Source organism: Streptomyces sp. NBC_01296 (assembly GCF_035984415.1).
Taxonomy (GTDB): domain Bacteria; phylum Actinomycetota; class Actinomycetes; order Streptomycetales; family Streptomycetaceae; genus Streptomyces.
This window is the reverse complement of record NZ_CP130720.1, coordinates 283,899-396,731: the sequence shown is the minus strand read 5'-3', so window position 1 is coordinate 396,731 and position 112,833 is coordinate 283,899. Positions and strand designations below refer to the sequence as shown.

Annotated in this window: 97 protein-coding genes and 17 pseudogenes (2 of these 114 running past the window's edge); 52 read left to right on the top strand and 62 right to left on the bottom strand. The window is 69.7% G+C overall.

Going from position 1 to position 112,833, the window contains the following annotated elements:
• Together OG299_RS01940 and OG299_RS01935 are read right to left on the bottom strand one after the other, a co-directional pair.
• On the bottom strand, positions 1 to 2 hold a 2-nt sliver of the coding sequence (locus OG299_RS01940; RefSeq protein ID WP_327360182.1) for a hypothetical protein. It extends 316 nt beyond the left edge of the window; a 2-nt sliver of its 318-nt coding sequence is all that appears in the window; only part of the start codon is in view: it crosses the left edge, with 2 bases visible at positions 1 to 2; the stop codon falls past the left edge of the window.
• Between the two features lie 1,021 nt (positions 3 to 1,023).
• The gene (locus OG299_RS01935; RefSeq protein WP_327360181.1) at positions 1,024 to 2,715 is read right to left on the bottom strand and encodes a carboxylesterase/lipase family protein; all 1,692 of its coding nucleotides are present in this window, start codon (positions 2,713 to 2,715) and stop codon (positions 1,024 to 1,026) included.
• 98 nt (positions 2,716 to 2,813) lie between these two features.
• Between OG299_RS01935 and OG299_RS01930 the strand changes: the two genes are divergently transcribed.
• Positions 2,814 to 3,752: a MerR family transcriptional regulator gene (locus OG299_RS01930; protein ID WP_327360180.1), complete on the top strand. Its 939-nt coding sequence runs from the start codon at positions 2,814 to 2,816 to the stop codon at positions 3,750 to 3,752.
• 59 nt (positions 3,753 to 3,811) lie between these two features.
• Here the strand turns inward: OG299_RS01930 and OG299_RS01925 are convergent, their stop codons facing one another.
• Complete coding sequence (locus tag OG299_RS01925; RefSeq protein WP_327360179.1) at positions 3,812 to 3,937, bottom strand: hypothetical protein; 126 nt, start codon at positions 3,935 to 3,937, stop codon at positions 3,812 to 3,814.
• Between OG299_RS01925 and OG299_RS01920 the strand changes: the two genes are divergently transcribed.
• Entirely contained in the window at positions 3,927 to 4,316 is a 390-nt protein-coding gene (locus OG299_RS01920) for a hypothetical protein (RefSeq protein WP_327360178.1), read from the top strand. The two genes, OG299_RS01925 and OG299_RS01920, sit on opposite strands and share 11 nt — an antisense overlap.
• On the opposite strand, the pseudogene OG299_RS42615 reads toward OG299_RS01920, so the two are convergent.
• Positions 4,282 to 4,452, bottom strand: a pseudogene (locus tag OG299_RS42615) (NADPH-dependent oxidoreductase); the annotation flags it as partial. The gene OG299_RS01920 and the pseudogene OG299_RS42615 overlap by 35 nt on opposite strands.
• Before the next feature lie 69 nt (positions 4,453 to 4,521).
• Between OG299_RS42615 and OG299_RS42610 the strand changes: the two are divergent.
• Positions 4,522 to 4,836, top strand: a pseudogene (locus tag OG299_RS42610) (GNAT family N-acetyltransferase); the annotation flags it as partial.
• 251 nt (positions 4,837 to 5,087) lie between these two features.
• Here the strand turns inward: OG299_RS42610 and OG299_RS01910 are convergent.
• From OG299_RS01910 to OG299_RS01890, 5 genes are all read right to left on the bottom strand, one after another.
• The gene (locus OG299_RS01910; RefSeq protein WP_327360177.1) at positions 5,088 to 7,223 is read right to left on the bottom strand and encodes a xanthine dehydrogenase family protein molybdopterin-binding subunit; all 2,136 of its coding nucleotides are present in this window, start codon (positions 7,221 to 7,223) and stop codon (positions 5,088 to 5,090) included.
• A 31-nt stretch (positions 7,224 to 7,254) separates the two neighbouring features.
• The gene (locus tag OG299_RS01905; protein WP_327360176.1) at positions 7,255 to 8,271 is read right to left on the bottom strand and encodes an FAD binding domain-containing protein; all 1,017 of its coding nucleotides are present in this window, start codon (positions 8,269 to 8,271) and stop codon (positions 7,255 to 7,257) included.
• Entirely contained in the window at positions 8,268 to 8,912 is a 645-nt protein-coding gene (locus tag OG299_RS01900; protein ID WP_442817473.1) for a 2Fe-2S iron-sulfur cluster-binding protein, read from the bottom strand. The genes OG299_RS01905 and OG299_RS01900 overlap by 4 nt, the downstream gene beginning before the upstream one ends.
• A 418-nt stretch (positions 8,913 to 9,330) precedes the next feature.
• Positions 9,331 to 9,867, bottom strand: a complete 537-nt coding sequence (locus OG299_RS01895; RefSeq protein ID WP_327360175.1) for an STAS domain-containing protein — start codon at positions 9,865 to 9,867, stop codon at positions 9,331 to 9,333.
• 54 nt (positions 9,868 to 9,921) lie between these two features.
• On the bottom strand, positions 9,922 to 10,608 hold the full coding sequence (locus OG299_RS01890) for an HSP18 transcriptional regulator (protein WP_327360174.1): 687 nt from the start codon (positions 10,606 to 10,608) through the stop codon (positions 9,922 to 9,924).
• A gap of 135 nt (positions 10,609 to 10,743) precedes the next feature.
• On the opposite strand from OG299_RS01890, the gene OG299_RS01885 reads away from it, so the two are divergent.
• Both OG299_RS01885 and OG299_RS01875 read left to right on the top strand, forming a co-directional pair.
• Complete coding sequence (locus tag OG299_RS01885; protein ID WP_327360173.1) at positions 10,744 to 11,178, top strand: Hsp20/alpha crystallin family protein; 435 nt, start codon at positions 10,744 to 10,746, stop codon at positions 11,176 to 11,178.
• Positions 11,179 to 11,724: 546 nt separating this feature from the next.
• Positions 11,725 to 12,168: a DUF2267 domain-containing protein gene (locus OG299_RS01875; protein ID WP_327360172.1), complete on the top strand. Its 444-nt coding sequence runs from the start codon at positions 11,725 to 11,727 to the stop codon at positions 12,166 to 12,168.
• 553 nt (positions 12,169 to 12,721) lie between these two features.
• On the opposite strand, the gene OG299_RS01870 is transcribed toward OG299_RS01875, so the two are convergent.
• On the bottom strand, positions 12,722 to 13,057 hold the full coding sequence (locus OG299_RS01870) for a MerR family transcriptional regulator (protein WP_327360171.1): 336 nt from the start codon (positions 13,055 to 13,057) through the stop codon (positions 12,722 to 12,724).
• Positions 13,058 to 14,062: 1,005 nt separating this feature from the next.
• Here OG299_RS01870 and OG299_RS01865 point away from each other — a divergent pair.
• Complete coding sequence (locus OG299_RS01865) at positions 14,063 to 14,422, top strand: hypothetical protein (RefSeq protein ID WP_327360170.1); 360 nt, start codon at positions 14,063 to 14,065, stop codon at positions 14,420 to 14,422.
• A 115-nt stretch (positions 14,423 to 14,537) separates the two neighbouring features.
• Here OG299_RS01865 and OG299_RS01860 read toward each other — a convergent pair whose 3' ends face one another.
• The 6 genes and pseudogenes from OG299_RS01860 to OG299_RS01835 all read right to left on the bottom strand — a co-directional run bounded on the left by OG299_RS01860 (position 14,538) and on the right by OG299_RS01835 (position 18,890).
• Positions 14,538 to 14,849, bottom strand: coding sequence for an SCO5918 family protein (locus tag OG299_RS01860; protein WP_327360169.1), 312 nt, complete (start codon positions 14,847 to 14,849; stop codon positions 14,538 to 14,540).
• A 56-nt stretch (positions 14,850 to 14,905) separates the two neighbouring features.
• Positions 14,906 to 15,322 (bottom strand): CBS domain-containing protein, encoded by a 417-nt coding sequence (locus tag OG299_RS01855; protein ID WP_327360168.1) that lies wholly within the window; start codon positions 15,320 to 15,322, stop codon positions 14,906 to 14,908.
• 46 nt (positions 15,323 to 15,368) lie between these two features.
• Positions 15,369 to 16,847: a DEAD/DEAH box helicase gene (locus tag OG299_RS01850; protein WP_327360167.1), complete on the bottom strand. Its 1,479-nt coding sequence runs from the start codon at positions 16,845 to 16,847 to the stop codon at positions 15,369 to 15,371.
• A gap of 324 nt (positions 16,848 to 17,171) precedes the next feature.
• Positions 17,172 to 17,375: a cold-shock protein gene (locus OG299_RS01845; RefSeq protein ID WP_327360166.1), complete on the bottom strand. Its 204-nt coding sequence runs from the start codon at positions 17,373 to 17,375 to the stop codon at positions 17,172 to 17,174.
• 1,106 nt (positions 17,376 to 18,481) lie between these two features.
• A pseudogene (locus OG299_RS01840) lies at positions 18,482 to 18,595 on the bottom strand (transposase); the annotation flags it as partial.
• 64 nt (positions 18,596 to 18,659) lie between these two features.
• Positions 18,660 to 18,890, bottom strand: a complete 231-nt coding sequence (locus OG299_RS01835; RefSeq protein ID WP_327360165.1) for a response regulator transcription factor — start codon at positions 18,888 to 18,890, stop codon at positions 18,660 to 18,662.
• Between the two features lie 866 nt (positions 18,891 to 19,756).
• Between OG299_RS01835 and OG299_RS01830 the strand changes: the two genes are divergently transcribed.
• Entirely contained in the window at positions 19,757 to 20,059 is a 303-nt protein-coding gene (locus OG299_RS01830; RefSeq protein WP_327360164.1) for a hypothetical protein, read from the top strand.
• 33 nt (positions 20,060 to 20,092) lie between these two features.
• A pseudogene (locus OG299_RS01825) lies at positions 20,093 to 20,251 on the top strand (SAM-dependent methyltransferase); the annotation flags it as partial.
• Positions 20,252 to 20,289: 38 nt separating this feature from the next.
• Here the strand turns inward: OG299_RS01825 and OG299_RS01820 are convergent.
• Complete coding sequence (locus tag OG299_RS01820) at positions 20,290 to 21,687, bottom strand: MFS transporter (RefSeq protein WP_327360163.1); 1,398 nt, start codon at positions 21,685 to 21,687, stop codon at positions 20,290 to 20,292.
• An 86-nt stretch (positions 21,688 to 21,773) separates the two neighbouring features.
• Here OG299_RS01820 and OG299_RS01815 point away from each other — a divergent pair, with 86 nt between their 5' ends.
• On the top strand, positions 21,774 to 22,325 hold the full coding sequence (locus tag OG299_RS01815) for a winged helix-turn-helix transcriptional regulator (protein ID WP_327360162.1): 552 nt from the start codon (positions 21,774 to 21,776) through the stop codon (positions 22,323 to 22,325).
• Between the two features lie 184 nt (positions 22,326 to 22,509).
• On the opposite strand, the gene OG299_RS01810 is transcribed toward OG299_RS01815, so the two are convergent.
• Together OG299_RS01810 and OG299_RS01805 are read right to left on the bottom strand one after the other, a co-directional pair.
• Positions 22,510 to 22,740: a hypothetical protein gene (locus OG299_RS01810; RefSeq protein ID WP_327360161.1), complete on the bottom strand. Its 231-nt coding sequence runs from the start codon at positions 22,738 to 22,740 to the stop codon at positions 22,510 to 22,512.
• Between the two features lie 723 nt (positions 22,741 to 23,463).
• Positions 23,464 to 23,946, bottom strand: a complete 483-nt coding sequence (locus tag OG299_RS01805; RefSeq protein ID WP_327360160.1) for a hypothetical protein — start codon at positions 23,944 to 23,946, stop codon at positions 23,464 to 23,466.
• A 159-nt stretch (positions 23,947 to 24,105) separates the two neighbouring features.
• On the opposite strand from OG299_RS01805, the gene OG299_RS01800 reads away from it, so the two are divergent.
• From OG299_RS01800 to OG299_RS01785, 3 genes and pseudogenes are all read left to right on the top strand, one after another.
• Positions 24,106 to 24,261 carry a hypothetical protein gene (locus tag OG299_RS01800; RefSeq protein ID WP_327360159.1) on the top strand — a complete coding sequence of 52 codons (156 nt, stop codon included), beginning with the start codon at positions 24,106 to 24,108 and terminating at the stop codon, positions 24,259 to 24,261.
• Between the two features lie 222 nt (positions 24,262 to 24,483).
• The gene (locus tag OG299_RS01795; RefSeq protein ID WP_327360158.1) at positions 24,484 to 25,980 is read left to right on the top strand and encodes a UDP-N-acetylmuramoyl-L-alanyl-D-glutamate--2,6-diaminopimelate ligase; all 1,497 of its coding nucleotides are present in this window, start codon (positions 24,484 to 24,486) and stop codon (positions 25,978 to 25,980) included.
• A gap of 398 nt (positions 25,981 to 26,378) precedes the next feature.
• Positions 26,379 to 27,086: pseudogene (locus OG299_RS01785) on the top strand (helix-turn-helix domain-containing protein); the annotation flags it as partial.
• Between the two features lie 65 nt (positions 27,087 to 27,151).
• Here OG299_RS01785 and OG299_RS01780 read toward each other — a convergent pair.
• On the bottom strand, positions 27,152 to 29,239 hold the full coding sequence (locus OG299_RS01780) for an ATP-binding protein (protein ID WP_327360155.1): 2,088 nt from the start codon (positions 29,237 to 29,239) through the stop codon (positions 27,152 to 27,154).
• Between the two features lie 243 nt (positions 29,240 to 29,482).
• On the opposite strand from OG299_RS01780, the gene OG299_RS01775 reads away from it, so the two are divergent.
• Complete coding sequence (locus OG299_RS01775; RefSeq protein ID WP_327360154.1) at positions 29,483 to 29,956, top strand: hypothetical protein; 474 nt, start codon at positions 29,483 to 29,485, stop codon at positions 29,954 to 29,956.
• A 150-nt stretch (positions 29,957 to 30,106) separates the two neighbouring features.
• On the opposite strand, the gene OG299_RS01770 is transcribed toward OG299_RS01775, so the two are convergent.
• Positions 30,107 to 30,772 carry a lysophospholipid acyltransferase family protein gene (locus OG299_RS01770; protein WP_327360153.1) on the bottom strand — a complete coding sequence of 222 codons (666 nt, stop codon included), beginning with the start codon at positions 30,770 to 30,772 and terminating at the stop codon, positions 30,107 to 30,109.
• Between the two features lie 151 nt (positions 30,773 to 30,923).
• Complete coding sequence (locus tag OG299_RS01765) at positions 30,924 to 31,958, bottom strand: sulfotransferase family protein (RefSeq protein ID WP_327360152.1); 1,035 nt, start codon at positions 31,956 to 31,958, stop codon at positions 30,924 to 30,926.
• A gap of 961 nt (positions 31,959 to 32,919) precedes the next feature.
• Here OG299_RS01765 and OG299_RS01760 point away from each other — a divergent pair.
• Positions 32,920 to 33,114, top strand: coding sequence for a hypothetical protein (locus tag OG299_RS01760; RefSeq protein ID WP_327360151.1), 195 nt, complete (start codon positions 32,920 to 32,922; stop codon positions 33,112 to 33,114).
• A 251-nt stretch (positions 33,115 to 33,365) separates the two neighbouring features.
• On the opposite strand, the gene OG299_RS01755 is transcribed toward OG299_RS01760, so the two are convergent.
• Positions 33,366 to 34,127 carry an ISAs1 family transposase gene (locus OG299_RS01755; protein WP_327360150.1) on the bottom strand — a complete coding sequence of 254 codons (762 nt, stop codon included), beginning with the start codon at positions 34,125 to 34,127 and terminating at the stop codon, positions 33,366 to 33,368.
• Between the two features lie 110 nt (positions 34,128 to 34,237).
• A pseudogene (locus OG299_RS01750) lies at positions 34,238 to 34,417 on the bottom strand (transposase family protein); the annotation flags it as partial.
• Between OG299_RS01750 and OG299_RS01745 the strand changes: the two are divergent.
• Complete coding sequence (locus OG299_RS01745; protein ID WP_327360149.1) at positions 34,409 to 34,537, top strand: hypothetical protein; 129 nt, start codon at positions 34,409 to 34,411, stop codon at positions 34,535 to 34,537. The pseudogene OG299_RS01750 and the gene OG299_RS01745 overlap by 9 nt on opposite strands.
• 93 nt (positions 34,538 to 34,630) lie before the next feature.
• Here OG299_RS01745 and OG299_RS01740 read toward each other — a convergent pair whose 3' ends face one another.
• Positions 34,631 to 35,218 (bottom strand): histidine phosphatase family protein, encoded by a 588-nt coding sequence (locus tag OG299_RS01740; RefSeq protein ID WP_327360148.1) that lies wholly within the window; start codon positions 35,216 to 35,218, stop codon positions 34,631 to 34,633.
• A gap of 375 nt (positions 35,219 to 35,593) precedes the next feature.
• Positions 35,594 to 36,529, bottom strand: a complete 936-nt coding sequence (locus OG299_RS01735; protein WP_442817472.1) for a PP2C family protein-serine/threonine phosphatase — start codon at positions 36,527 to 36,529, stop codon at positions 35,594 to 35,596.
• 1,380 nt (positions 36,530 to 37,909) lie between these two features.
• On the opposite strand from OG299_RS01735, the gene OG299_RS01730 reads away from it, so the two are divergent.
• The 8 genes from OG299_RS01730 (at position 37,910) to OG299_RS01695 (ending at position 48,875) form a co-directional block, all read left to right on the top strand.
• The gene (locus OG299_RS01730) at positions 37,910 to 39,697 is read left to right on the top strand and encodes an N-acetylglutaminylglutamine amidotransferase (protein WP_327360147.1); all 1,788 of its coding nucleotides are present in this window, start codon (positions 37,910 to 37,912) and stop codon (positions 39,695 to 39,697) included.
• 62 nt (positions 39,698 to 39,759) lie between these two features.
• Positions 39,760 to 41,943, top strand: coding sequence for a S9 family peptidase (locus OG299_RS01725; protein WP_327360146.1), 2,184 nt, complete (start codon positions 39,760 to 39,762; stop codon positions 41,941 to 41,943).
• A gap of 306 nt (positions 41,944 to 42,249) precedes the next feature.
• Complete coding sequence (locus OG299_RS01720; protein ID WP_327360145.1) at positions 42,250 to 42,480, top strand: hypothetical protein; 231 nt, start codon at positions 42,250 to 42,252, stop codon at positions 42,478 to 42,480.
• Between the two features lie 1,320 nt (positions 42,481 to 43,800).
• Positions 43,801 to 44,115: an ATP-dependent DNA ligase gene (locus tag OG299_RS01715; protein WP_327364433.1), complete on the top strand. Its 315-nt coding sequence runs from the start codon at positions 43,801 to 43,803 to the stop codon at positions 44,113 to 44,115.
• Positions 44,116 to 45,139: 1,024 nt separating this feature from the next.
• Positions 45,140 to 45,679 carry a papain-like cysteine protease family protein gene (locus tag OG299_RS01710; RefSeq protein WP_327360144.1) on the top strand — a complete coding sequence of 180 codons (540 nt, stop codon included), beginning with the start codon at positions 45,140 to 45,142 and terminating at the stop codon, positions 45,677 to 45,679.
• Positions 45,680 to 45,689: 10 nt separating this feature from the next.
• Positions 45,690 to 46,562 (top strand): hypothetical protein, encoded by an 873-nt coding sequence (locus tag OG299_RS01705; protein ID WP_327360143.1) that lies wholly within the window; start codon positions 45,690 to 45,692, stop codon positions 46,560 to 46,562.
• 695 nt (positions 46,563 to 47,257) lie between these two features.
• Positions 47,258 to 47,710, top strand: a complete 453-nt coding sequence (locus tag OG299_RS01700; protein WP_327360142.1) for a hypothetical protein — start codon at positions 47,258 to 47,260, stop codon at positions 47,708 to 47,710.
• A 745-nt stretch (positions 47,711 to 48,455) separates the two neighbouring features.
• Positions 48,456 to 48,875: a hypothetical protein gene (locus OG299_RS01695; RefSeq protein WP_327360141.1), complete on the top strand. Its 420-nt coding sequence runs from the start codon at positions 48,456 to 48,458 to the stop codon at positions 48,873 to 48,875.
• A gap of 107 nt (positions 48,876 to 48,982) precedes the next feature.
• Here the strand turns inward: OG299_RS01695 and OG299_RS01690 are convergent, their stop codons facing one another.
• Complete coding sequence (locus OG299_RS01690; RefSeq protein WP_327360140.1) at positions 48,983 to 49,189, bottom strand: hypothetical protein; 207 nt, start codon at positions 49,187 to 49,189, stop codon at positions 48,983 to 48,985.
• Between the two features lie 1,123 nt (positions 49,190 to 50,312).
• Here OG299_RS01690 and OG299_RS01685 point away from each other — a divergent pair.
• From OG299_RS01685 to OG299_RS01670, 4 genes are all read left to right on the top strand, one after another.
• Positions 50,313 to 50,975: a ribosome-inactivating family protein gene (locus OG299_RS01685; protein ID WP_266637649.1), complete on the top strand. Its 663-nt coding sequence runs from the start codon at positions 50,313 to 50,315 to the stop codon at positions 50,973 to 50,975.
• Between the two features lie 811 nt (positions 50,976 to 51,786).
• Positions 51,787 to 54,117 (top strand): Orn/Lys/Arg family decarboxylase, encoded by a 2,331-nt coding sequence (locus OG299_RS01680; protein WP_327360139.1) that lies wholly within the window; start codon positions 51,787 to 51,789, stop codon positions 54,115 to 54,117.
• A gap of 248 nt (positions 54,118 to 54,365) precedes the next feature.
• The gene (locus tag OG299_RS01675; RefSeq protein ID WP_327360012.1) at positions 54,366 to 55,712 is read left to right on the top strand and encodes an IS630 family transposase; all 1,347 of its coding nucleotides are present in this window, start codon (positions 54,366 to 54,368) and stop codon (positions 55,710 to 55,712) included.
• A gap of 107 nt (positions 55,713 to 55,819) precedes the next feature.
• Complete coding sequence (locus OG299_RS01670; protein ID WP_327360138.1) at positions 55,820 to 56,932, top strand: IS630 family transposase; 1,113 nt, start codon at positions 55,820 to 55,822, stop codon at positions 56,930 to 56,932.
• Between the two features lie 27 nt (positions 56,933 to 56,959).
• On the opposite strand, the gene OG299_RS01665 is transcribed toward OG299_RS01670, so the two are convergent.
• The 4 genes and pseudogenes from OG299_RS01665 to OG299_RS01650 all read right to left on the bottom strand — a co-directional run bounded on the left by OG299_RS01665 (position 56,960) and on the right by OG299_RS01650 (position 60,719).
• Positions 56,960 to 57,622: a M15 family metallopeptidase gene (locus tag OG299_RS01665; protein WP_008735774.1), complete on the bottom strand. Its 663-nt coding sequence runs from the start codon at positions 57,620 to 57,622 to the stop codon at positions 56,960 to 56,962.
• 79 nt (positions 57,623 to 57,701) lie between these two features.
• A complete protein-coding gene (locus OG299_RS01660) occupies positions 57,702 to 59,048 on the bottom strand; it encodes an IS630 family transposase (RefSeq protein ID WP_327360012.1) in 1,347 nt (448 codons plus the stop codon).
• Positions 59,049 to 59,093: 45 nt separating this feature from the next.
• A complete protein-coding gene (locus tag OG299_RS01655) occupies positions 59,094 to 60,215 on the bottom strand; it encodes an IS630 family transposase (protein WP_327280728.1) in 1,122 nt (373 codons plus the stop codon).
• Positions 60,216 to 60,327: 112 nt separating this feature from the next.
• Positions 60,328 to 60,719: pseudogene (locus tag OG299_RS01650) on the bottom strand (hypothetical protein).
• On the opposite strand from OG299_RS01650, the pseudogene OG299_RS01645 reads away from it, so the two are divergent.
• A pseudogene (locus OG299_RS01645) lies at positions 60,655 to 61,159 on the top strand (alpha/beta fold hydrolase); the annotation flags it as partial. The pseudogenes OG299_RS01650 and OG299_RS01645 overlap by 65 nt on opposite strands.
• A gap of 261 nt (positions 61,160 to 61,420) precedes the next feature.
• Here OG299_RS01645 and OG299_RS01640 read toward each other — a convergent pair.
• Complete coding sequence (locus tag OG299_RS01640) at positions 61,421 to 61,846, bottom strand: hypothetical protein (protein WP_327360137.1); 426 nt, start codon at positions 61,844 to 61,846, stop codon at positions 61,421 to 61,423.
• Positions 61,847 to 62,241: 395 nt separating this feature from the next.
• Between OG299_RS01640 and OG299_RS01635 the strand changes: the two genes are divergently transcribed.
• Positions 62,242 to 62,451, top strand: a complete 210-nt coding sequence (locus tag OG299_RS01635) for a hypothetical protein (RefSeq protein WP_266637645.1) — start codon at positions 62,242 to 62,244, stop codon at positions 62,449 to 62,451.
• 79 nt (positions 62,452 to 62,530) lie between these two features.
• Here the strand turns inward: OG299_RS01635 and OG299_RS01630 are convergent, their stop codons facing one another.
• The 4 genes and pseudogenes from OG299_RS01630 to OG299_RS42600 all read right to left on the bottom strand — a co-directional run bounded on the left by OG299_RS01630 (position 62,531) and on the right by OG299_RS42600 (position 64,063).
• A complete protein-coding gene (locus tag OG299_RS01630) occupies positions 62,531 to 62,758 on the bottom strand; it encodes a hypothetical protein (RefSeq protein WP_266637643.1) in 228 nt (75 codons plus the stop codon).
• A gap of 23 nt (positions 62,759 to 62,781) precedes the next feature.
• Entirely contained in the window at positions 62,782 to 62,889 is a 108-nt protein-coding gene (locus OG299_RS01625; protein ID WP_327360136.1) for a DUF6233 domain-containing protein, read from the bottom strand.
• A gap of 219 nt (positions 62,890 to 63,108) precedes the next feature.
• Positions 63,109 to 63,213 (bottom strand): annotated as a pseudogene (locus tag OG299_RS42605) (glutaredoxin domain-containing protein); the annotation flags it as partial.
• Between the two features lie 358 nt (positions 63,214 to 63,571).
• Complete coding sequence (locus tag OG299_RS42600) at positions 63,572 to 64,063, bottom strand: IS3 family transposase (RefSeq protein WP_442817471.1); 492 nt, start codon at positions 64,061 to 64,063, stop codon at positions 63,572 to 63,574.
• Positions 64,064 to 64,179: 116 nt separating this feature from the next.
• Here OG299_RS42600 and OG299_RS01615 point away from each other — a divergent pair, with 116 nt between their 5' ends.
• Complete coding sequence (locus tag OG299_RS01615) at positions 64,180 to 64,668, top strand: carboxymuconolactone decarboxylase family protein (RefSeq protein ID WP_266637635.1); 489 nt, start codon at positions 64,180 to 64,182, stop codon at positions 64,666 to 64,668.
• 23 nt (positions 64,669 to 64,691) lie between these two features.
• Here OG299_RS01615 and OG299_RS01610 read toward each other — a convergent pair whose 3' ends face one another.
• Entirely contained in the window at positions 64,692 to 65,387 is a 696-nt protein-coding gene (locus OG299_RS01610; protein ID WP_266637633.1) for a pyridoxamine 5'-phosphate oxidase family protein, read from the bottom strand.
• 35 nt (positions 65,388 to 65,422) lie between these two features.
• Positions 65,423 to 66,664 (bottom strand): globin domain-containing protein, encoded by a 1,242-nt coding sequence (locus tag OG299_RS01605; RefSeq protein WP_327360135.1) that lies wholly within the window; start codon positions 66,662 to 66,664, stop codon positions 65,423 to 65,425.
• A gap of 256 nt (positions 66,665 to 66,920) precedes the next feature.
• Here OG299_RS01605 and OG299_RS42595 point away from each other — a divergent pair.
• A pseudogene (locus tag OG299_RS42595) lies at positions 66,921 to 67,583 on the top strand (hypothetical protein); the annotation flags it as partial.
• Positions 67,584 to 67,634: 51 nt separating this feature from the next.
• On the opposite strand, the pseudogene OG299_RS01600 reads toward OG299_RS42595, so the two are convergent.
• Positions 67,635 to 68,258, bottom strand: a pseudogene (locus tag OG299_RS01600) (IS110 family transposase); the annotation flags it as partial.
• Between the two features lie 228 nt (positions 68,259 to 68,486).
• On the opposite strand from OG299_RS01600, the pseudogene OG299_RS01595 reads away from it, so the two are divergent.
• Positions 68,487 to 68,867 (top strand): annotated as a pseudogene (locus OG299_RS01595) (transposase); the annotation flags it as partial.
• A 316-nt stretch (positions 68,868 to 69,183) separates the two neighbouring features.
• Here OG299_RS01595 and OG299_RS01590 read toward each other — a convergent pair.
• Positions 69,184 to 69,912: a VOC family protein gene (locus OG299_RS01590; RefSeq protein WP_327364432.1), complete on the bottom strand. Its 729-nt coding sequence runs from the start codon at positions 69,910 to 69,912 to the stop codon at positions 69,184 to 69,186.
• A gap of 227 nt (positions 69,913 to 70,139) precedes the next feature.
• Between OG299_RS01590 and OG299_RS01585 the strand changes: the two genes are divergently transcribed.
• The 4 genes from OG299_RS01585 (at position 70,140) to OG299_RS01570 (ending at position 72,529) form a co-directional block, all read left to right on the top strand.
• Entirely contained in the window at positions 70,140 to 70,370 is a 231-nt protein-coding gene (locus tag OG299_RS01585; RefSeq protein ID WP_266637628.1) for a DUF6479 family protein, read from the top strand.
• Between the two features lie 233 nt (positions 70,371 to 70,603).
• On the top strand, positions 70,604 to 71,260 hold the full coding sequence (locus OG299_RS01580) for a HemK2/MTQ2 family protein methyltransferase (RefSeq protein ID WP_266637663.1): 657 nt from the start codon (positions 70,604 to 70,606) through the stop codon (positions 71,258 to 71,260).
• On the top strand, positions 71,244 to 71,501 hold the full coding sequence (locus OG299_RS01575) for a CDGSH iron-sulfur domain-containing protein (RefSeq protein ID WP_327360134.1): 258 nt from the start codon (positions 71,244 to 71,246) through the stop codon (positions 71,499 to 71,501). The genes OG299_RS01580 and OG299_RS01575 overlap by 17 nt, the downstream gene beginning before the upstream one ends.
• Positions 71,501 to 72,529, top strand: a complete 1,029-nt coding sequence (locus tag OG299_RS01570; protein WP_266637626.1) for an iron-containing redox enzyme family protein — start codon at positions 71,501 to 71,503, stop codon at positions 72,527 to 72,529. The genes OG299_RS01575 and OG299_RS01570 overlap by 1 nt, the downstream gene beginning before the upstream one ends.
• Positions 72,530 to 72,582: 53 nt before the next feature.
• Here OG299_RS01570 and OG299_RS01565 read toward each other — a convergent pair whose 3' ends face one another.
• Positions 72,583 to 73,164 (bottom strand): DUF2231 domain-containing protein, encoded by a 582-nt coding sequence (locus OG299_RS01565; RefSeq protein ID WP_266637624.1) that lies wholly within the window; start codon positions 73,162 to 73,164, stop codon positions 72,583 to 72,585.
• 326 nt (positions 73,165 to 73,490) lie between these two features.
• On the bottom strand, positions 73,491 to 73,703 hold the full coding sequence (locus tag OG299_RS01560; RefSeq protein WP_327360133.1) for a hypothetical protein: 213 nt from the start codon (positions 73,701 to 73,703) through the stop codon (positions 73,491 to 73,493).
• A 309-nt stretch (positions 73,704 to 74,012) separates the two neighbouring features.
• On the opposite strand from OG299_RS01560, the pseudogene OG299_RS01555 reads away from it, so the two are divergent.
• Positions 74,013 to 74,135: pseudogene (locus OG299_RS01555) on the top strand (IS5-like element ISNeu3 family transposase); the annotation flags it as partial.
• A 172-nt stretch (positions 74,136 to 74,307) separates the two neighbouring features.
• Here the strand turns inward: OG299_RS01555 and OG299_RS01550 are convergent.
• The 4 genes from OG299_RS01550 to OG299_RS01535 form a co-directional block, all read right to left on the bottom strand.
• Positions 74,308 to 75,996 carry an SWIM zinc finger family protein gene (locus OG299_RS01550; RefSeq protein WP_327360132.1) on the bottom strand — a complete coding sequence of 563 codons (1,689 nt, stop codon included), beginning with the start codon at positions 75,994 to 75,996 and terminating at the stop codon, positions 74,308 to 74,310.
• Between the two features lie 94 nt (positions 75,997 to 76,090).
• Complete coding sequence (locus OG299_RS01545; RefSeq protein ID WP_327360131.1) at positions 76,091 to 77,296, bottom strand: cytochrome P450; 1,206 nt, start codon at positions 77,294 to 77,296, stop codon at positions 76,091 to 76,093.
• Positions 77,296 to 77,859 carry a cupin domain-containing protein gene (locus OG299_RS01540; RefSeq protein WP_266637616.1) on the bottom strand — a complete coding sequence of 188 codons (564 nt, stop codon included), beginning with the start codon at positions 77,857 to 77,859 and terminating at the stop codon, positions 77,296 to 77,298. The genes OG299_RS01545 and OG299_RS01540 overlap by 1 nt, the downstream gene beginning before the upstream one ends.
• Before the next feature lie 20 nt (positions 77,860 to 77,879).
• A complete protein-coding gene (locus OG299_RS01535; RefSeq protein ID WP_327360130.1) occupies positions 77,880 to 78,932 on the bottom strand; it encodes a type III polyketide synthase in 1,053 nt (350 codons plus the stop codon).
• A gap of 561 nt (positions 78,933 to 79,493) precedes the next feature.
• Between OG299_RS01535 and OG299_RS01530 the strand changes: the two genes are divergently transcribed.
• Both OG299_RS01530 and OG299_RS01525 read left to right on the top strand, forming a co-directional pair.
• On the top strand, positions 79,494 to 79,682 hold the full coding sequence (locus tag OG299_RS01530) for a transposase (RefSeq protein ID WP_327360129.1): 189 nt from the start codon (positions 79,494 to 79,496) through the stop codon (positions 79,680 to 79,682).
• Positions 79,683 to 79,993: 311 nt separating this feature from the next.
• Entirely contained in the window at positions 79,994 to 80,230 is a 237-nt protein-coding gene (locus OG299_RS01525; RefSeq protein WP_327360128.1) for an integrase core domain-containing protein, read from the top strand.
• A 107-nt stretch (positions 80,231 to 80,337) separates the two neighbouring features.
• Here OG299_RS01525 and tnpA read toward each other — a convergent pair whose 3' ends face one another.
• Complete coding sequence (gene tnpA, locus OG299_RS01520) at positions 80,338 to 80,766, bottom strand: IS200/IS605 family transposase (protein WP_327360127.1); 429 nt, start codon at positions 80,764 to 80,766, stop codon at positions 80,338 to 80,340.
• Positions 80,767 to 80,800: 34 nt separating this feature from the next.
• Here tnpA and OG299_RS01515 point away from each other — a divergent pair, with 34 nt between their 5' ends.
• Positions 80,801 to 81,961 (top strand): RNA-guided endonuclease InsQ/TnpB family protein, encoded by a 1,161-nt coding sequence (locus OG299_RS01515; protein ID WP_327360126.1) that lies wholly within the window; start codon positions 80,801 to 80,803, stop codon positions 81,959 to 81,961.
• Between the two features lie 578 nt (positions 81,962 to 82,539).
• Here the strand turns inward: OG299_RS01515 and OG299_RS01510 are convergent.
• A complete protein-coding gene (locus OG299_RS01510) occupies positions 82,540 to 83,439 on the bottom strand; it encodes a phenylalanine 4-monooxygenase (RefSeq protein ID WP_327360125.1) in 900 nt (299 codons plus the stop codon).
• A 909-nt stretch (positions 83,440 to 84,348) separates the two neighbouring features.
• Between OG299_RS01510 and OG299_RS01505 the strand changes: the two genes are divergently transcribed.
• Positions 84,349 to 84,867, top strand: a complete 519-nt coding sequence (locus OG299_RS01505; RefSeq protein ID WP_327360124.1) for a DUF2625 family protein — start codon at positions 84,349 to 84,351, stop codon at positions 84,865 to 84,867.
• Positions 84,868 to 85,037: 170 nt separating this feature from the next.
• Here OG299_RS01505 and OG299_RS01500 read toward each other — a convergent pair whose 3' ends face one another.
• Positions 85,038 to 86,291, bottom strand: a complete 1,254-nt coding sequence (locus tag OG299_RS01500) for a protein-glutamine gamma-glutamyltransferase (RefSeq protein ID WP_327364431.1) — start codon at positions 86,289 to 86,291, stop codon at positions 85,038 to 85,040.
• A gap of 1,339 nt (positions 86,292 to 87,630) precedes the next feature.
• Here OG299_RS01500 and OG299_RS01495 point away from each other — a divergent pair.
• The 3 genes and pseudogenes from OG299_RS01495 to OG299_RS01485 form a co-directional block, all read left to right on the top strand.
• Positions 87,631 to 87,987 (top strand): annotated as a pseudogene (locus tag OG299_RS01495) (hypothetical protein); the annotation flags it as partial.
• Positions 87,988 to 88,318: 331 nt separating this feature from the next.
• Positions 88,319 to 88,676: pseudogene (locus OG299_RS01490) on the top strand (BlaI/MecI/CopY family transcriptional regulator).
• 49 nt (positions 88,677 to 88,725) lie between these two features.
• Positions 88,726 to 89,607 carry a M56 family metallopeptidase gene (locus OG299_RS01485; RefSeq protein ID WP_327360123.1) on the top strand — a complete coding sequence of 294 codons (882 nt, stop codon included), beginning with the start codon at positions 88,726 to 88,728 and terminating at the stop codon, positions 89,605 to 89,607.
• 195 nt (positions 89,608 to 89,802) lie between these two features.
• Here the strand turns inward: OG299_RS01485 and OG299_RS01480 are convergent, their stop codons facing one another.
• Entirely contained in the window at positions 89,803 to 90,315 is a 513-nt protein-coding gene (locus tag OG299_RS01480; protein WP_327360122.1) for an SRPBCC family protein, read from the bottom strand.
• A gap of 64 nt (positions 90,316 to 90,379) precedes the next feature.
• Between OG299_RS01480 and OG299_RS01475 the strand changes: the two genes are divergently transcribed.
• On the top strand, positions 90,380 to 90,970 hold the full coding sequence (locus tag OG299_RS01475) for a TetR/AcrR family transcriptional regulator (protein ID WP_327360121.1): 591 nt from the start codon (positions 90,380 to 90,382) through the stop codon (positions 90,968 to 90,970).
• Between the two features lie 31 nt (positions 90,971 to 91,001).
• Here OG299_RS01475 and OG299_RS01470 read toward each other — a convergent pair whose 3' ends face one another.
• The 3 genes from OG299_RS01470 to OG299_RS01460 all read right to left on the bottom strand — a co-directional run bounded on the left by OG299_RS01470 (position 91,002) and on the right by OG299_RS01460 (position 93,117).
• On the bottom strand, positions 91,002 to 91,868 hold the full coding sequence (locus tag OG299_RS01470; RefSeq protein ID WP_442817470.1) for an SDR family oxidoreductase: 867 nt from the start codon (positions 91,866 to 91,868) through the stop codon (positions 91,002 to 91,004).
• Between the two features lie 106 nt (positions 91,869 to 91,974).
• Positions 91,975 to 92,448, bottom strand: coding sequence for a hypothetical protein (locus OG299_RS01465; protein ID WP_327360119.1), 474 nt, complete (start codon positions 92,446 to 92,448; stop codon positions 91,975 to 91,977).
• A gap of 150 nt (positions 92,449 to 92,598) precedes the next feature.
• Positions 92,599 to 93,117 (bottom strand): MarR family winged helix-turn-helix transcriptional regulator, encoded by a 519-nt coding sequence (locus tag OG299_RS01460; RefSeq protein WP_327360118.1) that lies wholly within the window; start codon positions 93,115 to 93,117, stop codon positions 92,599 to 92,601.
• A gap of 394 nt (positions 93,118 to 93,511) precedes the next feature.
• Between OG299_RS01460 and OG299_RS01455 the strand changes: the two genes are divergently transcribed.
• Complete coding sequence (locus OG299_RS01455) at positions 93,512 to 94,279, top strand: transposase domain-containing protein (protein WP_327360117.1); 768 nt, start codon at positions 93,512 to 93,514, stop codon at positions 94,277 to 94,279.
• On the opposite strand, the gene OG299_RS01450 is transcribed toward OG299_RS01455, so the two are convergent.
• Positions 94,257 to 94,883, bottom strand: a complete 627-nt coding sequence (locus OG299_RS01450; protein WP_327360116.1) for a hypothetical protein — start codon at positions 94,881 to 94,883, stop codon at positions 94,257 to 94,259. The two genes, OG299_RS01455 and OG299_RS01450, sit on opposite strands and share 23 nt — an antisense overlap.
• Before the next feature lie 69 nt (positions 94,884 to 94,952).
• On the opposite strand from OG299_RS01450, the gene OG299_RS01445 reads away from it, so the two are divergent.
• The 5 genes and pseudogenes from OG299_RS01445 to OG299_RS01425 form a co-directional block, all read left to right on the top strand.
• On the top strand, positions 94,953 to 95,525 hold the full coding sequence (locus OG299_RS01445) for a lamin tail domain-containing protein (protein WP_327360115.1): 573 nt from the start codon (positions 94,953 to 94,955) through the stop codon (positions 95,523 to 95,525).
• 515 nt (positions 95,526 to 96,040) lie between these two features.
• Positions 96,041 to 96,262, top strand: coding sequence for a hypothetical protein (locus tag OG299_RS01440; protein WP_327360114.1), 222 nt, complete (start codon positions 96,041 to 96,043; stop codon positions 96,260 to 96,262).
• A 361-nt stretch (positions 96,263 to 96,623) separates the two neighbouring features.
• Positions 96,624 to 97,187: an EF-hand domain-containing protein gene (locus OG299_RS01435; protein ID WP_266637708.1), complete on the top strand. Its 564-nt coding sequence runs from the start codon at positions 96,624 to 96,626 to the stop codon at positions 97,185 to 97,187.
• 477 nt (positions 97,188 to 97,664) lie between these two features.
• On the top strand, positions 97,665 to 98,258 hold the full coding sequence (locus tag OG299_RS01430) for an isochorismatase family protein (protein ID WP_327360113.1): 594 nt from the start codon (positions 97,665 to 97,667) through the stop codon (positions 98,256 to 98,258).
• A gap of 215 nt (positions 98,259 to 98,473) precedes the next feature.
• Positions 98,474 to 98,797 (top strand): annotated as a pseudogene (locus tag OG299_RS01425) (transposase); the annotation flags it as partial.
• A gap of 8 nt (positions 98,798 to 98,805) precedes the next feature.
• On the opposite strand, the gene OG299_RS01420 reads toward OG299_RS01425, so the two are convergent.
• Positions 98,806 to 99,036 (bottom strand): SUKH-3 domain-containing protein, encoded by a 231-nt coding sequence (locus OG299_RS01420; protein WP_327360112.1) that lies wholly within the window; start codon positions 99,034 to 99,036, stop codon positions 98,806 to 98,808.
• A gap of 345 nt (positions 99,037 to 99,381) precedes the next feature.
• Complete coding sequence (locus tag OG299_RS01415; RefSeq protein ID WP_327360111.1) at positions 99,382 to 99,675, bottom strand: hypothetical protein; 294 nt, start codon at positions 99,673 to 99,675, stop codon at positions 99,382 to 99,384.
• On the opposite strand from OG299_RS01415, the pseudogene OG299_RS01410 reads away from it, so the two are divergent.
• Positions 99,608 to 99,928, top strand: a pseudogene (locus tag OG299_RS01410) (transposase); the annotation flags it as partial. The gene OG299_RS01415 and the pseudogene OG299_RS01410 sit on opposite strands and share 68 nt — an antisense overlap.
• Before the next feature lie 81 nt (positions 99,929 to 100,009).
• Here the strand turns inward: OG299_RS01410 and OG299_RS01405 are convergent.
• The 6 genes from OG299_RS01405 to OG299_RS01380 all read right to left on the bottom strand — a co-directional run.
• Positions 100,010 to 102,391, bottom strand: coding sequence for an alpha/beta hydrolase fold domain-containing protein (locus OG299_RS01405; protein ID WP_327360110.1), 2,382 nt, complete (start codon positions 102,389 to 102,391; stop codon positions 100,010 to 100,012).
• Positions 102,392 to 102,586: 195 nt separating this feature from the next.
• Positions 102,587 to 103,666, bottom strand: a complete 1,080-nt coding sequence (locus tag OG299_RS01400; RefSeq protein ID WP_327360109.1) for an SDR family oxidoreductase — start codon at positions 103,664 to 103,666, stop codon at positions 102,587 to 102,589.
• Positions 103,663 to 103,926 (bottom strand): phosphopantetheine-binding protein, encoded by a 264-nt coding sequence (locus tag OG299_RS01395; RefSeq protein ID WP_327360108.1) that lies wholly within the window; start codon positions 103,924 to 103,926, stop codon positions 103,663 to 103,665. Before OG299_RS01395 ends, OG299_RS01400 begins: the two co-directional genes overlap by 4 nt.
• Entirely contained in the window at positions 103,923 to 104,951 is a 1,029-nt protein-coding gene (locus OG299_RS01390; RefSeq protein WP_327360107.1) for a 3-oxoacyl-[acyl-carrier-protein] synthase III C-terminal domain-containing protein, read from the bottom strand. The genes OG299_RS01395 and OG299_RS01390 overlap by 4 nt, the downstream gene beginning before the upstream one ends.
• A complete protein-coding gene (locus tag OG299_RS01385; RefSeq protein WP_327364430.1) occupies positions 104,948 to 112,744 on the bottom strand; it encodes an SDR family NAD(P)-dependent oxidoreductase in 7,797 nt (2,598 codons plus the stop codon). Before OG299_RS01385 ends, OG299_RS01390 begins: the two co-directional genes overlap by 4 nt.
• Before the next feature lie 50 nt (positions 112,745 to 112,794).
• Positions 112,795 to 112,833, bottom strand: the final stretch of a protein-coding gene (locus tag OG299_RS01380; RefSeq protein ID WP_327360106.1) for a 3-methyl-L-tyrosine peroxygenase-related protein. It continues 711 nt past the right edge of the window; the window shows 39 of its 750 coding nt (coding positions 712-750); its start codon lies beyond the right edge, outside the window — the gene reads right to left on this strand; it ends in the stop codon at positions 112,795 to 112,797.

Below are 112,833 nucleotides of genomic sequence, written 5' to 3'. Positions count from 1 at the left end.
ACGCTGCTGCCCCGGTGACGCTCCGCAACCGCTCCCCAAGATCTGTGCCAGAACCCAGCACCCGTCGAGAACGGCAGCCCTTCGCGCGTGCTCCGGCCCGCTACGCCGTCAGCCCGCACAACGTCCGACGGTCGTGGGCGCTCTTGCATCGGCCGACTGCGGATTGTGACATGTCTGTTGTCCGAAGCGGCTCGAGGACGAACATGCCCGCAGCGGGACGGGCACGGGGTCGCCGGCCTTGCTGGTGGCCCCGGCTCGCCGCCGGGGCCACGTGGGCGGGGTGCGGTTCGGGGCCGCAACCCGACGGGCCGAGTATGGCCGACTGATGCGAACCCTGCCCGGGCCTCACGCCTGCTGCGCCTGCTGCCGCTTTGCCGCCGAACCCTCTTCCGAGTGAAGTACTCTCAGCCAATACTTGGGGCCAGGGGTGCTCGGGCATGCGAGTGCTGATCCCGCAGGTCGCGCACCTACTCCACGTACGCGGCGACCAGCATGAGGTGGGCAGCGAACCCTTCGCTGGGCGCTTCGCCTCCAGTCACTGGGGCCGCGCGCCCTCGTTCGACAAGGGCTGCGTGCGCGTCTGCTGGCGTTCGCGGCCCAGCTCGCCGAAATATCGACGGGCCTGACCCTATGGCGAACGTGGACAGGCCGGCGCTGGATGACGAGCTGGGAAGGCCGCAAGCGCTACGGCGCTGGTCGGGTGACGCCCTTAGGTGATTGCCGGGCTGAAGTTACTCGCCGGATGCCGTCGTCCGGGCCATGAATGCTTCCGCCGGCCCGGGAACCGGCAGCACCTCGCCTTCGGGTACGGACCCGACGGCTGCCCCGGCTCCCGGCTGGTACGCGAACAACTGCGCCTGACACCGGACATGCTCCTGCGCCGGATGCCGGAGCTGCGACTGGACGAGCGCCGTCCGGAGCCACGGATGCAGCCCGCCCAGATCCACCGCTCACCGCAGGCCCTGTGCGCCGCCTGGTGACCTGCCCGCCGGGGCCGCGTGCCCCTGCTGGCCGCCCTGAGGCTCACTGAGGCAGGCCTGCCCAGAACGAGCAGTGGTGTGCGGAATCCGCATCGACGGGACGGACTCCACCGGGTCCGGGAGTCAGCGACTGCACCGACCGTGCGTGGGGAGACGAAGGGCGCAGGACGGGCCAGCGGGGGGCGCCGGGGCTGTTCGGGTCTCCGGTGCGCGCGAAGTTCGTCCAGTATCCGACCATCCGGTCGGACAGGCCGCGTTGGGCGTCGCTCAGCGTTCCCTCGGTGGGGAAGGAGGCGAACAGGAACGGCATCTCGAAGCCGTGTGCCGACCCGTAGGGGAAGCCCGGGTTCGCCGGCAGGCCGGCGAGGACAGGAGCGTTCGGGTCGTTGAACTCGTAGCCGTAGAGGGGGAGTCCGGGGGCATGAGCGGTCATGGCCCGGCTTGCCGCCAGTGTGGTGCAGGTGAGGGATCGATCGGTCAGCACAGCGGCCCAGGCCAGTGCGGGCGTGGGGTGGTGTGCCGCCGGATACTGCGCCTCGACGGCCGGAGCCGAGGGCCCGAAGGCGTCCTTCAGGCGGGCGCGGTAGTCCTCCTCGGTGCGGATCGGGAACGCGGCGAGCGTCAGGCCGACGAACATCCGCATCTCGTCGTGGTTGGTGCCCTGCATGACCGGCACGCGGTGGAAGCGTCCCGCGGCCAGCGCCAGGTCCGGCGCCTCGGGCAGCAGCGCATTGCCGAAGGCGGGCCGGTTGAAGGACTGCATCAGCGGCGCGGTGGCCAGGCGGTCCGTGCTCTGCCCGCGCAGGCACGCCAGTACTTCGTCTCCGCCCCCTGTGGTGCAGCCCAGCTGCCGGGCGGCGTCCGTTCCGGCCGCCTGCACATCGCCCTGGGAGGCGAACGGCTCGTACGCCGGGGTTCCGGGTGCGAGAGCGCCGCGCGGGAAGGACATGAAGCAGGAACCACTCTGGAGGACGGCCCGGCGGAAGAGGCCTGCGGCCGTCGGCGAGGTGAGGTGTGCACAGATGCTGAGGGCGCCCGCGGATTCGCCGAACAGCGTGACATTGGCCGGATCTCCGCCGAAGCGCTCGGCGTTGGCGCGAACCCAGCGCAGGGCGGCCTGCTGGTCCGCCAGGCCGAACGGTGGGGCGGAGCCCAAATCGGGGTGGCCGAAGTAACCGAAGATCCCCAAGCGGTAGTTGACCGTGACGACGACCGTGTCGCCCCGGACCACCAGTTGTTCGGCGTCGTAGTCGCTGCCGGAACCGCCCAGGAACGCACCGCCGTGCATCCACACCATCACGGGCCGCTTCTGCCGGGTCGGCTTCGCGGTCGGCATGGTGACGTTGAGGTAGAGGCAGTCCTCCGACCCGAGGACCGCGCCTGCTCCTGGTGCCGGCATCTGCACACAGCGCTGAGCCGCCGTCGTCGCGTCCCGGACGCCCTGCCATGCGGCAGGGGGCACCGGGGCCTGCCAGCGCAGCGGTCCGGTCGGCGGTGCCGCGTAGGGAATGCCGAGGAAGGTGGCGTACGAGCCGTGTGACACGCCGCGTACCGCGCCGTGGTCGGTCCGTACGACCGTACCGGTCCGCCCCGCGGAGGGGGGAGAACCTGGTGGGGCGGCGGTCGCCGGTACGGCGGTGCCCGTGAGCAGGGCCAGCGCGCACAGCAAGGGGAAGAGCACCGCGCGGAGCCGGTGACGTCGGCGCGGGCTGGGTGCTGTCGTGTTCGGGGACATGCGTATCCACCGTTCCTGGTCGGAGGCGGCCGACTCGATGCGGTCGGTTCGGTGATCAGTACGCTAGGACCTCCCCCGCGCAGGAGATTCAAGGGACTATGACGCACGACACATGGAGCATCGGTGAACTCGCCGCCGGAACGGGCGTCCCGGTGAAGACCCTCCGCTACTACTCCGACAGCGGTCTCCTGCCGGTTGCAAGCCGTAGCACCGGCGGCCATCGGCGCTACGGCCCCGATGCGTGGGAGCGCATCCGCCTCATCAGACGCCTGCGGGCGCTGGACACTCCGATCGCGACCATCACGCAGGTGGTCACCGGGGAGTGCTCCCTCGGCGAACTGGTTTCGAGCGAGCTCGAATCGGTCCAGGAGCGGCTGACCGAACTGCGGTGGCGCCAGGCCACACTCATGTCCCTCGACGACTGCACGAGTGAGGAACGGCTCCGGCGCCTGGAGATCCTTTCTCGCGTGCAGCGGCTCCCTGAGGCGCATCGCAGCCTCACCGACCACTGGTATCGCGAACTGTCCGCGGCCATGCCCAAGCGCCGGCTCGACATCATGATCGCCATGTTGTCCCCAAGTCCCCCACAGGACCCCGATCCTGCTTCGGCCCTGGCCTATGCCGAGCTTCATCTGCTCGTCGCCACACCCAGCTTCACCCGCTGGACCCAGGACCATGACGAAGAGATGAGGGATGGTCCGGCCTTCTACGGGGAAATCGAGGATGCGGCCGCCCTGACGGCCGCCGCGTTGGCCCGGGGTCTGCCGCCCGGCCCGGGGGACACGGTGAACGCCTTCGTATCCGCCCACGCTCGAGCTCGGCGGGAGTCGGACACCCCCGCCTTCCGTGCGTATCTGCACGCGTTGGTGTCGAGGTCGTCCGGCTTCGACCCCCGCCTGGAACGCTATTGGGCCCTGGTCGGCACCGCCACCGGCGGACGCGTGCTGAACATGACGGCGGCGCACAAATGGCTGACCGAGGGGCTGTCGATCTCGATTGCAGCGACCGGGGCCGCATCGATCAGCTCGAACCGGTAGTCGCGCCACCAGCGCCATCGTCCCGAGCAACCCCTTTCCGGGCGGGGCCGCGCCCGCCATCAGGCCGCCAGCGGCCCTTGCGCGAGGATCCGGGCCGCAGCGAACTCCTCGCGGTTGGTCACGTCGTAGACCGGGAACCGGAGCTTCGCCTCCGTTCCGGAGGTGCCGTAGCGCATGGCGAACATTGCCGGTTCCACACGGTCGTACGAGCAGGCGGAGCGCACCCTCCGGCACTTGTCGCTTTGGCGCGGCCGCGCCCCGGAGGATCTCCCGGGCCGTGTCTTCGACCGGGGGGTGCGTGAGAGCGTGGCCACCACCGGCCGGGAACTCGGGCGCACAGGGGATCTCGTACCGGAGCTGCGGGCCGTGCAGGCGTCGGCGCCGCTGCGCAAGAGCGCCCGGACCCGCCTGATGCTCGCGCCGCGAGCCCTCGCGCTCGTGGTCGAAGCGGTGCACCCACTGGCCCCGATGCCGGACGAGGAAGCAGTGGAGCTCTTCCGGGCCTGCGCGGCTGGGGGAGACCCCTCGCGCCCTCACCCATGTCGACCTCGACGCCCGGTTTGACGTCGTGGTCGGCGATCCGGATCACCTTTCCGGTCATCGTGCTCGGACAGGGCCGCCGTCGTCTGCTCCGCCAGAATTGGGAGCTGGAGCGCTTCGGCGACGGCGAAAGCGTGCAGACCAGCGCGACAGCGCGCAGTGGCGTGGTGTCGGTCGTTGTGTCCGTAAGGTCCGGCTACCCCGCTGGTCATGCCGTATCCCGCCTTTCGTGCTGATACCTGCCGATCGAGGGTTCGGTCTGCACCGGGGGAGGGGGCTCCTGGCCAGTGGATCCGGCCCCGCCATTCGCCGGTGTCCTTCCGACCTGTGGCTGCCGGGCAGACCTTGTGGGCCATGCCGCTACGGGGTCGGGCCCGGGCACGGAGTGGCCGTGTTCCACCTGCGTCCCGAGCCGGAGGGCCCGCGGGACGTAGCCGAGCTCGGCTACCGGCTACGGCAGACGGCGTGGGGCAAGGGTTATGCCACCGGGGGCTCGCGCGCCTTGCTGGCCAAGGCGTTCACGGAGCTCGGTGCGCGCATGGTCTGGGCTGCGACGATGTCCGTGAACCACGGTTCGCGCAACATCATGGAGAAGCTCGCCATGACGCTCGCGGACACCCTCCCCACTCCCTCTGACATGGAGAAGGCCGAGGGCTCCGAGTACGGGGCGTGCGGTACGAGATCACCAAGGAGCAGTGGGAGCAGCGATGACCACGGTGTGATCGACCGTTCTGCATCCAGGTCACCGGAACCGGTAGGCACGGCGGGAGGCGGGCCAGGGCACCGATGGAAATGTCATGCGGGCTCGCCCTCGATGGCGGCCAGGACCCGGTCCGGGGTCAGGGGCAGCTCCCGAAGTCGCCTGCCGGTGGCGTGGCTCACCGCGTTGCCGATCGCCGCAGCGGCCCCGACGATGCCGATCTCACCGATGCCCTTGCTGCCCATCGGGTTGAGGTGCTTGTCGTGCTCGTCGATCCAGTGTGCCTCTACGGCGGGAACGTCGGCGTTCGCCGGTACGTGGTAGGTGGCCAGGTCGCGCTCCGCGAAGTCGCCGAACGCGGGGTCGAGGTCGCTGTGTTCGGTCAGCGCCATGCCCAGCCCCATCACCATGCCCCCGATGAGCTGGGAGCGCGCGGTACGCGGGTTGAGGATGTGGCCGGCGGCGAAGACGCCGAGGAGTCGGCGGACACGTACCTCGCCCGTGACGGTGTCCGCCTGGACCTCGGCGAAGTGTGCCCCGAACGCGTGGCGCGCGTACGGGGACTTCTGCTTCGCCGACTGGGTGGTGTCGGCGGACGCGGAGAGGCCCGTGGCGGGCAGCGGTCCCTCGTGCCGGGCCAGCCGGTCGGTCAGGGCGGTGCACGCGTCGTGCACCGCCCAGCCCCAGGACGCCGTGCCCGTGGAACCGCCGGCGACGGGGCCGGCGGGCAGCGCGCTGTTGGCGATGGCCAGTGAGACCGAGTCGATCGGTACGTGCAGGGCGTCGGCGGCGATCTGGGAGAGGACGGTACGGGCGCCGGTGCCGATGTCGGTGGCGTTGACCTCGATGAGGTAGCTCCCGTCGGGGCGGGCGTGGGCGCGGGCCCCCGAAGGGGCGATGTACACGGGGTAGGTGGCGGCCGCCACACCGGTCCCGATGAGGAACGCCCCTTCGCGGCGGGGCGGGCGGCGGCCGGGCCAGCCGAACCGGCGGGCGCCGTCGCGCAGGCATTCCACGAGGTGGCGGCTGCTGAAGGGGCGGCCGCTGTCGGGCTCGGTGGCCGGGTCGTTGCGCACGCGCAGCTCGACCGGGTCCATGCCGAGGGCGTCTGCCAGTTCGTCCATGGCCGACTCCAGGGCGTACATGCCGGGGGTCTCGCCCGGAGCCCTCATCCAGGAGGGCGTGGGCACGTCGAGCGCGGTGACGCGGTGGGTGGTGCGGCTGTTCTGCGCGGCGTACATGACACGGGCGGGTACGGCGGCCTGCTCGACGAACTCGCGTACCTGCGAGGTGTAGGTGGTGACCTCGTGGATGAGGGAGGTGAGGGTGCCGTCGGACCGGGCGCCCAGGCGGACGTGGTGCAGGGTGGGCGCGCGGTGGCCGACGGTGGCGGCCAGGTGCTGGCGGGGCAGCGCCAGCGTGACGGGCCGTCCGCAGTGCCGGGTGGCCATGACGGCGAGGACGACGTGGGGGCGCGGCGTGCCCTTGGAGCCGAACCCGCCGCCCACGTGCTCCGACAGGACCGTGATCCGGTCCTGCGGCAGGTCGAACAGCCCCGCCAGTACGGCCTGGACCACCGTGGTGCCCTGGCAGGAGTCGTAGACGGTGAGGTGGCCGCGCCCGGCGTCCCAGTCGGCGGTGGCGGCGTGCGGCTCCATGGGGTGGTTGTGCAGTGGCGGCACCGAGTAGACGGCATCGACGTGTACGGGCGAGGTGGCGAACGCCGCCTCGGGGTCGCCCTGTTCGCGGTGTGCCGGATAGCCGCCGTTGACCTTTTCGGGTGTGTACAGGCCGGGGTGCCCTTCGTGAAGGGTGACGTCGTGCGGCTCTGCTTCGTAGCTCACGTGCACGGCGTCGGCGGCGGCCCGGGCCTGCTCCAGGGTGTCGGCGATGGCCAGGGCCACATACCAGCCGCGGTGCGGCACCCGCAGGTCCTGGAGCAATTGGAGGGTGGGGTCGTCGGAGGGGCCCAGGCGGGGGGCGTCGTAGGGGGTGAGGACGCCCAGTACGCCGGACAGGGCCAGGGCGGCGGCGGTGTCGACGGCGGTGACCCGGCCGCGGGCGACGGTCGCGGGCACCGGCCAGGCGTAGGCCCGCCGGGGGAGGTGGTGCTCGGCGGCATAGCGGGCGGCGCCGGTCACCTTCTCCCGGCCTTCGAGCCGCGGGGTGGCGGCGCCGAGCACGGAGTCCGCGGGTGCGGTGGTGTCGAGGACGGCGGAGGTCGGGCTCATCGTGGTCCTGTTCCTGGTCGGTGGTGCCGGGCTACTGCGTGGCGGGAGCGCCGGGATGCTGGCCGACCAGCGCGGCAATGGCGTCGCAGGTGAGGTTGCGGGCGAGCGGGATCTTGTACGCGTTGTCGCGGAGGGGCAGGGCCCGGGCGAGTTCCGCGTCGACGGCCGCGCGGACGGCCCCGGCGTCCGGGGTGGCGCCGGTCAGCCGGGCCTCGGCCGTGGTCGCCCGCCAGGGCCGGTGGGCGAGGCCGCCGAAGGCGAGGGCGATCCGGCGCACGCGGCCGTCGTCGGGGTCGAGGTCGAGGACGACGGCGACCGAAGCGAGGGCGAAGGCGTACGAGGCCCGTTCGCGGGCCTTGCGGTAGAGCGAGACGGCGCCCGGCGCCGGGGCGGGCAGGAGTACCGCCGTGATGATCTCCCCAGGACGGATGAGGGTGTCCTGCTCGGGGTGGTCCTCGGGCAGCCGGTGGAACTCGGTGGCCGCGACGGTTCGAGTGCCGCCCGTCCCCCCGTACAGCTCGACTTCGGCGTCCAGTGCCGCGAGGGCGACGGCCATGTCGGAGGGGTGGGTGGCGATGCAGTGCTCGGAATGGCCGAGTACCGCGTGGTCGCGGTGGATCCCCGCACGGGCCCCGCAGCCGCTGCCGGGTTCGCGTTTGTTGCAGGGCTTGGAGGGGTCCTGGAAGTAGGTGCAGCGAGTGCGCTGGAGCAGGTTGCCGCCGGTCGTGGCGACGTTGCGGAGCTGACCGGATGCGCCGGCCAGCAGCGCCTGGCTGAGGAGCGGATAGCGGGTGCGCACCCGCGGGTCGGCGGCCAGGTCGCTGTTGCGGACCATCGCGCCGACGCGAAGTCCTCCGCCGGGGAGTTCGCCGATCTCCTCCAGGGGCAGCCGGGAGATGTCGACGAGGGTGCCGGGGGTCTCGACGCCCAGTTTCATGAGGTCCACGAGGTTGGTGCCACCGCCGAGGTAGCGGGCGCCGGGGTGGGCGGCGTAGGCCTCCGCCGCCTCGCGGAGGCTGGTGGCGCGTACGTAAGCGAAGGGCTTCATGCGATCACGTCCGCACCGGTCCTGGTGGCGGCGGCATCCGCGCTCGCGTCGGCGACGGCCCCGACGATCGCGGGGTAGGCGCCGCAGCGGCACAGGTTTCCGCTGAGCCGTTCCCTGATCTCCTCGGCGCTCAGCACGGCGGGTCCGGAGCCGGCCGGGGGAGTGTCGGCGGTGGCGTGCGAGGGGTGGCCGGCGGCGGCTTCGCGGAGCGCGCCGACGGCGGAGCAGAGCTGGCCGGGGGTGCAGTAGCCGCACTGGAAGGCGTCATGGTCGATGAAGGCGCGCTGGAGCGGGTGCAGGGCGCCTCCCGGGTCGGCGAGGCCTTCCACCGTGGTGATCTCGCAGCCGTCGACGGCGACGGCGAGGAGCAGGCAGCCGTTGGCACGTCGGCCGTCCACCAGGACGGTGCAGGCGCCGCACTGTCCGTGGTCGCAGCCCTTCTTGGCGCCCGTCAGGTCCAGGTGCTCGCGCAGGGCGTCGAGGAGAGTGACGCGGTGGTCGAGGTCGAGGTCGTGATGAACACCGTTGACGCACAAGGTCACGTGCGAGCGGACCGCCGCGTCGTCGGGCGTGCGCGGCGCCGGTCCCGGCTCACCGCCGTGCGCCGGCTCCGGGGCGGGCGGGTCGGTTGCATGGGCCACGACCAACTCCCTTTTCATCGGATTGGGAATGGAATATCCCCTCGACGGTCCAGACTGGCCCCTCTCACGGCGGAGCACGCCCCACGCCCCCGCCGAACTCCCCCATACGGTCGACAGTCAGATGTTGCTCCGGCGTAGATCTGTAGGACGCGGCCCATGGTGTCCATCGGACCCACGATGGTGACCGAGCGGGGCGCCTGGTTCCCTGACCGACTCCTCACCCATGGTCCGCAACGCTTCCGTACGCGTGCGGAGGGCAGGGGTCCCGGACTCGGCCTCACCATCGCCGTCGGCCAGGTCGGACTTCTCGACGTCCGAATTGCGTTCGAGAATCACCTCGACAGCGGCGCGCAGGCAACCTTTCATGTGGACGCCGAACCCCCACGCGACGGCGGGGAGACTCGGCGGAAACGGCTGCTCATCCGCGACGCGTTCGAGGGTGCCCTGGTCTGCGGGCCGGTGCTGGAGTGAGGTGAGGACGCCCCGGACCGCTCGCGCCGGTGAGGCGGTCGAGCGTACCCCCGCCCAGCGCGTCGGAGGCGCCGGAACTCGGGGTGGGGGTCGCGCTGTGGCGCAGAGTTGGAGCGGCGGGAGGGGAGATCATCTCGGTCGTCCCGGTCATCTCGAACAGTTTGCGGACCTGCGGCGAGGTCACTTCGGTGACGTGGAGGGAATGGCCTCGGGCGCGGGCTGCCCGTCGGGCGCGGAGCAAGGCGTTGAGACCGGAGACGTCGCAGAAGGTCACGCCGCGGAAGTCCGCCTCGACGCGGGACACGCCGTCGGCGAGAGCAGCGTGCAGGGCTTGGGAGAGCAGCGGCGCCGTGGCGATGTCGATCTCACCGAGGACGGCGACGGTGAGGCGGTCATCAGCCCGAGTGGTGATAAGCGTGACGTCGTCCGCGCGGAACACCACCGTCCCTGGGCTTGCGCGGCGCTCGCCTGGTGTCACGCGCATCGTCGGTTTCCTTCCCGGTTCGAGATCGTGAATCTGAGAGCTCGGCGAGCCCTCTCAAGGCTGGTTGCGCTGTTGGTTGCTGTCCTCGCGGAGCTGGTCGGCATGGCGGGTCATCTCTTCGATGCGGTCGGCGAGGTCGGGGTGCTCCGGTTGCAGGTGCCGGCGGGTGTCGGTGAGGGGGCGGACGAGGTGGGCGGCGTCGTGGTGGGCGGCGTCGTGGTGGGCCAGGGCCTCGTTCAGTTCGCCGAGCTGCCGGTCGGCGATGGCGGGGAGGTCGGTGAGTGCGGTGATCTGTCCGGCGAGGCTGCGCAGGGCGGCGTTGTTGCGGGCCCAGGCGGTGACGGTGCGGTCGGCGGCGCGTCGGTCTCGGACGGCTTGGACGCGCTGTTCCCCGGTGGCGCCCGCGGCTCCGGGGCGCAGGCGCAGGTAGTGGCGTTCGGCGGCCTGTCGGCTGGCGACGCCGAGGGGTTCGGCGAGGTCGGCCCAGCTGGCGCCGGCCTCCCGGGCGGTTTCGATCAGTCCGGACTCCCAGTCCGCGAGCTGTTCGCGCACCTGGCGCCGCAGGAGCAGTGTGGCGAGCGCCGGGTGGGGTCCGTCGTGCGGCGGGGGAGTCGGGTCTGCGGGCCGGTCGCGCTGTGCGTCGCGCAGCGCTTGGTCGATGGTGCGCAGGGCGGCTGAGGCGGCGACGAACGATGCCGCTCCGGGCTGCGGGGCCGGATCGGACGGCCGGGCTGGGGTCATGGCAGGTTCCTCATTGTCAGCTGTGTCATCGCATCGCTGACGTGTTGGTTGTCATCCATTGGATGACATGTTACAACGGAGGCACGTTGAAGCGCATTGGCAGTTCCTGCCGCAACCAACTGGAGGTGTTTCGCGATGTTGATGCGCACTGACCCGTTCCGCGAGCTCGACCGGATCACCCAGCAGCTGACGGGTACGAACGGGACCTGGTCTAAGCCGTCCGTCATGCCGATGGATGCCTACCGGGACGGCGACACGTATGTGATCGCCTTCGATGTGCCCGGGGTGAGCGCGGACGCGATCGACATCGACGTCGAGCGCAACCAGCTGACCGTCAAGGCGGAGCGACGCCCCACGACCAACAGCGAGAACGTGCAGATGGAGCTTTCCGAGCGGCCCTTGGGGGTCTTCTCGCGCCAGATCATGCTGGCCGACACCCTCGACTCCGAGAACATCACTGCCGACTACGACGCGGGTGTGCTGACCCTGCGCATCCCGATCGCGGAACGGGCGAAGCGACGCAAGGTCGCCGTCGGCACCGCGGGCGACCGGAAGCAGATCTCCGGCTGATCTGGGCATCGGCCGGCCCGAGCGCGGAGGACGGAAGCGCCCTTCCCCCCCCCGGTAGCCCGTCCTCCGCCCTGCCCGTCACCGCAGGAGCGGGTCATGACCTTGCGCCATGAAGCATTCCGCGACCATGCTCCGAGCGGGGCGCATACAACACCCCGGCGGAGGCCAACGGCGTGGCCCGCGTCGTGCTGGCCCCCCTTGCCGCCCACCTCGTCGGTACGGGCCGGGCCCCACGCGCGGCCCGTCTTCCCGAGGCCCACGCCCTCACTTCCTCAACTCCTTCCAGGCCGCCGAGTCCCTCTCCGCAGACCGGTTCGTGCGAGCCACCGAGGCCTGGATCGGGGAGCCTCGCAGCCCACGGCGGCCTGGGACGTCAGCGCCGTCCTCGGCATCGTCGCCGACGCGGCCGACGAAAGCCTCCCCACCGCCTCCTGAGCCAGCTCCCACCCGGCTGCGCCCTGCTGTTCGGCCGCGCCCACCCCGCCTGACGATGCCATCCCCTCACGCCCGACGCTCCGCCCCACCGACGAGAAAGGTGCCCGAGCCATGCTCCACCAGCCCGAAACCCTTCACCCGGCCCCGGGCATGACCTACGACCAGGTGCTGGAGACTGTCCGCTACGAAGGCGCCTACCCCACCCGCGAGCGCGCCGAGGAGGCCGTGCACAACGTCCTGGGAGCCTTTGGCCGTCATGTCACCGGCAACGAGCGCGTCGAGCTGGCCGCCCGCCTTCCGCTGGAGGCCGCCCGTCACCTGGTCTCGCAGGTCCCGGCCGCCGAGCCCCTCACCGGGTGGGCCTTCGTCAAGGACCTCGCCTCACGGCGCGGAGCCACCCCGGCGACGACCCGCTGGGAAACGGGTGCCGTGCTCGCTGTCGTTGCCCGACTCGCCGGCCCCTCCCTGCTCGCCCGAATCCTCGACCAGTTCCCCGAGGGCTGGGCCCTCCTGTTCGGCCAGGCGCAACTCCTCACCCGGTCCACGGCCGCCTGAACACGGGCCCCTTGCACTACGGGGACGGTCCCTCGTAGGAGCGGCCGTCCCTGGCGGCTTCGCCGCCCGCGACGCCGAGCAGCCATGGCCGAGGCAGGAAAGGCGCGACGGCACGACCCGTGGACTCCGCCGTGCCGCGGGAACACTCACCCCGAGCGCCCTCTACGAACGGGAACGCGCCTTCGGGCACCGGGCTGCACCGGGCGAGGAGGACCACGCTACGGGGAAGGGGCACAGTGCCGGTGTGACGGTAGGTCCTGAGTGCGCTCAACGATCACGGCCTCGTCATCGACGCCGGCCAGGCCCGAGCCGGGCTTCGAGGCGCGGTCTCCGTATCGGCATGGACAACACGGCCGTGAACCCGTGCGACTCGACAGGCTCACGTTCCTCGACGGCGTCAGGTGTTCCAGCAGGGCCGGCGCCCAGCACTTGCCTGCCCTGCGCGGCGCCGACACGGGCACGGTATCTCCGACCGATATCCAGGCATCCTGGCATCCGGGCATGAGGGCCTTCGTAAGGACTGCGGGTCGTGTCCGACGATGGGCGAGTTCGCTCAGTTCGAGGTCGGCGGGGACGACTCGGCGGCGCGGCGGTATTCGGCGTTGATGCGCTGGGCTTCTTCGAGCTGGTCCTCGAGGATGATGATGCGGCAGGCGGCATCGATGGGGGTGCCCTGGTCGACGAGTTCCCGGGCGCGTGCCGCGATGCGCAGTTGGTAGCGGGAGTAGCGGCGGTGTCCGCCCTCGGATCGCAGCGGGGTGATCAGGCGGGCTTCGCCGATGGCGCGTAGGAAGCCCTGGGTGGTGCCGAGCATGGCGGCGGCCCGGCCCATGGTGTAGGCGGGGTAGTCGTCGTCGTCAAGACGGCCGAACGAGTCGTCTGCGGTCATTGCACCTCTCTCATGGAACGCATGGAGGGGCCCTGGTGCCGTACGGCACCAGGGCCCCGAAGGAACTACTACACCATCTGTCGGCCCTGATACTGCGCCGACCTCCTGTTTCCGCCGCCCCGGCCGACTTGCTGCCGTGAGTGCGGGGATCGCGGTTGCTTGACCGGAGACCACCTCACTATCGATGTCCTGCGGTACCCGGGCTCAGCCTTCGGCCCGGGCGATCCTGATGGCGCCTGGCTCCTCCGTTCTTCCTCATTGATCAACTGCTGGTGAAGCGGGGCACTGCGTACTGCTGTTACTGCTCTACCGCGCACTGCTGGTGGCCTGTCACAGCGCCACTCTTCGGCAGCCAGCCCCGTTGCCATCCTGCATCTGCTCTGGCTTGGAACCCCACTGCCGAACTTCCCGGTACGGGCGCCCGCAGCCGACGCCTTCACCGAGGTACCGCTCACTTCACTGCACTTCACTGCTGGGTACTGCCACTGCGTCAACTGCTGTCGGCGGCCCCTGATGACTGCGGGCCACCCGGTCCGGCCGTCAGTCCCGTCGCCGTCCTGCAACCGCTCTGGCTTCGAAACTCCACCACCGCACCGCACTGCAAACTGCAACTACTGGTCCTGCTGCCCGGCAGTTCGTCTCTGCCAGGCCCTTCGGTCTCTTGGCTACGAGAGAAACCATACCCACGCCACCGCCCAATGTCTACTCCGGCCAGAATAGATTTTCGTGTACCTCGGGCTGAGCTAGCTGCCCGTGGTGGTCCCAGGTATGCAGGGCGGCCATCGCTGCTGGTCAGGCCCATGGGCGTGGCGGCAGCCGAACGAGGGGGTTCGGTGTGGCGCCGATGCACAGTGCTTCGACTACCACTTCCGGCTCGGTCCATCGCCTCGCCCGAGCGACTGCGGTCACCCGGCGCGCCTCTCGCGGCGAGGCGTGGAGTGCCCTAACTCGCCAGGGCGCGACCGCTGGCGGGGGTGGGACGGCCGGTGAATAGAATCGGCTCTCATGTCGAAGCCTGACGAGCTGCTCGCTGACGTCGCCGCCCTGGTGGAGTCCGGGCAGAGCAATCAGATGTCCCTGACCGTGGTCACCGGCGGTGCTGTCATCACCGGCCGGCTGGCTCCCGAAGCCGTGTGGAGGCAGCGGGTGTCAGAGGTCCTGACGGACTCCGCCCGCCTGGGAGAGTTCGCCGCCATCTTCACCACCACAACGCGCCGGGAGGGTCCGCCCACACATCTGCACTTTCACATGGCCCGCATCCTTCAGGGACCGGTGGGGATCCCGGAGACGGGCGGGATGTATCGCGTCTCGATCGCCGATGTAAGCGCCTGGACGATGGGCGACTTCAGCTACTCCGACCACTGATCCAGCGACGTGTAGAAGGATCCATCGGGACGCAGGAGGGCCCGACCGGTACGTGCCGGTCGGGCCCTCCTCGCTGCTCGGGTGGCAGCCAGTGCCGCGCCCATCGCTCAGGCGGTCAGACGGCCACCGGTACGCCGAGCATCGCGGACACCTGCTGGAGCGGGGTGAGGGGGCGCGTCGGCGCAGTGGCCCTGGGCCGGACGCGGCAGGTGAAGCCGAGCTGCGTCATGGCCCGGAGAACTTCGCCGACGCTGAAGTCGCGTCGGTCCTGGCGGGTGACGATCTGGCCGACCTGCTTGGCGGGGTAGATGCGGCGGCCGATGGTCACGGACTCGCCGGTGACCTGCTCGGGCTTGACGCCCTTCATCGATTCCAGGACACCGCTCTTGGTCAGGTCGAACGGGAAACGGGCGATGACACAGCGCATGATGCCTCACAGGAGGAATGGGGACGGTCACGTCGGAACTGCGGTCGTGAGGCGATTCAGAGCGCGAGGGCGAGGGGGCGGCCTCGTTCGTCGACAATGGGCAGGGCCGCCTCCGGCCGGCGATGGCGCATCACGTGCTCGGCCTCGGCCGTCGTGGCCAGGGGTGAGGTGAACGGCTCGCGTTCGCCGAGGACATCGCGCAGCCGGAGCCGGAGCCGGAGCCGGAGCCGGTCCGTGTACGTGTCGCCCTCCTGGACGGCGGCGAGCCGGTCCCGGGTGACCAGCCCGGTGCGCAGGTCGTCCTCGTCGCAGACGAGCAGATGACCCGTGCGGGCGCCGGCCATGACCGACAAGGTCACTTCGACGGTCATGTCGTCACGGACTTGCGGAACGTCCGACTCCATGGCGTCGACCACCATCCGGTGCACGGGGTTGCCATGTGCCGAGCGGTCCTGCATCTGGATCAACGGCACAACGTGCCTCCTGCAGAGGTGGGTCAGTTTCCTGATCAAGTGGTTCTCAGGCCGCCGCGTCGAAGGAGGACTGCCGCCCGTTCATGCGCCGGGCAGCCGGGAGGGGCTTTCGTCGGCCGCGGGAGGCGCTGCTGCGCCGGGGCCGCTCGGTCACCGGTGCGGTGATGGTGACCGGAATCCCGGAAGGGTCCTGGGCGCCGGTGATGCGGTGTAGTGCCGCTTCGCCCGGGCGGACCTGGGTGGTCTGCGGGGTGATCCCGGCGGTGGCCATCAGACGGGTCATGTCGCGGCGCTGGTTCGCGGTGACCAGGGTGACGACGCTGCCGGACTCGCCGGCGCGGGCGGTACGGCCGCCGCGGTGGAGGTAGTCCTTGTGGTCGGTCGGCGGGTCGATGTTCACGACGAGGTCGAGGTTGTCGACGTGGATGCCGCGCGCCGCCACGTTGGTCGCGACCAGCACGGTGACGTGGCCTGTCTTGAACTGGGCGAGGGTCCGGGTGCGCTGGGGCTGGGACTTCCCGCCGTGCAGCGCGGCGGCTCGTACTCCGCTGCTGAGCAGGTGTTCGGTCAGGCGGTCGACGGCGTGCTTGGTGTCCAGGAACATGATGACCCGGCCTTCGCGCGCCGCGATCTGCGTCGTCATCCGCTGCTTGTCGGCGCCGTGGACGTGCAGCACGTGGTGCTCCATCGTCGTCACCGCGCCGGCGGACGGGTCGACGGAGTGCACGACCGGGTCGGTCAGGTAGCGGCGCACCAGCAGGTCCACGTTGCGGTCCAAGGTCGCGGAGAACAGCATCCGCTGGCCCTCGGGCCGTACTTGGTCCAGGAGGGCTGTGACCTGCGGCATGAAGCCCATGTCGGCCATCTGGTCGGCCTCGTCCAGGACGGTGATCGCGACCTGGTTCAGCCGGCAGTCACCGCGGTCGATGAGGTCTTTCAACCGGCCCGGCGTGGCCACGACGACCTCCGCGCCTCCGCGCAGCGCGCCGGCCTGGCGCCCGATGGGCATCCCGCCGACGACCGTGGCCAGTCGCAGCTTGACCGAGCGGGCGTACGGGGTGAGGGCGTCGGTGACCTGCTGGGCCAGCTCGCGGGTCGGTACGAGGACCAGTGCGAGCGGCTGGTGAGGTTCGGCGCGCTGCCCGGCGGTGCGTGCCAGCAGGGCGAGGCCGAAGGCGAGGGTCTTGCCGGAGCCGGTACGGCCGCGGCCGAGGACGTCACGGCCGGCCAGGGTGTTGGGCAGGGTGGCGCCCTGGATCGGGAAGGGCACGGTCACGCCCTCCGCGCCGAGGGCGGCCAGCAGCTCCCCGGGCATGTCCAGGTCGGCGAAGGCGTCGACCGCGGGCAGTGCGGGGGTGATCGTCTCGGGCGGGGCGAACTCGCCCTGGACCGCGGCGGGCCGGCGGCCGCGGCCGCCCGGACGGCTCGGAGTTCCGGAACGCCTCGGGGCGGCCGAACCGAAAGCGGGTCCGGCGGTGCGGGTGCGGGTTCGGGAGGAGCGTTCGTTCCTGCGTGCGGGGTTCATTCAGAACCTCACCTTCCTTGACGCGGCACGCATCAAGGAACTCCCGCAGCACAAGAGGGGCGCAGAGAATTACGAGAACGGGCCGAATGGAATACGAAAGCGCGGCCGGCCCGCGGGAAATCCGTACGGGTGCCGGTGCTGAAGGGGCGGCGTCGGGTGGATGGGAAATCCGGGGAGCCGGTCGAAGAGGGCGGCCTCGTGGAGACCAGGAGGCCGCAACCGTGAAGCATGCGTCCGCAGGCGGGAACCACTGCGGGGAAATACGTGCAGCTGGGGCCCGCACCCCGAGGGATGCGGGCCCCAGCTGCGAAGTACGCGTCAGCGTCAGACGGGAACGATGTTCTCGGCCGTCGGGCCCTTCTGGCCCTGCGCGACGTCGAAAGTCACCTTTTGGCCTTCGAGCAGCTCACGGAAGCCTGCGGCCGAGATGTTCGAGAAGTGGGCGAACACGTCGTCGCCGCCACCGTCCTGCTCGATGAAGCCGAATCCCTTTGCCGCGTTGAACCACTTCACGGTGCCAGTAGCCATGTCATATCTCCTCGAGACAGTACACCGGAATCCACGCCATGCAGACACCGTGTCGCCGCGATGATGCCCCGCCCGGAAAATGACCGGGAAATATAAAGTCATTCTCGGCGGTGTGGAGACCGGCTGGAGATGCTCGAAGATTTTGGGTATCAAAACTGCAACCGAGATCGACAGTAGCACGCTGCGGCGGCTTGTTTGCGCTAAATACTTCCGCCCCACAGCCGGTTGCAAAAAGTCTCCTCGCGGGGTCTGTTAAATTCTCAGACCGCGGGTACAGATATTCCCCCCGCCCGTCGCCGGTGGGCAAGACAATGGCCCCGGGTTGACGCCCGGGGCCTCGCCATCGACCCGGGTCTGGGATCGGTCTAGCTGTCACATCCGGCCTGCAGTGCGTCATCCAGGCACAGCGGCTCCACGGCGAACCCGACCCACTCCTACGGGTCGCCATCACGGAACTGACGCGGTCCAGCTCATCCGCGACCACTACCCGACGCCGAGTTCCAGGACCGGCCGCTGCCCGAGGGCGATCCGATCGGCGGCACGGCCGACATGCAGTGGACGAGTCCGGCGACCGGCCTGCCACAGCCGGATCCGGTTGTGCTGTCACGGTTTTCCGCATCGTTCGACAGACGAGAGGCCATCCTCGAACCTCGGGACCTCCGCCGTTGGCATCGCCGCCCTGGCCGCCTTCCTCGGATCGCTCGCCCCGACCGTTTCCGGTGGCCGCCCCGACGGTGCGAAGCTGATCGACACCGTCGGCACGGTCACTTTCGGTGCCCTTGCGGTGGCAGGGTTCACCGGGGGTCATGACGTACAGCAGCTGCTCGTCACGGGAATATTCGTCGCCAGCCGACTGCGATCGCAGGACCCGTTGGTGAAGCTGGAGTTGCTGCGGCACACGCTGGTACGACCCACCGGGCCACGGCCCCTGCTGCTGACCGCATGGCCATCGCCGCCCTCGGCACCCTCATATGGGCGCTGACACTGCCGCGCATCGGCTACGGGGCCGACGTCCCCGGCATGGCTACGGGCGGCCTCGGCCTGGGCCTGGTCTTCTCGCCGGGGAACACCGACGTACTGAGCCGCGTCCCGGCCGCCGAACCGCGAATCCCGTCGATCACCTGCCGGTGGTCCCGCCACCTGGCACAGCGCCTGTTGCTGACCGGCAGGAACGGCCGTAGCCGTTCCCACTCGGCATTGCTTAGATCACCCCGCCCCATGTCCACATCAACGACCCGGGTGTGGAGTAGTCACATGATCGACCGGACAAGTCCTAGCCGGCGGTCACAGGCCGAGGGCGATGGCCAGGCGGGTCAGTTCCGCGGTGGTGTTGATGCCCAGCTTGGCGCGGATGCGGCGGAGGTAGGCGTCGACGGTGTGCTTCGAGAGTCCCATGTGGCGGGCGGTCTGCAGGTACGTACGTCCTGCGGCGATGTGTTCCAGGGCCTCCTGCTCGCGCGGGGCCAGGGTCAGTGCGGGGGTCTCGACGATCGGGGTGGTGAGGGTGAGGCTCATGAGATTTCCTCCGACGGATCGGAACGGTCATCACTGCTCACGGCCTCGGAAGCAGGTGGGACATCTGGCGAAATGTTCCGTTTGTCTTGTTTAAAATCCTGCGCTTCTGACGTCATGACGGTGTCCGTCGACTGTCACGGGCGTGTGACAGGGTCCGTGTGCAACACGTGTTCGATTCTCGGCCCGTGGCCGGCCTGTCAAGTGACGAGATCTGGGGACGTGACGTGCCGCGGCTGCGGCGGGCCTACTGGAATCACCCCCTCCGCCGCCCTCTCGCTCCAGGAGAATCCTCCTGACCCGCACGTTCCGGAAGCAGTGTTGTGCGTGTTCGCGGTCTCTGCCGCCTTCATCGGAGCAGTGGCGCTGCTGCCCACCAGTGCATTCGCGGCACCCGCGACGCACACCGTTGGTGTGACCGCCGTCGCGTCCGGTCGCACCGGCCATGCCACGAGTGGTCATGCGGGCCAGACCGAGCACCACGACAAGAAGGGCAAGGGTAAGAAGGGCAGGCACGACAGGTCCGGGACGTGGAGAACATGCCGGGCTGCAAGTTCATCCAGGGCAAGGTGTATTGCGAGCACAAGCCGGGCCCGGCGCCCGCGCCCGACCCGGCTCTCACCCACATCATCGGCTAGACCGGGGTTCGACTGCGCCGCCGGCCGGGGTTCCCGTCAGGGGCCCGGCCGGCGGCGCAGCCGCGTTCCGTGTCCGTCCGAGTACGGCGCGTCGCCGCTCGGCAGTGCTCACGCGACCGTGAAGTCCGCGACCACCCAGGTGGCGATCTCCCGCCACAGCTCGACGCCGCGCACGTGGTCGGGGTGGTCCAGGTCCTCGCCCTGCGCATCCACGACGGCGCGTTCTCCGCGATGGACCTCACCGCGCGCCACCCGCGCACCGGAGAGCTGCTCTCCATTGTGAAGTTCACGGTGCAGACCCTCGTCGCCGCCGGCGAACTCCAGCGCGACCTCCAGCGCGAGCTGACCTACGACGGACTGCGGGCCGCCGAGGCCAAAGGCAGCAAAGGCGGGCGCCGACCCGCGATCTCTGCCGCGAAGACCGATACCGTCCGCACCACGTACCTCGAAGGCCGGTCCATCGCGGCCCTCGCCCGCGACCACGACGTCAGCCGCGGTGCCATCCGTACCGCCGTCGCCGACCTCCTGCCCTAACTGGTGCTGCGCCGCAAAGGTTCGTGGAGGGGCTGGGCGGAGGCGGTCCGGCTGGTCTCGCCGGGCCGCGCCCGGCGGCTCTACATGGGCGCCTCGGCGCTGGCCCTCGAGTAGAACGAGATCGGCGTGAACCAGGTGCTGGCGGTGTGCACCCGCGCCCACGGGGCCTCCGGGATCCCCGATGGCGCGCGGCGACTGGGGCACACCGGGCCCGGGGGAGTGGGGGAGTGCTACCTTGCCGCCGCCCTGCGCTGGGCGGCGGCAAGTACCAGGGCGGCCGCGCCGGCCAGCAGCACCGCCACGATCACCGCCGTCCAGCCGCGCCGGAAGCCCTCCAGTGCGGCCTGGGGCCCGTGCGGGGTGCCGATCAGACTGACCATCAGGGCGACGCCCACCACGGCTCCGATCTGCCGCGCCATCGTGGTGACCGCGGATCCGGTGGCGAAGCGCGCGGGCGGCAGCGCCGCCGACGCGGCCCCGATCAGCGTGGGCAGCACCAGCCCCACGCCCAGGCCGGTGAGCAGCATCCCGGGGAGCAGTTCGGTGGCGTAGCCGGGGCGGACCTCGATGGCGGCGGCCCACCAGCCGACGCCGCCGGCGAACAGCAGGGTGCCGAGGGCGGCAAGCCGTCCGGGTCCCAGCCTGCGCACCAGCGCGGCGCTGCCCAATGCGACCGGCGGCACCAGCAGCGGCCCCGGGGCGATGGCGAGTCCGGTGCGCAGCGCCGAGTAGCCCCAGATCTGCTGGCACCACAGGGCCGAGGTCAGCAGCATCCCGGCGAAGGCGACGGTGAACAGCAGTGCGGCGGTGTTGGCCGCGGCGAAGCTGGGCACGCGCAGCAGCGGCAGTTCGATGATCGGGGCCGGGTGGCGCGCGGAGCGGCGCAGGAATCCGCCGGCGAGCAGGAGGGCGGCGAGCAGGCCGCCGAGCACCCTGGCCGAGCCCCAGCCCCAGTCGTCGCCCTTGACCAGGGCAACGGCGAGGGCGGCGATGGCGAGGGTGAGCAGTCCCGCCCCGAACAGGTCGGGCAGCGGCCCGTTCTCCCGGCCGCGCAGCCTGGGAAGTACGCGTGCGCCCACGGCGAGGGCGGCGATGCCGACCGGGACGTTGGCGATGAACACCCAGCGCCAGTCGGCCTCGACCAGCAGTCCGCCGAGGACCGGTCCCAGCCCGGCGGCGATCCCGCCGATGGAGGCCCAGGCCCGGATGGCGCCAGGGCGCTCGGCCGGGGGAGTGGCGTCCAGCAGCAGCGCCAGCGAGGTCGGCATCAGCGCGGCCGCGCCCGCCGCCTGGACCACCCGGGCGGCGTCGAGCCAGCCGACGGTGGGGGCGAGCGCGCAGAGCGCGGACGCGGCGGTGAAGACGGCCAGCCCGGCGAGGAACACCGTGCGGTGGCCGACCCGGTCCGCCAGCCGCCCGGCGGCGACCAGCAGCGAGGCGAAGACGATGGCGTAGCCGTTCAGTACCCAGGAGAGGGTGGCCAGGCTGCTGCCGTGGAAGTGCTGCTGCATCGCCGGGAGGGCGACGTTGACGATGAACAGGTCGAGGTTCGCGACGAAGACCGCGGCGGCGACCACCAGGAACGCGGCGCGGCGGTGAGGCCGGTCCCGGTAGCCGGGCTCGGCCACTGGGTTTGATATTCCAACTATCTCCATGGCCGGGAAAGCTAGCGAAGTGAGTTTGAATACGCAACCCTCTGTGGCAGGCTGGTGGAGTGACCCAGCCCATCGCCGACAGCTCCGCCGGCCACACCACCCACCGTCACGCCGCCGCCCCGCTGCCGGGCCGCCCCTGCTCCATCGCCGCCGCGCTGCAGGTCCTCGGCGAGAAGTGGGCGCTGCTCGCCGTGCGTGAGCTCTTCTACGGCAACCACCGCTTCGACCGGATCGCCAGCAACACCGGCGCGCCGCGGGACCGCCTCACCGCCCGGTTGCGTGCGCTGGAGGCGGCGGGAGTGGTCGAGCGCCGCCCCTACAGCGAGCGCCCGCCGCGCTACGAGTACCACCTCACCGACGCCGGACGGGACCTCGCCCCGCTGACCCAGGCACTGCTCGCCTGGGGCGACCGCTGGCTGTCCCCGGACCCGGAGCCCCCGGTGGTACTGCGGCACCACCCGGCGGACCGGCCGGACCACCCCGACCATCCGCTGGACGCGGCCTGGACCTGCCGCACCTGCGGGGCGGAGGTGCACAATCCGGACATCGGTCTGGAAATCCGCTCTCCCGGTTGGGAACGCCAGGGCCCGAAGCCGCCGCCAGGGCGGTAAACGGCAGGTGAACCCGTGCTGCGCCCCAAAGGTTCGTGGAGGGGCGTTGGTCAGGTCGTCTCCTTGAGCGGGGTGCCCTTGCAGGGTCCAGCGGAAGGGTTCCGCGGTCTCGTTGCGGTTGTCGTAGACGACGTTGGTGGTGGGGCAGTCCTCCGCCAGCCCCAGCAGGGCTTGGCGCTCGGTCTCATCCACGGACAGGCCCCAGCGCAGCTTCGTCCCCACCCAGGGCCGCGTAGGTGCAGTGGTACGAGCCGTCCGACAGCAGCCACTCCGCCGAGTCCTTGTCCGCCTTGGACCGGTTCGAGGCGGCGGAGAACGCGATCAGGGTGTCCGCAGACGCCGGGTCGTTCGCGTACGCCTGACGCCGGGCTGCATCCCACCCGTAGCCATCCGAGTCCACCTCTGCCAACGGCACGAAAATGATCCACGTCGAGGCGGGCCGCGTCCGTGACGACCACGTCGTCGTACGCGCTGCGCCGGAAGCCGCCGGTGAGCTTGCAGCCCGTCTCCACCAGCGGAGCCACGACCGCCTCCGCCAGGATCACCTCCTTGCAGATGTCACAGCCGTCGCCCGAGTTCAGGCCCTTGGCCCAATGCTTGTGCAGATCCCGTTTGCACCCGGCCCGCTGCTCCTCAACGACCGGAAGCTGATCAATCGCTTCGAGCAACGACAGCGGAGCACGGACACCCGGCACACCCGGAGCAGGGAAGGCGGAGGCCGAGACCGGCGTCGGAGTCAGGGCAGGGCCGACGCCAACGGCGCCAGGCAGATGAAACTCCGCCGAACAGCGGCAGGACAGTCAGAGCGGGCGCGGACAGACCACGCACCAGTTTCTTGATCACGCCCTGCCTTGCAGTCGCCCCTCCCGCCGCACGAAAGGGCCCTGACCTCGAACTCACCCGGCCGGGCGGGCAAGTTCACCAGGGAAACAGCACGGCACGGTTCGTCTCGTAGCAGGCGGGTGAACATCCTGCTCGCCGTGGTGTGCCGGCCGATGCGCGCCCTCCATATTGGAGTCCGGCCAAGAGCTGCTCGGCGGGGCGATTTCGCCGTCGGCCCGTTTTGGGGTTGGTGAAGGCGTACACGAAGGCGAGGTGGGCCTGGGCTTTCGCAGCCTCGGAAGCCACCCGGCGCAGTTCACTCCGGGTCGGGTTCAAGGCTGTAGGGCTTGGCAGGCTCGGGCGGCAGCTGGTGTCGGGTCTCGCAGTGGATGTCACTGACGCGGACCCGGTAGGGCCTCCACGCCGCCACGATGTCCAGCGTGTCGGGCGGCGACGGCAGCTCCCGCATCTGCACCGGCGACATCTCTCCGTCCACTCTCCCGCCCCTCAGCTCCAGGACGGTCTCATGCCACCACGACACCCATCCGTAGAGCGCGGACGCGTACAGCTCGACTGGGCCGACGGACTCGTCGCAGGTGACGGTCATCGTGTACCCGGTGTCCGGGGCACGGGTGCTGCCACTGATACGGACCCAGACGACCGCCGACCGCGGCCCGCTCACGACGGCGATCACTCGGGCTTCTCTGCGCCGGCGGCACAGGCGGTCCAGCATGAGCAGCGGCGGCAGGTCACCGGGAGCACTCAGGAGCACCTCGGCGCCGCCCCCGCTCTGCTTCATCCGCCTCGGGCCGGATCCCGGCCGCCAGCGCCGCCTGCCTCAATACGGCCCCCGTCCGCAGGCGCTCGTGGATGCCGGACGCCGCGCGCAGCGGTGGACCTTCGCGGCCGACGAGCCGATGCGGCGTACGGGTCACGCGAGCGCACGTACACTCGGCCTATGAACCGCACACGACGCGTCACGGGAGAGTGCCTGCCGCAGGCCGCCCCTGCCGCGCGTGCGGCCTCCGCGGTCCGGACGGGCGTCAGCCCCCGGACCGCCGCTGACGGCCAGGCCCCCACGGTCGGCCGCGGCGTCCTGCACGGTCACGGCTAGCGCTTCCGCAGCGCGCCCGGGCCTCTCTCCCACCGCACCACCTTTCGCGACGGGGCCCCGCCCCGGCAGCCCGGGCTGATCACCGCGCCCCGTTCGGCCCCCGGCGCCTCGAGGGGGACGCATCGCCCTTCCCACCCCACCACCGCAGTCCCGACGCTCCGTCGGCGCTGCCGCCAGGCGAGGGCCGCACGCCAGGCCGTAGCCATCTCCGAAGGGACCACCGTGAAGTTGAGCGGGTTGTTGACCGGCCATGAGCACTACGTCATCCAGGGCGACACCGAATCGACGGGGATCACCGCAGGCACCACCTTCGACGTCGACCGGGTGGTGCCGGGCTCGCTCTTCATCGCCGTACCCGGCCACCGCGGCGGCGGCCCCGCCTCCATCAGTGCGGCGCTCGCGCGCGGGGCGGTGGCGGTGCTCGTCGACGCGGCGGGAGCCGCCGCCGCGTCCCCCGGACGGGAGCTGCTGCCCGCAGTGTGCGTCGTACGGGTGCCCGACACCCGCAAGGCGGCCGCGGTCGTCTCCTCCCGCTACTTCGGCGAGCCGGGCCGGCACATGGACCTGGTGGCCGTCACCGGGACCAACGGGAAGACCTCCATCTCCTACATGTTCGAGTCGCTGCTGAGGATCTCCGAGGGCGCCTCGGTGGGCGTGATCGGTACGGCGGGCAGCCGGATCGGCGACGAGGTGATCCCGATGCCGCCCTCGGTGCTGACCACACCGGAATCGCCCGACCTGCAGTACCTCCTGGGCCGCATGCGGGACCAGGGCACCGGCAGTGTGGTGCTGGAGGCCACCTCGATGGCCCTTCAGACGTACCGGATGGACAGGACTTTCGTCGACGTAGGCGTCTTCACCAACCTGACGCAGGACCACCTGGACGACCACGGCACGATGACCCACTACACGGACGCCAAACTGCGGCTGTTCCAGGGGCTGTGCCGGCACGCGGTGGTCAACGTGGACGACGCCGTGGGAGCCGGCATCCGCGCGATGATGCCGGACGCGGTGACGACCTACGGCCTCGACGAGGAGGCGGACTTCCGGGCCACGGACCTGATCGCGGACGCCTCCGGCACCCGGTTCACGCTGCACCACGCCGGCCGGGCGTACCCGGCGGCGATCCCGGTCCCTGGCCGCTTCTCCGTTTCCAACGCACTGGCGGCCGTCGCGGCCTGCCGCGTACTGGGGCACGACCTGGACGGACTGGTCGCCGCGCTCGCCCAGATGCCGCCCGTACCGGGCCGGTTCGAGCGCTTCGTGACCCCCGCCGGCACCTCGGTGATCGTGGACTACGCGCACTCGCCCGACTCCCTCGACAAGGTCCTCACCGCCATCCGCGGCTTCGCCCGGGGCCGGGTCATCACCGTCTTCGGCTGCGGCGGGGACCGCGACACCACCAAACGAGCCGACATGGGCCGCATCGCCGGCACCCACTCCGACCTGTGCGTCCTGACCTCGGACAACCCCCGCACCGAAAACCCCGAGGCGATCCTGGACCAGATCGCCCCCGGCATCGAGGCCACCGGCACACCCTACGAACGCTCCCCCGACCGCCGCCGGGCCATCGCCCTCGCACTGTCCGCGGCTCAGCCCGAAGACATCGTCCTGATCGCCGGAAAGGGCAGCGAACCGCACCAGATCGTCGGCGAGGACCTGCTCCCCTTCAGCGACATGGCAACCGTCCGCGACCTGGCCTCCCACCTGCTCCCCTGAACCCGGAACCCCAACCCGCGCTACACAACCGCGGCTTCGCCCCACAAGTGCGTCTGCATCACCCTCCCCAACGAAACCACCACCGCCACGGGCTGCTGAACCCACCAGCTCCCTGCGCCTGCCGGCGCGCCGCCCCTACGGCACGGCGACTTCGCCGGCCGCGACGACCTCATCGACAAGATGGACCGCTACATCATCGCCCGCAACGAGACCGCCAAGCCTTTCCGCTGGACATACGACGGCACCCCGCTCAAGGAGACAGTCTGATCAACACCCGTCCACGAACTTCCGCGGAGCAGCACTACTGAACTTGATTGGGTGATGTCGGAGCCGTTCGCCTGACGGTGGCCGGTCCGCTTCGGTAGCCGTGGACCGTCAGATACGCATAGGGCGGCGGGTTGACCGACGCCGGGAGAGCCGCGCGGGAGCGCGTCCGGCTTCAGGCCGTGGAACGCTTCGAAGACAGGCAGAAGAACAGGGAGATTGCTGCCGCGCTGCGGGTCAGCGAGCAGTCCGTGGAGCGGTGGCGCCGCCAGTGGCGCGAGCGCGGCGAAGCGGGGGTCCTGTCGAAGGGATCGCCTGGGCGACCGAGGCTCAACGAGAAACAGATCGCCAGGCTGGAACGGAGTTGGGACGCGGGCCGCTGGTCCACGGCTGGGCCGACCAGCGGTGGACACTGGCGCGGATCAAGACGCTGATCGGCCGGCTGTTCCACGTGAGGTTCACGGTGGGGGGCACCTGGCTGCTGCTGAAGCGGCACCGCGGCGGCGTGCAACGGCTGGATCGTCTTCGAGGACGAAGCCGGGCAGTCGATGACGCCGCCGCGCGGGAGGAGCTGGGGACGCAAGGCCTCTACGCCGGTGGTCCGGGTCCGTGGCCGGGGTTCGGGACGGGTGTCCATGGCCGGGCTGACCTGCTACAAGCCGGGGAAGCGGTCCCGGATGTTCTACTCGGTCCGGGAGTACCGGGGGCGCAAGGGCGAGCCGAAGGGCATCGGCTGGCGCGACGTGCGCGACCTGCTGGTCAGGGCCCACATTCAGCTCGGCGGCTCGATCGTGCTCGTGTGGGACAACTTGCGTATGCACCTGGTTGAACCGATGCGCGACGTGCGCAGCGCGCGCCCGCGCTGCGCTCCGCGGTCCGTTGCCCGGGCAGGTACGACATCCGCCGGTCAGCTGTCGAGTTCACGCCGCCACAGTTCCTCCGTAAGCCGGTCCACCCCCGCCGCAAGGTGGCGGCGGTACGTGGACATCGGCAGGCCGAGCAGGTCCGCCGCACGCTGCTGGGTGCCCGCCGGCTGGAGATAGGTGTGGTGGAGCGCCCGGTGGGAACGCCGGTCGTGTGGGGCCGTCTGGAGCTCGGCGGCCGTCTCCCTTAGCAGGGCGGACAAGGCGCTGGCCAGCTCGTCCGGCTCCGCGCCCTGCCCCGCCCTGGACGCGACCGCGCGTGAGCGCAGCAAGACCGAGCCGCGCAGTCCGCCGACCCGCCCCATCCCGCGCAGGGCCTCGCGAACTCCGGCGGCGAAGGTCTCGGCGTCGAGTACACGCAGCGTCCCGCCGGGTTCGTCGGGCGCCGCCACCGCCAGCGGGTCGGCCGCCGACTCCCGTTCGCAGAGCAGGCTCAGCCAGGCCAGAGGGGGTGTACGGCGCCAGTCGTGGACGTACGTTCCGTACGAGCGGCCGCCGACGGTGAAGTCGGATTGCGGCAGACGGTCGAAGTCCGTGTAGGCGCAGCCGTCGGCCCAGAACTCCGGGTCGGCGAAGGGGAGGAGGGTGAGCGCGGGCGGCTGCTCCGCGGTGAGGTAGTGGTGGGTCAGCCGCAGGGTGATGAGGGTCTGGACGGCGGAGACGTCCTGGTACGTGTCCCGGGCCAGCCAGGCGCGTACCAGCAGGGCATGCTCGCCCGCGCGCAATCCGCCGTGGCCGGCGAGCCAGCCGACGGCGGCCGCGGCGGCCGGGTCCGCGGTGACGGCCGGGTCGTCAAGGTCCTCGGCGCCGAGGGCGAGCAGGATGTAGAAGCCCGCGGGGGAGGGCGGCGGGCCCTCTGCTTGTACGGTGGCCCAAGTGGCGGCCGGATGGGCCCACCAGCCACGCAGCAGCCGGGCGGACTCCGGCCCCTCGTGGCGTCCGGCCATGGCGAGGAGCGCCGGGAGTTCATTCTTCTCGGTCGCCGTGATCGACAGGGCGTCGAGGTGTGTGGAACCGGCACCCGCGGCAGCGGTGACCGGCGCCAAGAGGGGCCCGACCAGCGGGCTGTCGCGGTGCAGATAGGCGAAATCGGCCAGGACGGCGCGCTGGCGCGCCCGGTCGCCGTCGGCGAAGAGCTGCTGGTAGTACGTACTCGCGCGGCGGCGCAGCTCGGCCCTGCGGGCCGGATGGCGCCAGCCGAGTTCGGTGTCGAGAACGGATCGGGCGAGGTCGTGGGGGTGGATCCCGCGGCTGCCGTACTCGGTGATCGACAGTGTGCACAGCCACTCGAACAGGTCACTCGCGTCGGGCACGCCCACGAGCGCTGCGAGCAGTGGCTCAGTGGTGACAAGGGCTTGGGCGTAGGCCTCCAGGGCCGCACGGTGCCGCGGCGTGGGCACCACGTCGAGCAGCGCTGCGAGCAGCGTGTTCACCACGCGGGGTGGTGAGGCCGGGCTGGTGTTCCCGCGGGAGCCGTGGACCCGCACGTCGGCCATGAGGGCGAGCGCCAGCGGATGGCCGTGGGTGAACGCCAGGACGCTCGGATGCTCTGCCTCCGGTACGCCGCGCCGGGTCAGGAGTTCTGCGGCGTCCACGGGATCCAGAGGGGCGAGCGGCATGGAATGGAGGAGGCCGAGCCAGGCGGGGTCGGTCCGCCAGGCGAGCGGCGGCGGCTCGCGGTCGGCGAGGGCCAGCACGCTGTCGTCGGGCAGGTGGGCGAGAAGCCCTTCGGCGGCCGGCACTGCGCCGGGAACATCGACCACGACGAGGCTGCCGGGGGCCACGTGCGCAGGCGCCGACACGTCACCGGTTGCCTTGCCGTAGGCCGATTCGGCCGGTTCGTGTGCGATGACGGTCACCGGCCGGCCTACGCGAGTGGCCAGCCACGCGAAGTGGTGCAGCAGCGTGGACTTCCCGATCCCGGCCGAGCCGTGCACGTGGACCACCGCGCCGTGCCCGTCCGCCAGGATACGACGGAAGGCCTCGACCTCTGCCTGACGTCCTACGAAGCCCTTGGCCCGGGCCGCGGCAAAGCGGTCGGCCATCCTCAGCGGTGCCTGCTGTCCCCCCACGGGAACGGTGATACCACCGGCCGGACCGACAGCGGGCGCAACGAGCGGAATTCGAGCGGAAGTCGGTCATCTTCCGGCGTGTCGGACGGACAGCGGTCGCTCCTACCGTGGGCAGTGCCGGGGAGGCCGAGGAGCCACGGGCCGGCACCGGCCGCGCCCACCGCCCCCGACCGGCCGTACGGCACCGCATTTCCGGCCGCTCAGCACGTACGTGCAGCCGAACAGTCACCCAGAGGAGATTCCATGTCCAGCAACATGCCCGCAGCAGCAACATCCGCGACGTCCGCCGCTTCCGCCTCGACGGCTCCGGCCCGTACCGTCCGGCGCCGTACCAGCCTGCGGCTCACTGCTGCCGCATCGGTCGCTGCGGTCTGCGCCGCGGCGCTCCTCGCGAGCGCCGGCCCGGCCTCGGCCAGTCAGTTCTTCGGCGGCACGCTGCACCCGGGCGAGCAGCGCTGCATCCAGCAGTACGCCTCCTACCAGGTCCGTGCCGATGGCAAGGCATCGGGCCAGGGCGCGAAGTTCAAGCTCCAGTACAACGGCGTGACGGTCCCCGGCACCGGCTCGCCGGGCCTGGTGACCAACTGGGCCGCCGACCTGCGCACGGTATGGGGCACCTTTCCCGGCGCTGGCTACTACACCGCCTGTGCGACCAACAATGGCACCGCGGACACCAACGTCCGGCTGGAACTGAAGACCGACGGCGAGGTCTTCTGACCGGGCTCCGTCCCGCACCCGCCGGTCCCCGCGCCACCTCGGCGCGGGGACCTCCGCACACCGTCCGCCGCCGGTGTCACGGCACCCTGAACTGCAAGCGCGTTCGGGCCCTGGAACCGTTCCGGCCGGTCTCGCAGTGCGTCTGACGGCCTATGGGTGACCCGCCTGCCGTCGTCCGCTCTGGGTGAGGACGGCGGTCTCCCAGGCGGCGGCGACGGCGGCCCGGATACGGAGCGTCGCTTCCGGAACCGGGCCGGAAAGGTGCACCGGTGCGCCGATGTGCACGTGCAGGCCCGGCCGCCTCAGTGGCGCGGTCACGGCGCCGGCGAGCTGCTTGACCGGCCCGCCGGAGCACAGTCTGCGCGCGCCCGCCTGGCCCACCGGCACGAGAGGCGCCCCGGTCGCGGCAGCGAGTCGGGCCGGTCCGCTGCGGAAGGGCCCGGGCGCGGCTTCGCCCGAGTCGGCGTGTCCCGGCAGTCGACCCTCGCCGTAGAGCAGGACGCAGTGCCCGGCCGCGAGTACAGCGGCGGCGGCGTCCAGGCATTCGCCGGCGCGGGCACTGCCACGATGGACGGCGATGTGCCCCTCGCGGCGCAGCGCCGCGCCCAGCAGCGGTATCCGCCACAGGCCTGCGGCGGCCATCACGACAGGCTCGACCCCGTACCGCCGCAGCGCCGCGATCACGACGGCCGGATCGGCGAGCGAAGAGTGGTTGGCCACCAGGATGCTGCCGGCGCCGGGACCGGTCTCGCCCTCGGAGGTGACGGTCAGTTTTCCGAACGCGGGTACGGTGGCGGCGGCGATTCGGCTGAGCATGGGCGGCCTCGTTCGGATGGCGCTGAGCTGACACCGCTCATCCTCGGCCACTGCCGAGCGTCCGTCATGAGTAGCTGTACTCACTCCTCTTGGAGCAACGCCGGTTGCCTCCGGCGCATGCCGGCCGTCGCGTGGCGGCTGTTTGGCGGCACTACCACCCCTGTGCGCAGGTCAGGGCCCGTTCCCCGAGGGCGCATCCCTCCCGTAGCGCCTCGAGTTCGGCCGCGGGCAGCCGCCGGGAGGCGCCCCGCCGGCTGCCGTCCAGGCGCGCGGTCCCCGTGTCGAGCCATCGCGGGAGCGGCTCGACGCCGATGAAGCCTGCCAGACGCGTCAGTTCCCGGCGGGGATCATCGAGGAGGTCCTCGTAGGAGAGCGTGGTCCGCATCGGTGCGGGCACGTCCTCGAGACGGGCCACCCCCCGTACGACGAGCTCCGACCACAGCGCCGCGAAGCCCGCCGCCGGCAGATCGCGGTCCAGTACCAGTGCGGCGTTGAACCGCTCGGTCAGCAGCGGCGACAGCTCGGGCGGCAGAGAGCGGACTTGCTCCTCGGTCAGGTCCTCGACGCGCTCGGCGCCGGTCCGGGCGAGGATCTCCCGCAGCAGGAAGATGAGCCGGTATCCCGTGTGCCGGCTCATGGACAGGGCGCAGTCGGGCCCGTCCCTGAACAGGTGGACGAAGCGTGCTTGCGGGAAGCTCCTCCGCAGCAGCGGCACCCGCTCCAGTGAGAATCCCGACCGCTCGACCACGGCCGTACGCCCGAACTTCTCGCACAACAGGTCGAACAGAGCCTCGTAATGTCCGGCGGCGGTCCGCTCGGGCCAGGCGCGCACCTGCTTCTCCAGTTCGTCGAACAGGCCGTCCGGATCTTCGGTCAGGTGCGGGAGGACCATCAGGGACAGGGCGGGAATACCGGTGGTCTCGGTCGCGAAGCGCCCGGGACGGCGCGTGTAGACGAATTCCGGCATGGGCACCCCGTTGAGGATCATCCGCTCGAACAGGGGATTGGGATCGGCCAGGAGCCGCCAGAACTCTGCGCCGCCGAGGAGGCCTTCGGGGAAGCCCCGGCTCTGCACCGACGACAGCAGCTCGTTCAGGCTGAGCACGTCCGGATGCGCGTTGAGGATGCCCGACAGCGCGGTTGACCCACTGCGCCCCGTACCGACAATGAAGGTCAGAGCACGCATCTCGTCAGTCCCTTCGACGACCGTTCCGATCCGAGGACACTTCCCCCGATGAGGCGCGGTATCCACGATGCGGAGCCCGGCCGGCGCCAGGTGACCGGCCGGAGCCGTAGGTGAATTGGTGACCAGGCGGCGGACTCCGAGCTGCACGCGCACCACGACCGGAGTCTGCTCCGCTTCGACGGACACCAACGGTATGTCGGTCAGACTGCGAGGGCGTGGAGGAGCTGCACGACGCGCTGCCGCCTCAGCAGCCCTGGATGACTGTCGTGTCCGAACCGCGCGCCACTGTTTCAAGCCCCGTACCCGCCGGCTTCGGAATCTAAAATTCCGGGGACGGTGTCCCAGTATCTCCGTGACTGTCCTCGCGTCATGACGGCGCCTGACACGACAGCCGAGGGAGACCATGGGTTCGAAGGCACACGCTGGACGGTCGCGTCGGCTGCTCTCGCCGGAGTGGCCGCCCTCGTCCGGGCGGCTCCGCCCCCGGCCGCCGCCGTGCCCGGGACGGGATCGCGCCGTCGTTCGGGACCGTGGCCGTGCGGCAGGAAGCCTCCACGAAGCCGCTGCCGCCCCGCCTGCCCCGCGACTTCCGCGGCAGGGCAAGTGGATCGTACGTGACCTGGATATCACGGTGCCGTTCACCTGGGAGGGGAGGGGAGGGGAGGGGAGGGGAGGGGAGGGACCGCGACAGCCAGATGACCGCGGGGGGCCGGCAGTACCCGATCTGATTCACGAACCTGATCTACCGCGACACGCTCTACACGCTGACATACAAGTGGCCCGGCCTGAACGAGCATCCCTGCTCGCGCCCCGGGCTTCAACCCGGAGGCGTTGATCCAGGAGCTCGAGAACGCCCGTTTCGTTGGGCGGGAGACGCTACGGCGCACCCCGCAGAGGCACGTGAACCACTGGAGGGCGGGCGTGGTCTTCCCGCAACTGCCCCCCCGGAAACCACCCCCGTGTGCCGCTCGCGCTGGGCGACATCTACGTCGACGAGAACGACCGCGGCACCTTCTGGCAGGTGCTGCAGTTCGGCGTCCAGAACGTCTACGACCCCGAGCTGGACGAGTGGCTGGTCATGGACCTTCGAGCACCGACCCGGGACCGTGACCCTTCCCCTGCTCCACGTCGAGAATCCCTCAACGGGCTTGCGTGACCTGCGAAAACGCTAACTACCCGGCCTTGGGTCAAGGCCCCAGGGCTGACGGCGCGTCTGCGCGTCCACGGGGCCGACCTCGACCCAAACGCTGGCCCCAACACAGGCCACCATCGTGAACCACACCCTTACGCGTCTTCTCGAAATCGTTCCGGCACGGACCACCGTCATGGTGAAGCGCCACCGCTACACCCGCTCCAAGACCTTCCCGCACAGGGCCTCGGCGAAGTCGCGTGATGTCCGGTTCGGGATCAGGTGAGTCCGAGGAGGGCGAGTGGTCGCTGCGGGTCGCGGGCGTTGCGTCGCAGGGCGGCGGCGATGCCGTGGACGCCTGCGAGGCGGAGGGCGCCGATGGTGAGGTTGCGCCAGGTGGCCATCGCCCGGGGTGCGTTGCCGGTGCGGAGTTGTGGGGCGTCCTCGGTGAAGGTCACGTCACGGATGTGGTGCAGCGCCTCGATGGACCAGTGGCCGCGGATCAGGGCGGCGAGCCGTGCGGGTGAGGCCTGGCTGGCGGGCAGGCTGGTGACCGCGTAGATCGTCTTGATGGTGATCTTGCCGCTCTTGCGGTTCACTCGGCGGCGTTTGAGCTGGATGGCTTGGCGGGCGTGGGGGAACAGTAGGTTGTTCACGGTGGCCGCCTTGATGCGGCGGATCTCGCCCCGCCCGTGCCCGGCCTCGCGGGTGCGACCCTGCAGGGGGATCGCCTTCCGGGGAAGGGACTTGAGCTGCTTGCGGATCTTCTGGTTGCCCTTGACGATCACGATGTAGTGGGCGCCGCGTCCCAGGAGGCAGTCGGCGTGCTCGCGCTGGGTGTGCATCGCGTCGCTGGTGACGACCATGCCGGTGAGGCCGGCGAATGTGTCCAGCAGCGGCTGGAAGCAGGTGATCTCGCTGGTCTTCTCCTGCACGTCCAGTTGGGCCAGGACCAGGCCGGTGGTGTGGTCCAGGGCGGCGAGCAGGTGGATCTTGCGGCCGCCTGCCTTGGCCGCGCCGCGCAGGCTCTTGCCGTCCACGGCCAGAGCGCGCGCTTCGGCGGAACCGGTCCGCTCGGGCGGCGATCGGCGAGCCAGCGGCCCACCGACCGATCCAGAGCGTCGCCGTCGATCCGGGTCAGCAGGCGCCGAGCGGTCGTCTCCGCCGGCAGGCACCGACGCGGGGTCAGCGGGTCGACGCGCACGCCGACTTGTTCCAGCACGTGCGCCGGGGCGTCGGCGATCCACTCGCCGACCGCCAGCAGCGACGTCGCGCCGGCCAGCACCGCGCAAGCGGTCAGCGCCAGGATCGCGACGAGGGCATGGCGCACTCCGCGTGGGTCACGGGGGTCGGGTATCTCGGCCAGACGCTCCAGCAGCCCGGGTACCTCATCGGGAGCGAGCTGCGGATGCTCGCGGAACTGGTCAAGGGCACGCGGGATCGGCGATGATGCGTCGGCAGGCACGATCTTCCAAGCAGGTCACGGGGCGTCGAGAACTCCATGATCTTGGAAGACCGTGTCTGCCTGCCAAGTCAGCCGCCGCTACGGCACGTTCCAGGCGGAGATGACGGGCTGCCCGTCCTCGGTGGCCAGGAAGCTGAGGGTGCCGGGGTGCGGGTGGCCGAGCAGTCGGCCGGCGGAGGCGTCGAGGCCGAGCCAGCGCACGGTGAGCAGGCGCGCCAGATGGCCGTGGGCGACGACGGCGACATCGCCCTCGTCGAGCAGCGGCCGGACCCGGCCCAGCACCGCGTCCGTGCGCGCGGCTACCTGCTGGAGTTCCTCGCCGGGATGGGCCACGTCGCCGGGAACGACGCCGTCCCGCCACAGGTCCCAGCCCGGCCTCGTCTCCTGGATCTGCGCCGCGGTCAGGCCCTCGTAGCCGCCGTAGTCCCATTCCAACAGGTCTGGATCGGGCCTGGCGCCGGTCAGGCCCGCCAGTTCGGCGGTCCGCATGGCTCGGCTCAGCGGACTGCTGAACACGGCGACCAGTTCGCGCCGGGCCAGCCTGGGGGCGAGCGCCTTGGCGGCGGCCTCACCCGCGTCGGTCAGCGGAACGTCGGTCCGTCCCGCGTGCTGGCCTGAAAGGCTCCACTCGGTCTGGCCATGCCTGATCACTATGAGTTCACCCATGACCGCGGACGATATCCGATCACGCCGGCAGCCAGACCGAACGACATCGCAGCCGGCCTCCGCCGCAACGCCCGCGACGTCCGTCGCCCCCTCGGCCTCCGGTGATCACAAACCGGGCATCATGCGACTGCGCCGAAGCCCTGCCTTCCCGCAGCTGCACGTCGTCCTGGCGGGCAGGCGGAGCACCTGCTCGACAACCGCCGCCAGGCGCTCACTGCCGCCGTGCACGGCATCACCATCGCGGTCTGGGTGAACACCCTGCCCCGGCTCCAGCGCGGCGAGCCCTGGTGCGAGATCGGCGTCGACGACCCGGACCGGCGCCGCGAGGAGGGCCCGGCGGCCGGCCTGCGGGTCCCCACCACAGCTTCCCGGCGCCTACACGGGCTGCCCTTGGACCTGGTTGCTCGTGCACTGCACGGCAAGGACCGCGATGTCGTCGTCCATCCTTCCGTCGCTGTAGTGGAACAGGGCCCGATGGAGCCGGTCGAGCAGTTCGCGGGGCGGCGCCGGGCCTTGCCGACGCATCCACTCCGGCAGCGGGAAGAACTCACCGGCGCGATCCCTGGTCTCCGTGACACCGTCTGTGTAAAGCAGCAGCTGGTCGCCCGGAGCGAAGGCGAGGGTGTCGACGCAGTAGTGGTCTCCGATGAGCGATGCGAGGTTGAGAGGTGGAGAGGGCGTGGTGGGGTCCAGGACGCGGATCTCGCCGCGGCGCACGAGCAGGGGCGGGGGGTGCCCGCAGTTGAGGAGGCTGATGCGGCCTCCGCCGTGCGGGATCTCAGCGATCAGGGCGGTCGCAAAGCGCTCCGGCAGGTCCAGAGCGGGGAACGCGGCGCTGTGGCGGGAGATGCTGGCCTCCAGGCGATGGACGACGCCCCTCAGGTCGGGCTCGTCGTACGCGGCCTCCCTGAAGCTGCTGATCACCGCTGAGGCCGCCCCTACCGCCGCCATTCCCTTGCCGCGTACGTCGCCGATGAGCAGACGGACCCCGAACGGCGTGTCGACCGCCTCGTAGAAGTCGCCGCCGATCCGGGCCTGCTCTTGGGCCGCCAGGTACAGCGACTCGATCTCGACATTCGCGATGCGGCGCGGCAGTGGGCGCAGCAGTACTTTCTGGGCTGTGTCGGCGACGAGCCGGACGTGGAGGAGCGTCTCCTCCCTTTGGAGTCGGACATGGCTTGCGTATGCGGCCGCCAGGGTGACCGCGATGATCGCAGCCGCCGTGTAGGCAGTCCCCAGGTCGGTGTAGGCGAAGCTCAGGCCGATCATGACCAGCAGGCAGAACGCCCCCAGCAAGATCGTGGGGAGCACGGGCCACATTGCTGCCGCGAGGGCAGGCGCGGCAGGCAGAAGACGGCTGAAGGCAAACTCCCTCGGCGTGGAGAACGCCAGAGCAGTGATGAGCACGGTAACGAAGACCGGTGACAGCAGGGCAGCGTCCCACCGGTCGCCATAGAGAGGGCGGCGGCGCCCCGACCGCCTTGCTCTGATCACGAATGCATAATATCCGGGCAAAGTGGGCGTCGGGCTGCGACGGGACGCGCCGCTCATGCTCCGTGATCAGCCGCTGGCGCCGCAGATACGCCGGTCTGCTCGATCGAGGCCGCGATCCCGCCTGTCTCTGACGGAAGCCGGACCTCACGACTTGCGGCACTGGACCGAATGGGTGACGGGCCGGGCTCCAGGCATGCACGTCGGCGATCCGCTCGGGCCGCGGCCGCAAGCGGCTGGAGATGCCCGGTGACACCGCCGGGCTCGGTGACACCTCGGGCGGTCAGCCGGTTCCGCGCCCGGACAAGCTGCGGCACCCGGCGTAGAGGCGTTGACGACGCGGACCGGCCGGGAACAGGAGCGTGCCGTGGTCGTGGGCGATCTCGCCTGCCCGGGACGGTGCAGCCCACCCGGCAAGGGGCCGTCGGCGCACGGCTTCGAAGACGAACGCTGGACCCTGGTCCGGGTCCGGACGGTGATCCGCCGCCGTCTGCGGGTGAGCCTGTCGGCGCCGGGCAGTACGCGGAAGCGCTCGAAGCCAGAGCCACCGGCTCAGTCATTACAGACAAGGGTTCGAGGTCGACCCTCGCCAGGCCGCCCACCACGAGCAGTCCAGCAGTCACGACCACGGCCGTGCCTCTGGTTCCCCGCTTCATTGCGGCTCCGTGCGAAGGCCGGAATCTCTCTTCCAACGTGCGCCACGACGCCCTGCCCCGCATCTGGGTGTCTCTGGATGCACATGCGGGGCCGGGCGGCTGGGGCAGGTGTAGTGGGTGGTATGACGAAGGCTGCCTCGAAATCGATCGGATTGCGATGTCCGAGGCTGGAGTGGCGGCGTCATCGTGCTTCATGACCACAGGACATCTTGAGCGCCGGCTCGGTGCGCCGGTCGGGTGGTCCATCGGAGGCCGTGTGGATCCGTGCGCAGGCGGGGCATAAGTGGGGGTGTCGTCGCGGACAGGGCCGTGGGCGTGTCGGCCGCCGGGTGCGGGGCCTCCACGGCCCGCGTGCACCGGTCCCCGCCATCGGGACGCAGACCCTCGGCTTGGGGATCGGACGGTCGGGCAGACGCCATGAGCCCGCACGGTGCGGGCTGAACGGCACAGGAGCGAAGGAACATATGGCGGACGTGGCCGAGCCCTCGGGAACGAGAGCAGTACGGGGAACGCTTCTGCGTGGCGACGGATCGGCAGGTGCCCCATGTGCGGCTTGAGTGGGGAGGTGCGCTTCGACGGCGGCCGTCCCGACCTCGCCGCGGTCGAACGCATGGCCGATGCTCTGGAATCACGCGGGCCCGACGGCCGAGGCGCCTGGTCGCAGGGGGCGGTCGCCCTGGGGCACCGGCGGTTGAAGATCATCGACCTCTCGGAGCGGGGTGCCCAGCCCATGACCGACGCCCGGCTGGGTCTGACGGTGGTCTTCAACGGCTGCATCTACAACCACCGCGAGGTGCGCGGCCGGCTCGAAGACATCGGACACCGGTTCTTCTCCGACTCCGACACCGAGGTGCTCGTCAAGGCGTACGCACAGTGGGGCCTGGAATGTGTGGACCTCCTCGTCGGCATGTTCGCCTTCGCCGTGGTGGAGCACCACACGGGCTGCGTCGTGCTCGGCCGTGACCGCCTGGGCATCAAGCCCCTGTACGTCACCCAGGACGCCCACCGGCTCCGCTTCGCCTCCACGCTGCCGGCTCTGCTGGCGGGCGGGGGCGTCGACACCTCCCTCGACCCGGTGGCGCTCCACCAGTACCTGAGCTGGCACGGCACGGTACCGGCGCCCAGGACCGTACTGGCCGGAGTGCGCAAGATTCCGCCGGCCACCGTCCGCGTCGTCGAGCGGGACGGCACCCACCACGACCACTGCTACTGGCAGCCCTCCTACACCCGGCACTCCGCATTCGGCACGGACCCGGCGCTGTGGCGCGAGGCGGTGTACGACGCGCTGCGCACGGCGGTGCGGCGGCGCATGGTCGCCGACGTCCCCGTCGGCGTGCTGCTCTCGGGAGGCCTGGACTCCAGCCTGATCGTGGCCCTGCTGGCGGAGGAGGGGCTGGGGGGTTTCGACCTCCCCACGTTCGCGATGGGATTCGAAGCGGAGAACGGGGAGGACGGCGACGAATTCCGGTTCTCCGACCTCATCGCCCGCACGTTCTCGACCGACCACCACAAGTTCATGATCCCCACCGGCCGGCTCCCCGCCGCACTGGAAGGCGCGATCGGAGCCATGAGCGAGCCGATGGTCAGCCATGACGCCGTGGCGTTCCATCTGCTGTCCGAGCAGGTCGCCAAGGACGTCAAGGTGGTGCTCTGCGGCCAGGGAGCGGACGAGGTGTTCGCCGGCTACCACTGGTACCCGCCGATCGCCTCGGCCGGCCGGGAGGGCGCGCCCGACGCGTACGCCGACGCGTACTTCGACAGGACGCACGACGAGGTCACCGCCATGCTGCACCCGGACGTGGCCGCGGCCCACGACGCCTCCATGGAGTTCGTCCGTGCCCACATGGCCGCCCCCGGCGCCGAAACCTCCCTCGACGCGGCCCTGCGGATGGACGTCCACGCGCTCATGCCCGACGACCCGGTCAAACGGGTCGACAACATGACGATGGCCTGGGGCCTGGAGGCACGCGTGCCGTTCCTGGACCACGAGCTCGTCGAACTCGCCGCCGCCTGCCCCCCCGAGCTCAAACTGGACCAGGGCGGCAAGGCCGTGCTCAAGGACATCGGCCGCAAGGTCCTGCCCCCGGAGATCGTGGACCGCCCCAAGGGCTACTTCCCCGTGCCGGGGGTCCGGCAGATGGCCGGGCCGGTGCTGGCCCGCGTACGGGACGCCCTGACCGCACCGGAGGCGCGCCGGCGCGGGATCTTCGACCAGCGGCACGTGGCCGCACTGCTGGCGGAACCCGACCGCCACCGTGCCAAGCGGGGAGCCGGCACGCTGTGGCAGGTGGCTTCGCTGGAGATCTGGTTGCAGGTGCACGGCATTCACTGATCCGCGACGGCCCGCCGGAGGCGCAGCCCCGGCGAAGCGGAGAGAGGCGGAGAGAGGCGGCCATGCCCCCGGATCGTACGAAGCCGACGGCCCCGTCTTCCGGCGCGCCGGAAGTCCCCGTACCGGCACCCGCGCCCGTACACGTGCCGGACGACCACCACGGCGATCCGCCGGCCCTCCTCACCGCCCACGGATGCTGGTATCCCGCGGCCGACCCCACCGGCGAGAACGTCGCGTTCATCTGCGACCGGGCAGGGGTCCCGCAACTGTGGAGCGGACCGGCCCGGAGCGCAGAGGCCCACGTACTCGACGCCGACCCCGACCCCGTGACCGAGGTGTCGTGGTCCCCCGACGGGCACTGGATCGCGTACACCTCGGCCCCGGGCGGCGGCGAGCACACCCGGGTCCTGGTGGTGCGCCCCGATGGCACCGGCCGCCGCGTGCTCGCCGGCGCCGAGGCGGGCGGCACCGCGCACCTCGGATCCTGGACCCGCGACGGTTCCGCCCTCGCCGTCACGATCGCCTGGTCGTCGGAGGCGGCCGCCGAGCACAGCGGGCCCGGGCACCTGTCGCAGGACGCATCCGCACCGCTCGCGACGTCCGAGGCCACGGCCCCGGTGGGAGGCCCCGGGGCGGCCTGGACCGAACGCGGCGGATCAGCGACCCTCCTCGGCGGCGGCGCCGCACCCCGGGCCGGCCGACCGGCATCCGCCCCCCATACGGGGTCCCTGGCCACGGGCGCGGGCAGCCGAGCGGATGCCGGGCCGGCGCCGGGCGGCGGGCTGGCCGCCTACCTCATCGACCCGGACGGCACGAACGCCCCGGTCCTGCTGTTCAGCGAACCGGGGGCCGCCTCCCTGCGCGTCTGCGACATGAGCGCGGACGGCCGGTTCGCGCTGCTGCGCCGAGGCCCACGCGGCCACCGCGAGGGCCTCGTACTGGACACCGCGTCGGGCCGCACCACCTGCGCCCTGCGGGTCGCCGACGGGGACCCGTGGATCGGCCGGTTCTCTCCCGATGCGCGCACCCTGTGGCTGCGCAGCGACTGGGAACGGGAGTACGCGGCCCTCCTGCGGGTCCGGCTGGACGAGGACGGCGCCTCCGAAGGCACCTTCGTCGCGGCCGAGCGCGAAGGGTCCGCCCTCGACCTGCTGACCGTCCCCGACCACGGGCGGTGGGGCCTGATCGCGTGGAACGTCCACGGCGCCAGCGAACTGCAGAGCATCGCCCTGCCCGCCGCGGACGCGGACGGCGAGGGCGACTCCGGGCCGCACCACCGCCCGGACCTGCCCCACGAGGTCGTGACGCGCATGGCCGTGGGCCGCGGCGCGGTGTTCGCGGCCCTGTCGGGCTCGCTCCGGAGGCCCGGCATCTGGGAACTCGACGGTGGCGGCACCCCCCTACGCGCCCCTTGGGCGGCGCGCGACGAGGAGGCGGCCCCGCCCGGCCGGCCCCCCGTACGCCCGGTGCCGCTGCGCTGCCGGGCCCGGGACGGGCTGATGCTGGGCGGCTGGTACTACCGGACGCCGGACCGGGATTCGGGCCGTCCGGCCCCGTGCGTGATCCACCTCCACGGCGGTCCGGAGGAACAGGAGCGGCCGGTGTTCAACCCGCTCTACCACGAACTCCTCAGCCGTGGTCTGGACGTCTTCGCCCCCGACGTCCGAGGCTCGTCCGGCTGGGGACGGTCCTTCGTCGACGCCGACCTCGGCGCCGGCCGGTTCGCGGCGATCGACGACGTCGCCGACTGCGCTGCCCACGTGGTGTCGCTCGGGTACGCCGACCCCCTGCGGCTCGGGGTCATGGGGCGCTCGTACGGCGGCTACCTGACGATGGCCTCGCTGGTCTGGCATCCGGAGCTGTTCCGCACCGGTGTGGCCGTTTGCGGGATGTCGGACTTCGCCACCTTCTTCGCCGGCACGGAACCGTGGATCGCACAGTCCGCGGCCGCCAAGTACGGGCACCCCGAACGCGACCGGGAGCTGCTGCGCGCCCTGTCCCCGATGAGCCGCGTCCACGAGTTGCGCGTTCCCGTACTGGCGGTCCACGGCGAGCACGACACCAACGTCCCGCCGACCGAGTCGGAGCAGTTCGTCGGCGCCGCCCGCGACCGCGGGCTGCCCGCGGAACTGCTGGTACTCCGCAACGAAGGCCACGAATTCCTCCGGGCGGACAACCGCCGCATCTACCGGCGCGCCGCCGCCCGCTGGCTGGAGCGCCATCTCGGGGCGAGCCCGACGTCGTGAGGTCCGGGGGAGCGCCGGCCGGCCCGCTACCGGTCGGCCGGTGGCGTGCGCAGGCGTGCGCAGGCGTGCGCAGAGCCGAGCGGCCCGGCTCCACTCCGCAGGGATGTGCTGGAGCGGCGGCTGGTGTCGCACCGGGGGTACGTCCGGCTGCGGCAGCAGGTGCACACGGCGACCACGAATCGGTCCTACGAAGCGGCCGTTGCCCGACGGGGTGGGAGAGCGGCTCGGCTCGGCAGTGTTCGGCAAGCAGATCAGTGCGGTACTGGCTCGCAAACGCCCCGTCACGGTCGAGGTGCGCCACTGGAGTTGCCGCACATCGGCGGCCGGCCGCTGGTCCGCTGCGGTGTCAGCCTGGTCCACGTGCTCGAGGGGGTTCAGGATGCGCAGGACGCAGAGGGCCCGGAGCACAAGACGCCGGTGGGTGACCAGTTGCGCATCCTCGCGACGTTCTCGATGCCGTCGTCGACCACGGTACTGTCGCTGCGTCGAGAGCGGTACGAACCGGTCAGGATGGTGCGGCAGATCAGCAGTCGGTAGCGGCAGTCGTTCGAACTGAGGGAACTCCAGTACGGCGTGACGAGAGATCGTCTGGCCGAGGCCTTCGGTAGCCATCCATGCTGGGACGTGCTGCATGTCAGCGGGCATGGGCTGCGGGGCGGCGTGCTGTTCGAGAAGCCGGACGGTACGCCCGACTGGGTGTCGACCGGTGAGCTCGTGGAGCTGCTGCGCCCGGCACGGCACCGCCTCAAGCTGGCAGTCCTGGGCCTGCCAGTCCGGTGCTGCCACGGCCGCGGAGACCCTCCGATGGCTGGGGCTCGATGTTCAGGCCGAGATGCTCGAGCAGCAGGCCGAGATCCGTGGTTCCGGTGCGCCCGGCGCGGCGGCGACGGGTCTGGCCCGGGGACCGGTCGGCGAACTGGACACCGCCGTGCTGGCGCTGCGCTATCCGGTGGCGGACGACTTCGCGGTCGCCCTCACACGTGAGCCGTACCCGAGGTACTGCACCGGGGCCAGCCCGTGGATGTCGCCGTCCGGGACGCGGTTCCCCGCCCGGCCGGGGACCGGCCCGCTCCGGGGCGGCCCGCGCTGTCTGCAGCGACCCCGGCCCTCTTCGGCGGTGGCGCTGTCGGGCTCACCGTCGCTCCGCCGCACGGGGAGCCGGTCCTCGACCCGTATGCGCAGTCCTCGACGTGGTGCAGGGGCATCCGAAACTGCTCGAACTCGCCGAGCAGCCACGGCCAACACCGTTCAGCTTCGCGCCAGGCTGGCGGCCGTGGTCTTGGCGGCGGCGGGGCGTGCCGGGGTGGCCGTGTGTGGCTGGGCGTGCCGGCTCTCCTTGAACTCTCGACTGGGGGCCGCGGGACGGGCAGGTGCGGGAGCGTGGCCGACTTCCGGTACAGCACGGGTTGGCACCGCGTGCGCTGCCTCGGGCAGGAGGGGGAGGGGCAGTGCCGGCCCAGTGTCCAGCCGCAGGGGGCGCGGGGCGGCGGGTTGCTTGGGATCTTCCTGTACTGCGGCGGGCGGGGTAGGGGAGGGGTGGAAGGTGACCCATCCGGAGGCCGCGAGGAGCGCGGCGAGGAGCGGGGCAGGGACCAGCGGCGCATACCGCCATCCGTCCCGCAGCCAGGCCCCGGGCCGGCTTTGACGGGCCCGCTGCGCCCCTCGGATGGATGATGCGGCGGCCGTCCTGCGGGGCTGCTTCCGGCTGGTCTGGCCGACCCTGGGAGAGGGGCTGGCAACCGGTGAGGGAGGCTCTGTGACGCTGCGACCGCCGGTGGAGCCGATGCTGGCGCAGGCCGCCGAGACGATCCCGGCCCCGCCTCGAACCGGCCCGGCCCGGCCCGGGCCTGGCCGGGCCTGGCGTACGAGCAGAAGTACGACGGATTCCGGCTGCTCGTCTTCACCCCCTCCGAGCCGGGTGGCCAGGTGCTGTTCCAGAACCGCCGCGGCGCCCTGATCCAGGACGCGTTCCCCGACCTGGTGGCCGCCGCCGGGCAGCTGACCGACGGCCTGGTTCTCGATGGCGAGGTGGTCGCGTGGGATGTGGAGGCCGGTGCCCTGTCCTGCAACGCCGGGCCGCCGACCGCGCCCGCAACGCCGGAGCCCTGGCCGCCCGCCTGCCCGCCCTCTACCTCACCTTCGACGTCCTCCAGGCCGACGGCGCCGAGCTGACCGCACTCCCATACGGAGAGGAGACGGTGCCTCGAGGTGCCGTTCGCCGCCCGCGCGCTGACCTCCCCGTGGACGCTGTGTCCGATGACCACGGACGTGGCGACGGCGGCGGACTGGCTCGAGTCCTGGACCGACGTCGCCGACCTTGAAGGGGTGTGGTGGACGGGGTTCGCGGCTGACCGCTTGACCGGGTTCAGTCGATTGCAGCGGGGCCGGGCGGCGGCCGGGCCCTGTCGTCAGCGGGCTGCGGCACCCTGCGCGCTCTGACCGACTGCGAACGGATACTGGGCCCGGGTCACCCCTCGACCGCGGTGGTGCGGGCGAACCTGGCACGGGCGCGGTCCTCGTAGTGGTCCGGCGGCGACCATGGGGCCGGCCCCGAGTGCGGGGCGTTGGACGCCTGGCCGACGCCACCGACGAACGCTGGCGGTGGGTCCGGCCGACCGTGTGGCCCAACGAGCGGGACGGTCTGTGCAGGCCGTGCGCGGCGGAGGGTCGCGCCGGCGCTGAAGGAGAACAGGCAGCGCCGCGTCCGGCGGCTGCGGCCGCCGAGCGAGAGGCGGCTGAGCGAAGCCGGCAAGCGGAACGGGTCCGGCATCGGGCGTCGTGACAAGCCGGCTTCACGCTCACCCCCAGCCGCCGCGCGACTTCCGACGGGTTGATCCTCTACTCGAACAGTTCAGCCGCCTGCATCCGTACCGTCTCGCGCCGCTGACGTCCCGTCGGAGTCAACCCGCCCCCATCCGCACATTTCTCACATACCGCGGGTACGGTCACCCACCCACACCCATCAGGAACATCGCAACGATTCATCCCGACGAGCAGAAGGCAGTAACGCCCGCCCCAAACGAAACAGCCGTTATTCGCATGATTTCATGACAAGTAATCAGTAGGGGTTGAATGGATGGAAACACCCTATGTCTTCGGAATGCTGCGCTGTCATATTCGCATCAGATCGCCCCGCTCATCTCGTTGCACCCATCAGGGGGAAGGCAGGAACATGGGCAAATTCAGGTATGGAACCATGGCGTCGGCCATCGTGCTGGCCGCCTTGGGATCGCTCGCGACCGTGGGCGGCACGGCTCACGCGGAAGCGGGTCAGGACACCATCAGCATGCTGAAGCAGGAGAAGACCCAGTGGTGCTGGGTCGCATCCGGGCTGACCATCGCCAAGTTCCAGGGCTTAGGCTCCACACAGACGGACTTCTGCAACCGGGCACAGCCCTACTACGGCTGCAACAACCAGCCCGCCACGCTCGACGACATGGCCAGGGGCTGGAGCAGCCTCGGCATGGCCCACACCGGCTCGGGCCTGAACAGCGCGGCCACGTTCAACCAGGTGTACACCGACGTCAAGGCGGCCCGGCCGATCGGTGCCCGCATCGGGTGGACGTCGGGTGGCGGGCACATGAACGTGGTCTACGGCTTCGACACGTCGAACAACACGATCGCCGTGGCCGACCCGTGGCCGGACACCACCACGTATACGTGGTGGAACTACAACGACTATGTGAGTAACAGTTCATCGAAGTGGACCCATTCCCGCATCGGTATCTCCCGCTAAGGCAGGCGACATGCGCGACACCGAAATGTTCGGCAAGCGGGCGGGCTCTCGCTTCTCCCGCCTGTCCATCGTCATCGCATTGAGTGCATCCGCGCTGCTGTCCGTCGTCGGTCCGGCCCATGCGGTCCCGGCCAAGGACCCTCTCCCGGCCGACATCCCCGACTATCAGGCTGCCCTCGACGCGGTGAAGTCCACCGATGTGCGCAACGCGGTCTGCCGCTTCCTGCGCACTCCGGTGCCCACCGGCGGTGCCGGCGGGCCAGTGCAGACGATCCCCGAAGCGGCGGAGCCGTGCCAGGACCTCCCGGTCTTCACGATCAAGGACCCGGTGGCACGGAACGAGATCACCCCTGGGTTCGTAGCGGGCACCGCCAAGCCGCTGCCCACCGAGGCGATCGAGCTGACGCAGCTGGTCTCCTCGCTCAGCACCACCGTCAACGGCCGCACCGCAACCGTCATGCTCGCCCCCACCCAGGGCGGCGGCTGGCACCTGGCGGCTATCCGCGACGGCGACAGCGACGCCACCTACGCCGGCAAGGCCACCCTGGGCACGCTGGTCTTCACCGAGCCACAGATCCGCGGCTGGTACCAGCTCAAGCTCACCACCGTCGAGCCACTCAACGACGAGGCCCGGCAAGGCCTTGGCGGCCAGACGTCGGTGTCGCTCAGCGACTACCAGAAACTGGTCAAGGCCCGCTACGCCGACAAGTTGCCCGGCTCGGAGTACGACACCAACGGCTACTCCAGCGGCTACAGCCCCCAGCGCAAGGCGGACGACGCCTCGTCCTCCACCCTGCTCCTTGCCAGCGGTTCCAGCGCGGCACTCGCCCTCGTGGGAGCGGCCGCTGCGCTCCGTCGGCGCCGGCGCGCAGGCACCCGCTGAGCCCGACCCGTAAGCGCTCTCGCTCCGTCCCGGCAATCAGCCGGGACGGTTCGGGGGGATTGGCGGGTGGGTTTCACAGCCCATTGGATTCGGGAACTTCGCAAGGATCTTTACTGGTTCGGTCGGTGCATTTGGCATGGCTGCAGTGTTGGCCGCCATCCGGATTTTTCGGAGCAGAGGGCGCACCGACAGCGCCGACCCGAGCCCGAAGTCGAAAGACCCCGCCTCAGACCGGTGGTTCCGCCGCAAGGAGCCGCGCCCAACTCCGGAGTGTTACGGCTAGCCCGACAGAGCGGCGCAGGGGCCGGGGCGGGCGAGGGATCGCCACCCGCTACGACAGGTCACCCGAGAGCTACCCCGCGGGCCGCCATCTCCGCGCCGCAATGGTTCGGATCGACGATCTCATGAAGGTCGCCGACTGATCACAACACCACGCAGGCCCTGGCTGCGCCGCCGGCGCTTGGCCCAGCAAGCCACCAGCGCCGCCACCCCCGTGCCCTACTCCACGAGGGCATCACCGGCGCTGACAGCGAACGACCCCAGCGCCTGCAGAACCTGCGGCGGGTCGGCGGCGTAGCCCCCGGTGAGGGTAGCCGCGCCGAGAGCGCCGATCCCTTCGCGGGGCTGACCGTCCGGGCGGCTCGCCGATATCCTGGGACCGAGATCGGGGGCTTCCCCATCCAGAAGGCAGCACAATGCGGCGTCGATACCTCACACTCCTCACGGCCCCGCTCCTCGCCTCCTCGGTGGCCCTCGCCCCCGCCCACGTGGCGCAGGCTGGAACCGCTGGGACGAGCGGGGTCAAGCAGGCGGTGAAGGTCACCAAAGTCGAAGTAGTAACCCTGCTGAAGCCGGGGGAGACCGTCGAGTGCAACGGCACTCCCGTGGCCATGGCCTTCGACGGAAAGATCACGGCGACCGGGCCGGGCACGGTCCGCTACCACTGGACCGTGAATGCCGGCCGCGCCCGGGTCTCCCCGGGATCCCTCGCCTTCGGTGCGGGCACCTCCACCAAGGTCGTCCTTCAGGTCGTGGACATGGCGGCGCCCAGGAACGCCAAGACGGTGACCGGGTACGTCACGCTCCACCTGCCGGACCAAAAGAAGAGCGTCCGCAGCGAGCAGGTGACGTTCCCCTGCAAGAAGTGAGCCCTACTTCTTCCTGCGCTTCAGCAACAGCTTCGACAGGCCCGCCGGAACAAGACGGCAGGTGATGTCTGGGTACGGCAGCGGCGCGACCGCCAGCGAGTCCATTGGCAGGTCCGTCCGGGCCGACTGCGGTTTTGGACGATCCCAGCCGGGGTGCCACTCCGCCACCGGCTCGCCGGCGCGGGCACGATGCCCGTCGCGCCCCGGCCCTCGTTGGGCGGCACGTGACCCCGAACCCCATCCCGCTCGGCCACACCGCCTTCCTCCACGCCCGATGCGGCCTTCTGCCTGGCTTCCGGCTCCTCTGCCGCCTTGGACAGCCCCCTGGAGCCGCTGTACGGACCGGGCCGCCCGGTGGCCGGCCAGACTGCCGGCCCGCCGTCGCGCCACGCGATCAGCAGCGCATCGTCCAGGCGGACGTTGTCCGGGTCCAGGCCGGCCTGGCGCGCGAGCTCCGGAAGGTCGCCGGGCCCAGGATCGCCGAACAGGTGTCGGCCCCAGCGGTGGTGCGGTCCGCGGGGCGGGTCGCGGGTCGGGAACCGTTCCGCCGGATCCTGCGTGAGCTCTTGATGGGCAGTCGGCTGGCGGAGGAGACCTGATGAAAACGCGGACGATGGTGAGCGTGGCGGTATCGGCATGCGTGGCGCTGGTGGCGTGCGGGTGCGGTCCGCAGAAAGCGAAGGAGAGCGCTGACGCGAAGCCTTCGCAGTCGTCCGCGTCCACACCGGCGAAAGTGCCGTCAGGCATGCCGTCCGCGTCCGCCGGAACCGAGACGCCGTCGGCCGCCGTGACTGGTAACCGGCCCGCGCCCAGGACGAAGGAGCGCGCGATCCAGCGGTACGAGCAGTACCTCCACGGGCTCGGGCGTGAGGACATCGACACGGTCTGCGAAGTGGCCGGGCCCGGCGCGAAGAAGGCAGAGGACCAAGGATTCGGTCCGTGCACGTCGACGTATGTGACTGTGTTCCAGATGATCTCACCCGAGCAGAAGAAGGCCCTGCAGACCGCGACGGTCGATCCGCAGCGGGTCCCCGTGCGCACCCTCGACAAGATCGAGATGCCGCTCGAAGCGGTCAGGTCCTCCGCCACCTTCTCCGAGGAAGAGCTGGGCAGCTACACCCTGGAGTACCTCGAGAACGACTACTACGTCACCGACGGAAAGTGACCCTCCGTACGCGGAGACCCTGGCGGCAGAATTCGCGTGCCGCAAGTGCCCTCGTGGGGCATCAGGTTGAGCTGCCCCGGGCGCTGCTCGATGTCGAGTGGCTGCCGTCAGTGGCCTTTCACGGTGAGGCCGACCAGCGGGGTGGGGATCGCGTCCCACGCCCCGGGGTGGAATTCCGCGTCGGACATCCCACAGGTGGGCGGGAGATTCCCGAGCGCACGCTCCGTTAGATCGTCGCCGGCCTCCAGCGCGCCGGGGTAGACCCGGTCTACCTGGGCGAGTGGAAATATCTGGACGGCAACGAGTTCGACCACGTGGTCCACAAGATGATCACATGGCGGGCACCCCACCCGGACAGCGACGCCTGACGGCGGCACTCCAGGCCGGGCCGAACCTGTGCCTCCGCCTTCGCGAACGTTGCGACAACAAGTGTGACGGCGGGCCCCGAGCAGCATCGTGCCGATCACCGGAGCCACCGACTCGCGCGCCGGCTGTGCTGATCCGCTCCAGAACCGATCGCTTTCGCTGGAGGAGCGGGGGCAGCACGCCCATCGTTGCCTCTACACCGTACTGCGACGCGCTCCTACGCCCCGGTGGGTTCGGTGTGGAGCTCTGAACGGGGCCACCGGTATCCGCCGGTCCGGCTCTCCTCAGCCCGGGTAGGAGATCGAGCCCAGCGGTGGGCAGGGGATGAGCGCGGTGTCGGCGCCGGGGCGTTCTACGAAGGCCCGGGCCGCGAGAGGCCGGACGAGGTGATGCGCATCCGCTGATACAGGGCTCGGAAGCGGGGGATCGCGGTGCAGCGGACGTATGGGGGCGATGTGGAGCGCCATGCAGTCGTTGAAGCCGGCTGCCACCGCGGCGTCGAGGTGGAGGATGCCCTGGTCCGCCCGTCCGCCTGTCCGCCCGTCTGCCCGTCTGCCCGTCCGCCCGTCCGCGTGCGATGGCCAGGCTGCCGAGGCTCGCGCCCGGCTCGACTACAGCGGCACTGGTTTCGTGGGCGCGGTCCCGCCCGCCTCCGCAACGATGGTGAAGGGTGCAACTACGGCCGCGAAGGAGGCGGTGGAATCCGTCGCCAATGCCAACACGTAGCAGCGATGTGCCGCACCGGGCACTGCGGTCGTGTCGCCCGGGTGCGGCATGTACCCGACAGGAAGGCGCTGGCCGTGGTCTCCGACACTCGGCACCGCCCTGCTGTTCCTGCCCTGTGACTGACTGGCGGCTCACCTGCCACCCCGGAAGCGGCCCCGGGTCCCCGGTGCAGACATCAGGCGGCTGCGTGTCCGGGGCAGGTCCTGCCACCGGGACCACGTGCCTATTTCTTAGCATCAGAGGCCAACTATTTGCCCGGCCGCCACCAGAACGACTACAAAGGAACGAACCGATCCGAACCCTGATCTGGGGATGATGTCGAAGGCGGTGGATGCGCATGCATGAATGCAGCAGGATCGAACCGATCGAGGTCAGATTACTGCAGGGAAGGCCGATTTCCGGCGGGCTCCCCTGATGCGGGCGGCCATGCTGAAAACTGTGTCGTTTTCTCCGGCGCACGCATCAGTGGACGAGTATCGGCTCCTGACATCGACCATTCGGTCGAGAGTCGAGGATGCTCAGGGATTTTTCGGCGGCGCCTCGCGACTGCCGGGGGAAATGGCGTACCTGCCCCTGCATGTTCAGATGCGAGGTCTGTCCATCGACCTCTACATTGAGCTCCGCCTGCACGACGCGGGCATGCGCATCGTCGGATTCCGCAACACATTCGAGAATGGACAAGTCCCGCCGGAAGCGTGTGTCCGCCACGTTCGGGACTCCATTGCGCCACCAGGGATCCGTCGAACCGAAGTCCTGCCGTTCGGCGGATGCCGCTCCGACCTGGAGACGGCCGCCGCCGTGCGGCGTTTGGGGATCTTACTGGGGCGTCGGCCCCTGGGTGACGCGGTGATTTGGCTGCACCGGAACCGCGACCCGAAGTGCACCGCACACGGAATGCTCGTGCTCTCGGAAATGATCTGCGAGGCCGCCCGATTCCCCGCCCTGGCCGATGCGATGTCGCGTATCTGGATGACCGGCGGACGGCTGTCGTCCGCGGCACCCGCCTGAAAGCAATTGCCGAAACGCCAACCCGGAGCAAGGTACCGAAGAAGGAGCGAGCCCCTCGCCAGGAGCTCGTTTCAATCCCGCACGATCCGCAATTCTTCCTGGGGATCCACGGAACAGGATCGAATTCGATAGTCAAGCGTACCGGTCACCTTTTCGTTCTTGCCGATGTACCCGCCGCCGTGGTCCTGGCCCTCGGCCTTTCGGGAACAGCTCTCGCTGAGGGCGGAAGGCGCACCAGATCGAGGAGTACCTGAAACATCCGGATCGAATGACGGACGGAAGGCGGCTCTGACGCGGAACCTTTTATCTCCATTCCCGCAGACGGGAGACGTCCTATAGGCAGACCCATCATGAGCGCCTGACGCAGGCGCGGTGACTCGTTGAGGCAGCAGCCGCCCCCCAGGGATATATGAGGGGCGGCCGCTTGCCGTTCCCGGTATCGGTTCCGGTTCCAGCCCGTGCCTGTACCCGTTCCGGTGCGGCGCCCAGCCGGCCCCACGGCCACCTCCGCGATGGCAGCCGGCGATGGTCAGGGCCGTAGGAGGCAGACCACGGCGCGTGCCGCTCGCACGTTGCCCGCCACCCGCACGGGCACCTGGAGGCCGGGAATGGTACCGCCGCCCAACACCATGAAGGGGGAATTCGTGCTGCTTCCACAATTTCGTGCCCCCACTGTGCCTCCTGCGAGTGAAGCAGCTGTCGAAGATCGCCGTTCGTCCACGGCCGCCGGAAGACTGTGCCGCAGGTTGGCGGCCCGTCGGCACGGCGGCACCACGACGCCACCCCCACCCCTCACACGAAGGCGGACGTCATGGCGAACGGCACGGTCCTGCTGGCCCTGCGGGAGGACCCCTTGGGCGGCGGCGCGAGTTCCGAGCAACTGCGCAGGATCGGCAAGGCGATCGAGAACAAGGGGCTGGAGACGCGGTGGGCCGCCAGTGCCGGTGACGCCCGGGCCGCCCTCTACACGGAGGCGGGACTCGCTGCCGCCGTCGTCGCATGGGACCTTCCGCGCGGTCGGCGCGGGGCCACCGAGGAGGGCGGGGGCGCCGACGTCCTGCGTGACATCGCGGCCCGTTTCAAGGGCCTGCCCGTCTTCCTCCTCATGGCCGACGAGTACGACCAAGACCTCGAACGCCTGCCGCTGTGGGTCTCCGAGGCGGTCGTCGGCTACATCTGGCCCCTGGAGGACACGCCCTCCTTCATCGCCGGCCGCGTCGTCACCGCCGCCCGTGCGTACCACACGGACGTGCTGCCGCCGTTCTTCAAGGCGCTGCGCCGTTTCGACGACGCCCACGAGTACTCCTGGCACACCCCCGCGCACGCGGGCGGCGTCGCGTTCCTGAAGTCCCCGGCGGGGCGCGCCTTCTTCGACTACTACGGCGAGCGCCTCTTCCGCAGCGACCTGTCGATTTCCGTCGGCGAGCTGGGATCCCTCTTCGAGCACAGCGGCCCGATCGGTGAGGCGGAGCGCAACGCCGCCCGCGTCTTCGGCGCCGACCGTACGTACTTCGTCCTGCACGGTGACTCCACCGCCGACCGCATGGTGGGGCACTACAGCGTGACCTCCGACGAGATCGCGCTGGTGGACCGCAACTGCCACAAGTCCGTGCTGCACGGCCTGGTGATCTCCGGTGCCCGCCCCGTGTACCTCGTACCCACGCGCAACGGCTACGGTCTGGCCGGCCCGCTGCCCCCGGCCGAGACCGATGCGGCGGCGGTCGCCGCCCGGATCGCGGCCAACCCCCTTACGGCGGGCGCGGTGTCGTCCGAAGCCCAGTACGCGGTGCTCACCAACTCCACGTACGACGGCCTGTGCTACGACACCGTCGCGACGGCCCGGGCCTTCGCCCCCAGCACCCCCCGCCTGCACTTCGACGAGGCATGGTTCGCCTACGCCCGCTTCCACCCCCTCTACGCCGGGCGCTACGGAATGGCCGTGGGCCCCGACACCTTCGAGGGGCCCGAGCGGCCCACCGTCTTCGCCACGCAGTCCACCCACAAACTGCTGGCCGCGCTCTCGCAGTGCGCCATGGTCCACGTCAAGTCGGCGCCCCGGGCTCCCGTCGAACACGAGCGGTTCAACGAGGCGTTCATGATGCACGGCACCACCTCGGCGCTCTATCCGGCGATCGCCTCCCTGGACGTGGCCACCGCCATGATGGACGGCGCGCAAGGCCAGTGGCTGATCGACGAGGCGATCACCGAGGCGATCCGCTTCCGCCAGGCCGTCGTGCGCACCGGCCGCCGGATCGCCGCCGCGGGCGACCGGCCCGACTGGTTCTTCGGTGTGTGGCAGCCCGAGACGGTCACCGACCCGGCCACCGGCGAGCACATCCCGTTCGCCGACGCCCCGCCGGCGCTGCTGAGCCGCGAGGCCGGCTGCTGGCACCTCGAACCCGGCGCCGACTGGCACGGGTTCGCCGGCCTCGGCGAGGGCTACTGCATGCTGGACCCGGTCAAGGTGACCCTGACCTGTCCCGGTGTGACGGCCACCGGTGAGACCTCGCCCCGGGGCATCCCCGCTCGGATCCTCACCGCGTACCTGGCGAACCGCGGCATCGTCGTGGAGAAGACCGACAGCTACAGCACCCTCGTCCTCTTCTCCATGGGCATCACCAAGGGCAAATGGGGCACCCTGATGGACGCCCTCATGGACTTCAAGGCCTTGTACGACGCGGACGAGCCGCTGGACCGGGTCCTGCCCGGTCTCGTCGAGCAGTTCCCGCGCCGGTACGCCGGCACCACCTTGGGCCGGCTGTGCCAGGAGATGCACGAGCACCTCACCCGCGCCGATCTGATCACAGCGCTCGACACGGCCTTCCAGCAGCTTCCGGAGCCCGTCGCACCACCCCGGCGCTGTTACCAGCAGCTGATCCGGGGCGGTACCGAACGCCTGCGGCTGGCCGATGCCGCGGGCCGGGTGGCGGCCGCGATGGTGACCGTGACACCCCCGGGCATCCCGGTACTGATGCCCGGGGAGTCCGTCGGCGCCCCCGACGGCCCGCTGCTGCGCTACCTGGGCGCGCTGGAGGGTTTCGACCGCGCCTTCCCCGGCTTCCACAGCGAGGCCCACGGGGTCACGATCGATCCGGAGAACGGCGACTACCGGATCGAATGCGTACGCCTGCCTGACGCCTGACGTGTACGAACGCCCGAGGGGGCGGCGAGGACAGGTCTGCGGCACACCGATGAATGGTTGACCGGCGGCAGGAGGCGGTCCGGCAGTTCCTCGACGACCCGGCCGACGAACCAGCACTCTCCGGCACCACCGAATGTGAGTCAGGGCCGTTCTCCTTACCGTCCCGGGTGTGCGGCCGCCGGTGGAACCGATGACGGCGCTAGTGTTCTGCGCCTGAAATCTCAGGGCTAAGTCTGTAGCCTGTTGTCATGTCGCCAGGTCCTCGTGCCGTCGAAGTCCGCCTGTCCAATGAGGAGCACGCCGAGTTGTCCCGCTGGGCGAGTGGGGCGGTGGCGCCGCGGTTCGCAGAGCGGGCGCGCATTGTGCTGGCGTGCGCAGGCGGGGTGCCGAACGCGCAGGTGGCGGTCAAGGTCGGTGTGACCGCAGCGACGGTGAGGAAGTGGCGCGGGAAGTTCGCCGCCGAGGGGATGGCCGGACTCGAGGATGCCGCCCGAATCGGCAGGCCGAAGGCCGATCTGGTTCTGAGTGAGGCTGAACGGAACCAGTTGGTCCGGTGGGCCCGGCGTGCGAAGACCGCCCAGTTTCTGGCTCTGCGGGCGAGGATCGTCCTGCGTTGTGCGGAGGGCGGGACGAACAGGCAGGCCGCGGTCGAGCTCTGTGTCGATGCCTCGACCGTCGACCGCTGGCGCAGTCGTTTCATCGCCCATCGCCTTGAAGGCCTGGTCGATGAGCCCCGTCCGGGCCGGCCGCCCTCGATTCTCCTTGACCAGGTCGAAGACGTGATCGTGGCGACGCTGGAGTCCACGCCGGGGAAGGATACTCACTGGTCGCGGGCCTCGATGGCAGCTCGGACGGGGCTGTCGAAGTCGACGGTCGGCCGGATCTGGAAGCGGTTCGATCTCAAGCCGCATCTGCAGGATTCCTTCAAGCTGTCCACCGACCCGCAGTTCGTCGACAAGGTCGTCGACGTCGTCGGCTTGTATCACAACCCGCCGGAACGGGCAGTGGTGTTATGCGTGGATGAGAAGAGCCAGATCCAGGCTCTGGACCGTTCACAGCCGGTGCTGCCGATGATGCCGGGCATGCCCGAACGACGCACCCACGACTACCTGCGGCACGGCATCACCAGCCTCTTCGCCGCCTTCAACATCGCCGACGGCACCGTCATCAGCGAACTCCACCGCCGCCATCGCGCGATCGAGTTCAAGAAGTTCCTGGTCACCATAGACAAAGCCGTGCCCCACGAGCTCGACGTGCACCTGGTCTGCGACAACTACGCCACCCACAACACTTCTGAGATCAAGACGTGGCTGGCCAGGCACCCCCGCTTCCATGTCCACTTCACGCCCACAGGCTCCTCCTGGATCAACCAGGTCGAGCGGTGGTTCGGTCTGCTGACCGACAAGCTCATCCGCCGCGGCGTCCACACCTCGGTGAAAGCACTGGAAGACGACATCCGGGCCTGGATCGAGACCTGGAACGAGGACCCGAAACCCTTTACCTGGACGAAGACCGCCGACGAGATTCTCAAGTCCCTCGCCGACTACCTCACCAAGATCACCCCATCCGACCCGAGCAACCAGGCGCAGACTTAGCCCTGAGATTTCGGGCGCAGAACACTAGTGCTGTGACCGGGAAGGTGCGCCGGGTTGCTCGTTGTGCTGGTTGGAAATGACTTCTCCAAGCAGCGTGGGGAGGCGGGATGGCGAAACCGGTCCGGGTTCGCGGGCTGACTGAGCAGGAGGGCCAGAAACTCCAGCACATCGTCCGGCGGGGCAGCACGAGTTCGGTGCGGTTCCGGCGGGCGATGATGCTCCTGGCTTCGGCCGGCGGGAGCACGGTCCCCGTCATAGCCCGCCTGGTCCAGGCGGACGAGGACACCGTCCGCGACGTGATCCACACGTTCAACGAGATCGGGCTCGCATGCCTGAACCCTCGCTGGGCGGGAGGCCGTCCCCGCCTTCTCGATCGTGACGACGAGGACTTCGTCGTCCAGACGGCCACCACTCGCCCGACCGTGCTGGGCAAGCCCTTCACCCGCTGGTCGATCCGAAAGCTTGCCGATCACCTGCGGCGCAACCGTGCCCGCCCCGTCCTCATCGGCCGAGAGGCCCTGCGGTGCCTACTCGCCCGCCGCGGGATCTCCTTCCAGCGCACCAAGACCTGGAAGGAGTCCCCGGACACGGAATTCGACGCCAAGCTGGCCCGGATCGAGTACGCGATCAACGAACGGCCGGACCGCACCTTCGCATTCGACGAGTTCGGCCCGCTGGGCATCCGCCCCACCGCCGGCTCCTGCTGGGCAGAACGGACCAGGCCCGACCGCCTGCCGGCCACCTACCGTCGCACCCACGGAATCACCTACTTCCACGGCTGCTACTCCGTCGGCGACGACCAGATGTGGGGCGTAAACCGGCGCCGCAAAGGCATCGACCACACCTGGGCCGCCCTGAGAACGATCCGGGCGGCCCGCCCGGACGGCGCCCCGATCTACGTGATCCTGGACAACCTCTCCGCCCACCTCAACTGGAGAATCCGCAGGTGGGCGGCCCGAAACAAGGTCGAGCTGTGCTTCACCCCGACCTACGCCTCCTGGGCCAACCCCATCGAAGCGCACTTCGGACCGCTACGGCAGTTCACCCTGGCCAACTCGAACCACCCCAACCACACCGTCCAGACCCGGGCCCTGCACGCCTACCTCCGCTGGCGCAACAAGAACGCCCGCCACCCCGACGTTTTGGCCGCCCAACGCCGCGAACGCGCCCGAATCCGCAGCGAGAAAGGCATCCGTTGGGGCGGACGACTCGCCGCGTGACCGGTCGGACAGGCAAGGCCAGGCCGGTTATCCGAGCGGGGTGATCTCCTTCGGGCCGTAGCAAGCGGCGGACTTCCCCGTGACCAGAGCCCAGTAGCGGTCGCCGAAGGACCAGTGCCACCATTCCGTGGGGTAGTTCACCAGCCCCGCCACCGCCAGCGCGGAACCCAGCAACCTCCGGTTGGCACGGGCCTCCTCGCTGATGTTGGCTGCATGGGTGTAGCAGGCGCCCTTGCTCTCCTCCGGGTCCGCGTTCATCCGTGTGCCCAGGTCCAGTTCGCGCCCACCGGCATCAGCCAGGGTGAGGTCGACGGCCGCGCCGGCGCTGTGCGGAGCGATGTCGGGCGGTGACACATACCGGCTCGCTGCCGAATAGATCTGCCGGGCGGACCATTCCGGGTGGATAGCCCGCAGCTGGCTCGTGTACTCCTCGAAGTACTCCCGCTGAAGAGAAGGGGGCCGATATCCCTCGACGAACAGCAGCCGCAAGTCCTGGGGAAGCCCCGCCTGGGCCCTGAGCAGCCGCTCCAGCACGCCTTCCCGCAGGTAGGCGAAGGCATCTGCCGGGTCTTGCTTGCGTGCATCGACCAGCAGCGAACCGGCGGCGCGAACGTCCACAAGACGTTCACCGCACTCCGCAACGGGTATGGCGGCGACCTTCGGGTCCGACATCAACACGATCTCACTCATGACGCGATCATCCCGCAAGGCTCAACCCGGCGAACCTATGCGGTCAGGGCACTAGTGTTCTGCGCCCGAAATCTCAGGGCTAAGTCTGCGCCTGGTTGCTCGGGTCGGATGGGGTGATCTTGGTGAGGTAGTCGGCGAGGGACTTGAGAATCTCGTCGGCGGTCTTCGTCCAGGTAAAGGGTTTCGGGTCCTCGTTCCAGGTCTCGATCCAGGCCCGGATGTCGTCTTCCAGTGCTTTCACCGAGGTGTGGACGCCGCGGCGGATGAGCTTGTCGGTCAGCAGACCGAACCACCGCTCGACCTGGTTGATCCAGGAGGAGCCTGTGGGCGTGAAGTGGACATGGAAGCGGGGGTGCCTGGCCAGCCACGTCTTGATCTCAGAAGTGTTGTGGGTGGCGTAGTTGTCGCAGACCAGGTGCACGTCGAGCTCGTGGGGCACGGCTTTGTCTATGGTGACCAGGAACTTCTTGAACTCGATCGCGCGATGGCGGCGGTGGAGTTCGCTGATGACGGTGCCGTCGGCGATGTTGAAGGCGGCGAAGAGGCTGGTGATGCCGTGCCGCAGGTAGTCGTGGGTGCGTCGTTCGGGCATGCCCGGCATCATCGGCAGCACCGGCTGTGAACGGTCCAGAGCCTGGATCTGGCTCTTCTCATCCACGCATAACACCACTGCCCGTTCCGGCGGGTTGTGATACAAGCCGACGACGTCGACGACCTTGTCGACGAACTGCGGGTCGGTGGACAGCTTGAAGGAATCCTGCAGATGCGGCTTGAGATCGAACCGCTTCCAGATCCGGCCGACCGTCGACTTCGACAGCCCCGTCCGAGCTGCCATCGAGGCCCGCGACCAGTGAGTATCCTTCCCCGGCGTGGACTCCAGCGTCGCCACGATCACGTCTTCGACCTGGTCAAGGAGAATCGAGGGCGGCCGGCCCGGACGGGGCTCATCGACCAGGCCTTCAAGGCGATGGGCGATGAAACGACTGCGCCAGCGGTCGACGGTCGAGGCATCGACACAGAGCTCGACCGCGGCCTGCCTGTTCGTCCCGCCCTCCGCACAACGCAGGACGATCCTCGCCCGCAGAGCCAGAAACTGGGCGGTCTTCGCACGCCGGGCCCACCGGACCAACTGGTTCCGTTCAGCCTCACTCAGAACCAGATCGGCCTTCGGCCTGCCGATTCGGGCGGCATCCTCGAGTCCGGCCATCCCCTCGGCGGCGAACTTCCCGCGCCACTTCCTCACCGTCGCTGCGGTCACACCGACCTTGACCGCCACCTGCGCGTTCGGCACCCCGCCTGCGCACGCCAGCACAATGCGCGCCCGCTCTGCGAACCGCGGCGCCACCGCCCCACTCGCCCAGCGGGACAACTCGGCGTGCTCCTCATTGGACAGGCGGACTTCGACGGCACGAGGACCTGGCGACATGACAACAGGCTACAGACTTAGCCCTGAGATTTCAGGCGCAGAACACTAGTGTCCTGCGCCGGAGATCCGTTGGCAGAAGCGGGCGAGTGAGTCGAGGATCTCTTCGGCTGTCTTGGTCCAGGTGAACGGGGTCGGGTTTTCGTTCCACTGCTTGACCCAGGCTCGGATGTCGGCTTCCAGGGAGCGCACACTCTTGTGGGCGCCACGGCGGATCTTCTGGTCCGCGAGGAAGCCGAACCATCGCTCAACCTGGTTGATCCAGGAGGAGCCGGTGGGTGTGAAGTGCAGGTGGAACCGTGGGTGTTTGGCCAGCCACGTCTTGATGGCCGGGGTTTTGTGGGTGCCGTAGTTGTCGCAGATCAGGTGGACCTGAAGGTGTTCGGGGACCTCTTTGTCAATCTTGATGAGGAACTTCTTGAACTCCGCGGCCCGGTGGCGACGGTGCAGTGAGGTGATGACTTCACCGGTCGCGACGTCGAAGGCCGCGAACAAGGTGGTCAGCCCGTTGCGAACATAGTCGTGAGTGCGGCGCTCGGGCATGCCGGGCATCATCGGCAGCACTGGCTGAGAGCGGTCAAGAGCCTGGATCTGGGACTTCTCGTCCACCGACAGCACCACCGCTCCTTCGGGCGGGTTGAAATACAGCCCCACCACGTCGTAGAGCTTCTCCACGAACAGCGGGTCCGTCGACAGCTTGAACGTGTCGCTCAAATGGGGCTTTAGCTGGAACTTCCGCCAGATCCGGCCCACTGTCGACTTCGACAGGCCACTGCGGGCGGCCATCGATGAACGCGACCAGTGAGTGGCGTTCTTCGGGATCTCCTCCAGCGTGCCGACCACTACCGCCTCCACCTGATCAACGCTGATGGTGGGTGGCCGGCCAGGCCGGGGCTCGTCGACCAGCCCGTCCAGCCGGGCCGCCAGGAACCGGCGACGCCACTTGCGGACCGTGTCGGCCGCGATATGCAACTCCCGTGCCACCACGACAATCGGCGGCACATCAGCACCGGCACACGCCAACACGATGCGGGCCCGCAAGGCCACCGCCTGCGCAGATGACGCCCTGCGGACCCAACGCTCCAACACCACACGCTCATCGGAAGACAACAACAACGGTTCCAACTTCGGACCACGACGTGGCACCGGCACATCCGCAGAAGCAGTCATACATAAACTAACGACGGATCTCCGGCGCAGGACACTAGCTGCGGAGTCCGTGCCGGGCCCCGGCGTGCCGGTCCGCGCTGGGGCTGTTCGTTGGGTGGACTCCGTGGTGGCGTCAGGGTTGTACAGGCGGCAGGGTGTGGCCGTTGTTGAAGATCCGGTCGAGGTGGTGGTGGAGTACCGCGATGGCCGATTCCGGCCTGCGCTGGCCGACGAGGATGCTGGTGCCCATGGTCGCTGTCATGGCGAGCAGGCTGATCGCGCCGGTGCGAGCGCCGGCTTCCGAGTCGGCCAGGCCGGCCTCCTGTGCCTGCTGGATCAATGAGGTCAGGGCGTTTTCGGCGGCGTCGGGGTTATCGATGAACGGCTGGGCGGGAGCCCTTCGTCGGTCAGGACAGGATGGAGCTCTGCGGCTCTGTCGCGCATGCCGACGGCGTGCAGTCCGCGCCGTCCGGCGACCTGGATGAGGGCCGCGGCGACCCGGGTGCGCTGTTCCTCGTGGTCCACGCGCTTCCTCGTCGGCTCTTCCTATGGCGGCTGGCTGGTCATCAACCAGGTCCACCGCCGGCCAGAAGGGCTTCGTCTGGAACTTCGCCAGCCTCTTCGCCACTTTCGCCCCCAAGGCGTGGCGCCCGCGGCTCGCCGCGTGGCTGGAGCAGCCGGTGATGGCCGTTCCCTGGCCGCTGCCCCTTTCGGAGGCGGAACTGGGCGCGATCCGGACGCCGTTCTACCTGGTCATGGGCAAGCGGAGCCTGCTCCTGCACCCGAAGCGGCAGCTGGAACGCGTACCGCGCCTGATCCCCGGGGCCCGCGCCGAGATCGTCGCCGCGACCGGACACGGACCGCAGATCGACCACCCTGACCTGCTCAACGCCCGGATGCTGAGCTTCATGGAGGACATCGACTCCCTCGATCCGGCGGCGGCCCGGGGCGCCACGGGCGCATAGTCGCGAGGGTCGTCGACGCGGCTGCTCCCCGTCAGCGTCGAAGGCCGGCGCCGCGGTGTGAGCAGGTGGACGGACCCGTGTCCTTCGAGGCTGTGCGCGGCGAGCGTCGAAGCCATCGGCCCTGAGCCCCGTGGCGGGTGGGGGAGCCGCGGCAGGGCATGCGGACGCCGGAGAGGTTGTGGGCCCCTCCGGCGTCCGTGTGTGCTGTGTTGTGCGGCTCCCCGGGCAATGTTTGCCGGGGGGCTGTGGAGTTGTAGGGTCTCACTTGCCGAGCTTGGCCTTGAGTTCGTCCTTGAGCTGGTCCTTGATGGTCTGCTTGTTGACCTGGCCGCCGGTGCCGGTGCCGTCGCCGCCTACGGCGGTGGCGTCTCCGGTGTTGATCGCGTCGGCGCTGGCGTTGCCGCCGGCGGCGTTGCCGGTCTGGACGTCGCATCCGCCTTCGCAGTTGCCGACGCCGCTGCTGGCGTTGCCGCCGGTGGCGGTTCCGCCGACGGTGGTGTTCTCCGCGTTGGCGTCGCCGCCGGTGCCGATGCCGTCGGCGCTGTCGTCCTGGAGGAGGTTGACGGCCTGCTGCGGGGCGGCGGTGGGTGCGGCCATGGCGGTCGCAGGGAGGGCGATGCCGCCGCCGACCAGTGCAAGGGAAGCTCCGGCCAGAACGATACGACGGGTCGGGAAACGCTCGAACATGGGAATTCTCCATTCGGAATCAATAAGGTTTGTAAGCCGCCGCGCAGAATAGGCCGGGGAAATTCTTCGGCTTGCTGTTCTGCGGTGGTTCCCCGGTGAGGGCGTACTTCAAATAAACCCTGTGGGGGAGCGTGCGTCACGCCACTCGCATACGTGGCTTGACGCCAAGAGGTGATCTTGATAGAAGGCTGTCCGGTGTGTCGGGACGGCCGTAGCGTCGGCTGCGTCGGCTGTGCATGCCGGCCCGAACCCCGGAATGTTTACTCCTCGCCGGTCTCGAAGGGTGAAGAGGCGGTTTTCCGGCGTGGTGCCGTTCCTCTGCTGAGCAGGGTTGGCGCTCCGCCTGGCAGGAAAGAACTCGGCTGCATCGGTGGATCTTGGCTGGAGGAGGAAACGTGGTCTGGACGTGGCGGTTCGAGAAGGTCGACGGTACGGAGACGGCGCCGGCGGTTGAGCCGGAGGAGTTCACTACGCAGGGGGATGCCGAGGCGTGGATCGGTGAGGTGTGGAAGGACCTTCTCGACGGTGGCGCGGAGCAGGTGACGCTGTTCGAGGACGACACCCAGATCTACGTGATGAGCCTGCGTTCGGCAGCCGAGGCCTAGATCCTCGAGGCAGACGCCGCTGACCAGCACGGCAGCGCCGGACGACACCCTCGCCGGGTGGCGGCCGGCACTGCCGCGCTCATTCCGCGCCGAGGTCCGGGATCCAGACGGCCGGCCCGCCGCCGCGCCACTCGATCAGCAGCGCATCGTCCAGGTGGACGTCGTCGGGGTCCAGGCCGACCCGCCGCAGGAACTCGAGCAGGTCGTCGGGGCCCAGGGCGCGGCCGAGGATCTCTCCGTCGCAGCGGACGCGGCGCCCGCCCTGGGCGTCCGGCGGGTAGACGATCACGCGTACGGCGGGGCTCATCCCTCCACCCTGCCCCGCCGTGGTCACTCGAGCACGCCGGGGGCGGCATCGGGCCGGCAGGGCGGGCAGCCGGGTACTCCCTGGGCCAGGGTTCGGCGCGCCTCTTCGCTGCTGATAGGTGGGCAGCGCATTCGTGCATCCCGGCAGGCCCCGGCGTGGACGCGGACCGGCAGTCGGCCCCCCGCCGATGCCGCACTCGATCAGCCATGCGGGAGGCTCGGGCAGAGGCCGCCGACGCGCGGCGAGGGCCTCCCGCTCCTCCGCGGCGCTCGGTGCGCACTCGACCTGACCCCGCTCGGCCCGCAGGTACGTGATCACGGTTCGCATGCAGATGGGGGTGCTGCGGCGGATCATGTGGATGAGGTCATGTGTCCGCGCAGCCATTCGGGATCGGGGTTGACGTGAGGCCGCCCTGCCACCACGACGGTTGGCACGGTCTCGTCGCCGGCGCCTGCGGTGGCTTGCTTGCGGATTACCTTGCCACGGCCGAGGGCACTGCAGACGCGGCTTCCGCCGGCACGTTGACCGTGGCCGGAAGTGCCTCGGCCATCCGCATGACACTCGCTCCGCAGGTCTTCGACGGGATGATCCCCAGCGGCCTTGTCCGCGCGGGTTTCTCTCACCCGGCCATCTCCGATTCCGCCGTGATCTCCGCCCCGACCCTGGAGCAGGACCAGTTCCTCTGGGGCATGATCCGGTTCGAGTCCCCATGGGGTCCGACGCTCGCCACGGCGGGATGCAGCGGGGCCACGACCCGAGTCACAGAGCTGACCGGCGGCATCACGCACGGAGGCGTTGGCTACCAGTACAGCCTCACCCGCCCGCGAGCTTGAATGTGAGAGTCCTGCTGTCCCGGCAGAGTCGCGGCCAGATGGTGCCCGCCGCCGACGGGCAGGTAGGTGATGCCGCCGACGCATACGGACGCCCCCCGAGTCCGATGGTCCGCATGATCCTCGCGACGCGCTTGTGGTTGATCCGTTCGCCCTCGTTTCGGAGCTCGGCCGTGATCCTGGGGGCGCAGTAGGTCCCGTCGGGCGAACGGCAGGATTCCCGTTGGACCTTGCGTATCCGGGCAACGAGTCCGGCCTCGGCGGCCGTCCGCGCGGCCGGGGAGCGGCGCCGCAGAAGCTCGAGCGGGCAGTCCCAAGGATGTCGCAGAGCCGCTTCACGCCGAACCGGCGCCGGTGATCCCCAATGAACTGGCAGCGGTTCACCAGTGCGTCTCCCCTGCGAGCCAGGCCCATCGACGGTGATGGGTGCAAGACGCTGGCAGTGGGTGAATGGGGTGCGCTGATGACCTCGCACCTCGCACCTCGGACCTTGCGCAGGAAGAAATCTTTCCCGATTCCTGTCACATCTGCGTGAGCCCGTCCGTCAGTGCTGTGAAGACGCCAACCTGGCCGATGTGAAGGAGAGCAGCCATGACGAACCCCTCGATCTCCCGGATGTCCGACCCGGGCGAGTTCGTGCCCGAGCTGAAGGACATCAGCGCCGCCCTGTTCCGGGCCACGGGCAACCGTTCGGTACCGCGCACCACGATGAGCCTGGTCCACCTGCGTGCCGGGCAGATCGTCGGCAACACCTACCTGACCGTCTTGAACACCGGCTTCCTGCGCAAGGCCGGGGAATCGGAGGAGCGCATCACCGCCGTCTCCTCCTGGCAGGATGCCCCGTACTTCACCGACTCCGAGCGCGCCGCGCTCGCCCTGGTGGAGGCCACCCTCCAGCCCGCCCCGCACGGCAAGGAGCGCGTCTCCGACGAGCTGTACGCCGAGGTGGCGAAGCACTACGACGAGAAGGCGCTGGCCACCCTCACCATTGCGATCGGTCAGATCAGCTTCTTCATCGCTCTGGCGGTCATCGGCAAGCCGCAGCCGGTCAGCTCCCTTGCGGATCAGCAGTGGGACTGACCTGAGCCGGCCGCGGGCGGCCGTCAGACGCGACCGCTGCCTCCCGGTTGAGGTGCTGCGCCGGGCGATGTCCTGGAAGCGGTCCCTTGGTGGTCCGTGGTCGATAGGCACGCGTTCCCTCGCGGCGTACCGAGTCCGGTGAAATAGTTCGAGTCTTTGGGACGCGCGGTGTCATGGCTGGTGGGCCGGGGCGCCGCCGCGAGGTGGGGTATGTACTTGGAGCAGTGGATGTAAGCCTCTTCGACGCTCAGATGAACCCACAACTCAGGACTGCGCCCAGGCGCGAGGTCGGTGGGCAGGCCGGGGTGGAAGGAGCGCAGCCCGGTGTCGGTGTAGAGGCGTGCCACGCCGTTGACGTGAAGTCCGACGCGGTGGTGGGTGAAGTCCACGAACAGCATGCCGAGGTGGGGGTTCTCCGTCATGTTGCCTGCGCTGGCGAGCACGCCGTTCCCGCGGAATTCGGGGTAGGCGAGCGTGTGTTCGTCGATGACGTGGACGAATCCCGGCGGTCCGGCACGGAAGCTGGCGTCGCACTCTCCGCGGGCGTCTGCGGTGGCTAGGAAGACCATGGTCTGGCGGCCTATGAAGTCCCGCATCTCGGGTGTGAGGCGGGGGCGCACTTGCTGGTCGTAGAACCGGGCGGCGCGCTCGGCCGTGCCCAGTTGCTGCTGCAGCCGGTGTTCACCTGTTGATCCGTAGGGCGGTCGGGGCAAGGTCACGGGTGTTCTCCTGACAGGACGAGCAGGCGCTTGACTCAGGGAAGCGACAGGACGGGTGTCTCGAACGGATCGTGATGGATGCGGTCGGGCGGAGTGCCGCCGTGCGTCAGCGTTTCGGTGGCGGCGATGACCATCTGGGCCGGGCCGCTGAGATAGACGTCGTGCTGGTACCACGGTCCGTACTCGGTCAGGACGTCCGGCAGGGACCCCCGGATTCCGGGGATGTACTCGTCGGAGACCGCGCCCCTGATGGTCAGCCAGTGGTGCCGCTGGGACATCCGGAGCATGTCGTCGACCCCGTACAACTCGGCGCCGGTGCGGGCGCCGAGGAAGAGGTCCACTTGGTGGCGCTCGCCGCGGCGGGCGACCTCTTCGACGAGTGCGCGGATCGGGGCGAGGCCGGTGCCGCCGGCCACGCAGAGGAGGTCGGTATGGACGGCGGCCTCCAGCACCATGTCTCCCATCGGGTGCCCCAGGTGGACCACGTCGCCCACCGCAGCCCGGTGCACCAGCGCGTTGCTGACCGTGCCGCCGGTCACCGCACGCACGTGGAAGGTGAGGGAGCCGTCGTCACGGGGTGCGTTGGCGGGGGAGTAGTAGCGCCATTGCTTCGGCCACCATGGCGTCTCGACGCTCACGTACTGTCCGGCGGCGTACGCGTAGGGCAGATGGGGGCGTACGGTGATCTCCGCGATGCCATGGCCTCGCGAGACGCGGTGCACCACCGTGGCGGGCCACACGGCGGGCCGTACCGCCTCGTCCTCCTCGGCCGCACTGATCATGACCCCGGCGACGGCGCCGTACGCTTTGGTCCAGGCAGCGGCGATGTCCGCGGTCCACGCGGGACCGGCGTAACGGGCGAGCGAGGCGAGGAGGCACTCGCCCACGGCCGGGAAGTGTTCGCTGAGCGTGCCGAACTTGCGGTGATCGCGCCCGAGGTGGCAACAGAAGCGAACCAGGCTCTCGGGGTCGTCGACCAGGTCCACGATGCGCAGCAGCGAGCGGAGCAGGCGGCCGCGCTGGGCGTCCATTCCCGGCGGGAACATCGGACGGACCTCGGGGTAGCGGGCGAAGAGGATCGCGTAGAAGTAGACCGTCATCTCTGCGGCGAGTGGCTCTACCACGGAGACGGAGGCGCGTATGAGGTCTATCTCGTGGGCCGACAAGGGTGCTTCGACGCCCTGGGGCCGGGCGGTGTGCACGGCCGGGGTGGGTGGCGGATCCTCGGGAGGCAGGGGTGCGGAAGCGCTGCTCGAACGATTGATCCGGAATTTCAAGGGGCCAGCGCTCCTCCGCCGGTTATTCGCAGTAGCTGCCCTCCGGTGGACCGTGGGGCGGCATGGTGCAGGGGACCGGGTCCCTGATGGGCGTCGCGGGCGGCGCCCTCGCTGAATCGTCGTCTCAGGACAGCGGCGATCGGGGCTTCGAATCTGGCGATCATGAGTCCTCGTCTGGGGTCGGGCGCGTCGAAACGGATCAAGCGGTTCCGGACGCTACATGACCGTGTGGGTGACTCAGAAGTAGCAAAGGGCTATGGGCGGCATGTATCGATTTCGCCCATGTCGGCAATATTGGGCGGGGGTTTATGAACCTTCGTTGCATTGGTCCCGGAGTCCGAGTGCAGTAACGGAGCTCAGTCGGTCTACGGCAACCGGTGCGAGGCGTCGATACGGACCGCCGCCCTCCATGACGGCGCTACGACACCGCGACGCAGCCCCGCGCCGAAGCGGCCGGCGCTCCTGCCTCGCGACACCGGCGTGGCAGTCCACGGGGCTGCTCCACGGGCGCGGCGGGCATGCGCGCCGAGGTTCAGGACCCCATCTCGCACTGCCGAACCGGGCTCGGCGGCAGGCGGTCAGGGGTGGCGCGGACGATGCCGCGGGTCTTGGCCGGATGTCGGCGTTCGGTTTGAGCGTGTGGATCATCGGCCGTCACTCTCCCGCTAGTTGCTCAAGTCAACCAATGGGGATCGGTATGGACGGCTCCACCGAACACTTCCCCAGCCACGTGGAAGAGATTCTTGACGCACTGGAAAAGGAACCGGGCCGTGAGGCCCTGGTGCACGGGAGCCGGCGCGTGAGCGCGGGTGAACTGCGCGCCCTCGTCTACGGCATGGCCCGCGCGCTGCGCTCCCAGGGGCTGCGGCGTGGGCAGACGGTCACCCTTCTCTCCGGCAACCTTCCCGAGACGATCGCGGCCCGCTACGCCGAAGGGATGTTATGCGCTGATTATTCCGGATTGGACATGAGCATGACGGACCTCAAGTTTGGCCAGCCACTTCGTCAGCCGCGCGGTGCCGGCGCGGCGGACCGAGCCCGGGGTCTGGTAGCCCGTGAGGAGCTTGAGCGGTCCCGTATTGGTCATGTCCAGAGCCCTCTCCAGGGCCGGGAACATGCTCAGCAGGTTGCCGCGCAGCCGGTTCACCGCGCGGGTGCGGTCCTCGACCAGGTCACCGCGGCGGCCGGTCAGCAGCTTGAGCTCGATGGCGATTTCGTCGCCGGGGCGGATGGGTCGCAGGTCGCGGCGCATCCTGGCCTGGTCGGCGAGGACGTAGGCGTCGCGGGCGTCGGTCTTCCCCTCACCTCGGTAACCGTCGGATGCCCGGTTCACCAAGCGGCCGGGGATGTAGAGGACTTCCTGAGCATGGTTGATCAGCAGGGCCAGCAGCAGCGCGGGCTCCCCTCCGGTCATGTCGATGGCCCAGGTCACCTGCTCGCCATCGGCCAGGTCCAGGACGTCCCCGATCAGCTTCAGCAGCTCGGGCTCGTCGTTGGCGACCCGCCGCGACAGCAGTGTCTTTCCGCTGGCGTCCAATGCGAGGCCGTGGTGGTGGCCCTTGCCGCTGTCGATCCCCGCCCACATCCGACTCATCGCGCTCCTGACATGCTCGTTCGTACAATTCGCACCACGGACGACTTCGCCGGCATTGCTCTACTCAGCGACTTGTTCGCACTTCCTAATCGGCGGCCGAGTCGTCGTGGGGAGCCGGGCGGCCAAGCATGTGGAGCCACAAGCCGGCAGCGCACCGAGAGCCACACCCACCTCCCCTGGGTGCCGCAACCCTACGAATGGCTGGGGCCTCCCAGGAAGAAGGTAGAGCGCACCGACCTGGTCGCCGACGCCCTGCGGATGGCCGCCCGCACCCGCGGCTCGCTGGCCGGAGCGGTGTTCCACTCCGATCACGGAGCCCAATACGGATCAAGGGCCTACGCCGGCCTCTGCGACCAGCTCAAGGCCACTCGGTCGATGGGCGCGGTCGGCACCAGCGCCGACAACGCCGCCTGCGAAAGCTTCCACGCCTCCCTGAAACGCGAGACCCTCCAAGGCGCCCATGATTACGGCGACGCCACCACCTGCAGGAGAACGGTCTTCGTCTGGCTGACCCGCTACAACACCCGCCGTCGGCACTCCACCAACGGCCAGCTCAGCCCCGACGCCTACGAGCGCCGACACAACGCTAGACTCACGCTCGCCGCGTGACCAATAACCGCGTGCCCACCATCACGGGGGAAGGCCCGCCTTCTTGGCGCTGCTAGCCGTGTCCCAGGTGGGTGGGACGCACGCCTGGAGGGCCTGGTCAATCTCCCACCACCCCGACGAGGAGGAGCGGACGGGCCTGCGCTCGTCGGGCACGTTCTCCTTGGCGTCGTTGAGGGGCCCGATACCGGCGGGTCGCTGGGCGGCCCCTCGGGTGTGTCGGCCGGGTCGACGGGACGCGCAAGACCGTGCGGCCTCCGCGCCGCCGTCGGCATCTTCACCACATGGCCGTGGGCGTCCGCCCCCGTGACCGGCGCGGTCATTCCGGCGGGGCGAGAACGGTGAACAGGGCGCCCTCCGGGTCGCTGAGCGCGACCGATCGGCCGGCGTCGGAGGCTTCTACGGGGGACAGGGCCTTCCCGCCACAGCCGGTGGCCGCCTCCACGGCGGCTTCCAGGTCGGGTACCCGGAAGTGGACGTGCCAGCGTGGACGGACCTGCGGGTCGGGGCTCTCGTCCACCGCACCGCCGCTGATCTGCGCGACGACGTCGTTGCCGTGACGCAGGACCACCCTGTCCTGCTCATAGGCCACCACGCAGGACGCCGGGGGTTCGCCGGCCCAGTCCAGGACCTCCGCGTAGAAGATGGCGGCCGCGAAAGCGTCGCGCGTGCGGAGTTCCAGCCAGGCGGGGGCAGTGCCGCGGCCCACTCTCCAGCCCCGCATGACGTCGCCCTGCCAGAGTCCGAAGACCGCCCCGGCGGGGTCCGCGGCCAGGGCGGCACGGCCGGTACCGAAGGACAGCGGGCCCACCGCCACGGTGGCGCCGCGCTCACGGATGCGTGCGACGGTCACATCGGCGTCGGCGACGGCGAAGTACGCCGTCCAGGCCACGGGCAGCGACAGGCCCTCGCCGAGCGCCCTGATCCCGGCGACCGGAGCGCCGTCGCGGAACGCGACGGAGAGCCCTTCGCCCAGCCGGGTCCGGTGGAACGTCCAGCCCAGCACGGCACCGTAGAAGCGTTGCGCGGAGTCGGGGTCCCGGGTCAGCAGGTTCACCCAGCAGGGTGCCCCGAGCACTTCGTGGCTTGACGTGGACACAGCTTCCCGCCTCATCTGCTGCTCGCCTGGTACGGACACCTTCACTGCAGGGTTGCCGGGGGCCACGGCCGCGAGGCGAGGCACCCGCCCACACCCTGCGCCGGCCGGATCCCTGCCGCCGTGCGTCCGGGACGGCCGCCCCCCGTAAGTCTGCCGATCGCGGGTAGGCGTCCGTCATGATTCCCACCGAAATCCTCGCGGCCGAAGGACAGGGGCCACTCTTCCTCATCCTCGCCGGAGTGGCCGTGGTCTGCCTCCTGATCGGCGCCTTCTGGTACGGCAGCCGACGCAGTGCGCGGCGCAGGGCCCCGGCCCGGCCGGCTGAGCAGAACCCAGTGGCGCAGCGGCGCCAGGGCTCCTGGCGGACGCCTGACGACGACGCGGGCGGGCAGGGGCCGCGCCTGTGAGCCCGAGGTGAGCGGGGTGCGGCTCCTGACCCGGCGATCGAGGAACAGATGTCGAGGAGCAGAGACCGACCCGACCGGGCCTCCGTCTGTTCCTCTGAATGCGAGGTCATTCCGGATGGCAGGGAGATTGCAGGGCAGGGGCCCTGTGTCGCCCATGACCGCGGCCCCCTGTGCGGGCCGCATGAGACTTCGGAGGCCGGCAAGTGTCCAGTACGACCATTACCTCGGGAGGGATTTCCGCCGGGCTCTTGGCCCTTCCGGGCGTATACCGTCCGCAGGCGGACACCCGGTTCCTTGCCGAAGCGCTTTTGTGTGAAGACCTCGGGCCCGGTACGGACGCCCTGGAGATCGGGACCGGCACGGGCGCCCTGGCCCTGCACGCCGCGGGCCGGGGCGCCCGGGTCACCGCGGTCGACGTCTCCTGGCTCGCCGTGGTCACGGCACGCTTGAACGCCCTGCGGCGGCGGCTGCCGCTGCGGGTGCTGCACGGCGACTTCGCTGCGCGCACCGTCGGCCGCCGCTTCGACCTGATCCTCGCCAACCCTCCCTACGTACCGTCCCCGCGGGCCCGGCTGCCGTCGCACGGGCCGGAGCGCGCCTGGGACGCCGGCCTCGACGGGCGCACGGTCATCGACAGGATCTGCTCGTCGGCCCCTGCCCTGTTGCGCCCGGGGGGCGTCCTGCTGATGGTGCACTCGCACATGTGCGGGGCGCAGGCCACCGTGCAGCGGCTGGCGCGCCTCGGGCTGGCAGCCCAGGTGACCGCGAGGGCCTGCGTGGCGTGGGGCCCGGTCCTGCGTTCGCGGCGTGCCTGGCTGGAGCGCCAGGGCCTGGCGGCCGAGGCCGAGGAGAGTGAAGAGCTGGTGATCATCCGTGCCCAGTACCTCTGACAGAACCCCGTGCCGGGTTTTCACCGCGCCGCCCGCACGCCGGGTGTCCGTGGACCCGCAGGGCCCCGTCCTCGTCGAGGGGCCGGTCGAGATCGTCCTCGACGACGGGACCGTCGCCCGGTCGGACCGGTTCATGGTCGCCGTGTGCACCTGCCGCCGCAGCCGCACGTACCCCTGGTGCGACACCAGCCACCGCCCCCGCCGGCGAGCCGCTTCGCCGCCCGAGGACAGGAACCCGTGATGACCCCTCCCGGCCCGAGCACGACGGCGACGGCGACCGGCCCCCGCCTGGTGGAGGGGCGGGGCGCGCTGTCCGATGCCGTAACGCAGGCTCTGCGATCGGGCGGCTCGCCGGTCTACGCCCCGGCGTCCGTCCTGAAATGCGACCCGTGGGGTGAGGACCTCCAGCTCTCCCTCTACCTGTTGTACGAACTGCACTACCGTGGCTTCGACGGCGTGGAGGACGCACGGGAATGGGACCCGGACCTGCTGCGGTTGCGCCAGGACATGGAAGTCCGCTTCCTGCACGCCCTGCGCACCGAGCTGTCCGACGGGCCCCGATCGGTCGAGGACGCCTTCGCCCCGCTCCTCGTCGAGCCCGTGGACCTCTCCGACAGCCTCAGCCACCGCCTGGAAAGCGACGGTCAGCTGTGGCAGTTGCGCGAGTACGCGGCCCTGCGCTCGCTCTACCACCTCAAGGAGGCGGACCCGCACGCCTGGGTCATCCCCCGGCTCACCGGTCGTGCCAAGGCCGCGATGGTGGCCATCGAGTACGACGAGTTCGGCGCCGGCCGCGCCGACCGCATCCACGCGGGTCTCTTCGCGGACCTCATGACCGACCTTGACCTGGATCCGGCCTACGGCCGCTACCTCGACCAGGCCCCGGCGGCCCTGCTCGCCACGGTGAACCTGATGTCCCTCTTCGGGCTCCACCGCGCGCTGCGCGGCGCCCTCGTCGGGCACTTCGCGTGCGTCGAGGTCACCTCGTCGCCCGGCTCCCGCCGCATGGCCAACGCCATGCGGCGCTGCGCTGCGGGTCCTGCCGCCGAGCACTTCTACGCCGAGCACGTGGAGGCCGACGCCGTGCACGAGCAGCTCGTACGCCACGAGGTCATCGGCGGCCTCCTCGCCGACGAGCCCGGCCTGGAGGCCGACGTGGCCTTCGGCTGTGCGGCGACCGTTCTGCTGGAGGACCGCCTCGCGGCGCACCTGCGCGGGGCCTGGGACCACGGGCGCAGCGCGTTGCGCACGGCCCTGCCGGAGCCGTGAGGGGCGGGCCAGGAGGGCACACTGCGCGCATCGAGCCCGAGCCCGCCCGAGCCCTACGTTGCGTCATGCGGTCCTACGGCCTGCCGATAGGCCACGTGTCCGCCCAGCGCACCACTGACGGCGACCGCCGTCAGCCCGCCCCATGACCACAGCATGCCCTTCGCTGCGCGGCCGCGGAGCCGGGCCGTCAGGGAGACGGTGTAGCAGGCCACCGCAGCCACGTTGGAGACCGCGTGGGCCAGCCCGACCCGGGCCTGCTCGGGCGGCAGGTCCGCCCAGTCCGCCCAGCCGGCGACCGCTGCCGGGGCGACCCCGGCCAGCCCGACGGCGGTGAGGGTCGTGGCCGCGTGCCGTGCGCCCGGTACGACGTCCAGTACCGCGGCCGACAGCCAGCAGCCGATCGGTACCTGGACCAGCACGGGATGCACGGGGTGGCCCAGCGGCCTGCCGCGCAACAGATCACGCATCCCGCCCAGGGGGAGCGAGCGGATGCCGCGCTGGAGGAATCCGATCGCCGGATCGGCCACCGTTGTGCGTTCGAGCCGGTCCAGGGCCGTCAGCCACCGTGCGGATGCAGTGTCGAGTGCTGCGGTGTGCCCGGCCGTCGTCGAGGTGCCGAGGGTGTGTGCGTTCATACCCGACGCCTACCCGGCATCCGGCCGCCATCCCAGCATGGCCTCGACTGCACCCGAACGGCCTGCCCGCCAGCGGGGGAGTCGTGGCCGGGCGCGTTCACGGGTTTCACCCGCAGGCGTCTTCCGGGTGCGAACACGACTTGGCGCCGGGCCTGGCTTGCAAGTCGGCCGGCGGCGGGGCCACCTGCCCAGGCCCGGTACCCTCCCAGGGCACGCGTCAGCGCACCGCCTGCGCTCGGCGCTGCGCGGATCGGGGTCGCCCGCGGAGGATCGCTGATGTCAGCGGGACCGCGTCTCGGCGGCCGCTGACACCGCTGCTGGTGCCGTCAGGGGACGCAGGGCCAGTGCCGCGACGTCGTCACGGGTATCCGGGTCCGCCGGCCGATGGCGCACAGGGAGTCCAGGGCGAGCCCGTCGTAGTCGGTCAGCGGCATTCCGGCGTACACGATGAGCCCGAGATCCGCGAGCGACGGGGGTGGTACGGACCGGTCGTCGGCGCGGGCGTCGGGCACGACCAGGGGCTGCCCTGAGGCCGTCACGTACCGGCAGGGCGCAGGCGACAGCGGCAGTGCAGTGCCCGGCTCTCCGCCCAGGGATCCGGCAGACCGACCGGTCCGGGCAGGAGCTCCTGGTCGTCTCCGGCCAGCGAAACGAAGGCCACTGGTCCGTTGAGCAGTCGTGAACCCAGCCGGGCGAACCGATCCATCCCGTTAGTAATCAGCGGTCTGCCGATGCCTCCGGCACTCGGCGACACCACCTTTTCGATCATCTCGACTGGGGGCTCAAGTCATACCGGGGCCGAAGGCCGGGAGCCTCATTGCGAGGCCACGAAGAAGGTAACGGGGCTCCGCAGCCCGGCCCTCGGCCGGTCCCGCGGCGGGCTGACCAGCAAGATCCACCTGGCCTGCGACGGAGCCGGCCGACCGCTGGCCTTCGTCCTGACCGGCGGGAACACCAACGACTGCACCCAGTTCACCGCCGTCATGGACGCCCCCGCCCGGCCGGCAGGGCAACACTCAGCAGGACTCGGAGGGCTGTGACCGCCGTCCCCGTCGGGGATGAAGGGTTTTCTGCCATGGGTGACGCGCGGTGGAAGCCGACGCCAGAGGTGGGCCAGGGCTCAGACACGGCGCCCGGCACCGCTCACAGTCCGTGCTGGTCAAGCGTCGCCATCAGCTTCCGCTTGCGCTTCTGGTCGGCGCGCAGGGCGGCCAGATAGGTGGCGAACTCGGATTCGGTGCCCAGCGTGCGGTGGCAGGCGCGGGCGCTGAGCAGCAGCTGGGCCATGCGTTCGTACGTGCGGTCACCGGTCGCCTTGCGCAGTGGCTCGATCCAGCGCAGGTAGACGGTCAGCGCGTCGGCCGGTTGCTTGTCGCGGATCCGGTCGGCCAGGGCCAGCCACTGCTGCTGGTCCGCGTATCCGTCGGCGGCGGCCTGCCAGGCGGCCTCGAGGTCGGCGTCGTCCATGAGCGCGTCGACCAGCACCGAACCGCCGTACCAACGGCCCTTCACCGGCCGGTCGGAGGCCTTCAGTACCTCCAGGGCGCCCGCGCGCTCAGTGCCCTCCCAGCTCCCGGCCGTACGGGCCGCGGTACGAAGATGCCGGTAGGCGACAAGGGAGGGACGGGCCCGCAGCACATCCCGGGCGATCGTGACCACATCGGCCAAGCGGCCGGCCCGTGCGTAGCGATCACAGACGAAGGCGACCAGCTCGTCATCCGGCCCCCAGTCGGACTCGGCCTCCCGTAGCCCGCGTTCGGCCCACTCAAGGGCCTCGGCCGTACGGCCCGCCCCCTCCAGCTCCCGGGCGATCACCAGGTGGGTGTGGCCGTTCGGGGCGAGGTCCGCCGCGTGGACGGCGACCAGCGCGTCCACGCTGCCACCGTCCGCCTTCAGGAGCCGCTCCATCAGGTACTTCTCGGTCCACGCCTTGGGGTTGATCCGCCAGGCGGCCACCACCATTTCGCGCGCCCGGGTCATGCCCGGCTCACCCAGGGCCTCGCGGTAGTCGAAGAGGTCGATGTCCGTGATGTCGTTCTCTTCATCCAGGAGGTGGTGCACTAGCCACTCGGCAGTCTCCACCGGGTCGGGGCGGGCGGACAGGCAGGCCTCCAGGTGGGCCTCGGCCAGGCGGGTGGCGACGTTCCCGACCAGGCCGTCCGAGTCGTCGATCTCCCCGTATATACGGCCCAGAGCCCGGAGGGCCTCGCGGGCCACCTCCACCGCGTCGGCGGCCCGCCCGCCCGCCGTCAGCGCCCGTAGGGCGGTGACCGCCTCCGCCGCCTGCTGCCCGTAGGCGCGGGCGTCGGCGTACTCGACGTAGCCGTAGCGGGCGAAGGAACGGGTGTCGAGGAGGCCCAGGATGCGCTCCCGGACGAAGGCGGTGTCCTCCCCAGCGGCGGCCGCGCGCAGCTCGAGTCGGCGGCGCAGGCCACGGTCGCCGGCGAGCTGTTCCCTTACCAGAGCGGCCAGTTCCTCGCGGGTTCGGGACTCCAGCCAGTCGTCCAGGAGGCGGGTGCGCGAGGCGGCGGCCGACCGCTGCTGCGGCACCGATTCGGCCTGTCCCAGGACGGTCAGGCCCACCGCCACGCAGTGCTTGCAGAAGTTGCCCTCCTGCCCGTACGGGCAGTCGCACCAGCCGCCGAGTCGGCCTTCCTCGTCCTCGGTCAGCTCGACCTCGTACGCGTCGCTGCCGTCCACGGTTGCGGTGATCGTCTCGACCCCGATCTCCAGCCGGGACACCGCCGACAGATAGCCGACCCCGCGCTCGAAGGAGAGCGCCCCCGCCAGCCGGCGCAGGTCTTCCTCGGTGAAACCCAGAGCATGCGTCACGGCATCCATTCAACCGGACGCGAACTCTCAGTACTGGACGTTGAGGACAACACCATCCGTGCATCGCCCGGGTCGCAAGGGGTGCCGGCCGGGTTCACCACGTGACCGGTAGGGCTACGGGGCCTCGGATGAGGACGTCCTTCTGCCACACGACTTCGCCGGGATCGATGGCAAGGCGCAGGCCGGGGAGGCGTGTGATCAGAGTGGTCAGGAGCAGTTCGGCCTCCATGCGTGCCAGCAATGGTGCCAGGCAGTGGTGGGGGCCGTATCCGAACGCGAGGTGGGGCGGGCCTTTGCGGTCGATGTCGATCCGGTGCGGCGCGGGGTAGCACCGCTCGTCCCAGTTCGCTGCCACGTAGGAGACATAGACGGCCTCGCCGCGGCGGATGAGGACGCCGCCCACCTCGACGTCCTCGGTGGCGATGCGGGCTTGTCCCACGCCGTGTTTGTGCGGGATCCAGCGCAGTAGCTCCTCCACGGCCGCCGGTACGGCTTGCGGGTCGGACCCGAGCCGGCTCATCAGGCTGTCGTGGGCAAGCAGGAGGTAGACCATGTTGGAGGTGTGGTTGCGTACCGCGTGCCAGCCGTTGATTCCCATCAGCGTGGCCAGGGCGAGGAGTTCTTCTTCCTCGATCCTGCCGCTCTCGACTGCGGCTCCCAGTTCGCTGATGAGGTCGTCCTGCGGCCGGCGCCGGCGTTCGCGGGCCAATTCGCGGAAGGAGGCGCGGACTTCTTCCTTGGCCTGCCGGGCGCGCTCGACGCCCGCTTCGTCTTTCGCCCGGGTCAAGATGGTGTCCGCCCACGTGCGCAGGCACGGCCGGTCGGCCTCCGGGACACCTAGCAGAGCTCCGATGACATGCATGGGGAAGGGGGAGGTCACGTGCTGGACCAAGTCGGCGGGGGGGCCGGATGTGACCATGGCGTCGATGTGCTCGTCGAGTACGGCTTGGATGCGGGGGCGCAGGGCTGCCATGCCGAAGCGGTTGAACGCCGAGGAGACCACAGAGCGGATGCGGGTGTGGTCGGGCGGGTCGACGAAGCTGACCGCGCGGTCCAGTGGGACGAGGTATCTGTTCATGCTGGGCAGCGGTCGGCCGACGATGTCGCGACTGAACCGGGGGTCGGAGGTGACGAACCGGACGGCGTCGTGCCGTGTCGCCAGCCAGCACTCGCCGGGGGCTCCGTGCGGCAGCCGGATCCGGATGACCGGTGCGGCCTGCGCGGCCTCGCGCAGAAACGGGTCGAAGTCGAGCGCAGCCAAGTCCGACGCCTCGTACAAGGGGGCGGTTGTGTCGTGCACTACGGGTGCCTCGCCGGCTGGTCATGGCGCAGCGGCGTGAGCTGCTCGATGTCGTAGCGGCGGCGCAGCGCCGCGATGGCACCGTGGTCCACGGGCCCGTCGGCGGACAGGATGTCCAGGAGTTCCTCGAAATAGCGTTCGTGGTCCGGGGGTGGGGACGACTGGAAGAACATCCGGGCCGGGACTTCGCCGGGGTTGGCGAAGGCGTGCGGGCAGCCGGGCGGGACCACGATGACCGTGCCGGGAGTGGCGCGGACCACACGTTCCCCGGTCGGGGACCGCCATCCCCGCCAACCGTCCGGGGTGCGCACGCGCGGCTCGAAGGCGAGGACATCGAGTTCGCCCTCAAGAACGTAGAACAGTTCCTCGCTGCGCGCGTGGACGTGCGCGCCGACGTCGAAGCCCGGTGGCACGAGCACCTCGAAACTCGATGCGATGCGCGACTGCGCGCCGGTCACCTTGAACGTTACGTGCTGGGCGGCGGCACGAAGAGTACGGCCTTCGCCGGGCGGCACGATCAGACCGCTGTCCGGTGGGGCGGCGGTGTGGGAGTACCCGGTCATCGGCTTTCCTTCCGTAAGGGTCACGGCGTACGGCTCCAGCGGCCAAGCGCCATCTCGGCCGTGATGCCCGGGCCGAACCCGGCCAGGAGGCCGCGCGCCTGGTCGGCGGCGCCACCCTCGTCGAACAGCCGGCGTAGCGCGTCCAGTACGACGGCGCTCGCGATGTTCCCGTACTCGGTGAGCGTGGCCCGGCTGTGGCGGAACGCCTCCGGCTTGACGTGGAGGAAGGTGCCCAGGTCCTCGAGGATCCGCGGCCCACCGGCATGCACGATGTAGAAGTCGAGGTCCGAGGCGTCCCAGCCGTGCCCGTCGGCGAGGCTGCGCAGCGCGGGGGCGAGCGGTTCCATGGTGCCCGGCACGCGCTTGTCCAGCAGGAAGTGGAAGCCGGTGGCCCGTACGTCGTACGCGATCCAGTCCTCCGTCCCCGGAACGAGGTAGGAGCCGTTGCGCTCCAGGCTGATGCCGTGACCACCGGTTCCGCGGACGACCGCGGCGGCCACGCCGTCACCGAACAGACCGTTGGACAGCAGCGATCCGATGCCGATGTCGGTGGGTTGGTAGCACAGTGAGCAGAACTCGCATGCCACGATCAGGGCGTTCGCCCCCGGATAGGCCGTGCAGAAGTCGTGCGCCCGGTTGATCGCAGCCCCACCCGCCGCGCAGCCCAGTTGAGCGATCGGTAACTGTCTTGTGTTGGAGGGGAATCCCATCGTGTTGATGAGCCAGGCCGTGAGCGAAGGCATCATGAAGCCGGTGCAGGACACGTAGATGATCACGTCGATCTCCGCGGCCCGCAGCTCGCCGTCCTCCAGCGCGCGCCTAACGACCAGCGGTACGCGGGCCTTCGCCTCGGCCGCATACAGCCTGTTGCGCTCCTCGAAGCCCGGGTGCGCGAGCGTCTCACCGATCGGCTGCACGAGGTGCCGGGTTCGCACCCCGGTGTTCTCGATCAGGCGTAATGCGAGGCCGAGTTGGGGATGGCCGGCATGACGAGAGCGGGCGAGCTCGAGCGTCTCCTCCATGGTGATGACGTACTCCGGAACCGACACGGCCGGCCGACACAAGGTCGCCATGCAACATCCCTACCCCACTGGCACGAGAGTGCCTCCGTTGACCCGGATGCGTCCTTAACGATCACGATCCGCCCAGGTCACCCATTCGTGCCCCTGAGGTCGTATAAGCGGGCCGAGGAAGGAGGCCCGGCCGAATCCCCAGCCTATGCCGTGCGGACGCGGTGGCGGCTGGGCGGCCCGGTCCGGCCGCGGGCAACGGCCACTGAGCGCCGAGGTGTGATGACGGACCGTAGCAGGAGGGGCCGCCCGGTGAAGGCGCGTGCTGCGGGTCGCCGGGTCACTCCTCGGGGAACATGCTGAAGGTCACGGTGCATGGAGGCGACATGCGTGAACCCGAGCATCGTGGCCCGAGGCCGGCCTCGGTGCCCGTCAGTGAAACGGCAGCGGTCGTACTGGCCGACGCAGGCGTGGGTCGTCGCCTGTTCGCAGCGGGCTGTGACGTTGCTGGAATGCTCGCCGGGTCGGACCTGTGCGGGGGTCACGGCCCGTTCTGAGGTTCCCCCTGCTGCGTGGACAGCCTGATACTGGGACGGACAGTCCCGGAGGAAGCAGTCCCAGGTAGTGAGCAAGAAGAGCAATACGAGCAAGCGGTACACGGCCGAGTTCAAGCGCGATGCGGTGGCCCTGGTGCACTCGTCGGGCAAGACGGTCACCGAGGTCGCCCGGGAGATCGGTGTCAGCGCCGAGGGACTGAGGAACTGGGTCAACCAGGACAAGACCGACCGTGGCCAGGGGCCGGCGGGAGGCTGACCACGGCCGAGCGCGAGGAACTGGTGCGACTACGCCGCAAGGTCCGCGAGATGGAGCAGACGATCGAGGTACTGGGAAAAGCGACCGCCTTCTTCGCGAACCACAAGACGAAGTAGACGCAGCCACGCGCTACGCGTTCGTCGACGCGGAGAAGGCCGGCCCCGGCCGCCCGGACGGCTGCAGCGTCTCGCTGCTGTGCCGGGCCCTGAAGATCTCCCGCTCCGGCTACTACGCCTACCTCGCGGCCCGTCCGGACGCCGCTGCCGCAGCACGCCCGCACGCTGATAAGGGAGTTGACACTGAGGCAGAGTATGGGCAGAACGGGCTCGTGTTACGATAACGCCGCGGCTGAAAGCTTTTTCGGGTTGCTGAAAGCGGAGATCGGGACCACCGTCTGGGCGTCCCACGAAACCGCCCGTGCTGACGTCTTCCAGTTCATTGAGGTCGAATACAACCGCACCCGCCTGCGCAAGCACCCGGTGTACGGCTACGTCACCCCGCTCGAAACCCGGGCTCTGACAACCCGCGACCTCACCCCTGCAGCGTAACCATCCGCTGTCCAGGTTCAGGGGGGAACTTCAGCGGGATCTAACGAGGAACCCCGGGCCTTCAGGCCCGGGAGGAATCGCTTCTCTGGATTGCTCTGACGTGCAGGTTACATCGGACGTTTCTGCTGCTCGATGTACTCCTTGATGACGGACAGGGGCGCTCCGCCGCAGGAAGCTGCGAAGTATGAGGGTGACCAGAAGTGTGCTCCCCACAGGTACTTGCGGATGTGTTCGGGGTGCTCCTGGCGGAGCCTGCGGGCGGAGACGCCCTTGAGGGAGCCGACCAGTTTGGAGATGGAGACTTTCGGCGGGTAGTGCACCAGCAGGTGCACGTGGTCGCGTTCGCCGTTGAACTCGACCAGCTCGGTTTCGAAGTCGGCGCAGACGGACCGCATGACTTCTTCACAGCGTCGAAGGATCTCGTCGGTGAAGGGTCCACGCCGGTATTTGGGTGTGAAGACCAAGTGGGCGTGGAGGGTGTAGGTGACCGTACGGCCCCTGCAAATATTGGGATTTGGCTCCCAGCGTGGGGACATAGATCAATGGTAGTAGGATGTCCGCGATGTCCGCATGAAGATCGTCGTGCAGGTGAAGCTGATGCCGGATGCCTTACAGGCAACGGCCATCGGTGCGACCCTGCGCGTGGTCAACGAACGGGCCAACTGGGTGTCCGCCGTGGCGTTCGAGCACGGCGTGCCGCGTGAGTACGAACTGCGGAAGCACACCTACGCGGAGCTGAAAGCTTCCGGTCTTGGGGCGCAGGCTGCCCAGCACGTGATCAAGAAGACCCGCGACGCTTACACCACGTTGAAGGCGAACATCCGGGCGGGGAATCTCGGCAGGCCCGGATCGAAGCGCAGGGTCAAAGCGGAGTCGAAGCCGGTCACGTTCCGTCCGGATTCGGCTCAGCCGTATGACGACCGGTGTCTGTCGTGGCAGTACGACGCGCGGACCGTCAGTATCTGGACCGCAGCGGGACGGCTCAAAAGCGTCCGCTTTACCTGCTCCGCAGGCGCACTCAAGACGCTTCGCGAGTACCGCAATGGCGAGTCGGACCTGATCGAACGCGACGGCGCGTTCTACCTGATCGCCGTGTGCGAGGTCCCCGAGGCCCAGGTCAACGAGAATCCGTCCGGGTTTATCGGTGTGGACCTCGGCATCGTCAACATCGCCACCACATCCACCGGCTACCGGGCCGCCGGGCGCGGCCTGAACCGGCACCGCAACCGGCAGCTCGAACTACGCCGCAAGCTCCAGGCCAAAGGCACCAAGTCTGCCAAACGCCGGCTCAAGCACCGCAGCCGCAAAGAGGCCCGGCACGCGGCGAACATCAATCACGTCATCTCGAAGAAGATCGTCTCCGCCGCTGAACGCACCGGCCGCGGTATTGCCCTGGAAGACCTCACGGGCATCCGCGACCGGGTACGGCTCCGCAAGGACCAGCGGGCACCACTGCACTCGTGGAGCTTCCACCAGCTCGGCCGGTTCATCGCCTACAAGGCGCTGCGGGCCGGGGTGCCGCTGGTGTACGTCGACCCGGCGTACACCAGCCAGCAGTGCTCCGAGTGCGGCCACATCGACCGGAAAAACCGAGTCGACCAGGCAACGTTCGCCTGCCGGTCCTGCGGGATCGTGCTGAACGCGGACGACAACGCGTCCCACAACATCGACCGCAAAGGCGAAGCTGCGTGGACCGCGGGGCGTGAGTCACGCGTCCCGGCCACCTCATAGGTGGTCTGGACGGAGGAGACAACCCGGCAGCCAGTCGGCCTCTACCTCCAAGCCCGGTCGTTTACGGCCGGGTCAAGTTGACAGGTAGGGTCCCCCTTCGCCCTGGTCAAGGGCCGAGACGGCGCCCACGTCTGGACCTGCACGGTGGACAGCGCCACCGAGGTGCGCTGCGCGGCCACGGGCAACGGATCGGTGGGCACCGGGGACGACCTGCGCCCCGCGCGGGAACTCGTTTTGAGGGCTGCGTCTTCGTCTTGTACGGCGACGGCTGAGTGTTCTGGTTCGAGGTGGGCGGGACTGTCGATGCCGGCCCGGACGACGACGTGATGACCCCCACCACCGGCGGGCGCTGCGAGCAGACGTAAGGGCGTACCCCGGCAAGGCGATGTGGTGTTGGGGACGGTGCGCGGGGCCGGGAGGGCTATCTGCCGGTCGGGTGGGCGGACGTGCCCGGGCGCCAGGCGCTCCTCGGCTTTGCGGAGGACTGCCCGGTGACCTCCACCCGGCCCGCGTCTGCGGGGAGGGCGGCGATACCCGCTCTGCGGGGGTGGGTGGGGCGGTGCTGCGGCCGCTCGCTTTCACCGGGTGGGCGGACGGGCCATGAAGCCGCGCTCGGACAGGACGGGCAGGCGGTAGCGATCGCGGGTGGACTCGTCGAAGTCGTCGAGGAACCCGTGGAGCAGGTCGGCGAGGTGGGCCAGGGATTGGACGGCGAAGAGGACGGGCTGGTAGCCGGCGACCTGGTACGGCATCCGGACCAGCTCGGCGAGGTCGAACCGCCGCAGGTCGGCCTGGGCGAAGCGGCCGAGCTCGCCGTAGGACGACAGCAGGGCCGCCCCGTACGCTCTGGGCCGCCGCTGCTCGAGGACGGTGCCGTATTCGAGGGTGAACCAGTACACGCGGCTGATCAGATCCAGCGCGTCGGCCGTATCCACCCGGGCCGCGGCCCGGCCCACCGTGCGGTACAGGTCGGCGAAGAACGGATCGGCGAGATGGATACCGTGCCCGAACACATCGTGCAGGACGTCCGGCTCCGGCGTGTACAGGGGCATCGCTGGATGCCGTACGTACTGCACGGCATGGAAATACCCCTTGGCCATCGCGCCCAGGAAACGCTTGTTTGCAACGATCCCGCCCGCCAGGGTGAAGCGGAAACCTGTCAGGGCCTGCAGCCGGTTGGAGACCTCCTCGTGCTGCGGGACTCCGCCGGCCGGAATCGGCGCGACGCCCCGGGCCCCCAGAACTTCCCGGCAGGCCCAGAGATCCTGCGCGCGCAGCAGCGCACCGTGCACGGCGCGCCAGGTGGCATGCTCGGCGTCGGTGTAGCGCACCTCGGGTGAGGGGGCGCCCAGCGGGTGGCCCTCCGCCCGTTCGGCGATCAGGTTCCTGCGGCGCACGTAGGCCGGGTCCGCGAAGCCGGGATGTTCCCCGGCGCAGCCCACCGTGGTGCCGCCCGCGTCCAGCGGGGTCAGACTCATCCAATCGATCATGAACTGCATCGTGGACCGCCACGCGCTTCACCGCGCTGGCCGCGCCGTGCACCTCACCCACACCAGCGACCCGGCACCCGGCTGCGAGCACTCACCGATTCGGTTCTCCTCAATGTTCTGGTCCAGGTGCGCGGCGCCCGGCCGGTGGTGCTGGCCGGGAGCTGCCGGGTCGCCGGCCTGACCGGTGCGGTGGGCCTGTCCGGGGGCTGTGACAACACTGGGTGAAGGACACAGCGACCGGGGCTGCGGCGGTGCTTTCACGCCGGTGGTGGAGGTAGTACGAGGATGTGGTCGTTGAGGGTTTCGGTGGAGCGCTCTGGCGGCAGAAGCACCGGCCCGCCCAACCACCCAACGGAGCGAGGTCCGGCGTACGGGCACGCGGCTCCTCTGGTGCGGGGCACCCCGCTCTGCCGAACCTGGGAGCGGGCCCGCATGCATACAGCGCCCGGACAGGCGCTCAGTGCCCCCGTACTGGCAGGCCTGCGCTCCTGCACTTACCGCGCCGGCCCGCCGCGCGCGGTATGGGGGTTTGTGCGGGTGGTTCCGGGACGTGTGGGGCGGGTCGTGGGTGTGCATCGCGGGCGGATTAGGTGGGATGGGGCAAATGCAGTCTTTGCGGCACCTGTTCAACCGGATGCTCGGCCAGCTTCACCACTGCCTCCTGGCGCGCATTCCGTTCGATGAATCGATCGCCTTCCCCACAGAGCCGCTACCAACAGGAACAGCCGCTACATGAACGGAACCGGACGGCTTGTCCAGGGGCGACAGGAGTGACGATCATTCGGCCATCAGACCCGAAGTGCAGACGATCGCTGCCCGATCCATCGCCCCAGCCTCCGAGAGAGCGCGGTCCAGCCCACTCGATGAGGCGATACCGGAAGGTGCGACCATCGTCGGATGCGAGGGATCGATGAGCTGGTCAATGTGGACGATCCGGCGTGGCCGGAGCTTGAGGGGATTCTCAAGGCGAGCTCCGTGCCGGTTCAAGTGCTGCCCGGAGACATCAACGAGGGCCGCCGATGCCTTCTGCAGATGCAGGTCATCGGGCGATCGGTGCTGGGTGCGCTGGCGTTGCACACCGGCGGATTCCTCGTGGACAACGGGTGGCTGCGAGTGTTCGGCGCTCCCCAGCGTTTCGCCCATGCACAGACTGCGCCGATGCATGCACATCCTGTGCAGCCCTTCGGCCGGACACTTCGGCTATATCGCCAACCGCCGTATGGCCGTCTCCCTCTGGTTTCCGGCGGGGGAGACGGCCATACGGCGGGGCAGGCCGGTGTGCGCCCGGGCCGTGGTAGCCGCCGGGCTTCCGGCCCGCGATGCGACCGTCATCCCCACGAAGGTACCGGCCGCCTCCCCTGTCGTGAGTGGCAAAAGGGGAGGCGGGATACGCCCGGTCCGGTTCAGTGCTCATAGCGGAGCCCTGGGGGTGATGGGCAGCACCCGGTCGGGGCGGGTGGTCATCGGGCCGCGAACTGGGGGGTGTGGGTGATCGAAGGGTTGCCCCGCTCCGCATGTGGCACGTGGTGGGGCTGGGCAGTTGCGCGGAGGGCGCGGAGGGCCTGTTCGTGGTGAGGGGCGGGGTGTTACGGCCAGCCCTGCTTCACCTTGGCGGGGGCGGTGTTCCAGTTCTTGGGTATGAAGGTGATGATGTAGGTTCCGCGGTCGAAGTCCGTGTAGCCGCTGGACCAGCTGCGGAACTTGCTCTCGTATACCTGCATGGGCCCCATGGCGCCGCCGGGCGAGTGGTAGTGGTTGGCGTGGGTCCATATGGTGTTGCCGGGGTTTGCTTCTTTTTGGTCCCCGAACCAGCCGTAGTCGAAGTTGACGTAGCTCTCGTCGGGCTTGGCGGGGCTACGCGAGGTGTTCCTGTCCTTCGACATGTCGACCAGGCCTGTGTTCTGGTTCGGGCGGAAGGCGTCCGGGTCGCCGTACTTCCTCTTGTCGGAGGGGCTCCTGGGGTCCTGTCCGCTCCAGAAGTGCTTCGAGTAGATGACCGCCTTCATCTTGGACGGGTCGTAGTTGCCCCCGTTCCTGTCCTTGAAGGCCGGTGTGTTCCTCAGGGCTGAGTAAAAGTTCGAACGGATGTCTTCTTTGGACAGAGCGTCGTTGCTTTTCGTGAGCTCTGCCTTCAGGTAGGTGAGATAGGCCCCCTCGTCGTGGGCGTTCTCCAGGGCCTTGTTCGTGACGGATGCCACATCACGAGCCCGGTTGAACCCCTTTGTCTCGTCGAAGCTCTGCTTGGCGATGCGCCCCTCGAACTCGGCCCGCGTCTCGCCCGGCCGTGGGCCGGTGGTCTCCAGAGCGTTCTTGTACTTGTCCTCGTCAAAGGACGCGAAGGCCAGCTTGTTCGTCGGGTAGGGGCCTGAATTGACCCAGGTGACGCCGACGCACCCGTAGGACAGCTGCTCTCGCTGCTCTTCGGTCATCTGCTGAGGTTTGCCGTCGCGGTGACTGTAGGCCTGCTGCCACTTGCGTATGTAGTTGCTGATGCCGGTAGTGGCCCTGTCTCCGTGGGCCCGGTACGCGTCAGGCATGCTGTCGAGCGGCTCGGCGGGAGGGGTCACCCTGTCGCCAGCCGATGCGGAGGCCCTGAGGGACTCGGTGGCACTCGGCAGTAACCCTCCCGATGGCTTGCCGGGCTGACCCAGATTCAGAGCCTTCTCGTTCAGTGCGTTGATGTGCCCGATGTCATCCACTGTCAGGCCGTGCTTTTCGGCGTAGGACCCCTTCTCGCCGTCGGCGCTGCCGGCTGCCTGGCTGACCGATGGCGTGAGACCAGCGGTGCACAGCACTACGCCGACCGTGGTGAGGGCGAGAAACCCCGAGCGTTTGTACATGAAGATCAAGAACTCCTTTGATGGTGGAATGCAGGGCATGCGAGAGAGCGGCACGGTGGAGGAGAACGCGGCGAGCTGCTGATCAGGTCATGGCCGTGCGCCGTCGGCAGTTGACGGGCGGATGGCCATGTCTTGCTCGGCCGACCGGGGATTGTCGTGGTCAGAGCCGGCTGCTCTGCCCACCCCCGTTCGGGCCGGGTCGGCTGCATCAGGTGATGACGACGCGTGTCGGACCGCGTGCTCTGCGTCGGCGCAGTAGCGGAGTCCGGCATACGGGGCTGCATACATGAAGCCGTGCTGCCAGGCGGACCCACTCGGCGTGAACGGCCGTGCCTGCGCGGATGTTGTAGTGCGGGAGAAGCTGAGAACCGCCTGTGCGGGGGCCGAGACGAAAAGCCCCGGAGTTCCTCTGAGTGGCTTTGCAGGTGAGTTTCAGAAACGTCCCTTGTTCAGGAACCAGAACCCTGCACGGTGGCCCCCGGGTTGCAGGTACCGGAAGGCGGCCCGCAGGCCGTCCAGCCCCATCCCGTGGAAGGGGGTTTGCTATCACATCTCGGCTCCCGGGTGGGTGGTCGGGTTGTACGAGGAGTGATCATGGCCCGGTGCCAACTCCCCGACAACACCGCGGCTTCAAAATCGGCCACGCTGTCTAATAGGGCGGTATTCGGTCATCAAGGCGGGCGAGTCCGGCATGGGGACACGTAGCGGCAGCGTTCTCCTGCCCGTGGCGTACGACCCGCGGCGAGACCGGTAATAATGACCTCGGGAGTCCTGAGGAGTGGTGCACGACGGCGCTGTCGGCCGGGCCGAAGCGTTTCGTGCAGCGGCGGCGGCGAACCGCATGCGGAGGCTCCGGTCCACACCCTCCGGGTCTCAACCGGATGAACGCCCGCCGGAAGGACCGCAAGCTCTTCGCCACTTTCCGCTGCTGCCCGACCCAGGGCTGTCATTCGCCCTCGCCTTCTGTGCAACGACTGGTTGCGATCTCTTGGTTTTGGGGTGATGGGGTGAGAGCCAGTGGGCTTTGGGAGGTTATTGCTGGTAGCAGGCTGTTTTCAGCGGGTGGGGTCACTGACTTGGGGGGAGAGATTTGCATGGGATCGCTGTTCCCGGGCTTTATCGCACGTGGAATGACGCTGTCTCAGTTGCGTGTCTGATCACGGGCCAGCGGGGGTTGGTGTGATCGGCAGGCAGCGACTCATGGGACCGGGCGGCGACTGGTTCGCAGCCAGGACGGAGCCGCGGGAGAGGGGCCGTACAAGCGGGCGAGCCGAAGTCAGTCCGTACGGGATCCGGGGCAGGCTGTGCGCCGACCCCGGCTCCCGCCAGCGGCCGGGAGCTGTCCGCGAAGCGCTCGGCGCCGGGTCCCCGGCGCAGGGCTGCAGTGGCGTTTCGCCAGCGCACCAGCTTCAAGCACTGGAACGCAGGCGACATCCGCGCGGACGGCTGCAACACGAGGGCCGAGGTATTGCTGTCCGAGGCGGTGGAGTACCCGGCGATCGGGCCGGACTGCACGCTCACCGGGGGCGTGTGGTGGTCCTACTGCGACGACACCACCGTCACGGACGCCTCCAAGCTGGACATCGACCAAATGGTGCCGCTTGCCGAGGCCTGGGGCGGCGGTGCGAGTTGGTGGACCGCGGCGCGGCGGGAGGCGTACGCGAACGATCTCGGCCAGCTGTCCTCGCTGGTTGCGGGCTGCGAGCATCCCGTCCCGGCCGGACGGGTGAGTGCGGCGAAGTGATCCAGAAGCCGGCCCCAGCCGCACCTCCTTCGGAGCCACGGCGACCGTGTTGGGCAGACTTCACCGAAGCGGCTGTTCGGCGGCCTGGTCCAACAGCGTTCGCGTTCCTCATCATGTGATGGTCATTTCGACTTGCCGTACGTTGCGAGCCCCGGGTAGGCCCAGACTCGGAACTCCAGATGGCGGCGGCCTTTGAGTTCACAGGCTGGCCGCTGTGAACTCAAGGCGCGGGGGAACGCCGTGGAGCGCAGCTTCCGGTGTGTGGGTGCGAGCCTGAGGCGCACTGCCCAGCACCGGCGCCGGCCGCGGTGAGGCCGGCCTCGCCGCGCTGTGGGCCGCGGACGGCCCCCGGACCGCCGGACAGGTGCAGCGCAGCCGGCCGGTGGAGCTGGTCCGCACGACGGTGACGACGATCCTGTCCCGCCTCTTCGAGAAGGGGACCGTCGGCCGGGAACGCTCCGGGTCGCGGATTCGCCTACTTCCCCGTCCAGGATGCCCACGGCCTGACTGCCCGGCGGATGCACCACGAGCTCGACAAGGACACCGACCGCCAGACCGTGCTGGCACGGTTCGTCTCCGACCTGGGTCCCGAGGACGAGCGCCTACTGCGCGACCTCTTGGAGGGCGGTGGCGGACGGTGATTGCTGCGCTGCTGATGCCGCTGCTGATGCCGTTCGCGCGCCGACGCTCGTGCGGTGGGCCGCTCCCCGCCTGCGGCCTGCGGCCGCGATGTGGGCGCTGACCGCGACAGCGTGTGTACTGGCAGGCTGCTGGCTGGCGGCACTCGGCGGCCTCATCCTCGCCGGCGCGCTCACCGTGTCCGCTGTGGCCCGCCTCGGCCACCTGATCCGCCCTTTGAACGTCGCGCCTGCCGTGGTCGCCTATCCGGCGACCGCACTCGCCGTCGGTGCGCTGTCCGTCTGCGCCTGCGCCGTGACCCGATCGGCGCTGCGTCAACTCCGTCAATACCGCACCGCGCACGCGCAACTGCGCGGTGCGCCCTCAGCGGGAGACCTCAGCGTCCTGGACCGCCCCGAAGATGACGCCTACGCCCTCCCCGGGAACCCGGGGCGCATCGTGGTGACTTCCGGCATGCTGCGCACCCTGGACGGACCCGAGCGAGAGGCCCTCCTCGCCCACGAACGGGCCCGCTTGGCCGGCCGCCGCCACTACTACTTCCTCGCCGCCGCCGACCTCGCCAGCCGCTGCCATCCCGCCCTGAGCGGACTGCGCGGCGCCATCGGGCCGGCCGTCGAACGCGTCGCCGACGAAGCCGCCGCGACCGCGGTCGGCGACCGCAATCTGACAGCACGCGCCATCGGACGCGCAGCCCTCGCCGGGAACGCCGGCAGAGCCGCCCGCCCCTCGTTCGCCGCGGGAGCCGCGGGTGGCCTCGTACCGCAGCAGGTCAAAGCCTTGCTCCAGCCAACGCCCGCCCCTCACCGGCCGGCGATCGCGGCGGCCGGCCTGCTGCTCGCCTGCTCGGCTGTGACCGGCGCGGGAGCCGCCGCCGGGCTCGTGAGCCTGCATCACAACGTGGAAATCGCCCAGGGCGAAGTGCGGGACGACTGACCGTCGGCCGCCCCTGAGTGAGCGAGGTTTGCTCGCTCTGGAACAGGGCGTGCAGGCAGCGATGGACAGGGTGACGCCCCCGAGGCGGGCGGGATCGGCCTCTTCGCAGCTCGGTTCCACACTCGGCCTGGACTTTTACTGGCCCGCCGCGGGCGGGCGTGTCCGGTGTCCGTCACGGCTCAGGGGGCAGGTACGTCAGGTAGTGGACGGCTCCACGGGCCCGCGGGTCCGGCGGGCGAATACGAGGCGCAGTAGGCGGACCCAGGTCGACCAGCGGGCCGGGTGGGGCAAGTGGTTCGTGGCCGCCCGCTGGATGTTGTCGAAGGCGTCCTGGAGCAGGGCTTCGTGCAGCCAGCGGATCACCAGGGGCCACATCAGGAGCATCTTGCCCTCCAGGCTTCCCGCGGCGGTGTGGGAGATCCGGCAGCGGGCCGGCCCCTCGGGGGTGATCAGGAATTCGTGGTACCCGGTCATGCCGAGCCCGGGAGCGAAGGTGAACCGGAGCCTTCTGCCCGGTTCGTGAGCGACGACCGAGTAGCGGATCCTGCCGTGCCCGCCGCTCGAGCCGACGGCCAGGCCTGCGTCGAGGTGCAGCGGGGACCAGGCGGGGGTGGGCCAGATCAGGTCCTGCGGGGAGCCCAACCGGTCCATGAGGGCGCCGACCTCGGCGGCGGGCGCGTCGATGGTTCGCTGCTGGAAGTTCTGCACGTCGTCTCCTTGCCCGAGCCTCCATACGGAGGCGTATGGAATGCCCGTACGGTAGCGTATGGACGTGAATCAACGGCGACAACGACTGGCGGCGGACGACTGGGCGGCGGCAGCGCTCGATGCGATCGGCGAGCGCGGGCTCGGCGCGGTGGCCGTAGAGCCGCTCGCCGCGCGGCTGGGCACCACCAAGGGCAGCTTCTACTGGCACTTCACCAACCGCGACGCCCTCATCGAGGCGGCCCTCGCGCTGTGGGAGCGCCGGTTCACCGAGGCCACCATCACGATGCTGGCCGCCGAGCCCGACCCGAGGGCCCGGCTGCGGACGCTGCTCACGCGGGTGACCGGGGGCGCCGGACGGGGCGCCGCGGCGGCGAACCTGCTCGCGTCGGCCGACCACGAGCTGGTGGCGCCAGTGGTGCGACGGGTGGTGCAGCGCCGGCTCGACTACACGATCGAGCTCTTCCAGGAGATCGGCTTCCCGTCGGCCGTCGCGGTCCAGCGCGCGATGCTCGGCTACGCCGCGTACGTCGGCCACGACGAGATGGCGACGAGGCTGCCCGGCGTACTCCCTCTCAGCAGCGACAGCCAACTGGCCGGCTACATCGACTCCGTGCTCGATCTGCTCCTGCACGGCGCCCCCACCCGCCGCCCCTAGCGCTGCGACCGCGCACCTTTGCCGGCTTGCCTTACCGGCGGAAGTGGGCGTGGTGTTCGTGCAGGAAGGCGTCGAGGGTGCGGGGCGGGCGGCCGAGGATGTCGTTGACGGTGGTGGTGGGGGTTTCGGGTCGGGCAATGGCGAGTTGTTGGATCTCCGTCACGTGGTCGGCGAGCCAGGTGGGCATGTGGGCGTTGTGGACGAGGTCGTCGCGCAGTTCGTCCGGGGTGAGGTTGATGTAGTCGACCTGATTGCCGGTCAGGGTGGTCAGTCGTGAGGCCAGTCCGGGGTAGGAGACGGCTTCGGGTCCGGTCAGGGTGTAGGTGCCGCGGGCGATGTCGGGCCTGGTGAGGGCGGCGGCAGCGACGTCGCCGATGTCGCGGGCGTCGATGTAGTTGCAGGGCGCGTCGCCCGTCGTGCCGAGGATGACGCCCTGGGCGACGGTGGGGGCCAGGCGCAGGAGGTTCTGCATGAAGGCGTAGGGGCGCAGGATGGTGTGGGCGAGGCCGCTGGCGCGCAGGTGTTCCTCGACGGCGTGGTGTCCGCGGGAGATGGCGACGGGGGAGTCGGGTTCGGCGGCGGGTGCGGAGATCTTGACGATGTGTCCGATGCCGGTGTGGGCGGCGATGTCGATGACGCGGGTTTCGAGTTCGACCTGTGCGGGGCTGTTTGCCATGGCGAGGAAGAGCCGGTCGGCGCCCTTGAAGGCGGTGCGCAGGGAGTGGGGGTCGGTGGCGTCGGCGTAGTGAACCTCGACGGGCGGTTGGTGTGCGCCGGTCATGCCGGGGAGCGGCCTGTGCGGGGTACGGGTCAGTGCGCGGACGGGTGCGCCGAGTGCGCGGAGGCTGTGGAGCAGGGCGTTCCCGGTCGCTCCGGTCGCTCCCATGACAACGATCATCGTGTGCTCATTCCTTTTCCTTGGTGACTTCAGGCGGCGGGTGCTGCCGGCGTGGCTCGGTCGGGCTTGGGCTCGTGGGGGCGGGTGGGCCCGGTGCCGGGGTGGGCTACGCCGGGGATGCTGTGGTGGTGCTGCGCCAGCGCAGGGTGACGATGGTGGTGGCGAGGGCTGCGGAGACGGGCAGGTCGATGCGCAGGCGCTCCAGCCACGGGGTGGCGGGTATCGGGGTGTGGGCGGGCAGCCATTGGGCGGTGAACCATCCCAGCAGGACCGCAGCGCCGGCGGCGGTGATGACGAGCGCGGCGGTCAGTGCGACGCGCGGGGCGGTGGTGGTCCACCGTCGGGGCTGCCCGCCGTGCCGTAGCCAGGTGCCGACGAGGAAGGCCACCACGGCGGATGTGCCGGCGATGGAGGTGCAGGCGGCCACGGCCAAGTCCTGCTGCCCGGTGACGACTCCGGCGGTACCGGCCATCAGCGCGGGGGCGGCGTAGGCGGTCAGTACCTCGCGCCACAGGGTGAACGGTCGGGATGGCCGGGAGGCTGTCTGGTTTCGGCTGGTTCTGTCCTTCGTTGCAGGCATGCTGGCCTCTTTCTCGTTCGTGTGAGGGAAGCGAAGGTGCGCGGAGGGGCGGCAGGCCTGCACCGCCCCCAATATAATTAGGTGGCTAACTATTGCCTCGAAAAAAGGGGCCCTACCCGGGGGGCGGGGCCAAATCGGTAGAGAGTCGGGTCAGTCGGCGGCCAGAGCCGCACTGCCCCGCACGACGCGGGCGAGCAGATCCAGGAACACCGCACGCTCCTCGACGGAAAGCCCGCCCACCATCGCCTCGAGCCGCCCGAAATGCTCGGAGGCCATGTCGCGCAAACGCCGCGCCCCGCGTGCGGTCAGGATGGCCACCGTGCCCCGACCGTCCTCCGTGGACGGGCGGCGGGCGATCAGGCCCTCGCGCTCAAGGCCGTCCAGTAGGCCGGTGACCGTGGCCCTGGAGACATTGAGGTCGGCTGCAAGGTGCGAGGGGGATTTCTCCCCGCCGTGATCTTCGAGGTCGGCGAGCAGGCGGTAGCGACCCGTCGACAGGCCGAACCTGGCAAAGTGCGCCTCGGCCGCCCGGCCGACCCTCGCGCCCGCCGAGATCAGCCGCACCGCGACCAGCACCGCCTGCGGATCGACCTCCAGGCCGTAGTGCTCGACCTGCCGCCGGGCCTGGTCCAGCGTGGGCGCCTCGCCGTCGATGCCGTCCCTCGTCATGCGAGTAATATGGCGGCTAATCACTTGGGCTGTCAAGGCACCCCCCGTCTTCGGGCGGGGCAGGGCGAGCTGGGTTGGACCTGGAGGCGTTCGCGGAGGTCGATCTCGTCGGAGGTGAACGGGTCCCCGGGCCGGCAGATGTGGACGGGCTTGGGCCGGAGCACCAGGCCGGCGTCTGCCGCGGCACCTTCGCTCTCGGCGAGCGCCTGGTGGAGCGAGGCGACCGAGGGGTCTTGCCCCAAGGCCGGGTAGTTAGTGCTTTCGCAGGTCACGCAAGCCCGTTGAAGGATTCCTGACCTGGAGCAACGGAGCTCGTTGGTACAGGCAGTCGTCCAAGACAGCTTGTATCCGAGGAGCTCCGTTGCCGTCTCATCATGTCCCGCCGGCCCCTGCGATGGCCATCACCCGTACGGTCACCGTGGCGGCAGGCCGGTTCGCGCCCGGGCAGGCGGAGACGCGGTCAGTGCAGCGACGGCTGCGTGATCTCCCTTCACGGGTCGGGCTCTATTTCCTGCTTGCGATGCGTCTCTTCCCCGAGGTCGGCTACCGGCTGGTGTGGGACAAGCTGACGGCGGGGCTGTTCGGGCTGCCGGTGGCCTGTCCGACGCCGAAGGCCCTGCGTGACCTGCGTCGTCGGCTGGGCTGTGCGCCGGTGCGGGCGTTGTCCGACGTGCTCGCCGGACCGCTGGCCCGGCCGACCACCCCAGGGGTGCGGTTCGGCCCGTACCGGACGGGTTCGTTCGACGGCTGCAGTTCCCAGAAGACTGCCGACTCCATGCGCAACCGGTCCCGGCTGGGGCGGACTTCCCATCACGGCTATCCGACGCCGGAGTTGATGACGCTGGTCGAGACCGGGACCAGGGCTCTTGTCGGTGCGGTGTTCGGGCCCACCGCCGGGGGCGAGACGAGCTATGCCTCCCGGCTGCTACATCTGCTGCGGCCGGACATGCCGGTCTTGTGGGACAAGGGCTTCGAAGGCAACGACCTCCTCGCCGCCGTGAGTGCGACCGGCGCCCAGATCCTGGGCCGGCTCCGCAGCAACCGACGACCCCGGGGGAGGTGGGGTGAGGGCTTCTGTGTTCTCCCGTGCTGCGCAATGCCTCGGCGCAGAGGAGCTCCCCGCAGCGTGGAGTGGCGGATCAGTCTTCGAAGTAGTTGGTGAGGACGCAGCCCTTCACGAGTGCGGGGTCCTTGCGGTAGCCACTGGGCGGGTTGAAGTCCGGGTGGCAGTTGAGGATCAGGAGGCCTCCGGGCTTGATCGCGTTGCGGATGACGGGCTTCTGGTCGGGCAGGACGGCGAAGTCCTGGCCGAGGAGGAATTTGCCGCGGTGCCCCTTGTTCGGGCTTTCCTTCCGGTCTTCGTCGAGTTCAGCCTTGTACCTGGCCTGGAAGGTCTTCAGGTCTTTGAACATGAAGATGCGGGTGCCCCTGCCGCATGCGCCGCGCTCGGTAACGCCCCACTTCTGGTTGTAGGTTTCGTCGCCGGGGAAGAAGTCGTCATCGTGCGGGTCGGTGGAGAGGTCATTGCAGTCGGCGTAGGTGTTGACGATCTGGGCGGCGTTTGCCATCGAGCCCGCCTTGGGCAGCCCGGCCTTGCCGTTCTGGTCGGGGGCGCGCAGTCCGTCGGTGCCGCCGTTCTTCGCGGGTGCCGGGTTGCCCAGAGAGCCATCGATAGAACTGGCTCCGCTTCCGCTCCCGCACGCGGTCAGAGTCGCGAGGGAGAGCAGGGCCGCGGTCGCGACGGAGACGAGTCGTTGGATGCGCATGGTGGCCGGAACTCCCGTGTCAATGATCAGAACGCGCCGACTCTAGGATTGCTGGCGTGCGCATGGCAAGTGTGTGCTGCTGGACGGCCCCGGGACCCGGTGGGCGGCCCGGAGCTGTATTCGGAGTGCGACCGGCTGGCGGTCGTGGCCTGGCTGCTGGCCAACGCCAGGATCGAGTGCAACAAGAGCGTGCCGGCCGGCCTCGTGTGTTGGGCGGCACGGGTGGACGCCGGTTCCAGTTCGGTGATCGGTGGCTGGCCGTGGCCGATCGAGCGGCAGGGGAGGACCAGTTGTCCGGCTGGCTGGTTCCACCGAGACGCCGGGTGGCTGTGGACGGGAGAATGTTCCAACCGGTCCCTGAACGCGGAGTGGGTGGAGATCGCCAACACCACCCGCGACGCCGTCAACCTCCGCGGCTGGACCCTGCGCGACGGCGACGGCAACCGCTACCGCTTCGACAACGTCCGTATCAGCGGCCGCGCCACCCTTCGTATCCACACCGGCGCCGGCCACAACACCCGCTCCGACCTGTTCCAGAACCGCCGCGACTACATCTGGGACAACCACGCCGACACAGCCACGCTGCGCGATGACCGCGGCCGCACGGTCGACACCGAGTCCTGGGGCCGACGCCACCACTGACCGGTGTCAAGGTGCCGGCGGCCGCCTGGACGGCGGGCGGCCGCCGGCACCGCACCTAACGGGGGACTGCCGCAAGCACCTCCCTCGTGGTCCTGAAACCGGTCGCGGAGATCAGCGCCGACACCGCCATCGACCGAGGGGCCCGGCGCCGCCCCGCAACGCTTCGCACTGCTGCGCCTGGACGGCACTGTGGCTGACGTGCCGGGTTCGGGGAAGGCGTACAGTCCTCCAGCGGCTGAACTGCGCAGCCTGTGATGGCGCGGGGCTGGTTGGGTGCTGCCGTAACCGTGCGGCTGCTGAATCGTTTATTCATATCGTCGCGTCAGATGCACAACCGTTCCCCCCTCTTGCGGCGCCGCGACCGGTGGCCCCGGGACACCCCCCTGTCCCGGGGTCTTGCCATGTCGGACGGGAAGGTGCAGGTCTGCTGCTGCCGGGCTGGTTTTCCACGGTTTCTCCCTGCATGTCTGTGACTGCTGGGAGCGTCGGTGGGTAATAGGTGAGAGGTCTTGCCCGTGTCGGCACTGCTGGAGCAGACGATGGAACCGATGTCACAATCCCGCCCCTCGGCGGACCTGTTCCCGTCAAAGGTCCTCTTCTGCGGCTTTTGCCGGGCCACTGCGGCCACCGGTGGAGCGCGGACTCTCAGCGCCGAGGGAGAGTTCCTTTCGGTGATCTGGCACACCCTTGCCTGTCCGCACCACGCAGCCGATCTGATCCTCGCCGGGGACGACTGACGGCACCGCTCCGCCGCCCCGCGAGGCGCAGCTCTTGCTCCTTGGCCGCCACGACGCGGCGGGCCGGGGAATGCCGGGTGGGCGAAACGGTTCATCAGCACCTTCCCAGTCCGGACCATGTGCGCTGACGCGTTGACTCACCTGCTCTGCCGATCTGCGCCTTTCACCTGTTGGGGCGTGCTTGGCGCTGTGCCTCCGCGGAAAGGGTTCCGGCTGTCAGTAGGCCGATCTTGAAGCGGAGGCAGGAACGTGGTTTGGACGTGGCGAGTGTTGTGGCCGAGGTTCAATCTGGCGCCTCGTACGGGTGCTACCGGCCGTCAGTGGCTTTTCAGGCGCTGCTCTGGCAGGCAGGGTGTCGGGTATGGACATCTCGCCGTTCCTGCAGCGCAAGCTCGCCCGCCGCTTCGCCACCTTCGACACCAACCGTGACGGCTATATCGACCGCGCCGACTTTGAGTCGGCCTGCGACCGCCTTGCCACCGCTTTCCGGCTCTCGCCCCAAGCCCCCGCGCTCAAGCGCATGCGGGAGCTGAGCGACGGCCTGTGGCAGCACTTGTCACGGGCCGCGGACACCGACGTCGATGGACGCATCAGCCTCGCCGAGTATCAGGCGGCGTTCGCCGCCGGGTTGCTGGTCACGCCCGCTTCCTTCGATGCCGGGTACATGCCGTTCCTTGATGCGCTGATGGACATCGCGGACGAGGACGGCGACGGGAAACTGACCCGGGATGAGCAGGTTCGCTGGTCCGGCGCCCTGATGGGGCTGCCTGAAGCGGACGCTCGAGAGGTCTTCGGCCGCCTCGACCGGGACGCCGACGGGCTGATCAGCCGGGACGACATGCTCCAGGCAATCCGTGAGTTCTACTTCAACGAGGAGCCCACCTCCACCGGCGTGTGGCTGCTCGGACCACTGGACCCCGCATAGCAGGCAAACCTGTCGCCCAGATGGACCGGATTGAATTTAGACGGCTGTGCATGTCCGCTCGAACCGGCCGTACGGGTCACTACCCCCGGCCCGGGCGGCCGGCTGCTCCTGCAGACCCGGCGCGGCTCCCTGGTCCACAACCGATTCCCCGACCTGGTCGCAGCCGCCGGGCAGCTACCGGGGGGACGATCTGATCCACGGCCGCGGTAGGGGCGCGTCGCGCCCCGTCCGCATTTTTTTGGGGTAGAGGCAGCCGAGGGCTTCCTCCCAGGTGTGGCTGCCGCTACCGGCGCCCGACGGCAGACCTGGCCCCGACCGCGCACCGCACTTGGCCTCTGACTGCTTCGACAGTGCGAATCGTTCCTGCGGTGAATGTCTGCGGCTGTGTGGGTGAGCGCAGCCCGCTATGCCTCCGGCGGAGGTGAGAAGGCCGGTAGAAGACGGGGGGTCGTTCCGTCGTCCTGAGGGGTGTTCGTGATGAGCCGAGGCTTGATCGTCGTCGATGTGCAGAAGGACTTCTGCGAAGGAGGCAGTGTTCCCGTCGCGGGAGGCGCGCAGATCGCCACCGCGATCGCCGAGCTGGTGGAGCAGAGTGCGGACGGTGACTACCAGTACGTCGTGGCCACCCGCGACCACCACATCGACCCGGGCAGCCATTTCTCCTCAAACCCAGACTTCAAGGACAGCTTCCCCGTCCACTGCGTCGCCGGAGACGAAGGCGGAGAATTCCACCCGAACTTCGCCCCAGCCGCCGCCGGCGGCAAGGTCCACGCCGTCTTCTTCAAGGGCGCCCACAGTGCGTCCAAGAGCGGCTTCGAAGGCGCGGACGCCGAAGGCACCTCCCTCGCGGACTGGCTGCGCGCCCGCGGGGTGCGGGACGTCGACGTGGTGGGCATCGCGACCGACCACTGCGTGCGCGCCACCGCGCTGGACGCTGCCGCGGCCGGATTCGGAACCCGGGTACGCCTGGACTACACGGTCGGTGTCGCGCCCGACACCATTGCCTCCACCCTGGACGACTTCCGCCAGGCAGGCATTGAGGTGTCCGGCAAGGCACCGGCGACGAAGTAGCCCAGCAGGCAGGGCACCGTGGCGGTCCACACTCGCGGAACCGGTTCTGCGAGAGCTCGTTGGACTGGCGGGTGCACGCCCCTGCCCAGGGTGCCTCGATCCTTCGGGGCGGGGCGCCCGGGGCCGGCGTCTTATCGGCCCGCGCCGTGCCTGGTAGGGAGCCGCCGTCACACCGCGCGCGGCAGCGCCGGTTCAGGCAGTGGCCCGTGGGGCTCCGCCTCAAGGCCGTCCTGGTCCACTGCCCCGAACTGGATGTACTCACCAGACATGTCCGGTCCTTCACCGAGATCCTCACCGAGCGGCAAGGCCGGCGGCTGCCCGAGTGGCTCGACGCCGTCCGCAACGACAACCTGCCCGGCCTCCACACCCTCGCCGCCGGTATCGACCGCGACCGCGACGCTGTCATCGCCGGTCTGACCCTGCCCCGGAACTCGGGTGTCGTAGAGGGGCACGTCAACCGGATCAAGATGCTCAAACGGCAGATGTTCGGCCGCGCCGGATTCCTGCTCCTCCGAAAGCGAGTGCTGCTCTACAGGTGACCGACGCGTCAGGACGGCTGTCCCGCTGGCTCGTACCCCTCATCGATTCGGCGAGGAACCACACCGAGAACCAAGTTCTCCATGGCGTGAGGCATCGGGCCGAAGCTGGCAACCCAGGTCTCGACCAGGTAGATCACGCCCACTTCATCGATGCCCAGGAAGAACCGGCCGTGGTCCAGCTCGCCGAGCGGGTAAAGACCGACCACGACCCCGACCGGCCACAAGATCCAGGGGCCCACACATACAACGATCCCGCTTACGCTGCGATCGAGGGCGGGGCTCCGGTGTGGATGACGAAAAAACTGGAACACCCCCGAGAGTATCGTCGAAGCGTTCCGGCGAGCCGTTGCGGACGGATCGCCCTACTCGGACCTGTCGGCGTTCGCGACGGGGGCGCTGAAAGCGACGGCGGCTGTCACGAGGACAGCCACCTTGGCGATGCGGTGCATGAAAAGATTCCTCCCCTATTGAAGGGCCCACAGGGCCCGATACGAGACGGCGGCTGGCCAACCAGCGCGTCGTCTGTACAGCTGGATGATCGTCAGAATCTGTCGTGTCTTGCCAGCTAGGACTTGTCCGGTCGATCATGTTCGGAGCCAGATGGTGAGGGCTGCGGCGGTGGCGGTGCCGAGGTAGACGTAACGGCGCTTGTCGTAGCGAGTGGCCACCGCCCGGTGCTGGGCTTGATCCGCTTTGACGGACATCTGAGTGGGCGTTAAGTCCGGCTTCTGTTCTTTCGTGATCGCTCGATCGGGGTACTGATCGTCGTCCGGGCTGCTTGATGGGCATGTCCATGCTGAGATGCGGGGCGTGAAGAGAGAGCCGTACCTCAGCGACTTATCGGACGGGCAGTGGGCGTTGATCGAGCCGGTGATCACGGCTTGGAAACTGGACCGGGTGGCGCGGTCGGCGACCGGGGATTCCGGGTCCTGTGATCTGAGGGAGGTCGTGAACGCGATCTTCTATCAGAACCGGACGGGCTGTCAGTGGCGCATGCTGCCGCATGACCTGCCGGCCTGGTCGGCGGTGTTCTACTACTTCGGGCTCTGGCGCCAGGACGGGCTTGACCAGCGGATTCAGGAACTCCTGCGCTGTAGCCCCCGCGGACGTGCACCTCGATCGCGTCGGCCGGGGCAGTCGAGGCATCGGGTCTCGTTGGTGGTGGGGGTGCAGGTCGGTGCGGAGGGAGGGGGCCGACGGTGGGGCTTTGGGTCAGGGCCCCTTGTCCGAGTCGGGGTGGTTCATCCTCAGCACGAAGTCGCCGCGGGCGGGTTCCTGCAGCATCTTTCGATGTTTGCTCGGCGGCCATGGCCAGAGTTCGGGCAGGTCGTTCGTGTCGAGGTAGTAGCTGTGGCATCCGCTGGTCCACACCGTGTTGCCGGAGTTCAGGGCGTTCCGCAGATCGTGGTTGAACCTCGCGGTGGCCGCCTCGGTCGGAGAGAGACTCGCTACGCGCTCTTCCTGGAGGATCTCGATCCAGCGGACGATGTAGGCGGCTTGGGTCTCGGCGATGCGTGGCACGACCTGGCTGCCGATCGGGCTGTGCGGCCCGCAGATCATGAAGAAGTTCGGGAAGCCGGGCAGAGCGGTGGTGCGGTAGGCGTACGGTCCCTGCGACCATGCCCGGTCGAGTGTGCGGCCGCCTTCCCCCGAGAGCTTCATGGGGCGCATGTAGGTGTGTGCGTCGAAGCCCGTGGCCAACACGATCACGTCCGCGTCGTGGAGGGTTCCGTCGCTCGTGACGATCCCACGAGGCTCCACGTGGTCGATTCCGGAGCTGACCAGAGACACGTCCTCGCGTCCGAGCGCTTGGTAGAACGTGCTGGAGGTGACCAGTCGTTTGCACATGGGGGCGTCGTCAGGAGTGAGCTGCCGACGGAGCTCAGGTTCCTTGACCGCGAACCGCAGGTGCAGCCGGCAGAGCTCGGTGATCGTCCGGCGTTGCCATCCCGGCCGGACCAGAGCGGCCGCGAAGAACCTCTCCATGATCGCTCCGTAGAACCGGAACGGGATCTTCTGGAGCTTCGGCCAGCGCCGGTACATGCTCTTGGTCCACCTGCGGTAGGGGAGGTCGGGCATGGGCAAGAGCCATTGTGGGGTGCGCTGGAACACCAGGAGGCGCCCCGCCACACCGGCCAGTGCGGAGGTGATCTGCACTCCGCTCGCACCGGTTCCGATGACTGCGACCCGCCGGCCCTCGACCGGCACGGTGTGGTCCCACTCGGAGGAGTGAAACGTGGCGCCACCGAATGTCTCCAGCCCGGCGATGGCGGGGACGGACGGCTGACGCAGGTATCCGCTCGCCGCGATGAGTACGTCCGCATGGTGCTCGATCGGGTCGCCGGCGGCCCGGAGGCACCACTGGCGTCCATTCCAGACCGTCTCGGTGATCTCGGTGTTGAACCGGATGTGCGGGTGCAGGCCCGCATCACCGGCCACTCGCCTGAGGTATTCGAGGATCTCCTCCTGCGGTGAATAGAGCTTGCTCCAGGAGGGATTGGGGGCGAAGGAGTAGCAGTAGACGCGGGACTGGATGTCGCACCGCAAGCCGGGATAGGTGTTGTCCCGCCACACTCCCCCCAGGTCGGCTGCCTTCTCATACACCGTGAAGGTGTCGATTCCCGCCCGTCGCAGCGTCGCAGCCATGCACAGGCCCGAGATCCCGGCACCCACGATCGCGATCTGGGGCTGCGGGAGGAGGGCGGCTCGTAGTCGTGTCCCCAGCTCGTCCACGGCCCGGGCTGCCTCGCGCATCACGGGGGCGAAGACGTGGAAGGCGTGCCACAGTCCCGGGTGGCGGATGTGGTCCAGGCGCGCGCCCTGCTCGCGGGCCGCCTGTTCAAGGCGGTCGGCGTCGGCGGCCAGCGGATCGTCACCGGCCGAGTGCAGGATGATCTGGGGCAAGTCACCGAGCCGGCCGTACAGCGGTGAGGCAGCGGGGTCATCGGCATGGCCCCGCGCGTAGAGGGCTGCCCAGTGTTCCAGCTTCGCCGGACTGATGAGCGGTTCCGCGGGGGAGGGCGGGCGGTGCGCCGGGCCGTCGGCCGTCAGGTCGAGCCAGGGGCACACCATCGCGATGACGGCCGGCAGCGGCTCCGCACCGTCTCTGAGCCGTGATGCCAGAGTCAGGGCCAGGGCCGCGCCGGCCGAATCGCCGACCACGGCGATCCGGTCGGCGGCGACTCCCTGCGCCAGCAGACCTCGGTAGGCGGCGACCGCGTCGTTCACGGCCGCGGGGAACGGATGCTCGGGAGCCCGCCGGTAGTGGGGAACGAAGGCGCGGACCTTCGCACTCCGGGCGAGGTGACCGACCAGGCCCCGATACGCACGGGGCGAGCCGAGGACGTACCCGCCGCCGTGCAGATAGAGAATCGTCGCGGAGCCGGTTCCCGCCGTCGTGGGTTTGATCCATTCGCCCGGGACTCCGCCGATGGCTTCGGGCCTGACTGTGATGCCGCGCGGTGGTCGCAGCAGATATCCGGCCAGTTCGGCAGACAGCCGCTGGATCCGCAGCGGTGTCCTGGGGTCGAGCGGACCCCGGCCGAGCACACGCGCGGCGCCGCGGATCAGCTTCGTGGACAAGGAGACGCTCATGAACGGTCGGCTCCCCTGGCGACGAGCACGGGCAATTGCCTGGTCAATTCGGCACTCCTTGGGTAGGGAAGCTCGGAGCCGGTCAGCGGTGGGTGCGGCCACGTGGGGTGGGTTCGGCCACATCGGGTGGGTTCGGCGGGAACGAGCCTCGGACCCCTTTCGGAAGGCGCGGCGCCCGCGTCGGCCGGGTCGTGCTCAGACTGCTTGGAGGGTCGCCTTGTAGCAGTCGAGGTAGGCCAGCAGATCGGCGGCGGCCAGGGGGGTCGCCATGGCACTGGATCCGGTCACGCGTCGGGTGTGGTCCAGGTCCAGTTGGTTCACCCTGAAGAAGGGAAGGTACCGCTGTAGCGCGCTGGCGGGACCGGGCAGCCTCGCTTCCCCCGGGGGGCCGAACTCGGGACGTGGCAGATCGGTCCAGGCGAAGAGTGCTTCGAGGACGCTGCGGGACGTCGGAGGCTCGGCGTTGGCGAGGTGGTAGACCGTTCCGGTCTCTCCGAGCGTGCCGACCGCGACCGCGGCGCGGGCGACGGTGTCGACGGGAACGAGGTTGATGGTGGCGTCCGGCGGTACGGGGAGGATCGCCCGGGCGCCTTCGGGAACGAGGTGCCGGCGGGCTGCGATGGTCAGGCGGCGGGCCATGGCGTAATAGCCGGCGTGATGCGTTGCGGCGTGAGTGGCGGCGTGACCGACGACGAACGAGGGCCGCAGGATCCGCCAGACGATCTCGCTTTCCACCACCGCTCGTTCGGCGCGGATCTTGGCGTGGTGGTACGGGGTTGGCGGCGCCGCGGTCTGTTCGACGGCGGGCTGCTCCACGAGCACACCGTCGTCGCGGCTGGGTGCGATGTAGGCGGTGCTCATGTGGTTGAGCTGGGCGCCGAGCCTGCGGGCCAGGTCGATCGCATGGCGGGCCCCGTGGTGGTTGACGGAGTCGATCCGTTCGGCGCGGTGCAGCTCGTAGTGCAGGGTGGCCGCGCAGTGCCAGATGTAGCGGACGCCTCCTGGCAGTGCTCTGGGGAGATCGAGGCCCCACAGAGCGGCCTCGACATCGCCGTGCACCGGGTGGACGCGGTGTTCACCGCTCTTCCACAGGGGGGTTGCGTCGTAGGCCGTGGCGGCCGCGGTCAGTGCGTTGCACAGGCGGCGTCGGGCGTGTGCCGGATCCTGGCCCCGCACGAGCACGTACACCTCGCTCTCCGGATCTCGAAGGAGTTCCAGAACCACCGCGCCGCCTATGAACCCTGTAGCGCCCGACAGCAGATGGATGACTGTCATGATCGGGCTCCCCTTTCCCGGAGCCATTCGGCGAGCTGCCCGAGCGTCATGCCTCGTTCCGGAATCTCGTCGGTCGTGATGCCGAAGACATCCGGCATGATGAACAGGAGCTCTTCGACTGCGAGAGAGTCGAGCCCCAGGTCGGCGAAGGTGGCGTCGGGGGTGAGCTGCGCCGTCTCCAGGTGGTACCGCCGGCCGAGTAGCCGGATCAGCCGGCCGTAGAGACCGTCGGCGTTGTGGCTGGACTGCTGGTCCGTCATGGCAGGCTCCGTTCGATGCGCACGACAGAGCAGGTCGTCGACGTGGGGCCGGAGAATCCGAGGAGCAGCACATGGTCGCCCGGGTGCACCTGATCCGTCACCAAGAGGTGTTCCAGCCCGATGACTTGTTCGTTGACCGTCAGGTGCCCGACGCTCCTTCCGTAGTCGAGCACGCCTTGCCGGACGGACAGACCGATGGGGGCGAGCACGGACTTGAGGTAGCGCTCGTGGCCGATGAAGTTGTGGGTGACCCGGGAGATGTCACCGGGGGCAAGATTGGCCTCGGCCAGGGTGCGTAGCACCGTCTCCGTACGGATCTCGCTGAACTGGAGTGCCAGGGAAGACGATTCGCCCGCTGTGCGGTGCTGTTCCAGCCGTCGGCGCAAGCCGGAGGCGGGCTCCGTGTCGACGCTCGGTGGGAAGATCGGGGCATCGCCGCGGGCTACTCGCTCTGCTTCCGGCAGCGAAGCCGACCCCACGGCGAGGAGGCGGGCCAGGCCCGGGCTGCGGGACAGCACGAGGGCGCTGCCGGAGTCACCTACCGGGCCGTACTGGAAGCCGAGCGACCAGCGGTTGATGCCTGGGACTCCGACGTTGTCGGATCCTGTGAGGAGTGCTGCGGCATGTGCCGGTGCGGTCGCCAGGTAGGCGGCGGCGAGTTCGAGTCCAGCCAGCAGGCCCGTGCAGCCCTGGCTTATCCGGATCGAAGGCGCCGCGCAGTCACCGAGGGCGTTGAGTACGTAGTGCTGGCTGGACCAGGCGGACGGCCCCTGGGTGAATGCGCCGGCGTGCAGGTGCATCACCACATCCGCCAGGTGCCCGCCCGGCCAGCGCTCCAGGGCCTGCCGAGCCGCGGCGATTGCCAGATCGGGGGCCGGGGTGTCGCCAGCGACCGCCGCGCCCGTCCACCCGTGCCAGTCATGCGATTCCGGATCGTACAGTCCTTCGTCCACGGCCTGTCGAGTGCTCATGGGGGGCGGCACTTGTGCGCCGATGGACGCGATCCAGATGTCCTCGGTCTTCACCGGTGCCGACCCTTCCCTTCCCCGTCGGTATGGCTTTCGGACGTGGCAGTGGCGCGGACGGTGTCTGCGAGTGATCGCAGCGTGGCGCCGCGGAGGATGTCCACGACCCGTATGGAGGCCGAGAACTCGAGCTCGATCAGGGTTCGGAGCTCCACTGCCATGAGTGAATCGATACCCAAGTCCGTCAGCGGCCGGTCGCGCTTGACCCGACTGGCGCGCGTGCCGAGCACACGGGCAACCTGTTGGGCCAGCACCTCCTCCACGGCGTCGGCAGGGGCACCGTCCCGTTGGGCGACCGGGCCTGCCGCGCTTGAAGGAGCAGGCTTTGCCGTGGAGGGGGTCGAGTGTGCCGGGGAGTGTTCCGCCGCCGGCTCCGGGCGGGCTGCCGCGTGCGTGGGAAGAGCCGCGGGGGGCGCGAGATCAGGAGCGAGTCGGGCTTCCGCGGCGTCCGGGTGCCGCGGACTCCGCGGCGAACGCCCCGTATCGCTGTCCGCTGGTTCAGCGCTTCCCGGCGCGGCCACGCCGTTGACCAGGTCTCGTAGGAGCGGAACACCGGCCGCCGCCGGGTATGTCGCGGACCACAGAGGCCAGTCGACCCGGAGGACGACCGCTTCCGGGACGTCTCGCTCGAGCAGCGTGTCGAGCAGGGCGAGGCCTTCCTCAGGGGTGAAGAAGGACATGCCGCGAGGACGCAGGTCCCGGCCCGTATCCCGCTCCCGGGCCACCATGCCCACGTCGCCCCAGTACCCCCAGTTGACCAAGGTGGCCGGCCACCCGCGGGCGCGCCGATGACGGGCCAGTGCGTCCAGGAAGGCATTGCCGGCCGCGTAGGCACCCCCCATGGGTGAGCTGAGGACGGAGGACCCGGACGAGAAGAGAACGAACCGCTCGATGGGTTCGCCCGCCAGCGCCTGGTGCAGCGCGAACGCGCCGTTCACCTTAGGGCGCAGCACCTCGCCGAGCCGGTGTGGCGTCAGGTCGGTGACGGCACCGTGCTCGAAAACCCCGGCCAGGTGGTACATCGCACGGACGGGTGGTGAGCCCGCACGGCGCCGGGCGGCGAGGAGGGTGGTGAGGGCTGAGGTGTCGGCCACGTCCAGGGCGTGGTACTCGGCCTTGACGCCTCGGGCGTGCAGGTCATGCAGGAGTTGCCGGCCCGGCGCGGCAGGGTTCTCGGGCAGGGGAGTGCGGCCCAGGAGGAGCAGGTGGCTGGGTCCGCGGCCGGCCAGATGTTCGACCAGGCGGCTTCCGATGCCTCCGAGCCCGCCGGTCACCAGGCAGGTGGCTTGCGCACCGTCCACGGAGGGCACGGGCCGGGTTGTCTTCGTGGGCACTGTCTTGGGCAGTTCGATGACGACTTTGCCGATGTGGCGGGCGCGCGCCACGTGGCGGAAGGCGTCGACGACCTGGTCCGCGGCGAAGACCTTGCACGGCAGGGGCTCGAAGATCCCTCGTTCGTACAGGTCGAAGGTCTGCCGCAGCGCTTCGACGAGCGTGGGGTGGTGATCCCGGATGAGGGGGATGAGGTCCACGCCGTGGATGCTTCGGTTCTCGGCGAGGGCGGACATGGCTATCGGGGTGCCGTCGGTGATGTCTCGTTTGGCGAGTTCGACGTACCGTCCGCCAGGAGCCAGCAGGCTGAGGTTGGCCTGTACGGCTTCGCCGGTGAGGGTGTTGAGGATGACGTCGAAGCCTTGTCCGCCCGTCGCCTCACGGAACTGTCCGACGAAGCTCAGCGATCGGGAGTCCCCGATCTCCTTGGGGCGGAGGCCGAGGCCGGCGAGTGCGTCGCGCTTGGCCTCGCTGCACGTGCCGTAGACGTGAGCGCCCAGCCGGCGGGCCACCTGGAGCGCGGCCATTCCGGTGCCGCCGGATGCTGTGTGCACTAGTACGCGATTGCCCGCGGAGACCCCGCAAAGGGTGTGCAGGGCGTGGTACGCGGTGGCGAAGACCAGCGGTACGGCCGCCGCCTCGGCCGGGGTGAGCCCGGAGGGCCGTTTCATGACCAGCTCCGCCGCGGCCAGCACATGGGTGGCCAAGGCGCTTTCCGCGATGGCCACGACCTCGTCCCCGGCCTTGACGTGGTGGACGTCCGGGCCGACCGCGGCCACTGTTCCCGAGCACTCTCCGCCCAGTGCATGGGCACGGCTCTCCGTGCCGGGGTACGCGTTGGTCGCCAGCAGGACGTCCCGGAAGGCCAGACCGGCGTGGGTGGCATGGACCAGGACCTGCCCGGGTCCCGGGGAGGGCGGCGGCTCCGCGGGCCTGAAGGTGAGATGGTCCAGGACTCCCGCTCGTTCCTGGCTGAGCCGCTGGGGCCCGGAGACCGTCGGCGATGTCATGGCCGGGGGTGCTGTCTTGGGCAGTTCGATGACGACTTTGCCGATGTGGCGGGCGCGCGCCACGTGGCGGAAGGCGTCGACGACCTGGTCCGCGGCGAAGACCTTGCACGGCAGGGGCTCGAAGATCCCTCGTTCGTACAGGTCGAAGGTCTGCCGCAGCGCTTCGACGAGCGCGGGGTGGTGATCACGACCGAGAGGGACCAGGTCCACGCCGTGGATGCTTCGGTTCTCGGCGAGGGCGGACATGGCTATCGGGGTGCCGTCGGTGATGTCTCGTTTGGCGAGTTCGACGTACCGTCCGCCAGGAGCCAGCAGGCTGAGGTTGGCCTGTACGGCTTCGCCGGTGAGGGTGTTGAGGATGACGTCGAAACCCCGCCCGCCCGTCGCCTCACGGAACTGTCCGACGAAGCTCAGCGATCGGGAATCACCGATCTCCTCGGGCAGAAGACCGAGCTTGCCGAGCGCGTCGCGCTTCTCGCCGCTGCACGTGCCGTACACGCGGGCGCCCAGCCAGCGCGCCACCTGGAGCGCGGCCATCCCAGTGCCGCCGGATGCCGTGTGGACCAGTACGCGATCGCCCGCGGTCACCCCGCAAAGGGTGTGCAGGGCGTGGTACGCGGTGGCGAAGGAAACCGGCATGGCCGCCGCCTCGGCCGGGGTGAGCCCGGAGGGCCGTTTCACGACCAGCTCCGCCGCGGCCAGCACATGGGTGGCCAGCGCTCCCTCCGCGAAGGCCACGACATCGTCCCCCACCTTGACGTGGTGGACGTCCGGGCCGACCGCGGCCACTGTTCCCGAGCACTCTCCGCCCAACGCGCCCGCCCGTCGGTCGGTGCCGGCGTAGGCATTGGTCGCCAGCAGGACCTCCCGGAAGGTCACGCCGGCGTGCGTGGCACGAATGAGAACCTGGCCCGGCCCCGGCACCGGCGCCGTCGTGGGTATGAACGCCAGCTCGTCGAGGACTCCCGTTCGCTTCTGGCTGAGCCGCAAGGCCTCACGGACCGTGGGACGCGGCAGCTCCAGCGGTCGCAGCCTGGCTGCGTAGCGGGCGCCGGCGCGTAGGGCGATGCGGTCCTCGTCATCGGAACCGAGGAGTTCACGGGCGAGTTCGACTCCGCCGAAGTCGTATTCGCCGAGATCGATCGCGGTGGTGCGAAGCCGCGGGGATTCGCCAGCAAGGGCAGGGCCCAAGCCCCACAGGGGGGCCTGTGAGAGGGCGCGCACGGTATCGGTCGCAACCGCCTGCTGTGCACCGCGGGTGACGAGCCACAGCCGGGGCGGCTTGGTTGTCCGTACCTTCTCCAGGGCAGCCACCAGGTTCGCGACGCTCGTGCAGCAGAGGTTCGCCGCGCGCTCCAGCTCCTTGTCGGTGGGAGTGTCGGTTCGCGTGGCGTCCAGGCTCCACAGATGCACGATGCCGTGCAGCCGGCTGCCCTTCTGGCAGACATCGGACACGACGGTGGCCAAGTCCTGCGGGCTCGTCGGATCGACCTGGAAGTGCTGCTGATCGCTCTTCTGGTACGCAGCCGCGACCGTGACCACGGCCACCTCATCGCCGTGCCGTCGCAGCTCCGCAATCAGGCTACGGCCGACAGACCCGCTGTCCCGAAGGATCAGCCATCGATGAGCGGTGTGCTCGGTCGGGCGGGGAGCGGAGGTGGGTGTGCTGCGGACCCAGTCGACGGTGTACAGCCAGTTTTCGGCGTCGGGTTCGAGCGCACCGGAGGAAGGCCGATCGATGGACACGGCGGTCTCCCTCTCCGAGAACGCCGTACGGGGGCTGCTGCGCGGCTGGGGGGTGACGGAACCTGGAGCGGCATCCCCTTGCCCGGCCGGCCCTTCGTTGACTGCGGGACTCGAGCTGGTCCGGGGGAGCGCGACGGGAGCCGGTGCCCGCCTCATGAGATAGCGCAGCCTCAGCCCGTCGAGCTCGGCGACCAGGCCGTCGGAGTCGTAGATGCGGACACTGCCCGATCCTGAGTCGTCCAGTTGCTCGGAGAGGAGCCGGGCATGGCTCCAGAGAGTGCCTTTGGGCTGCCTGTAGAGCCGGTACGCACCGATGCTGCTGAGTACGAACGCTCCGTCCTGGCTCTCCTCGGTGTCCGGCAGCAGGGCGACGATGGTCTGCGCGCAGGCGTCGAGCAGCGCGGGATGAAAGCGGTGCGCCGACTGGGATGCGCGCACGGGCTCGGGCAGGCGCGCCCGGCCGACCGCTTCTCCTGCACCGCGCCACACCTCCTCCATGGCCTTGAAGGCCCCGAGCCACTGGTTGCCGCGCGCGGCACGGTAGGTGTAGAACTCCTCGCCGGCCATCCGGTCCGGGCACCGGGACAGGGCCTGGTCCACCGCGTGTTGTTCCCTCTCGTCCGGGCCCGCGATCCCCCGGACGCGCGCCTCGGCGTGGAACGTCCACGAGACGGTGGGCGCGGTACGGCCGTGGACTTCGAAGCGCAGCGCGTCACCGTCGGGTTGGGCGCTCACCCGCACGTCGACCACGTCGGCCACGTCCGAGAGGAACAGTGCCTTGTGTACGCGGAGGGAGTCGATCTCGACCGGGGTGGCGGGCCCGAGGATTCGGCCCGCTGCGACGGCCATCAGTTCCAGATAGGCGGTCCCGGGCACGATCGCGGCACCTTGTACCTGATGGTCGATCAGATAGGCGTTGGTGGTCAGGTCCAGTCGCCCTTCCCACCGCCGCAGGCCGGCCTGGGGACGGGACACCTCGTTTCCCAGGAGCGGATGGCGAGGCACGGGAATTTGGTCCGGCTCGGTTTGATCGGCCGGCGGCAGCCAGAAGTTCTCGTGCTGCCACGGGTAGTGCGGCAGTGGAGTGTAGGCACCGCCGTCGGTGACCGCGTCCCAGTCGGCGTCCACACCGGCGACGTACAGCGCGCCCAGGGTTTCCAGCAGCGCAGCACGCGCGTCCCCGTGCCGCCGTAGCGAACCGTAGGCCTGGGCGCCGCCGTGTTCACGGATGGCCGTGGTCAGCACCGGGTGGGCGCTGATCTCGACAAAGATCGTGTGGGCGCTGGCCAGTTGGTCGCGGACCGCTCCGCTGAACTCGACCGGTTCTCGGATGTTGCGGGCCCAGTAGGCGGCGTCCATCCGGGTGCCGTCGATGACCTCGCCCAGCAGAGTCGAGCGGATGGGAACGGCGGCGGCGCGCGGGGAGATGCCTTCGATGGCCTTCAGCAGGTCACCGGTGATCTCGTCGATCTGCGGGCAGTGGGAGGCGTAGGCCACGTTGACCGGGCGGGCAGCCACGCCGCGTTCCTCCAGCGAGGCCACGATGGTCCTGATGGCCTGCGTCTCGCCGGACAACAGGGTCGAGCGCGGACCGTTGGAGGCGGCGACGGCCACGGACCCGTTGAACGGGGCGATCTCCTGCCGCGCGACGTCGACCGCCAGTTCCGTCCAGGCCATACCGCCGTGCCCGCCCAGCCGGGTCGCCAGTCGGCTGCGGCGGCAGATCACAGCCGCCGCGTCCGCCGTGCTCAGCGCGCCCGCCACGCAGGCGGCGGCGATTTCTCCCATGCTGTGGCCGATCACCACGTCGGGCTCAACACCCCAGGCCCGCCACAGCGCGGAAAGCGCTACCTGGACGGCCCAGAGAGCCGGCTGCACGATCTCGGTTCGCGACAGCCAGCTCTCATCGTCTTCCTCGATCAGTGAGCGCAGGGATACGCCGCTCTCGGCCTGAACCGCCCGGTCACAGGTGTCGAATGCCTCGGCGAAGGCAGACTCGGTAGCGAGGAGATCTCGCCCCATGCCCGCCCACTGGGAGCCGTGCCCGGGGAAGACGAACGCCACCTGTGGCACGTCCCTGGCTTCCCCAAGCATGAGGGAGGTGGCCGGACCGTCTTCGGCAAGATGCTCCCGGAGCGCCGCGGCGGCTTCCTCTCCCGATTCGGCAACCAGCGCGAGCCGGTAGGGGTGAGTGGTACGCCGACGGGCGGCGCTATGGCAGATGTCGATGAAACGCGGCGGACGCGAGGGGCGGTCTTCGCCTGCCCCCGGGTGATCGGCGGGTCCGAGGAAGGCGGCCCAGGTCTTGGCCAGGTCGGGCAGGGCCTCTTCCACAGCGGCGGAAAGGGTGAGCAGCTGTGCGCGGGCGGGCGGCCCGGGGCGAGGCGCGGGCTGAGGGGCACCGGCCAGGACGACGTGCACGTTGGTGCCGGAGATGCCGAAACTGCTGACTCCGCCGAGCGAGGGCCCGAGCCGGTGCGGCAGGGAGGTAGCGGTCCGCGGGATCCTCAACGGCAATTCGTCCCAAGGGATAGCCGGATTGGGCTCGTTGAAGTGGAGGCTCCCGGGAACGATGTTGTGCTCGAGGCACAGCACCGTCTTGATGAGACCGACGAGTCCTGCCGCCGCCTCGCTGTGGCCGAGGTTGGTCTTGGCCGAGGTCACCAGGAGGCGCCGTTCCTGCGCACGCCCCGGTCCCAGAACGGCAGCGAGCGCCTCCAGCTCGACCGGATCGCCGATTTGCGTACCGGTCCCGTGGGCCTCCACGAAGTCGACTTCGCTGGGCGAGATATCCGCGTCCTGGTAAGCCTGCTCCAGTACCCGGCTCTGCCCGCTGACCGTCGGCCTCACCAGCAGCCCGCCGTCGTGCCCGTCGGAGCCGATCGCGGAGCCCCGGATCACCGCCCTGATCCGGTCCCCGTCGGCGAGAGCGTCCGAGAGGGGCTTGAGGATGACGACGCCCACGGCGTCGCTGCGGACGAAACCATCGGCACTGGCGTCACCGAACTTGCACCGGCCCTCCCGGGAGAGCATCTTTCCGCCCGAATAGATGATGCTGGGATCCGGAAGGAGACAGAGGTTGACGCCGGCGGCCAGTGCCAGGCTCCCCCCTGAGCGAACGTGCCGGACGGCCGCGTCGACGGCGGCGAGCGCTGACGAACAGGCAGTGTCGATGGTGAGACTGGGACCTCTGAGGTCGAAGGCGTGTGACAGTCTCCCCGACAGCACCGAGAGTGCCCACGAGCCGGTCATGCCGTAGTAGCTGAACCGGCGTTCGTCCTGGCTCTGCAGCGCCCAGTAGTCACTCGAACAGGCACCCACGTACACGCCGGAGTTACTGCCCGCCACTCGTCGCAGCGGCAGCCCCGCATCCTCCAGTGCCTCGTAGCCGACTTCGAGCAGAAACCGCTGCTGCGGGTCCAGCCACACCGCCTCACGCGGCGCGATGCCGAAGAACTCGGCGTCAAAACCGGCGACGTCGTCAACGAAACCTCCCCAGCGGCTCACCGTCCGCCCCGTGACCCCCGGTTCGGGGTCGAAGACCGCGTCCATGTCCCACCGGTCGGCCGGAACCTCGCTCACGAGGTCCTTGCCCAAGAGGCAGGCACTCCAGAACTCCGCAGGTGACGAGATGCCGCCGGGAAGCCGGCACGCCATGCCGACGACGGCGACGTCCCGCTCCCTGGCCTCATCTCCGCTGAGCATGGCCGTCTGACCGATCGATGACATCTCTGCCCGCCCCACTTTTCCGTGACCTACTGGGCCGTTGATTCCGCATCCATGTAGTAATCGGC

Excerpts from the sequence above, each read along its gene's own strand:
- OG299_RS01630 (WP_266637643.1), bottom strand. The coding sequence starts at position 62,758 with ATGAGCCCCGCCGTACGCGTGATCGTCTACCCGCCGGACGCCCAGGGC.
- OG299_RS01570 (WP_266637626.1), top strand. The coding sequence starts at position 71,501 with ATGACCCCTCCCGGCCCGAGCACGACGGCGACGGCGACCGGCCCCCGC.
- OG299_RS01395 (WP_327360108.1), bottom strand. The coding sequence starts at position 103,926 with ATGACGGACCAGCAGTCCAGCCACAACGCCGACGGTCTCTACGGCCGG.
- OG299_RS01895 (WP_327360175.1), bottom strand. The coding sequence starts at position 9,867 with ATGCGCGTGACACCAGGCGAGCGCCGCGCAAGCCCAGGGACGGTGGTG.
- OG299_RS01400 (WP_327360109.1), bottom strand. The coding sequence starts at position 103,666 with ATGACAGTCATCCATCTGCTGTCGGGCGCTACAGGGTTCATAGGCGGC.
- tnpA (WP_327360127.1), bottom strand. The coding sequence starts at position 80,766 with ATGTCCCCACGCTGGGAGCCAAATCCCAATATTTGCAGGGGCCGTACG.
- OG299_RS01805 (WP_327360160.1), bottom strand. The coding sequence starts at position 23,946 with ATGAAGCAGAGCGGGGGCGGCGCCGAGGTGCTCCTGAGTGCTCCCGGT.
- OG299_RS01660 (WP_327360012.1), bottom strand. The coding sequence starts at position 59,048 with ATGTCGCCAGGTCCTCGTGCCGTCGAAGTCCGCCTGTCCAATGAGGAG.
- OG299_RS01920 (WP_327360178.1), top strand. The coding sequence starts at position 3,927 with ATGGCGAACATTGCCGGTTCCACACGGTCGTACGAGCAGGCGGAGCGC.
- OG299_RS01460 (WP_327360118.1), bottom strand. The coding sequence starts at position 93,117 with ATGACGAGGGACGGCATCGACGGCGAGGCGCCCACGCTGGACCAGGCC.
- OG299_RS01740 (WP_327360148.1), bottom strand. The coding sequence starts at position 35,218 with ATGGGTGAACTCATAGTGATCAGGCATGGCCAGACCGAGTGGAGCCTT.
- OG299_RS01435 (WP_266637708.1), top strand. The coding sequence starts at position 96,624 with ATGGACATCTCGCCGTTCCTGCAGCGCAAGCTCGCCCGCCGCTTCGCC.
- OG299_RS01800 (WP_327360159.1), top strand. The coding sequence starts at position 24,106 with ATGAACCGCACACGACGCGTCACGGGAGAGTGCCTGCCGCAGGCCGCC.
- OG299_RS01830 (WP_327360164.1), top strand. The coding sequence starts at position 19,757 with ATGGACCTCACCGCGCGCCACCCGCGCACCGGAGAGCTGCTCTCCATT.
- OG299_RS01405 (WP_327360110.1), bottom strand. The coding sequence starts at position 102,391 with ATGAGCGTCTCCTTGTCCACGAAGCTGATCCGCGGCGCCGCGCGTGTG.
- OG299_RS01860 (WP_327360169.1), bottom strand. The coding sequence starts at position 14,849 with ATGCGCTGTGTCATCGCCCGTTTCCCGTTCGACCTGACCAAGAGCGGT.
- OG299_RS01885 (WP_327360173.1), top strand. The coding sequence starts at position 10,744 with ATGTTGATGCGCACTGACCCGTTCCGCGAGCTCGACCGGATCACCCAG.
- OG299_RS01685 (WP_266637649.1), top strand. The coding sequence starts at position 50,313 with ATGCAGCAGGATCGAACCGATCGAGGTCAGATTACTGCAGGGAAGGCC.
- OG299_RS01585 (WP_266637628.1), top strand. The coding sequence starts at position 70,140 with ATGATTCCCACCGAAATCCTCGCGGCCGAAGGACAGGGGCCACTCTTC.
- OG299_RS01515 (WP_327360126.1), top strand. The coding sequence starts at position 80,801 with ATGAAGATCGTCGTGCAGGTGAAGCTGATGCCGGATGCCTTACAGGCA.
- OG299_RS01910 (WP_327360177.1), bottom strand. The coding sequence starts at position 7,223 with ATGAGCCCGACCTCCGCCGTCCTCGACACCACCGCACCCGCGGACTCC.
- OG299_RS01770 (WP_327360153.1), bottom strand. The coding sequence starts at position 30,772 with ATGCTCAGCCGAATCGCCGCCGCCACCGTACCCGCGTTCGGAAAACTG.
- OG299_RS01775 (WP_327360154.1), top strand. The coding sequence starts at position 29,483 with ATGTCCAGCAACATGCCCGCAGCAGCAACATCCGCGACGTCCGCCGCT.
- OG299_RS01865 (WP_327360170.1), top strand. The coding sequence starts at position 14,063 with ATGTCGAAGCCTGACGAGCTGCTCGCTGACGTCGCCGCCCTGGTGGAG.
- OG299_RS01455 (WP_327360117.1), top strand. The coding sequence starts at position 93,512 with ATGGCCATCACCCGTACGGTCACCGTGGCGGCAGGCCGGTTCGCGCCC.
- OG299_RS01450 (WP_327360116.1), bottom strand. The coding sequence starts at position 94,883 with ATGCGCATCCAACGACTCGTCTCCGTCGCGACCGCGGCCCTGCTCTCC.
- OG299_RS01925 (WP_327360179.1), bottom strand. The coding sequence starts at position 3,937 with ATGTTCGCCATGCGCTACGGCACCTCCGGAACGGAGGCGAAGCTCCGG.
- OG299_RS01710 (WP_327360144.1), top strand. The coding sequence starts at position 45,140 with ATGGCGTCGGCCATCGTGCTGGCCGCCTTGGGATCGCTCGCGACCGTG.
- OG299_RS01505 (WP_327360124.1), top strand. The coding sequence starts at position 84,349 with ATGCGAGGGATCGATGAGCTGGTCAATGTGGACGATCCGGCGTGGCCG.
- OG299_RS01845 (WP_327360166.1), bottom strand. The coding sequence starts at position 17,375 with ATGGCTACTGGCACCGTGAAGTGGTTCAACGCGGCAAAGGGATTCGGC.
- OG299_RS01625 (WP_327360136.1), bottom strand. The coding sequence starts at position 62,889 with ATGCGCTGCCCACCTATCAGCAGCGAAGAGGCGCGCCGAACCCTGGCC.
- OG299_RS01535 (WP_327360130.1), bottom strand. The coding sequence starts at position 78,932 with ATGGCGACCTTGTGTCGGCCGGCCGTGTCGGTTCCGGAGTACGTCATC.
- OG299_RS01850 (WP_327360167.1), bottom strand. The coding sequence starts at position 16,847 with ATGAACCCCGCACGCAGGAACGAACGCTCCTCCCGAACCCGCACCCGC.
- OG299_RS01540 (WP_266637616.1), bottom strand. The coding sequence starts at position 77,859 with ATGACCGGGTACTCCCACACCGCCGCCCCACCGGACAGCGGTCTGATC.
- OG299_RS01725 (WP_327360146.1), top strand. The coding sequence starts at position 39,760 with ATGCCCCCGGATCGTACGAAGCCGACGGCCCCGTCTTCCGGCGCGCCG.
- OG299_RS01670 (WP_327360138.1), top strand. The coding sequence starts at position 55,820 with ATGGCGAAACCGGTCCGGGTTCGCGGGCTGACTGAGCAGGAGGGCCAG.
- OG299_RS01705 (WP_327360143.1), top strand. The coding sequence starts at position 45,690 with ATGCGCGACACCGAAATGTTCGGCAAGCGGGCGGGCTCTCGCTTCTCC.
- OG299_RS01565 (WP_266637624.1), bottom strand. The coding sequence starts at position 73,164 with ATGAACGCACACACCCTCGGCACCTCGACGACGGCCGGGCACACCGCA.
- OG299_RS01510 (WP_327360125.1), bottom strand. The coding sequence starts at position 83,439 with ATGAGTCTGACCCCGCTGGACGCGGGCGGCACCACGGTGGGCTGCGCC.
- OG299_RS01890 (WP_327360174.1), bottom strand. The coding sequence starts at position 10,608 with ATGACCCCAGCCCGGCCGTCCGATCCGGCCCCGCAGCCCGGAGCGGCA.
- OG299_RS01680 (WP_327360139.1), top strand. The coding sequence starts at position 51,787 with ATGGCGAACGGCACGGTCCTGCTGGCCCTGCGGGAGGACCCCTTGGGC.
- OG299_RS01665 (WP_008735774.1), bottom strand. The coding sequence starts at position 57,622 with ATGAGTGAGATCGTGTTGATGTCGGACCCGAAGGTCGCCGCCATACCC.
- OG299_RS01700 (WP_327360142.1), top strand. The coding sequence starts at position 47,258 with ATGCGGCGTCGATACCTCACACTCCTCACGGCCCCGCTCCTCGCCTCC.
- OG299_RS01870 (WP_327360171.1), bottom strand. The coding sequence starts at position 13,057 with ATGACCGCAGACGACTCGTTCGGCCGTCTTGACGACGACGACTACCCC.
- OG299_RS01470 (WP_442817470.1), bottom strand. The coding sequence starts at position 91,868 with ATGATCGTTGTCATGGGAGCGACCGGAGCGACCGGGAACGCCCTGCTC.
- OG299_RS01730 (WP_327360147.1), top strand. The coding sequence starts at position 37,910 with ATGTGCGGCTTGAGTGGGGAGGTGCGCTTCGACGGCGGCCGTCCCGAC.
- OG299_RS01765 (WP_327360152.1), bottom strand. The coding sequence starts at position 31,958 with ATGCGTGCTCTGACCTTCATTGTCGGTACGGGGCGCAGTGGGTCAACC.
- OG299_RS01695 (WP_327360141.1), top strand. The coding sequence starts at position 48,456 with ATGCCGTCCGCGTCCGCCGGAACCGAGACGCCGTCGGCCGCCGTGACT.
- OG299_RS01930 (WP_327360180.1), top strand. The coding sequence starts at position 2,814 with ATGACGCACGACACATGGAGCATCGGTGAACTCGCCGCCGGAACGGGC.
- OG299_RS01835 (WP_327360165.1), bottom strand. The coding sequence starts at position 18,890 with ATGAGCCTCACCCTCACCACCCCGATCGTCGAGACCCCCGCACTGACC.
- OG299_RS01500 (WP_327364431.1), bottom strand. The coding sequence starts at position 86,291 with ATGTACAAACGCTCGGGGTTTCTCGCCCTCACCACGGTCGGCGTAGTG.
- OG299_RS01430 (WP_327360113.1), top strand. The coding sequence starts at position 97,665 with ATGAGCCGAGGCTTGATCGTCGTCGATGTGCAGAAGGACTTCTGCGAA.
- OG299_RS01385 (WP_327364430.1), bottom strand. The coding sequence starts at position 112,744 with ATGCTCAGCGGAGATGAGGCCAGGGAGCGGGACGTCGCCGTCGTCGGC.
- OG299_RS01525 (WP_327360128.1), top strand. The coding sequence starts at position 79,994 with ATGGGCAGAACGGGCTCGTGTTACGATAACGCCGCGGCTGAAAGCTTT.
- OG299_RS01655 (WP_327280728.1), bottom strand. The coding sequence starts at position 60,215 with ATGACTGCTTCTGCGGATGTGCCGGTGCCACGTCGTGGTCCGAAGTTG.
- OG299_RS01465 (WP_327360119.1), bottom strand. The coding sequence starts at position 92,448 with ATGCCTGCAACGAAGGACAGAACCAGCCGAAACCAGACAGCCTCCCGG.
- OG299_RS01935 (WP_327360181.1), bottom strand. The coding sequence starts at position 2,715 with ATGTCCCCGAACACGACAGCACCCAGCCCGCGCCGACGTCACCGGCTC.
- OG299_RS01745 (WP_327360149.1), top strand. The coding sequence starts at position 34,409 with ATGGCGCACTCCGCGTGGGTCACGGGGGTCGGGTATCTCGGCCAGACG.
- OG299_RS01875 (WP_327360172.1), top strand. The coding sequence starts at position 11,725 with ATGCTCCACCAGCCCGAAACCCTTCACCCGGCCCCGGGCATGACCTAC.
- OG299_RS01905 (WP_327360176.1), bottom strand. The coding sequence starts at position 8,271 with ATGAAGCCCTTCGCTTACGTACGCGCCACCAGCCTCCGCGAGGCGGCG.
- OG299_RS01640 (WP_327360137.1), bottom strand. The coding sequence starts at position 61,846 with ATGTTCGAGCGTTTCCCGACCCGTCGTATCGTTCTGGCCGGAGCTTCC.
- OG299_RS01675 (WP_327360012.1), top strand. The coding sequence starts at position 54,366 with ATGTCGCCAGGTCCTCGTGCCGTCGAAGTCCGCCTGTCCAATGAGGAG.
- OG299_RS01615 (WP_266637635.1), top strand. The coding sequence starts at position 64,180 with ATGACGAACCCCTCGATCTCCCGGATGTCCGACCCGGGCGAGTTCGTG.